The organism is Bacillus sp. AL-1R (assembly GCF_052180195.1).
Lineage (GTDB): Bacteria > Bacillota > Bacilli > Bacillales > Bacillaceae_G > Gottfriedia.
Map to the genome: position 1 here is coordinate 1,787,812 of NZ_CP197469.1, position 115,343 is coordinate 1,903,154.

Genomic DNA, 115,343 nt, shown 5'->3' on the forward strand with positions numbered 1-115,343 from the left:
TGAAAAAATTCAAAAAGATTTAGATAAAGGTCTATTAGGATTTAAGCGTAAACATGTGAGGTGTTAATGGATTGTAATGTCTTTTTTAGAAATATTTCTAGATAATAAAATTTCGATTATAGACTATTCTTGATTAGATGGAGAATCATTTTTAAAGATTAACTATATCACCGCAATGATCTAGATGAAAAAGAAGTTGTTTAAAATTACAAGATACTGAAATTCGGAAATAAATATACTGTATCGAATGACTTTAATTAAATAGCTGATTTTAAATTTTATATAAGTAAGAGTATTTGAAGAAGTACTCACAAAATTATTGGTAGATTGTAGTTTTAGGAAGTGAAAAAATGTTTACATATTATTCCATGCTCATAATTGGTGTCTTTTTAATAATAGGAGCAGTTTTTATATTTATTCCAATATTTATTGATCGAGAATATACATTAGTAAAAATTGGAAAAGGTCTTGGGTTTTTATTACTTGGTGCCCTAATTTTAGCGATTACACTTCCAAGTCTTAAATCTGTTGTGTTTAAACAATATGATGTTGTCAGTGGAAGATGTGTGATAGAAATTGATTCTTCAGGCCGTATTTCCGAAGCAAATTTTGATTTAATAGACCAAGATGAAATATTTACTTTCAAGGACATTCCTAAACTGGCTGCTTATGGGAAATCAATTCCATATTATTGTAAAGTGACAGTGACTAAAGATCATAATTTTGAAATTAGTTACAAAATATATGATATCGAAACAAGAAAATTAATTTTGACAAGTGAATAGTATTTATTTGAATAAACTATTCATTATACTAATCTAGATAAATACTCTATTATCCTTTTAGGAAAAGAGAGTTCAAAAAAGCTATAAAAAATAAAAATGTAAAAGGAGATCATAATGAAACAATTAATACCTACTTTGTATATTTTGTTTGGATTATTAATTGTAACATTAACTTACTTTTCTAATTTTGCTGGTCCAAGATATCTCACAAATATTGGTTGGATTCTTTTCGTTATTGGGATCATATACCCATTTTATAGCCGTGTTGTTAATTATTTTAAGCTTGAATTTGAAGATGAAAAAAGTGTATGACTACAACAAAAGGCTGCTTAGGTAGTCTTTTTATATGGAAACGGGTATCTACATTCGAATAACGATTAAAAAGTTTTTACATAGTGAGAATAAAGGCAATGAAGAAATTTTAAATTTTGGAATTGTTTAACCTCAACAACTTTCTAATGAATTTGATTATGAATAATTTAGAATAATCTAGTGATCAAAGTTGAAGTCGAAATTTATTGGAGTTAATAGGCTTTTTAATTAGTTAAATATAAATAAAGCCAAATTATGTGTTTAAGTTATTAGAGTAAAATAATTACAATAAACAAAAAAAAATAGAGGAATATCCTCTATTAAAATTCGAATTTATAAACCGCCAAGTGCTTTAATCGTTGCAGGTCCTACAATTCCGTCAACTTGTAAATGCTTAGCTTTTTGGAATTTGCGCACGGCTTGTTCAGTATTGTTCCCAAAGATCCCGTCGACACCCTTTGTACTATAGCCGAGTGATGTTAGCTTTTGTTGAAGCTTTTTAACTGTAGTACCACGACTGCCCTTTTTTAAGATCGTTCCACTTGGGATAACTGCATTAGAGTCACCACTACTACTTGTTATCTTATACCCATTAGCCTTTGCGATTGAGTCAAATGATTTACTTGAAGTTGTGATGACAACAGGTGTGCTCAATTTTACTCTAGCAAAAAGCCATTCTACTTCATTATCATACATTCTAACACAACCACTACTTACGTATTTTCCAATCGAGCTCGGATTATTGTTTCCGTGGATAGCATATGTAGTTCCCCATGTACCACGAGCATTTAATCCAAGCCAACGGTTTCCTAGCGGATTTCTAGGGTCCCCGCCACGAATGTTACCTTTATAGTAAGGTCTATTTACTATTTTATTTACAATTTTAAACTTACCTTCTGGCGTCAGAGATGGACTTCTACCTGTTGCTACTTTAAAAACTTTGTAGAGTTTCCCATTTTCATAATAAGCTAGTTGATTTGTTGCTTTGTTAATAATAATAAATTGAGATGTAGCTGCCTGGCTAGGTTTAATACCAAAACCAACAAACATAAAACAGGTTAAAATTAAAACAGTAAGCAGTTTTCTAATCAATACCTTCCCTCCCAGATCATTTTTTCAAAATCTTAATCAATTAATCCTATGATGATAGAGGTTGTCCATGTGTCAAATTTTTCAAATATGATAAAAATTATTAAAAAACATTACAATTGTAACGGTGTTTTATAGTCCATTTGATTTGTATAGTTAGATTAATAAACTTGTAAAAAAATGGTATATTTAAAGAAGTGAGGTGAAAAGATGAAAATTAATCAGTATATGCTCCAACTATCATTACTAATCATCATTATTTTTGGTGGGACTTTTATCATACACATTATTCGTACAGGTGAATTTTTGTTAGATCAAATGATTGGATGTTCAGTAGGAATCTTACTTCTATTGTTTTCTTTAATTTGGAGGAAATCTAGCAAGCTATCAAAGTGATATGAGTAATTGGACGCTATATTTAAAAAGAGTTAAAGGCTTTTTACATTAAAGATGTAAAAGGCCTTTTTTGTATGAAACTTAAAAGAAGGATTTCATTTTGTTTTAGGGAATATAGATACTAAAAAGATGAGGTGTACTTTAATTTGGATAAAGATAAAATTGAAAAATTGAAGACAGCAGGAATAATAATAGGTACCTTTGTTTTAACCCTCGGTATCATCATATCTATTGCTATTATTAATTTTAATCATGCTAAAGCACATCCAATTATAATCAAAATTCCTAAATCCAAAAGTACCATTACGCTGGTTAATAAAGAAGAATTAATGAATGTAGATTCAAATTTAAAAACTAGTGTTTGTGAAGTGATCGAACTTGCAAAAACAGATAATAAAAATCAGTATCAAATTGTATGTGATGATTCTGAGAAATACGGCTTTACCGAAAAAGAAATAACAGATAAAAATTCCAACTCTGCCCTAAAAGTCGGTGACACTGTTTACTTAACGATTTATAAAGACGGGAAATTAATGGTGAAAATAGAAAATGAATAAGGTTTTAGAAAGCAGAAAAAATGTTCTACCAGTTTAATAATATGAAAAAAGGAACTTCAAATTAGTTGAAGTTCCTTTATATATTTTATGATCGTTTTTCTCCATTAATTGAATTCAGATAAATAAAAAAGAAAATGAAGTATGAAAAGAAGTAAATTTTAAACGCGTTGACTATGAAGAAAATTTATATGAAATACCTTTTTTAAAGTGGAAATGATGCTATTTTCGAAAATAATCAGAAAAAAAATAGGAAAAAGACATATTGAATGAATAGTTTTTTCAACGACACTCTCTCATCATTTTCAGGAATAGACATTTAGGACTAAATTTTGGAAATGTTTAACTATTAGTTATTTATACATGATATTATGAAAATGAAAGGTGGTGATATTGTGGTATGGTTTATTGTAATTTTAATAGTAGTAATTGGTATTATACTTATAATGAATAGCAATTCTAGCAATAACGAAGAAAAACATTCTCCTGAAGAAATCATAGAAATTGCAGATTTCGAACTTAAATTCAGGTCAGAAATTGCAAAAAATAAAATGTTATTAAAGAGTGGTAGAATAACAGATAGACAATCAATGGAATGGTCAAAAAACTTATTGGAAGAACACAATGAAATTCAAAGAAGATACAATGTAACAGAACAAGAAATGTCTGAATACTATGAACTTGTATATTCTAAATCAAGCGTGCGTTTATCATAATTAAAATTATTTTTAATCCTTAGTAAAACTAAGGATTTTTTAGTATTTCCTAAGTACCGAACAAACTTGATGTAATAAAACTAAGATGCTTGGCCAAAAACAATCCATATTAATGGAAGTATTTGAAGAGCATTTATCAGAAGCAATTCGTATATTTGAGCGAAATGCCCAGAAAGATGGTTTGCTTATAACGTATTCACGTTACATCGTTAGAGCACAACTATAATTTTAGGAGGATAATAAATATCCTCTTTTTTTTATTGAGTATAAAAGTATAAGTCAAATATTTTTATCTATTTGACTATGTAAAAAATTACCAAATTTTACATGGACTTCTAACATAATCAATATTTAATGTTTGTACATAAGATTATATTGGTATGAAAAATGGACAAGAATTTATTTCCAAATTGGTTCTTTAGTTAGAAAAGGTGATAATTTGGGTAAAGACAACAAAGAAAATAGAAAATCTTGTAATTGCAAAGATTGTAAATGTAAGTGTAAAGACTGCGATTGTAAAAGCTGTAAGAAACATAAGTGTAAGGACTGCGATTGTAAAAGCTGTAAGAAACATAAGTGTAAGGACTGCGGTTGTAAAGACTGTAAGAAATGTAAGTGTAAAGACTGTATATGTAAAGATTCGAAGGAATGTTACTGTTGTGATAAGTGTTGTAGGGGACCTAGAGGTAAAAAAGGTAAAACTGGTCCTCAAGGGGTGACTGGAGCAACCGGAGCAACCGGGGCAACTGGAGTAACTGGTATTGGGATAACGGGAATAACCGGAGCGACAGGAATAACTGGGGTGATTGGCTCAACTGGCTCAACTGGAGTAACCGGAATAACAGGAGCAACAGGAGCAACAGGAGTAGCAGGAGCAACAGGAACAACGGGAGTAACCGGAGCAACCGGGGAAACAGGAACAACAGGAGTAACCGGAGTAACGGGAGTAACGGGAGTAACCGGAGTAACAGGCTCAACTGGAGCAACAGGGTCATCCGGAGTAACAGGAACAACAGGAACAACAGGAACAACAGGAACAACGGGAACAACAGGAACAACAGGAACAACAGGAACAACGGGAACAACGGGAGTAACGGGAGTAACCGGAGTAACCGGAGTAACGGGAGTAACCGGAGTAACCGGAGTAACAGGGTCAACCGGCCCAACAGGAACAACAGGAGTAACAGGAGTAACAGGCTCAACTGGAGCAACAGGAGTAACCGGAGTAACGGGAGTAACAGGAACAACTGGAGTAACAGGTGAGACTGGGGTAACAGGGTCATCCGGAGTAACAGGAACAACAGGAACAACAGGAGTAACAGGGTCAACAGGGTCAACAGGAGCAATAGGATCAACAGGGTCAACAGGAGTAACAGGGTCAACCGGAGCAACAGGAGCAACAGGGTCAACGGGAGCAACAGGGTCAACTGGAGTAACAGGTGAGACTGGGGCAACAGGGTCAACCGGAGTAACGGGAGTAACCGGAGTAACAGGAGTAACAGGGTCAACCGGAGTAACAGGTGAGACTGGGGTAACAGGGTCAACCGGAGTAACCGGATCAACCGGAGCAACGGGAGTAACCGGATCAACAGGAGCAACAGGGTCAACAGGAGCAACAGGGTCAACTGGAGTAACAGGTGAGACTGGGGCAACAGGGTCAACCGGAGTAACAGGAGTATCTGGGTCAACTGGATCAACCGGAGTAACCGGAATAACAGGAATAACAGGAACAACTGGATCAACTGGGTCAACCGGAGCAACAGGAGCAACAGGGTCAACTGGAGTAACAGGTGAGACTGGGGCAACTGGATCAACCGGAGTAACAGGAACAACCGGAGTAACCGGATCAACTGGATCAACCGGAGTAGCAGGATCAACCGGAGTAGCAGGAGCAACCGGAGCAACGGGAGTAACCGGATCAACAGGGTCAACTGGATCAACAGGGTCAACAGGAGTAACCGGATCAACAGGAGCAACAGGAGTAACCGGATTAACAGGAGCAACAGGAGTAACCGGAGCAACAGGAGTATCTGGGTCAACTGGATCAACCGGAGTAACAGGAACAACAGGAGCAACCGGAGTAACCGGATCAACCGGATCAACCGGAGTAACAGGTGAGACTGGTACAACAGGAGCAACAGGAACAACAGGATCAACCGGGGCAACGGGAGTAACAGGAGCAACGGGAGCAACGGGAGCAACGGGAGCAACCGGGGCAACGGGAGTAACCGGCCCAACGGGAGCAACAGGAATAACCGGAGCAACGGGAGCAACGGGAGTAACAGGAACGACTGGAACAACCGGGACAACCGGAGAAACCGGCCCAACGGGAGCAACGGGAGCAACGGGAACAACCGGGGCAACGGGAGTAACCGGCCCAACGGGAGCAACGGGAGAAACAGGAGCAACAGGAGAAACCGGCCCAACGGGAGCAACAGGAGCAACGGGAACCACGGGAACAACCGGCCCAACGGGAGAAACAGGAGCAACGGGAGCCACGGGAACAACCGGGGCAACGGGAGTAACCGGCCCAACCGGAGCAACGGGAGAAACAGGAGCAACAGGAGAAACCGGCCCAACGGGAGCAACAGGAGCAACGGGAACAACGGGAACAACCGGGGCAACGGGAGCAACAGGAGCAACAGGCCCAACGGGAGCCACGGGAACAACAGGCCCAACGGGAGCCACGGGAACAACCGGGGCAACGGGAGTAACCGGCCCAACCGGAGCAACGGGAGCAACAGGAGCAACGGGAACAACGGGAACAACCGGGGCAACGGGAGTAACAGGCGTAACAGGCCCAACGGGAGCAACGGGAACAACCGGGACAACGGGAGCAACCGGCCCAACCGGAGCAACAGGCTCAACCGGCCCAACCGGAATAACAGGCTCAACGGGAGTAACTGGAGTAACCGGAACAACGGGAGTAACCGGAACGACTGGAACAACCGGCCCAACAGGCTCAACCGGCCCAACCGGAGCAACCGGAATAACAGGCTCAACGGGAGTAACTGGAGTAACCGGAACAACGGGAGTAACCGGAGCAACAGGAGTAACGGGTCCAACAGGTCAAAGACCGACTTTAACATTTGCAGAAAACGCAGGAACGATTGCTGTATTCCCACCAATTAATACAGAAGTAACAATTGTAAGTATTACTCAGGCTGTGCTTGCAAACCAGCAGCTTAAAATTGATTATGCAACAGCGATTGAGTTAGTGGTAACTGCAAACTGGACAGTTACTTTTCAACTACGACTATATAGAGATGCTACATTAATAGACACTAGAGTATTTAATACAAACCAAACTACAGCTGGAACGCATAGGTTTCAATTTGCAAGTACTCAAGTTGCTATAGCACCTGCAAATGCTACTTCAACTTATAGTCTTAGAGTAATATTTACTACAAGCGTAAGTGTTACTTCTGCATCGGCCATAAATAGAGATATGAATATAATCACATTTACACCTTAAGTTAGAAGTAAAATAATAAATTAATATTTCTCTGTCACCTAATCATAGACAGTTTAAAACGTTCTGCTGTTTATGATTAGGGGTTTTTTTAGTAGTGTTTAAGAAACGAAGGGTGAAGAGGAAGCTTAATCTTCAACAAAAACATTTTTATTTTTTTCACATACTTTAATAAAAACAAAAAAATTTAGGATGTGGAGAATTTGAATCGCTCTAATGGCCGTAAAGTTGATCAGATAAGGTTTGATATTGAATATAGAACCCAATTTACTTTTATAGTAAATGATGAAACTTTAAATTGTGTATTAAAAGGTATTGCTAACGATTCAGTGAATATTGTTGGGATTTTAATGACAAAAAGTGGTGAAAATAATAATTTCGTTAGACTTGTACCTGGAACAACCGAATCGCAGAATAAACGGGATCTTAAAGTCGTTAGAGAGTCACTTGAATCCACCAATGTGAAATTTAAGGAAGAAACAATTTTAGCTATATTAAATATTCCAGCTGGTACTCCAGGAGTATTTAGTAAAATTTACGATAATTTGTGGCGGAAGGTTGGAGTGAAATCATTTTATATAGGTGAAAAAGATAGTATTTTTTTAACTGTAACTAATGTAAAGAAAGCAACGGAAATATTAAGGAATGACTACTAGATAGAATGCGTACATCATTGTGAATAAGCTTAATATAGACTTCTGTAGTTTTAGGTGACCTAAATAAAAAGTTAATCTTCGTTTTGAATAATATATTTTTGTATTAATTTGTTAGCTAATTCTATTCCATTTTCAGTTAAGTAAACTGATTTAGCACGATTACTAAAAAATATGAGTTTATTATTCGATAATTTATTTAATGTATCAAAAGGATAGCCCTTCCAACTTCTAAGTGTAGTTTCACCTGATACAGTGTGTTCTTCAAATGCTGTTAAATATAATAACAATAAAGTTAATTCATCGATTTGTTCTTGCATTTCAAATTGTTCCTTTCTAATTTTTAATTAAAATATAAAGGAAATAAGAGGAAACTTTTTTAATATAAGGTTTCCTCTTATTTCTAACTAATAAACTATAAGTTGGTAAAAATTTGATAAGACCCAATTGTAAAACAGTAGTTTTCGTTTTATTAAATACCTTTACGAACTAAAAATAAAAAGATGAAAAAGTAAAATAAAATCGAGGGAAATACCAAAAATAGGAAACAATACAAACTAAGTACGAAGATACACAAATTAAGATTGAACTACATACGAAAGGAGAATTTTATGAATATAAAATTCTTGTTTATATTAAATGACTATATCCCTACAGAACCGGCTTATGTTGCCAATACTGGTAAATACATAGATGGCTCATTAAATATTTATTTAAATGAAACGTTATTTTTTCATGATCCTAATTTAAATCTTACGGAGTTTGCGAGTCAATTAAGTGAATGGGTTCAAAAGGTAGAAAATGGATCAAGAGATAACATGAATTATGAATCAATTAATCGAAATGAAGATCTTATGAATTTCCTGTATAAAGGTGATGACAAGTGGGGGATTTATTCGGTGTGGCAACTGTTTGAACCGACAGAATATATTAATACAGAGGTATTAGTTGAGTCTGTAAATAGATTTCTTACTGCGTTAAATGATGGACTTATTGAAATTAATTATGATTACACGTTAGATAAATTTAATCAGTAATTTTTATAATAAATAAATGCGCTAAAAAAGAGTTGCAGGAGTAACTCTTCTTTAGCGCATTTTAATAGGGTAATTTAATATGGAATCCACAGAAGCAGATGAAAAATTTTACGTTGTGTTATTAATAAAATTAAAAGAAAAATCACTCTTACCATGAAGATAAAAGTGATTTGCATCTGTTTGCCAATGCCACCAAGTAAACAAGGTTAATATAGATTATGTTAGAAAATAAAAATAGTTCTATTTCCCTATGTGGTAATAATTTCCATTTTTGATAATATACGGATTTCAAATTGAGGGTGACGTGGAAAGTAATTGAATTTTTTATTTTTATCGAGATAGTATCAAATTTTCTAAGTTATCTGTTAAAATGATTCATAAGATTAATCATAAAAGGAGAAATTAATTTATGTAGGAAGTATTTTCCAAAAAGGATCATACTATTAATCACTTCATTGATGATTTTACTAATAATATTTGGAGCATTACTTTCTTTAACTTATTCCTTTAATAGCTTAATGAGAAAATGAAATTAACAGAAAGTCACTGATACATTTTAAAAGATTACTTTTAACTAAAAAGCTCTGAATAAGGGCTTTTTGTACTTCTGAAATTAAAATCAATTAATTAAATGCTAGGACACTTGTATAATACGAAGCTGGAGGAGAATTTTTAATGAGTCAAAAAAGAATCAGAGATTATGGTGTTAATATCGGGTACCTGGAAACAGGAAGACTTAATTCTATTACGGATGTTGAGGGAGTTACAGTGGGTCATGTAACGATTAGTGAACAAGACATCCAAACTGGTGTTACAGCAATATTTCCTCATCAAGGAAATTTATTTAAGGAAAAGTTAATCGCGTCCTCTCATGTAATTAATGGGTTTGGTAAGTCGATGGGAACGATTCAGATTAATGAGTTGGGGACGATCGAAACACCAATTATTTTAACAAACACTCTAAGTATTGGAACTGCTGCAGACGCTTTAATTGAATATATGTTAGATCATAATCCAGAGATAGGTCGTACGACAGGAACTGTTAACCCAGTAATATGTGAGTGTAATGATATGCTTTTAAATGATGTACGTGCTAGATTTATTACGAAAGACCATGTTTTCCAAGCATTACGAAACGCTTCTTCAGATGTGAAAGAAGGAACTGTTGGTGCAGGAACGGGTATGCTTTGTTATTCATTAAAAGGTGGGATTGGAACAGCTTCGCGCGTTATGAAGATGGAACATGGTACATACACAATGGGTGTTTTAGTCTTATCTAACTTTGGGATTTTAAGTGATTTAAAAGTAAATGGAAAACTAGTTGGAGCAGAATTGAGAGATTTGATCTTAAAGGAACGAGAAGAACAAGATAAGGGTTCAATCATCATGATTGTTGCAACGGACCTTCCCGTATCTGAAAGGCAACTTAATCGAATCATTAAAAGAACAGTTACGGGATTGTCAAGAACAGGCTCAATTATTACAACGGGAAGCGGTGAAGTCGTCATTGGCTTTTCGACTGCAACAAAAATACCTCATGAAAAAACATCGCATTGCATTACACTTCCAACAATACATGAAGAAGATATTGATCTAGCATTCAGAGCTGTAGGAGAAGCAACAGAAGAAGCAGTTTTAAACTCATTGGTAACAGCAACGCATATAATTGGAAGAGATGGAAATGAACGGCCAGCTTTTAAAGATTTAGTAGAAAAGTACAATATTAACTTAATATAGATTAAGGAAATCGATAAACCTTCTAGAAAGGATTGGCCCCTTTATAGTTCTAAAAACGTAATAAAATTCATAAAATACTCTTAACTGTAATTTGGACAAGCATTAAGTTAGGAGGTCATTATGAAAAAAATATATCTTGTTACTATATTTCTTATTTGTTTATATGTTAGTTTTTTAGCTTTTGATTCAATTGGAATAAACAGGTCTAATATATTACTAAAGAAACATAATCAGATTGAAACCAAAAATGGAGTAACAGCCGATCAAACTATTAATATATTGAAGCTACCTTTGCCAAATACGGATTTAAGAAAATATAGTGTAAAAAAATTACCAATCAATGGCAGTCAAATAGAAGTAAAGAAATTAAACAATCAATCACTTAATTGACACGCTAATTAATAGACTTAATAGTAATAGCATTGATAAAAAGATCAATGCTATTTTTGTATTTTTTCAATTAATATCGTTTTTTTTCAGGTATTAAACAGATTACTCATCGTTTTCCTATTTTTTAGGTAGGACTATTATAAAACAAATAGAATAAATACTTAGAAGGAATAGAGAATGTCATGGAGGATAAATAATGAAAATTGGTTTTCTTATTATTGATATGCAAAAAAATTTTTTAGATGGTAAAAAAGAGACATTGAATGTTGAAGGTGCTTGTGAATATATAAATTATGTTGCTGATTTAATCCGATCAAAAAATCATTTAGTCATACATGTTAAAGATATTGAAGGGGCAGATGAAATAAATTCTGAATTAATTTCTTTCATCCCAGAAATTAAAGTTGAAGAACAAGATATTTGTGTTTCAAAAGAACATTCAAATGCATTTTGGAATACTGAATTAGAGCAGATTTTGAAAGAAAATGATGTTGAATTAGTTATAATAGCTGGTTTTGCGGCCGAACATTGTGTTCTATTTACGTATAATGGAGCTAGTGAAAGAGGATTTAAACCAGTCTTATTGCAAAATGGACTATTAAGCACAAAAAGTGATGTCATAACTCAAACGTATCGTGATCGAAACATTATTTCTTATAATGTGATCCCATACATTATTTAATAAAAAAATAGATTGATAAAGTAAAAAAGTGCTCTTATATGTTTGGTCCTTAGAGCACTTTTGGAATTGTAGAATAAAACTAAAAACTATTGTAAATCTAAAGATCGTTCCTTATCTTCTTCTATTGGATACGGATTAGTTCATAAATATCAGAGTCATACCGAACTCTATTATGCTTGGATTCATTTCGCTCTATTTCTTCTATTTCTTCTCGTAACTCTCCAAACCACCAAAATTTGATCTCAGTTAATAAATTAGTAAGCATTTTATTCCCCCTATTTTGAATAATGCCTTAACACGATTAGATTATATATCCATTTTTTTAAGCCAATATTGATCTGATGTAAAAGTTAATAAAGTTTTTATGTATTAAATGAAGATTTATGATATCGCTCAATTAGGTGAGTCTATTAAATTCGAACCATAGTAGAATTAATTTTTTATTAAATTAAATTTATTTAGAGGGAAATTATGGATGGATATAGAATATTAAACTATACCTCAAAGATTTATCCTTTATGAATAAATCCCAAAAAGGAGTTGGTATGCATGTCTAATTTTAGATTAATACCTTACAAGCTGGAAGAAGTTAAAGGTAGTATAAATGAAGTACCACCTGGAGTTCGTTTAATTGAATCTAAATCCATTTGGGACAAAGGGTATCAAGGGGAAGACGTGGTCGTAGCAGTTATTGATACTGGCTGTCAGACGGACCATCCTGATTTACAAGAGCGAATTATTGGTGGTTATAATTTTACCGAAGATTACGGTGGAGATCCTAACGTATTCTTAGATAATAACGGTCATGGTACACATGTCTGTGGAACGATTGCAGCTTCTGAAAATGGAGAAGGTGTTGTAGGAGTAGCCCCAAAAGCAAAACTCCTCGTTTTAAAAGTGCTAACTGGTGCTGGGGAAGGAAGTATTGAATCAATTGTACAAGCGATTGATTATGCGACGAATTGGAGAGGCTCAAATGGTGAAACTGTTCGAGTTATTTCAATGTCATTAGGTGGTCCAGTGGATGATTCTTCGTTACATGAAGTGATTCAAAGAGCGGTAAAACAAAATATAGCCGTTGTATGCGCAGCTGGTAACGAAGGTGATGGGGATGGCTCAACCAATGAATATAGCTATCCGGGTGCTTATGATGAAGTAATAGAAGTTGGATCGGTAAGTCTTCAAAAACGTTTATCCAACTTTAGTAATACAAACGATGAAATTGATTTAGTCGCACCAGGAGAAAAGATTTTATCTACTTATCCGACAAATCAATATGCTTCTCTTTCTGGTACATCAATGGCAACACCACATGTATCAGGAGCAATTGCATTATTAATTCAGCAGTTTGAGTCTGAGAATAATGAGAAGATCACTGAACCAGATTTGTTTGAACTGTTAATAAGTCATACAGTACCAATCGGATACAGTAGGTTTGAGGAAGGACATGGACTTTTAAATCTAGGCGTAAATGTACCCTCAAAATCACCGAATGTACTAAAATAATAAGTAAAGTCCCGTGTAGTGTTGCTATACTATTCGGGACTTTTTTTGGTGAGTAGAAAAAGTTAAATTTAATAGAGGTGAAATCATGTTTAAAAATCAACTAACTGAACTTTTAAATATAAACTATCCAATTATTCAAGCTCCGATGGCTGGTGGAATCACAACCTCAAATTTTGTAGCTGAAGTATCAAATTGTGGAGCTTTAGGTACAATTGGAGCAGGCTATATGACTCCATCACAAATACGTGAACAAATTAGAGAAATAAAAACGTTAACGAATAAAAGCTTCGGAATTAATTTATTTGTTCCAAATGATTTTATAGTAAATGAAAATGAGATTTCAAATTCCAATGATTTATTACAACCTTTTAATGAAGAATTAAAGATAAAGCAAAATGATCGCATTCAAATTCAAAATTTTAATCGTTTTAATGATACATTTCACGAACAAATAAAAGTGATCATTGAAGAAGCTGTTCCGATCTGTTCATTTACATTCGGTATACCTTCAAAGGAGATAATTAATGAGTTAAAGCTTCATAATATTATTTTGATTGGAACAGCCACTACTGTAAATGAAGCAATTGAAATTGAGAAATCAGGAATGGATTTAATTGTCGTTCAAGGTAGTGAAGCAGGTGGACATCGTGGTCATTTCTTAAACAATCATGAGGAAAGTTTAATTGGATTAATGTCGCTAATTCCACAAGTAGTTGATCATGTTACTATTCCTGTTATTGCAGCAGGAGGAATAATGGACGGAAGAGGTTTAATGGCGTCCATTTGTTTAGGGGCTAAAGCTGTTCAAATGGGTACCGCTTTTCTAACTTGTATTGAAAGTGGGGCACACGAAGTACATAAGAATGCTATTTTAAATTCTACTGAAGACAAATTAGTTTTGACCCGTGCATTTTCAGGAAAATGGGCAAGAGGAATCGAAAATAAATTTATTACCGAAATGAAAAAATACGAAGCAGATTTACCACAGTTTCCCGTACAAAATACGATTACCCAATCGATGAGAAAAGCATCCTCGGTACAAAATAATAAAGAGTTTATGTCACTTTGGTCGGGACAAAGTCCTAGATTAGCTAAAGAGGAATCGGTAGAAACCTTAATATATGGAATAATGGGTGAAGCTAATAAATTAATTCAAGGTCTAGGTTGAATGAGAAATCCTATTTTATCAATTCATAGGAGGTAATTTTGGTAGTCTATTAATCCGTACAAAAGGTTCTAATCGTTTCTTCTAAGAAACGATTAGAACTTTTTTTAGTATAATACGATTTACTTTAAAAGCATACGATCAATATACGATTTTATAGCTTCAATATTACCAGATACTTGTTCTTCTCTTTGTTCATCTTTTTTTATTTTATCTAGTGATTTTTCTAAAATCGTTTTTGCTTTGGATTGAGGGATTACAACTACTCCATCTGCATCACCAACTATAATATCACCTGGGTTAACTGATACACCTCCACATGATATTGGTATATTAATTTCACCTATTCCAATTTTTCCACTCGCAGCTACAGTTGTTCCTTTACAAAATACTGGGAAATTTAATTTTTTAATACCGCATACATCCCGGATTACCCCATCAACAACTATGGCACTAACACCCATTGTTTGTGCCATTCCCACAACAAAGTCACCTGCAATTGCGCGGTATTGATCCCCCTTTGCATCGATCACGATGACGTCTCCTTGATTTGCTTCGCGAATAGCCTTCAATACAGCTAAGTTATCACCAACAGGGATTTTAACAGTCAATGCTCTTCCAGTAAATTTAAATTCTTCCTTTATAGGTTTTATTGATGGATCCATATTATTTAGTCCATCCATTACATCTGAAATACAAGTTGTTGGTATATTTTTAAATTGATTAATAATAGAAATCACTCCCTAATAAATCATTTATTTAATGAAATTATATAAATAATTTGTACTAGTTGAGAATTTCGAAAAAATTATCAAGCTTGATAAAAAATAATTATTGAATTAAGAAAGGTTGCAATAGATTAATATCGAATAAAATAAATTGATAATAAAAAAAAGATCTATGTTTGTTGTGAAAATCAAGTTGCTTTCAAAAAAAGTTATGAAGACATAAATACCAATAAGTTTTACTTTCTTATTAATATTTTATATTAGCTTATTTTTAGACCAGTTCCATTTCAATTAATAGATGAGCCTTAAGAATGTAACAAGATTGACTTCATTATTTAATATATAGAGATATCGGAGTATAGTAACATTTAATTAAGGAGTTGAGGTGCTTGAGAAACAAAACGAAATACATCTACTTAACACATAAAGTTAAAATAGAATCCACTGAAAAACTGGAAAAGCTATCCCAACTTACAGGGAAAACTAGTGCTGAATTAATCGAACAAATGATTGAAGAAATGTATGACCTACATATAAATTCAAAAGAAAATGAAGTAAATCTTAATGAAATGCTAAACGATGAAAATGTTATTGAGGATATAACAGATCAAGAAATAAGAGATGCAGAGCTTAGATGGCAAAATTCAAAACAAGGTATTAAAGATTTCAGTCAAAGAATGGAAGATTGGAAGAAAGAAGAAAAAAGGAAAAATGCTGAGAAAGCAAAAGAATATAAAAAGAAAATAGTTGATTGGGCTAGAGTCTGGGAAGATTATTTAAGAAATTACTCTACTTCAATTAAGAAAAATAAAAAACATAATTTTAAGTATTTCAACCCGAATGATAGTGAAGAAATTTGGAAGAAACAAATGAGGGAATACACGAAGCTTTGGCACCCTGATTATGCATTAGACCATGGGAATCCACAAAAGTTTGGTGAAATGAAAGCTGAATATGACATTTTAAAAGGTAAAATTCCAACTGAAGAATATAGTTTATAATTTTATTGGAAATACATATAACGAATCGACCAATCATTTTGTTTTATATAATCGTAAAAAGTAAGTAGTGGAACTAATATGATTCCACTACTTATTTAACGCACTGTTAATCTTCTTTTACACTATCCTCAGCAATTACTCTTAGTTCTTGATAAAAAAGGTCATGATTACATTCTGGATTTTCAGCTTGTTTATATTTGTCTACAATTTCAAGTAATTCACCAGTATCACCTTTTGCATTGATCACTTCTAAAATTTGATTCATATCATCAGTGTATTCATCTTCTTTTTTCATTACAGATCCTCCATTCACATGTAGATGTTTATTATTATTTGCTAGCTTGATGAAAAAAATAAATCGATTTTGAAATAAACATGTAAGATTAAAAACCGAGAAGAGAATTTTATATACCCCACCTTTTTAAGAAAGTGTGATTCTCGGCAAGGCGTTTCATACTTTTTAAAATAAAAAATAAGATTTGAATTTTCTAGTGAAATAGTATAATTTGGATATAAATTATCGATACGAAAATACTATTGATGATTGAAAAATGGTGGGGGATTAATAATGAACTTTAACTTTAATGAAGAACATAATAGAAAAAATACTAAAAGTACAAAGTGGGACTCAATTGATCGAGTATTTGGATGTACGGATGTTCTACCTTTATGGGTTGCCGATATGGATTTTGCATGTGCACCGGGGATTGTAGAGGCTATAACGAAACGCGCTCAACATCCTATTTATGGTTATGGACATATACCTGAAGAATTTTTTGAATCAGCAATAAATTGGGCAAGTAAACGTTATCGTACATCAATTAAAAGAGAATGGTTAACAAATGTTCCAGGTGTCGTTCCTGCTTTAAATTTAGCAATAGATGCTTTTACAAAACCAGGTGATCAAATTATCATTCAGCCACCAGTTTATTTTCCATTTTTCAGTACAATTAGAAATAATGGAAGAAACATCGTTGAGAATGCTTTAATTGAAGAAGATGGTTATTACTATATGGATTTAGAAGATTTAGAAAATAAGATCACTTCTAAAACTAAAATGATGATTCTTTGTAGTCCTGCAAATCCAGTTGGAAGAGTCTGGTCGAAAGAAGAGTTATCTGGTTTGTTTGAAATATGCAAAAGGAATAAAATTGTAGTAATTGCAGATGAAATACATGCAGATTTAGTCTACAAAAAAGGTAGTCACACACCTTTTTATTCATTAAGTGAAGATGCAGCAAATATGAGTATTACATTTATGTCTCCAAGCAAAACATTCAATATTGCAGGCTTATTTTCGTCATTTGCTGTTATTCCAAATCAAGATTTATTTACAGAGTTTTCTCATGCAATTGCTCGTTCAAGTTTAGAAAACTTAAATATTTTTGGCATTGAGGCAGTTATAGCAGCATATAACGAAGGTGAAAAATGGCTTGATGAATTATTGATTTATTTAAAAGAAAATGCAGAGTTTATAGATCATTACTTAAAAACAAATATTCGAGAAGTAAAAATGAGAGTTACAGAAGCGACATACCTAGGATGGCTTGATTTTAGAGGTTTAGGTCTAAAAGGTGACCAATTAAACGAATTTATAATTAATGATGCAAAATTAGGATTAAATGAAGGTCGTGGTTTTGGAATAAATGGAGATGGTTTTATGAGATTGAATTACGCATGTACACGTAAAACATTAGAAGAAGCCATGTCACGATTAGAAAAAGCTGTAAATGCTAGAAAGAAATAGATAAGGAGAGGGCAATATGACGTTAAAAATAACACCATGTATTGTTATGTCTGGGAATGCTAAGGAAGCAGTTCATTTTTATGAAAAAGAACTAGAAGCAGAGGTTCTAACTATACAAACATACGGTGAAATGCCAATACCTTGTCCAGAAGCACTAAAAAATAGTGTTGCAAATGCAATTTTAAAAATCGGTGAAAGTGAGCTTATGTTATTCGATGCCCCTATTCAATCAAAACCAGTGATAGATAAAGATTCTCAGGCAAATACATCTATTTCTGAAAATAAAAAAGTAGAAGTCACGATTAACCTTTCAATCGATAGTGTGGAAAAAACAAAGCGCATTTTTAAATCATTACAACAAGGTGGACATGTCATTGCCCCGTTAGAATCAGTACCATTTAGTCCCGCATTCGGAACAGTTACAGATCAGTTCGGCGTTACATTCATATTAATAACTATAAAGTAAAATACATATAATTTTATAGTTTGATTGCAAAAAGGGGGGAGATTAAATGGATAAAATAAATGTTGAATTAGTGAAACAATTAATTAAAGAACAATTTCCAATTTGGTCTCACTTAGAAATAAAACCTGTTGAAGTAAGTGGCAATGATAACAGAACATTCCATTTAGGTGATCAAATGAGCGTTAGATTACCTAGTGCAGAATGTTATGTTCCTCAAGTTGAAAAAGAACATAAATGGTTACCCTTTTTAGCGAACAAACTAAGTTTACCAATTTCAAAACCGTTAGCAAAAGGACGTCCGAGTAAAAACTATCCTTGGCCATGGACAATTAACGAATGGATTGAAGGCGAGGCGTCTAGCAAAGAAAACATAAGTGACCTAAGTCAATTTGCAAAAGATGTAGGGCAATTTTTAAAAGAGTTCCAGTCAATTGATGCAAAACATGGGCCGATTGCAGGAAAGCATAATTTTTTTAGAGGTGGAAACTTAGCTGTATACGACAAAGAAACTAGAAATTCAATAGAACAAACGAAAGAGATTTTTAACAAAGATTTACTAACAGAAATATGGGAAACAGCTTTAAGTTCCAAATGGGAAGGAGAACAAGTATGGGTACATGGTGACATTGCCCCAGGGAACTTACTTGTAAAAAATGGCAAGCTATGTGCGGTCATTGATTTTGGAATACTTGGAGTAGGTGATCCATCATGTGATGCAGCAATGGCATGGACATTTTTTGATTCGATTAGTAGAAACGTTTTTAAAAACGTTTTAAACGTTGATGAAAATACTTGGAATAGAACAAGAGGGTGGGCTCTTTGGAAGGCCTTAATTACATTTAATGAGAATAAAGAAAATACTACTCCGATAAAAGAAGCATCGTTTAATACAATAAATGCAATCATGAACGAATTCAAATCTTAATTGAATATAAAATTTACGAGTTGCTTAAATAGCCACTCTTTTTTTATTTTGATACTTCAGTGAAGTGTTAATACATGCTAAAAAGCTATCAATCAAGAATAAATAGAACTAAAACAACAAAAAATAATAGAAATAAAAATGACTTCAGAATTAATCAATAAGATGTAAAAATCCGCGAGAAGACTTAATGTGCTTCTCTATTTTTATGGAAAAAGGTAGTGGGAAGATATATACGTAAATGAACGATAAAGAAAAAACATGAAAGGATTGAATCTTGTTCATACTAATGTTGGGGTGAAATTCGACTATGATACAAAAAATACTAGCTAGTTTATTATTACTGACACAATCAGTTGAGCTTCCTAACAGCTTAACTGTTATTCAACATGGCCATCCAATTGCAGTAGTGAATCGCGAAGATTTTACAATGTCACTTCCAGGGACACCGATGATAAACGATAAAAAGTTTAATCAATTTATTGAAAAGCTTGATCAACAAATTTACCGTAATCCAATAAATGCTACTATTAATGAACAAGGTAGGATTGTACCAGGCCAAGTAGGATACAGGCTATATAAAAAAGAGTTTACGGATAAATTTACTACATATTTTTATGGAAAAGGACCATCTAAAATTGAAGTGCCAGAGTTGGATATTTATCCTAAAGTTGATAGTGAATTATTAGCTCATATTAGAATCCAACAAATTGGTCAATATGTAACCTACTTTAATTCGAATAATAAAAGTCGAGTTCATAATATTTCACTTGCAGCAAAAGCAATTGATAATTATGTAGTTTTCCCAAATGAAATTTTTTCTTTTAATAAAGTAGTAGGAGAGAGAAGTGGAGCAAAGGGATATAAACGAGCACCAATCATTGTCAGAGGAGAATTGTCTGAAGGAGTAGGAGGAGGAATATGTCAAGTGTCCTCTACTCTATTTAATGCAGTCGATCGCGCAGGCCTAAAAATTATTGAAAGATATTCCCATAGTAGACGAGTCCCATATGTACCAGCAGGACGTGATGCAACTGTTAGCTGGTACGGACCTGACTTCCGTTTTCAAAATAAATATAATCAACCAATTTTAATTCGAGCAAAACAATATGGAGGAAGTATGATTGTCACGCTTCATTCTTCCGATGTAATCAATTATGAAGTAAGAAATGTCCCTATAGCGCCAACCCGTTTACCTGAAGAAATAAATACAGTAGATGACAAACGTCATTCTAATCCTTCTAGAAAAGGGAAAATCATACCACCGAATAAGTCAGTAGGGGATTAATACATGCAATGATAACTCCACAAGGCAAATTAATGACCTTGTGGGGTTTTTGTGTTGAGATTATGCATAAGAGATGGGAGTAAAGTGCAATAAAACAACTGTATAGTTCCTGATGAAGGTGTTATGGGGAAGTAAAATCCCCCAAAACGGTTGTATAGTTCCTCATGAGGTTGATACCTCAGTAAAAGAATATACAATCCCCTTGCCATTTCAATGAAAAAAATTGATCCAAAGTAATACAATCAAAAAATTTTAATACTTTTAATGCCAATTTTGAATAAAGTTAAACGAGGAATATAGCTAATTTTCAGAAAAAACAATTGAAAAATGACACTAGTGTCGTTATAATTAAATAAAAACGACATCAATGTCGTTTTTTAAAGGGGGCTAAGTGGGATGAGGGGTCTAAGGAGAAATAAAGGTTTCTTAACATTAATGTTTGCTCAAGCGATTTCAAATATTGGTGATTGGTTAAGTATTGTTGCGATTATTACGCTTGTAGGATTAAAATGGAATGCTTCTCCAATGGAAGTTTCATTTATTATTTTATGTCTCGCAGTACCGATGGCTTTATTAGGACCTGTTGCGGGAACGATAGCAGATCGTTTTAGTCGAAAGCAATTAATGGTTTTATCGGATATTGTTCGTGCTGGTTTATTTGTTTTACTTGCATTAGCAAATACTTTATGGATGGTCTATATTTGTTTGTTTACAATTGGATTGTTTTCTGCTGTTTTTAATCCCGCGAAAAATGGTATGTTAAAAGAGCTAGTTCCGAATGATGAAATCAAAAGCGCGATGTCGATTACAACGATGATTGATTCGGCAACAAAAATTTTCGGACCGATTTTGAGTGGGATCCTTGTTTCGGCAGCTGGTACAACGCCTGTATTTTATATTAATTCAGTATCATTTATTTTCTCTGCGATCTTAATTTTCATGCTTCCAAAAGTAATAGAGCAAATTAAAGAGGAAAAAATGAAAGATAAAGCTAAATCTTCCTATAAAACTGAATTTATGGAAGGTGTTACATTTATTAAATCTAATACTCAAATTTTAGTCGGTATGTTATTTTTAGGTTTTAGTCTTTTAATCTTGCAGTTATCAGATTCGCAAATTATCGTTTTAATTAGGGAACTTAAAGGTGCGTCACCAGGTTTATTTGGCTATTTAGTAACTGGATCTGGTGTTGGAATGTTTCTTTCGAGTTTAATTTTAGCGAAAAAGACAAATTATCGTGCTTATCATTTAATGTTAATTGGGGTTTGTGGAATCGGACTTGGTTTTGGTATGATGGCTTTATTCACGCATTTTAATCTTACTTTTTCAATTGTTTGGGCACCATTATTAGGGTTGTTTGCAGGATTTGCAGCTGGTATAGTATTTGTTCCCTTTCAGGCCTCCGTTCAAGTCGATACCCCAGTTGAGTTAACTGGCAGAGTATTTGGCGTTATAGGCAGTGTTACGACAACAGCTACAATTATCGGACCTTTATTGGGGGGATGGCTATCGACAGTATTTGGTGTCATTCCAACATTTATATTAACTAGTTCACTATTAGTATTTGTTTCACTAATAGGATTCTTAACGAAAAATAGAGTAGAGCGGGGGAAGAAAGATGTCTCCGAAAGTCAGCAAGGAGCACCAACAGCAACGTCGAACTAAAATTTTAGAAGCAGCAAAACAAGTGTTTATCGAAAATGGGTATGAAAGAACGACGATGAAACATGTGATGGACGCAGCAAATGTAAGTAGAGGTGGCTTATATCAATACTTTGCTAATAAAGAAGAAGTGTTTGAATCACTATTATCTGAGTCATTATTAAGAGTGTCTGAAGAAACTAGTGAATTATTGAAGCAAAATGTTGATTCATATTGGGAATTACTTTTATTAAGAATGTTCGGTGAAAAAAGAGTGCCAAATGATCGAATGGATCAATTGGCACCAGTTCATTTAGAGTTTTTCATAACGGGTAGAAATGATAAAAGAAGAAAAGAGTATGGGAAAGAACGATATTTTTTAGGGGTTAAAATCTTTTCTGATATTATAAAAGAAGGACAGATAAACAGAGAATTTAGTAAGAAGTATGATAGTGAAATTTTAGGAAGAATGATTGTTTCATTTATTGATGGACTTGCGCTAGATTATGCAATACTCTCAGCGGAGGAAATAATGATGAAAGAACAATCGATTTTGTTCGTGCAATTTTTAAAATTTGCTCTCGAAGTACGATAAATATTTATGATAACATCTTGGATCATTTATTTAATATGCTCCAAGTTTTTTCTCCAACAATTCCGTCTGGTGTTAAACCGATCCGTTGTTGAAATAGTTTTACAGCATTTGCGGTCTGGGTACCGAAATGACCGTCTGGGGTTATGCCTAAAAGCTGTTGAATGGTAATGACATAAATATTTGAATCTCCTATTTTCATAACATGACCAGGGTATTTTAATGAGTGATTCAATAAATGCCCTACATTTGTTTTGAAATTTTTAAAAATATCACTATACTTTACAAACGGATATGGACATGGTTTTCTAGTCACATCAAAATGACGTACAATATCTTTTTGAGTTAAATTAAACATTGAACATAAATCATTCACAACCATTACTGTTCGATTGATTGTTGTATTTGAAATACGATTATTCTTTTCTACACACATCTCAACAGAAATTGATAATAAATTGGCATTTGGTTTTAATGATTCAACACCTCGAAAGGGTACACCATTCACATAAGTATATTTTTCATTTGCATGGAATGTCACTTCATTTAAAGGGACGATACAAATTGCCTCTTTTGGATCTACAAAAATATGTGCGGATGCATAAGATGGATTTCTCCCTTGACTAATTGCCTCAGCATTTTGTTTGGGCAAAACTTCACTAAAATATTGATAATGTCCGTTTGCAGTAGCACCAGGGTTTGCCGTCCAATGAATAACAATTTTTTTAACTCCATTTAATTTTTGACCTGACCTTGTATATTGATTTATTGGGATAAATTTATTTTTCCAACTTGGCATGAATTAACCTCCTTATAAAAGCCTTTAAGATTTTTAGTAAGATGAAGTTTTAATTCTATTTATAATTACTATGAAAACTAAATTTTTATCATGCTGAAAATGGCAACTATTAAGAATTCAAGTGAAAAGAAACGGGTAGTATGATGAGCTTTTCTAATCAGGGTAGGAGTTTTCTGCAAGCTAATTTAAGTAGACTACATAAAATTGAAAACTAAGAATATGGCTATACTAATGGTGAACAAAGGAGTGATTTGATGAATTTTCGATCAAAGGAACAAATTTTAACGGAGCAACCATCCATTGAAAGAAAAATAGAATTTAGAGGTAATAAATATAAATTAGTTGATACAGTTCATGATGTTTCTCACGGTGGGTTTGATGATCTTACATGCTATACATACCGAAATGAAACAGATAACACAGAAATTATGCTATATGTACAAAAAGGAAAAATCGTAATTGTTGAACCTTAAAAAAAATATGTTTTAAGACTGTCTTGTATATACAGACAGTTTTTATTTTAGAAAAAGGGGCATGTTATTGAAAAAAATTATAATTTTATTCACAATTCTAGTATTAACTGCTTGTTCTCATGGTAACGGAGCGGTTGAATCATTAAAAAAAGAATATCCTAAAACGATTAGACAAGTAGTAAATCAATTACCTAAAGATGTACAAGAAGAACTAGTTGTCCCAAAAAAGATACCGTTTATCGCAAAGGATGTCTCAATGGATGTGCAAAAAAATGAAAATGGAGCGATAAATGCTACTTTGTTTAAATACTCGAATGAAGAAAGAGAAGTCATACTATTTGTCATCACTTATCATAATAAAAAACCTTTATTCCCAAATGAACAACAACAATTAAAAACAACGAAATTGAAAGATGGAACTAAAGTTTTCATTGTTGCTGATGATGATAATACAAAAACAATTCGTTGGAAGAAGGACGGGCTTTATCATTCGATTTCAATTCTTTTTTCAGAGGAAACTGGTAAACAATACACTATACGAGATTTAGTAAGATCTGCAGATTCGATGAGTAAATAGACCGCCAAGAGATTGACGGTCATTTTTTTACGCATTTAGAATTATATAACATAGAAGAAAATTTCATTCGTTACAAAACGACAAGTTTACTTTATGAATTTTTAACTTCATTAAGAGCTTCGGTATTTGATTTACTTGGCGCAAAATAGCCTTCTGAATTAACCGCAGCTGGAATAGGTTGCCCTTTATTTTTGTTTTTCTTTTTTACATGTGGATTTTGATTGTGACCCATGAATATCACCTCCATTTATAGTATGTGCTATCTGTCCAACTTACTTTCGAAAATTGTGATTAACAATTAGTGGGAAGTTTTCTAAGCAATTTTCTTCTCTTTTTTGGTATGTTTTCTTGACCGGTTAAGAATTAGTAAAGCTAATATTGAAAAGAATATTGGACCTGCGATCATCCATATTGTTGAGTTGTAATCACCTACCATTGCCGGTTGGATGATTGTAAAAAAGTTTGCAAATCCAACTACTAAAATAATGAGAATGCTGACGAATAAAGCTGATGGATACGATTTTAAAATTTGAAATGGTTTATCGATTTGCTCATTTCTTTTAAACATTGGATAGGCGATTCCTAAAAATATATAAGGTAATGTCATGGAAACATTCGTCATTAAAGTTATTTTATTAAAAAATGATGATGCTCCTTCACCGCCAAACGATGTGAGGACAATAATGAGTGATACAATTACGAATTGTACCCACATCGCATTAACAGGCATATCTTTTTCATTTGTTTCTGTGAATTTTGTTGGCCATAAGAATTTTGGTGTACCTTTAATGATTGTTTTTATTGGTGAATAAATTAATGTGAAAAATGCCCCGGTATATGCAAGAAACATTGATAAACCAGTAATTCTTGCAAACCATATCCCAATTTGATCGGCAGTATGTGTTGATAAAGTAAGTGCTTTTCCAAGTTCTAATCCTAAATTGTACATTAAAACAAATGTTATGTTCCCTAAATTCGTTGTACTAGCACTTAAATCATTTGACCAGTCAATAAAAATACCTACTAAAAAAATACCTAATGAATAGCCTACAGAGATAATAACTGCTGATATTGTAATCCCTTTTGGGAAATTGCGTTCTGCGTTTTCCGTTTGATCAACTAACCCCCCAATTGCTTCTAAACCGCCATATGCAAAGATTGAAAAAACCACGAATGATAAGATTGCTAGGGTAGATAGATAATTTGGATTAGGGGAGTGAGCAAATGCAGATGAAAAGCTTTTAATCGGTTGAGCAAATTTTCCTCCATTGAATAGAAAAATAATGATACTCGTGATTAGCAATAATATATTTAATGAGAAAACTGTAACCCCACCGATCGTTGTTACTTTACTTATACTTTCAATCCCTTTTGAAGCAAAGTAAGTTACAACTATCATCCAGAGTAGTGCTAATAAGCCAATTGATTGAGTAGAAGAAAGTCCGAATAATGAAAGGGTTTGCGTTTTGTCACTACCGAAAATAAATGTTGATAAGGGAATCCAAACCTTTGAAGAGACACTGACCATATAAATTACATAGGAAGAGAACCACATAAAGGTTCCGATAAATGCGAATCTTGGCCCAACTGAATCTGCCATCCATGTATAAATTCCACCTTCTGAATGCTTATATGCAGCTCCGAACTCAGCCATCATAAAGGCAAAAGGTATAAAAAAAGTAATAGCTGAGAGTAAATACCATGGGATTGCGCTATATCCCATTAAATAAAAAGCTGTAGGTATATTCCCAAAACCATAAACGGTCGTAAATACCATTAATATTAAGCCGATTAGTGTAAGTTTTTTACTCAAGATCTCACCCCAGGATATTAGTCGATTATCATTGATTAGTCATATTTTCTTCAATAATCGGTAATTTATGAGGAAAGTAAACGGTCAGGTTTTATCTAATTTTGAATAGTTTCGTTCTATTTTTCAAACGCTAAGTTGATTAATAAATAGGTGAAATGTTTTTTGAAAGAGAAAGGATGAACGAAATGAGCTTTAATGAAGTAGTACTAAGAGTCATATGCTCATTTTTTGTTTTATTAATTTTAACGAGATTTATGGGGAAGAAGGAGATTAGTCAATTAGATGTTTTTACATTTATTACAGCCATTACAATCGGGAATATAGCCGCATCGATTTCAACATCAAAAACATTAGATATAGAGGATGGAATCATCGGATTAGTTGGCTGGTCAGTTTTGACGATCATCATGGGTTTTTTAAGTTTAAAATCAAAATCTGTACGTCGGTTGATTGTTGGGGAACCAATTATTTTAATTAGACAAGGAAAAATAATGGAAAATGCATTAAAAAGAGCTAGATTAAATACAGAGCAATTTCAAGGAATGCTTCGTAATGAAAATATTTATTCGTTGAAAGAAGTAGAGTACGCAATATTTGAAACTGATGGCAGTCTATCTATTATGAAAACAAAAGATGTTAAAACGAAAAAAAATAAAACATGGAAAAAAACGTTATTATTCCCAACTTCTACAGCTATCGTATCAGACGGAGAAGTAAATGAAGACGCATTATCAAAATTAAACTTGGATAAAAAATGGTTAATGGCTCAACTTGAGAGGGTAGGCATAAAATCAATTTCAGAAGTGTTTTTTGTAGAAGTACAAACCGATGGGTCGTTATATATCGATTATCGAGATGATCATTTTAATGAAAAAGAAAATTAATTGACTCATATCCTAAAGTGGATATGAGTCAATTTTTTTATCAAATTATTCGTAAATCGGTACCCAACCTTCAGTCGTAACAAATAATCGAACAGCTACTACTTTACGATCCTCTGCTAAAGTGAAGTAGTGGCGTACATTTGGTGGTACTGAAATTAAATCTCCAGGATTCAAATTAACATGGAAAAAGCCTTCATTTCCTTCGATAATAAACGTACCGTGACCACTTACAATGAAGCGTACTTCGTCATCTGTATGATGATGTTCACGATTGAAGTTTTTAAGTAATTCATCAAGATTTGGCGTTGCTTCTGAAAGAGTAATAATATCGCTCGCTAAATAGCCACGTCTTGATGAAATACTGTCGATTTCAGCTTTAAACGTTTCAAGAATTGCTGCTTTTTCTTCATCTGATAAAATAAATTTTTCTTGTAACGAACTATGTAATTGTTCAATATTCCAATTTTCGTAAATTACACCTTGTTCTTCTAAATATGCTTTTACTTCCACATTACTTGTAATATGATAATCTTTTTTTTCTACCCAAATAGTTGCCATTCTTCATTCCTCCAAATTAATTCTTTATAAATAAATTTTTTTGTATACTTTGTAATGCGTATTGAAATAGAAACTCATAAGCTTCTAACTGTTTTTTAGCTTCAAATGCTGATTCGGCCCATACTGTTATACCATGATTATGAATTAGTACAGCACCATGATCATTTTTAATATGAGGTAGAAATTCATTTGCAAGAGTAGGGATATGCGCATGATTTTTTATAATTGGAATGGTAATTTCTGCATCTTCTTCCCATAGTCCTAATGCTTTAATGATTTCGATCCCAGAAAAGGATAACTCATCCTGATCTGGAAAATCTTTTGTTATAAAATTATTTGCTAAAGTGTGTACATGAAGAACACACTTTGCATTCGTGTGTTGATAAATTAGACGATGTAAAATGGCTTCAGCTGATGGTTTTTTTGATTCATCCCAAACAGATTGGTCAAATTCATTAACGAGTAAAAAATCGTCATAAGTATGTTTCGTTTTATCTTTACCACTAGTTGTAACTAAAAAGTTTAAAGGTTCATCATTTACTTTAATTGATAAGTTTCCGCTAGTTCCTAAAAACCAATCTCGTTTTGCAAGTACTTTTTTTACCTCGCGGATTTCATCATAATGTTTGAAAAAGTTCTTCATACTAGCACCTCCTTTTCTAATGAAGCTCGAATATCATAGAAATTTTCAAAAGAAATAAAAGGTAAAGATAATTCTTTGCATTTATCTTTTAAGAAATCTCGAGCAAAAATTAAATTGGCTTCTTTGGCAATTTGTAAGTCAGTAATTGAATCGCCAATGACGATGATAAAATCATTTGATTCACTAAACTTTCTTTTAACAGATGGCTTACACATTCCACAATCATTCGTACAGTTTTCATCACAAGAGTGATCCCAATGAATTTTTACCGTTTGACCTGTAAAGTCAGTACGATTACATAAAACATCCGAAAGTGGAAGGTAATCGGCTAATATTGGATGAACGAAAAAGTCTAGTCCACCACTTACAACTTTTAACTCATATTGTTGAGCTCTTACAAATTGAATAAAATCGCTAAAACCATCTCGAATGACAGTTCGATCAATTACAAAATCGGTCATTTCTTGTTTTTTCGATGAAGGAATTGTAGCAAACATTTTCTCTACGCCTTCTCGAATCGATAGATTGCCATTTAATACGTCATTTATTTGTTCACTTACAGAGGGAGGAGCAAATTCTTTAATTAAATTAACGATATTGTCCCCTTCAGTAATTGTTCCATCAAAATCACAAAAAATCTTTATTGCCATTGTTGTTTACCCCCAAAGTTGTAATGCTTTTTGTAATGATGTATTTGGAAGTGCGTAGTCTTCTAGCTCAACTCCAGAAAGTGTTGCTGAAATTGCTTCTCTAAATGCATTCCCTCCACCAATTGGACCGTCCGGATGACCATGAACACCGCCACCAGCATTGATGACTTGCTCAATTCCAAAATCTTGAATTAATTGAGGCACAAGACCTGGGTGAATTCCAGCAGATGGTACTGGAAAAGTTTCTTTTAATCCATTTGATATCGTTAAATTTTCAGCAATTTTTAAAGCTGTCTCTTTTTGTAATGCAACGGATCCATATGGAGAAGGGAAAAGACTAAAATCTGCACCAGCAATTCGTAAAAGTTTCCCTAGTAATAATCCAGCGTCGATTCCATAAATTGGTGATGCTGTATATGCACCTGATACTGCAGGATGAGCCATAATTGGAATATTAATTGATGGATCTTCTGCCAAACCTTGCAGTACATCAATTCCATACGAGAATACATTTAATAAAAATACATCGGCCCCAGCTTCAACTGCACGTAATGCTTTTTCTTTTAGTTCATATGTACGGCCAGTTAAATTCACGGCATATAATGTTTTATGTCCTGTTTTCTCATAAACTTGGTTCAATATATTTTTACCGTACGTAACACGATCCGTTATTGATGTATTTGTGTCAAAAAGAATCTCGTCATCTTTAATTAAATCAACACCACCTAAAGCTTGCTTTTTTAATTCGTCTGAAATGTATTGAATATCTCTGCCGATAATTGATTTGAAAATGCTCATTAATAAAGGTCGATCATAGACGTCCAATTTCTCTCGAATGCCTTTAATACCAAATTTTGGACCTGGAAAAAGAGATAGAATATCATCAGTAAAATTTAAATCAATTAGTTTGACTTCTCCATCAAGGGATAGCTTACCGAAAACAGTCGTTAAAATAGCTGGTAGATCAGAGGTGAAATTTAAGCTAGGATAGTAGATTTCAATCATTCCTTTTGTCGGTTTATACCCTAAAAAGTTAACGATATTTTCTTCGCAATCTAATTCACGAACTGAAAGTACTTTGCCTTTATGTTTTTGTAATTGAATTTGATCATTTTGAGGTAAATTCGTCCAAGAACCAACCGTTAAACCTAACGCAATTGCCTCTGCCTTTTTTTCCAAATGATGATTTTTATCATAAACTTGGTAAGTTGCTATTACTCCACTCATTTCAAAACCTCCAAAAAGTTTTAATCAAACAAAAAACCTCTCCACTAAGGAGAGGTTTACCTACACCTTATCTGCCAGCAAATGCTGCGAGAATTAGCACCGTACTAGTTAACTAGCCGGTTGCCGGGTTTCATCGGGCTCGGTCCCTCCACCTACTCTGAATAAAGTTAATATTTAATTTTGAATACTTAATCTAATCGCATTATTTCATGAACAATCATAATTGTCAAACATTAAATTTAGAAAATATTTCAATCTCTTTTAATCTAGCAACTGCTTCTTTCAATCGATCAGTATCTGAAAGGAGACCGACTCTTACATAACCTTCACCATACTCTCCAAATCCATTTCCTGGAGCAACTGCGATATGTGCTTTTTCAAGTAATAGATCAGCAAATTCCTGTGATGTAAAACCTGATGGAATCCTTAACCAGGCAAAAAACGAACCTGCTGGTGCTGTTACTTCCCAGCCGATTTCATGGCAGCCACTAATAAATACATTTCTACGCTCTTCATAAAGAGCTAAAAGTTGTTTTACACTATCTTGCGATTGAGTTAGAGCGGCTACTGCAGCTTCTTGAACAGCAGGGAAGATGCTAACATAAAGATGATCCTGTAATAGATTAATTGCTGAAATGACCTCTTTATTTCCAACTGCAAAACCGATTCTCCAACCCGCCATATTATAAGTTTTAGAAAGGGTATAGATTTCAATCCCGCATTCCTTTGCTCCTGGTGTTTGAAGATAACTTAAAGGTTTTTTGCCGTCAAAACCAAATGCACCATATGCAAAATCATGACAAACTGTAATATTATTATTTTTTGCAAGCTCAACTGTTTCTTTAAAAAATTCTTCTGTTGCTATAGCACCTGTTGGATTATTTGGATAATTGATAAATAATATTTTACTAGCATCCAAAACATCATGAGGAATTAATTGATAATCTGGTAAAAATTGATTTTGCTCAAGTAATGGGAGCATGTATGGTACTGTTTTGGAAAGGGATATACCAGATAAATAGTCTGGGTAGCCTGGGTCAGGTACTAAAATTGTATCTCCTGGGTCACATAAACAAAGTGGTAGCTCAACTAATCCAGCTTTACCACCGAATAATATGGCTACTTCTTCCTCTGGGTCTAAATCAACATCATACTCTCGTTTGTAAAATTCGACAACAGCTTTTTTTAAAGAGCTCAATCCTCTAAACGGAGAATAACGATGAGTTAAAGGGTTTTCAACAGATTTTTGTAGTGCTTTAATAATATGGTCAGGTGTAGGTTGATCTGGATTTCCTTGACCAAGATTAATGACATCATGACCATTACCGATTGACTGATTCACTTTTTGAACTAGTGATGCAAAAAATTGTTTTGGTAAATTGTTTAATAGTTTACTATGATTCAAGTGTATCACTCCAAAAATATAATAAAATTAATTTAATAAATCGTTTCTTAATCGAATGATTTTCATGAACGACTGTTGCAATAACTTTCACCATCATATATGCTCGATGTAAAAATGTCTATAAAATTTAGAATAGGGTGAATAAATTGTGATTAAAATTGCGTGTATTCAATGTGACGTTATTTTAGGAGAATCAAAGGCTAATTTAGAGAAAATAAGAACGCAAATAAACGAGGCACTGAAAGAAAATATTCGTGTAATCGTATTACCTGAGCTATGGACAACGGGCTATTGTCTAAAAGAAATTGACTTGCACACAGGTGAACAAGAAGCAATTATTTCTGAACTTCAGTCCATTGCAAAATCGAATAATGTACTATTGATTGCTGGTTCGTTCCCTATTGCTAGAGAAAATGGTGTTACGAATACGTTAATTGTGATTAACAATACTGGCGAGGTTGTAAAATCGTATGACAAAGTTCATTTATTCCAGTTAATGAACGAGCATCACTATCTTCAATCAGGAAAAACAGATGGTCTGTTTGAAATCGATGGATTAACGGCTGCAGGTTTTGTTTGCTATGATTTGCGTTTTCCAGAATGGATTGGCGCTCATTCGCAAAAAGGTGCAAAAGTTTTATTTTTCGTTGCCGAATGGCCAATTCAAAGAATGAATCATTGGGAAATTTTATTAAAAGCAAGAGCAATCGAAAATCAGTGTTATGTTGTTGCGTGTAATCGGGTAGGGAAAGATTTAGCGAACACATTTGGTGGAGGATCTATGATTATTGACCCTTGGGGTGAAGTAATTTCCAAAGGTAGCGTGAATGAAGAAATTGTTTTTGGTGAAATTGATCCGAAAAAAGTAGACGAAATACGAGGTACAATCCCTATTTTTGAAGACAGAAAAGAAGAAATTTACAAAAAGTTTCAAAAAAGTAATTGACAAATTAAAAATGTATAAACTAAAATACGATTATAAAATCAAATATGCGAACTCTTATTTCGAGTAGGCGGAGGGATTTGGCCCGACGATGCCCAGCAACCGACCGTAATACCATTGTGAAATGGGGCGTATTATTTACGCCTTGAGCTTAAATGCTCAGTAAGGCACGGTGCTAATTCCAACAGAAAAGAAATTTTCTGGTAGATAAGAGACGAAAGCCAATTAGTATTGCCTCTTTTCGTCTCGGAAAAGAGGCTTTTTATTTTGCAAAATTCAAAGGGGATGAATTTAGTGACTGTTATTGAACGAAAAGAATATAGACCTTTAACAGAACAAACTGCGATTACTTATTTACAAAAACTTGGCTATTTTAAAAATGAACGTTGTGAAAGTATAGAAATCGGGGATGGAAATTTAAATTTAGTGTTTAGAGTTAAACCATTAGGAAGCGAGAAAGGGTTAATTATAAAGCAGGCTCTACCATATGCAAAAGTTGTCGGTGAAAGCTGGCCACTTACTTTAAAGCGAGCTACGATCGAAAGTAATGCGACAAAAATATACAATGAGTTAATCCCATTGCATGCACCAAAAATTTTAGCGCATGATGAAGAGCAAGCTGTAACTGTAATGGAAGATCTTTCACACTTGCAAATTTTACGAAAAGGACTTATTGAGAAGAAAAGCTATCCGTTTTTAGCTGAACATATCGGAGAATTTCTAGCAAAATCATTATTTTACACTTCAGATTTCGGAGCTTCACCTGCTAAGAAAAAAGAGTTAGAGTATCTTTTTAATAATCCTGAATTATGTGATATAACAGAAAATCTTGTTTTCACAGATCCATTTTTTAATAGTGAAACAAATAGTTTTGAAGAAGAATTAACAGACGAAATTCAAGTGCTATGGAATGATGCAGATCTACAACTTGAGGTGGCAAAACTAAAATTAGATTTCTTATCGAAAAAAGAAGCGTTATTACATGGTGATTTACATACGGGAAGCATTTTCGCATCTGCAACAGAAACAAAAGTCATTGACCCTGAATTTGCATTTGTCGGACCAATCGGATTTGATTTAGGGCAAATTCAAGCAAATTTACTGTTTCAACTGTTCAGCCGTACTGAATTAAAAGACGAAATTTTCGATCATATTTTAACCATCGAAAAAGTGTTTAATGAAACATTTACTCAACTATGGGAAGAGCATAGTGTTAGACCATTTAACCAAAAAGCTCTAATTAAAGAAAAACTGGAAGGATATTGGATAGATGCAATTGGGGTTATTGGATGTGAATTAATCCGAAGAAGCATCGGTCTAGCTCATGTTGAAGACTTTGATTCCCTTGAACACCATCAAAAAATTTATGCAAAGAAAAAAGTCTTAATATTCGGAGTTCATTGCATAAAAAATAGATTTACTATTAGGAATATTAGGAATTTACTTAACGGATTGGAGTAATTATTGATGACTACATTACAGCAAATACCTGAATCATTACAATGGAACGGTGAAAGTTTAAAAATTTTAGACCAAACAAAATTACCTACTGAAATTCACTACTTTGATGCAACGACATTAATTGATGTACGTGAAGCAATCGTAAAATTACAAGTAAGAGGAGCACCAGCGATTGGTTTGGCAGCTGCATATGGACTTTATTTAGGTGTTCGAGAACTTGAAACTGAACAAATTGATGAATTTCATCAACAAGCACGATTATTAGCGGATGAATTAATTAGTGCTAGACCAACGGCAGTAAATTTAGCATGGGCTGTTGAAAAACTAATTAAAACTAGTAAAGAAGCAGTGACTGTAGCCGAAGCTAAATTAATCATCATGGAAGAAGCGATTAAATTACATATAGCAGACGAGGCAACTTGCAAGAGAATAGGTGAAAATGCTTTAACATTACTACATGACGGGGCAGCAGTATTAACTCATTGCAACGCAGGGAGTATTGCAACAAGTCGATACGGAACAGCCTTAGCCCCACTTCATTTAGCAAAAGAAAAAGGCTGGGAAATATCAGCTTATGCAACAGAAACAAGACCAGTATTTCAAGGAGCAAGACTAACATCTTGGGAATTGAACCAAAGTGGTATCCCTGTTACATTACTAACTGATAATATGGTCGGCTATTTATTGCAAAATAAAAAAGTAGATGCCGTTATTGTTGGAGCAGATCGCATTACCGCAAATGGAGACACTGCAAATAAAATTGGTACATTACAATTAGCGATTTTAGCTAACTTTTACCAAATCCCATTTTATGTAGCCGCACCTTTATCAACAATTGACTTATCAATCGAATCAGGGAATGAAATTGTCATCGAACAACGCGATCGTACTGAAGTAACACATATCGGAAATGTACAAATTGCACCGGAAGGCATCGATGTACTAAACCCAGCGTTTGACGTGACACCGAATGAATTAATAACGGCTATTATTACGGAAAAAGGAATTATTTCTAGCGATTATAAGGAAACGTTTAAAAGTTGGGAGCAATCTTAATTTGATTCAACGAAAAAGTCCCTCGCATGATTGAGGAAATTTTAATCGGTTGAAGAATGATTGGATTACACTTCTTCCCTAGGAAATAGTTATATAGTTTCGAACTATTAGATTATGTGAACTAGAATTTTCTATTAATATAAGAAACAATAGGTAAAACTTTGAATAACATAAGATAAAATAGGCCAATCCTTTACAGTATGGATTGGCTTTTTTCAGCACACCTTCTATTAATCATGAAAAAGATGTTCTAATTAAACGAATTAGTACTTTAGCTGAATTAAGCATACTGGCATTTTGTGGTAATATGAACTAGAGAATCCTTAAAAATTCTACTGAAGATGGAGTGAAATCATTTTTAATTCAAATTCTATTAGCTAATAAATATAATCGAAGAAACTGATCATTACCCGGTACGCACAGGGGAAATCGTATCCAAAAAATGGAGGAAGAATGGCTAGCGTTATCATCTACACAAGGGGTTCTATGGTTATGGGAAAACAAAGAGATAAAGAGTGTAGATGAAGCCTATTTTATAGATTTATAATCTATTAAGCTAAAAAACTACATAAAAGTCTTTATAGTGTGAAGCTAAAAAATTAATTAGTTCGGCACGATCCGCAGAGTTAGTAGGCTATAAAAGAGCACATGATTGAGGAGGGGATCTAATGGCAATTAAGCTCTGTCCCATGTGTGGTAATGGGAATAAGTGCTCAAGTGGAAAGACTTGTTGGTGTAATGATGAGTATTTTCCAAGAGAAATCTTTGATCAATTACCAAAAGAAGAGGTAAGAAAATCTTGTATTTGTAAGTCTTGTTTAGATCAGTTCAAAGAAGATAACAGAATAGAAAATATAAAACCTTCTGATATCGGACCAATAGTTTTTGGTCGTAAGAATGGAGCAAAACAGATTGATGAAGTATGTTATTGCTATGAGAAATTTAAAGATCAACTTAAACCAGGGACAGTAACGAAGTGTTTCAAAGAAAAATGTGCTAATTACTTAAGATGTACTGAAGAACTTAATAAAGAAGTTTGACCGAAGAACAAGTACGTGTTTAATCATAATTGAAGAGAATACAAATCGTTATAATCTCCAAACTAATGGAGATTATTTTTTTTAATAAAATAGTAGAATTTTTTCTAATGTTGCATAGTATAAAAAACAAATATTTTCATGTTAGATTTTCTAACATCGTATTGACAGATTATCTAACATGAATTAAAATACAAATAGATGAACGAAAGGAGCATTGCTATGAATGATCAAGTAAGACGCTCAACGCCACTTTTCCCAATCGGAATAGTCATTTCGTTAACTGAATTATCTGCAAGACAAATTCGATATTATGAAGAGCATGATTTAATTCGTCCTGCTCGTACTGAAGGAAATCGTAGATTATTTTCTTTCAATGATGTCGATCGATTGTTAGAGATAAAAACTTTTATAGAACAAGGCTTAAATTTAGCAGGAATTAAAGAAGTACTCAATTTAAAATCGTCAGAAAAATCCAAAGAAACAGTCGTTCAACAAGTCATTGTTGAAAAATCAATATCAGATGAACAGCTTCGAAAAATGCTTCGTCAAGAGTTATATCAAAATGGTAAGTTAGGTAGAACTTCTTTACGACAAGGAGATATGTCTCGATTCTTTCATTAAGTTATTGATTAAGTCCGGATTATTCTAGCTTTTATATTTATATGGGGGGAAATATAAATGAAAAAGGAAACGATTTTAAATAGTGTTGAAGAACATAGTCTTGAATTTGTACAGTTATTTTTTACAGATGTAGAAGGGGTATTCAAACATTTAGAACTACCAATCACACAAATTGAAAAAATACTTAATAATGAAACTATGTTTGATGGCTCTAGTATTAACGGATTCACAAAAATTGAAGCAAGTGATATGATGCTTTACCCAGATTTGAATACTTGGAAAGTCGACACAATCGAAAAAGTTGGACTCTTCATTTGTGATGTTCATTATCCAAATGGCACACCTTTTGAAGGTGATCCTAGAAATGTGCTTAAACGAGCAATTGAAAAAGCGACTGACAAGGGATTTACTTCGTTTAATGTTGGACCTGAACCTGAATTCTTCCTATTTAATAAGGAGGGAAATCAATTAGTTCCAAATGACAATGGTGGATATTTTGATGTAGCCCCCCTAGATAAAACAGTTACAATACGACGTGAAATTACGAAAGCACTTCAAGCTTTAGGGTTAGAAGTTGAAGCTTTACATCACGAAGTTGCAATCGGTCAACATGAGATTGATTGGAAATACGCACCAGGATTACAAACAGCTGATAATATTCAACTATTTAAATATACAGTTAAAACAATTGCTGAAAAAAATGGTTTAGTTGCTACATTCATGCCAAAACCAATTTTTGGAGAAAATGGCTCAGGGATGCATTGTCATATGAGTCTAGGAAATGATAATGGTAATGCCTTTTATGATCAGCATGATTCAATTGGATTATCTGAAACAGCACGACAATTTATTGCAGGTGTTTTAACACATGCCCGTGCAAATGCTTCAGTTACAAATCCAACAGTTAACTCATATAAGCGTTTAGTTCCAGGCTATGAAGCACCAGTTTACGTAGCTTGGTCACAAAGTAATCGTACTTGTACAATCCGAATACCGGCTGCAAGAGGTGCAGGTACAAGAATCGAAGTACGAAATCCAGACCCATCTGCAAATCCTTATTTAGCTTTAGCTGTTTTATTATCTGCAGGCTTGGATGGTATTGAAAGAAAATTAACGCCTCCAGTCGAACGTAGTGAAAACCTGTATTTGATGGATGACGTAACTAGAAAAGCAGAAGGTATTGAAACATTACCTGGAAGCTTACTTGAAGCCGTGACAGAACTTGAAAACAGTGAATTCCTACAACAGGTATTAGGAAAACACGTATTTTATTCATTCCTTCAAAACAAAAAAGAAGAATGGGATGCTTATCGATTACGTGTATCAGAATGGGAAAAAGAAACATATTTAAACTGCTAATCACTAAACTTAAAATAAAAAAATAGAAAAGTGGAAGTAGTTTAGCTCTACTTTTCTATTTTAAAGTGTGTTAGACTAATTTTGTTTGTTGCATACGAAAGGGGAACTTTTATAATGGCTAAGTTTACAAAAGAAGATATTTTCCGTATTTCAAAAGAACAAAACGTAAAGTACATACGTCTACAATTTACGGATTTACTAGGGGTTATCAAAAACGTTGAAATTCCAGTAAGTCAGCTTGAAAAAGCTTTAGACAATAAAATGATGTTTGACGGTTCTTCAATCGAAGGATTCGTTCGTATCGAAGAATCAGATATGTATTTATTCCCTGATTTAGACACTTGGGTAGTATTCCCATGGACTGCTGAAAAAGGAAAAGTAGCACGTTTAATCTGTGATATTTACAATGCAGATGGCACTCCATTTGAAGGAGATCCTCGTAATAACTTAAAACGTATGTTAAAAGAAATGGAAGCTTTAGGCTTCACAGATTTCAACTTAGGGCCTGAGCCAGAATTCTTCTTATTTAAATTAGATGAAAAAGGTGAACCAACTCTTGAGTTAAACGATAAAGGTGGTTACTTCGACTTAGCACCAACTGACTTAGGTGAAAACTGCCGTCGTGATATCGTTCTTGAACTTGAAGAAATGGGCTTTGAAATCGAAGCATCTCACCACGAAGTAGCTCCAGGACAACATGAAATTGATTTCAAATATGCTGGTGCAATCAAAGCTTGTGATGACATTCAAACATTTAAATTAGTTGTAAAAACAATCGCTCGTAAACACGGTTTACACGCTACATTCATGCCAAAACCATTATTTGGTGTAAACGGTTCAGGTATGCACTGTAACTTATCATTATTTACAAATGGTAAAAACGCATTCTACGATGAGACTGGTGAATTAGGTTTAAGTGAAAATGCACGTCACTTCATCGCAGGGATCTTAAAACATGCTCCAAACTTTACAGCTGTTACAAACCCAACTGTAAACTCATACAAACGTTTAGTACCTGGCTATGAAGCTCCATGTTACGTAGCATGGTCAGCAAGAAACCGTAGTCCACTAATTCGTATTCCTGCATCTCGTGGCCTAAGCACACGTGTAGAAGTACGTTCAGTAGACCCAGCTGCAAACCCATACTTAGCATTATCAGTATTATTAGCAGCAGGTTTAGACGGAATCAAAAACAAATTAGAAGCTCCAGCTCCAGTAGACCGTAACATCTACGTTATGTCTAAAGAAGAGCGCGAAGAAGTTGGAATCATCGATTTACCAGCAACTTTAGCAGCTGCACTAGATCTATTAAAAACAGACGAAGTAATCGTTAATGCTCTAGGATCACACTTATTCGAACACTTTGTAGAAGCAAAAGAAATCGAATGGGATATCTTCCGTACTCAAGTTCACCCTTGGGAAAGAGATCAATACATGTCAGTATATTAATCAAATCAACCCTTGACGCTATTGGCGTTGAGGGTTTTTTCTTTTTTGTTTAAGTAGAGAAAAGCAAGGGGAAAAGGACCAAAAAATGATGAGAGTAAATTTTAAAGTGTTTGAAGACATTCATTCTTTAAGGTATTTATATGAAGTTTTTAGTTATTAAAAATTTCATGATATGAGGAGTAATGGTCTGTTTTTGGTGGTAACTTGAAACGAAAATTATGAATGAAGGCTGGGCAAGTTATTGGCATATAAGAATTATGCGCGAACTAAATCTTGATTCAAATGAAGCGATTGAGTACGCAAAGCTTAATGTAGGAGTAGTTCAGCCGTCAAAAACAAGCATTAACCCATATTATTTAGGACTAAGAATGTTTGAAGATATTGAATATCGATATAATAATCCAACAAAAGAAATGAAAGAATTAGGCGTTAAACCTGGCAGCGGAAGAGAAAAAATGTTTGAAGTACGAGAGTTAGAATCTGATAGTTCATTTATTCGAAACTACTTAACGAAAGAACTCGTTATGCGTGAAGATATGTATTTATTTCAACGACAAGGTAAGGAGTATAAAGTCACTGATAAGGCATGGGAAAATGTAAGAGATCAACTTGTAGTTAGTCGGGTAAATGGAGGATTCCCATATATCGTTGTTCAAGAGGGCGATTACTTAAAAAATGGCGAGCTATATTTGAAGCACTCCTATGAAAATATGGAACTTGATGTGAAATATGTTGAGAAAGTAATGCCTTATATTCATCAGTTGTGGGGTAGAGGAATTCATTTGGAGACAAATATTGAGAATAAGTCTGTTTTGTTTAGTTATGATGGGAAGAATATTCATCGGAAGTATATTTGATTTCATTTTTGATGCAACATAAACACTAAGGAAAAGAAAGTAAAAAATATTTGAGTAGTAGGACTTTGCTTCATATACTACTAAATTAGAAGGGGACTACAATAAAAATTTGTAGTTCTCTTTTTTGTTCAAAAATTGTTATATTCAGGTAAGGACACAAAGACATATAAAAAAATTAAAATTTAATGAGAAAATAGGAGGTATCAAGTTACTGAACCTTATCTACTTATATTTCATTAATACTATTTTGACACAATAAAGAAGGGATTTATTTAATTTATAAAGAAGGAAGATTAGTGACAGAAAATTACAATATATTCTGATTTGTATATTGAGCGGAGGGAAAACAAACAAAAATAAAGATAAATCGCTAAAATTTTCATTATATTACAAATTTTATTAGGAGGAACTATGAAACTTAAAAATGGATTTATAGCTGGTCTTACTGCATTAACTATATTTGGAGTAAGTGCAAGCAACACGTTTGCCGAATCAACAAATTACATAACAAATAAGCAGGCTACTTCACTTACAACAAGTGACATAGAATACTTAAAAAACCTTGGCTTTACCGAAGATTATATTCAACAAAAACTTACTCAAAGTGAATTAAATTTATTGAAAAATGAACGTGTTGTTTCTCAAAATACTACTGAAAAGTATATTAAAACAACTGAAGTTTATGATGAAAAAACTAAGAAAAATAAAGCAGTTGATATAGAGCTTTCAAAACAAGAGTTCGAAAAAGAAGTAAAGTTAGAGAAAGAAAAAAGATTGCAAAAAGACAGCAGCAACACTTTAAATACTTTGGACGGAACTTCAAGTAATGGATCAACTATAACGCCATTTGTGACAGGACCTATTTTTCCGCCGCCAGATCCAGAGCCGACTGTACCAGACCCTTCGATAATTGTAGAAACGCCAGACGATCCACAGGGTAATCCTGATGAATTACCAGAATATGTAATAGATAAATCTGAAGTAACACCACCAAATGAAGTAGTTATAGGTGATGGTGGTTCGAATACTTGGTATAATTATTCAAGTAGCTACAAAAAAATGAAAACAACAGTAAAACTACTTTCTTCAGGTGTATACCATATAACATCTGTTATGAATTGGGTGATTGTACCTAAATACAAAGAAGTAGATATGTTTGCAGTAGCATGGGATGATTCATCTGATTATGCTTTGGATTATAATTCAGTATATGGCACCCAAAAGTATGTAGCTAAAAATCCATTTACAGGTAAAACTACATCAGGTACCTACACTTATGATTTAACTCATGATCCAAATAATTTTACCGTGAAAAATGGAAGTAATGGTGTAATGGTAAAACAAAATTTAAAAAATAATTGGGATGCATACGAAATTAGTGGGTATACTCAAACACTTGAAATGACAGTTAAGCGCGAAAAATCTAACAATACTAGTTATTTCAATGTACGAACTGGGTATAGACATCAAACTGATAGTTTTCGAGTAAGATTAGATGGTTTTAATTTAACATTGGGAGGTTCAAAAGACGGTGTGTCGGGAGAATTGGGTCTTAATTATTCATTAGATACAACCGAACATTACGACGCATTGTATAAAATTTATTCCCAAATTGCGGATTAATGAACTAAATTACATTGTTGAAATAGTATCTTACATAGTAAGGGGAACGGTTTATGAAGGATTCTTTATATAAAATACTTAATATAATATGTTTGATTACAATTGCTGTTTTACTTTACCGCATTGGTACAGAAATACATGTAGTTGGTAACCAAATATGGAAATTAGTTAATACTCAATAAATAAATGATCTTGAAATGAAAAAAGTACTCAGTATTAAGTAATACTGAGTGCTTTTTTATTAGTGATATAACCAGATTCTTTGATTATTTTGGATAGTTAGATTTTTAGTAAATTATTAACTTTATAAATTAAATGAGAATCTACACTAATTGTAGGTTCTTTTTTGTGCCCTTTAAAAATGACAACCCACTCATATTGAAAAAGTGATTTAGGGGAAAACATTTTGGTTAATTATTATGGAAAGAGCCTGCATTAGAAGTATATTAATCCGATTATTACTAGGCAGTTTTTGTCTATGGATACTCTAAGCCCCTAAACTATAACTTTATAATTATCCCTATCGATAGGATAAACTGGACGGGGGTTATCTGAAAAATCGAAGATGCCATACCTGGTAGCTTGCTACACAACGAGTACCTCATGCTGCTTTTTTTATCTCGTTACAAAATCTTCACTTTTATTCTCTTGTTTTGATAAATTAACAAAACAATTCACCTTTAATCGACATTTTAAATTTCCAATATTTTCAAAAAATACCAAATAATAGAAAAATTCGATTGATAGAATAGGATTTTGATGTTAGTATAGATTTTAGTAAGACAAATACATAGCAAAAGCCAAGCAGTAGCAGATAGGGTTTGGATAGATGATTTACTTTATATTTCTCAATATGATGGTGGGGCTACTAAATACTTTGAAAAAACAGTAGATGGTACAAGATATCGTGGTTACTTATTAAAATATAAGCAAGCTGGTTTATATCAGTATTATCAAGGGTATTTATACCGAGAGGGTATACCTTATCCAATTCCGTCAATAGTAAAACCAATTAATCTATAAGAATAAACTATTAGTTCTTGAAAACCTGCTTTTTTAAGTAAGTTTCAAGAACTTTTTTAATCTACCTGTATTTCTTTAAGAACTGCTAATTAATTCTTTTGTTTAAAAATTATTGGGATGTGATCATATGATACTATCAGTCAATCAAATTCATAAATCATATAGAAAAGAAAAAGTGCTAACTGGGTTATCATTTGAAATAGAAAATCCGCAAATCGTTGCACTAGTAGGTCCTAATGGTTCTGGAAAATCAACGCTTTTAAATATCATTACCAACCTTGTAACTGCTGATGAAGGTGCAATTACTATACTTGGGAAAAGTAACAAAGACCCATCAATTTTTCGTGATGTTTCATTCATGCAAGATAATTCGGTCCTTTATGATTATTTGACTGGGTATGACCATCTTCAATTTATTGGAGATGTGCAAGGAATTAAAAGGAAACAACTAATGGAGGTAGCCAAAAGAGTAGGTATTGATGGCTATTTGAACAAAAAGGTGGCTTATTACTCTCTTGGGATGAAGCAACATTTACTTTTGACATTGGCTATTGCTAATCAACCTAAATTGCTTATTTTAGATGAGCCACTGAACGGACTTGACCCTACAAGTGCCATTAAAGTGAGAGAGCTACTATTACAGTTAGAAGAACAAGGAACTGCCATTCTTCTGTCCTCACATAACCTAGCAGAAATTGATCGAGTCACTTCGCATGTCCTATTTTTAAAGGATGGAGTTCTTATAAATGATGAACTTTCAATAAGTGCTGAAGAACGTTATAAAAAGATTTTTTTTGAAGAGGGGTGATTAGTTTGAACATCATTCTATTTGAATTGAAAAAGTTCTGGCGTAAACGGAGTTTTCTTTGGATATCAGTCGTAATTTTATTATCTGTAAGTGGAAACTTTGTACAAAATTACCTGCAAAAATCAACACTGCAAGCCAGAGCCGAACAAAAGATTCAGCCTTACATAGAAGAAACAGATAAAATTTACCAAGATTTACAAAGCCGTCAAAGCGATAAAAAGATTGATGAAATGCAAATAAGACAACTTGAACATATCATAGAAGTTGGAAAAGCTTTGTATAATTGGAAACTTTCAATTACAAATAAAGCGTGGGATAAGATACCAAATTATGAACATGATTTTTTAAGAGGTTTGGTACAGTACTCTAAGTACGGTGGAGAATTTCACTCACTTCAAGGAGTTGAAAGAAACCAAGCAATTGCTAAGAATGAGTGGTTGATTAAACACGATCTTCCGTACAATGACGAAGAATATCCTTTAGCACCTATGTTATTTTTAAAAGAAAATACAAAAATATTATTTGGTGTTGTTGGTGTTATAGTATTATTAATTTTATTCGGAAATATAATGGTCATCGAAAAAGAACAGAATACTTGGTTGTTTTTAACTACTCAGCCGATTCCGAACTGGAAACTTATTTTTGGTAAGTTATTTTGTTTACTAATAATAATGGCTACATTTATAGTATTCGTCATAGGTATAGGATCTGTTGTTCCTTTGATATTTGATCACCAAAAGATAAATTTTCAATACCCTCAATTAGTCGGTTCTGGTGAAACGTTTATTATTATTCCAACGATTACTTACATAATGAGAGAAATAGTTCTGTTTATAAATACATGTCTAATAACTTTTGGTATTGTATTTCTCTTAAGTAGAGGAATAAAAAATTCTTTTACTGTTTTTATATTTACCTGTTTTATTTTGATTGTAGGCATATCCTTTACTGAATTGAAACGGTTTTTACAAACCATATGGAATCCATTCCAATCTTTTCAATATAACGAAATACTTAATCAATCACCTAATAGTACAGTATGGAGTTTACTTTTCTTCGCTATTATTTGGAGTCTCAGCTGCGTGTTACTATCCGTTTTTCTACCTAAAAAGGAAATTGGATTATTAAATTCTTCCTATCTTTTACCATTTCAGAAGGGAAAAACTAAAATTAGCGCTAATCCTTTATTGGTAGCGACTCTGTTTGAATATCGAAAAGTTCGACGTAAAGGTTTGTTCAGACAGGTGAACATTTTCCTTTCAATTTTAATTATATTTGGTTATTTTGTTTTATCTGACCAAACGCAAGAAAAGAAAAAATCATATTTCCTAGAGTTAAAACAATCTGAACACGTCATTGAAAGTGTTGTATATCCAGATATGAAGGAAGAAATTGCAATACTAGAAAAAGAATCGCAGGGTTCTGATTTGCAGGAACAGCTAGAAGATTTGAAAAAGGGAGAAGCAATCTTACTAGAAACACTTCAAAAAAGCAATGCAGCGGTATCCAGCTATAAAAAAGGAAATTGGACTCCTCTATATGAATATCAGTTATTTCAAGCTCGTTTTGCTAATAAAGAATTTGATTCAGGTAATCTGCAAAATGCCTTTAAGGATACATTAGGTCAGTTCACAATTGATGTTAGTATAGCTGAAAAGAAATGGCTTATAGATCATCAGATTAAACCTGTATTTTCAGGAGATTTTCTACCAACTTTTTTTTCAAACGAAAAAGATAACTCAAATAAATGGTTAGAAGTGAATCAAAGATTAGATAATAGTGGGCTTTATTCGCTTTATATGTTCTTTAAAGATTATTTTTATTTAGTTCTAATCGTTATATTAGTATTGATATTTGGATCAGGATTTGCAAGTGAAAGAGGGAAAAAGTATACTCTGCGTTTTTTAAAGACACAGCCTATCACTTCCAAGCAAATTTTTTTAGGAAAAGTGTTTAATTCTACTATCCTATCATTTTTAAATTGTTTTGGACTGTTTTTATATGTATTAATAATAGGGACATTGTTTAATCGTTTCGGCGACTGGAAATATCCTATATTATTTTATGACCACCCAACAATTGCAGGTTCTTCAACCTATACTGGCACGATATCATATAGGGGGAATGGATTTCATTTTAGTCCACTAGGAGTCAATTTAATGCAAAGTATTGTGTTATTATTGTGCTTACTATTATTTACAATTGTATTGTCTCAATTAATTTCATTGTTTTTTAACAATTCTTTAGGAGTTTTTTCGTCTACGATATTAATAGTGTCAATAGGATATATAGCCAGTACACAGATACTTACTAAACATGCATACCTATCTCCGTTTACGTACTTTGACGTTGCAAAAACCACTAATGGGGAACTGTCAATATTGTTTAATCAACCTAGTATAAGTGTTCAAATTGGTTGTCTGGTCCTTATTTTATCAACTCTTATTTTGTTACTAATTGGATATTTAGTAACCAGTAGAAAGAATATGACTTCTTAAATGCACTAGCTTATGTGTTTTTTGAACAAGATGATTAACTGTGTAGTCGATTTTTATAAGTATGCACAGCATGCACATAATCCTGACTAGTGATACTAATAATAAAAATAATGGAGATGAATTTGTTTTGTATGAAGATTCAAGAAAACAGATACTATTCTTGACAATCTAAGTTATGTTGTATATGAAAAAAATAATGAAACTTTTCAAAATATGCCTTTAATATAGCGAATGCTTGTTAGGGAAGAGAAACAACAAGGACAGACACAAAAAAAGAGTGTCTGTTTTTTATTTAATATGTATTGACATGATATGTTGGTTAGAATGGAAAGATCGTTGGGAGACGGAAGGCTGGGCAAGTTTATGGCATATAATAATTATGCGTGAATTAAATCCATGTCTCCTAAACAATAAATATGTTCAACGTCAAGTTCACTTTCAATATCATGAATAACGGCACGTAATGCTGAACTATTTCCATGAACATCTGTAATGACCGCAATTTTTCTTCCCATAAAAATACATCTCCTACTTCTTCTTGAACATAAAATAACTATTTTTTTAATTCTATATTCCTAAGAAAGTACCTCCTTTCTTAAGAAACTATCCTGTAATTATGTTGAATATGGAAAATTGTATCTTATAAAAAAATATTTGAGAGAAACAAGGCAGACAAGTTTTTTTGCATAAAAGAATTATGCAGTACTGAATCTAGAATCGAATAATCAAAGCATAATGTAGGAGTTCAGTAGTCAAAAACAAGCATTAACTCGTATAATTTAGATTTAAAAGTATTTGAAGAAATTGACTATCAATAAAATGATCCAACGAAAGAAATAAAGGATTAGGCGTTATACCTGATAGCTCATTTATACGAAACTACTAAACGGAAGAAACAGTTTCTCCACTATATGGTAAAATGGGAGTACAGTAACTTCACCGTATTTTGTATTTAACGAGCAATTTGTTTATAAACTTGTAGAATATTCAACTATGACAGTCCATTTGTTGAAGAGCGATATGGATATTATTCAATCCTATACTTAAAAAAAGTAATTGCAAAATTAATAGTTTAGAAGGAGAAAAATAAGGATGAATGAATTAATTGTATTTGGTGAACTTCATAAATATATAAACAGTTTAGGTCCTATGAAATGTACGATGGCTGCAAAGAGCCTATCGTTAGGGTATAAACCTATTTCCTTTAGTGGAGCATTTAAAAAATTTGCGACTTTATATGGAGATAAAAAATACCATTGTTTAATTCTTCATGTAGATCCAGGTAATCCAGAATCTACAAAAGGAAAGGCTATTCAAAAAGAGGTACAAGAAATTTTAAATTTTGAAATTAAAGAAATGAGAAATTTTGTCCTGAAAAAACATGAAGTTTATGTTCCATTTGAAATAATAGATTCAAAAGAGAAGATGGAGCTTTTAAAAGTTACCATAAAGTGTATATATGAAATTTTATTTAAAAAGAAATTTTAAAAACATGCTTATTGTATAGATTTAACTTGATGTAAAAAAAAGTCATTGTTAGTGTGATTCTTAATATTACTCAAATGTGTAATATTAAGAATCAAAAAATAAAGAGGGTGCCCCTTAAAGTTATAATCTTGGGACAGCCTCTTTTCTTTTTTTAGTAATTTGTCGTTTTCGCTACTTCTTTATTATTAGGTTCGGAAACACGAGTTAAAAAGAAAATACCAATAACAAATAAAATAATTAGACTAAATACCCCCATATTAGAACGGCCTGTAATTTGAGCTGTCAAACCGACTATTAATGGTCCCATGATCGATGCAAATTTACCGAATATATTATAGAAGCCAAAAAACTCGTTTGATTTTTCTTTAGGTACGAGTTTTGCGTAATACGAACGACTTAATGCTTGGATTCCACCTTGGGATGTGGCAACGAGCATAGCCAAAATCCAAAAGTCTAAAGTGGAATTTAAAAAGTAAGCATATATACAAACAATCATATAAATAATGATTCCAACATACAGCATAATTTTACTTGAAAACTGATCTGCAAGCTTTCCATAAATAATTGCAAAAGGGCAAGCAACAACCTGCGTGACAAATAAAATAATTAATAGATTTGTTGAACTGATTCCAAGGTCGGTTCCATAAGCCGTTGACATCGTAATAATCGTTCCAACGCCATCGATATAAAAGAAATATGCAAGTAAAAATGTAAATAATGCACGATATTGTCGGATATTTTTAAACGTTTTTCCTAGCCTTTTAAAGCTATTTAAAACGGGATTTTGTTCAGGTTCAATAAAGTAATTTTGACGAACGTTTCGTATTAAAGGAATCGTAAAAATGCCCCACCAGGTTGCAGTAATAAGAAAGGCAATTTTACTTGCGAGAGTTGTTGAAATTGAAAGTAATTCCTTTTGAGCTAATACGATTAATGCAATACTAATGATAAATGGGATCGTACTACCTATATATCCGAAACTAAAGCCTCGAGCGGATACTTTATTCATACGTTCTTCTGACGTTACATCTACTAAAAAAGCGTCATAAAATACATTCGCGCCCGCAAAGCCAATAGCTGTAATCGTATAACAGATTAAGAGTAAAAGCCAGTTATCATTCGGAATAATAGTAAGTAATGCAGTAAAGGAAACACCGAGAGTAAAAAAGAAAGAAAAGAGCTTCTTTTTAAATCCTTTATAATCAGCAATTGTTCCAAGAATCGGACCTAACATAGCTAAAATAAATGTAGATATTGCGATCGTATAACCTAAATATGCAGTTGAAGCAGAAGCACTTATTCCGGCTTTAGAAGCAGAAGCTTTATAAAAAAGAGGGAATACGGCAGTGCTAATAATGATAGAATAAGCTGAATTGGCCCAATCGTAGAAAATCCAACTATTTTCTTGCTTCGTAAAACTCTTCATGAGTTTTTTCCTCCCAATGATTAGTAACTGCTTTTTAAAAGGTTATAGACTAGATACTACTAATATTTTATTTATCCTCTACAGTTTTCAGTATATTAACAAAAAATTTTCTGTATAAGCTATGAAAAAGAAGAGAATCCTTAAGATTTTGGGACAAATGATAAAGAAAAGCACGAAAAAGGTAAAAAAGTCGTAGATGTTAATACATTATTTGCCACTTCTATGTTATCTTATTTATATACACATTTGTTGGAGGTTAAGGATTATGAAATCAGCTTTTGAAGAGACTAAAAATGAGAATATCCCATTTTCAAGAACTAATCCGTTTCAAGCGAAGGTTCTTAAAAATATTAATTTAAATGGAACAGGCTCAAACAAGGAAACAAGACATATTGAATTATCATTAAAAGGTTCAGGACTTACTTATGTCCCAGGTGCTGCACTTGGCGTAATCCCTTCAAATGATCCAGAGCTAGTTGCTGCTCTTATAAATGAAATGAAATGGGATGAAGAAGCAATTGTTACTGTTGGTAAGCAGGGTGAAACATTATCTTTAAAAGAAGCGCTTACATCTTACTTTGAAATTACACTATTAACGAAGAAAATCTTACAACAAGCAGCTGTATTCACAGAAAATGAAGAGTTGAAAAACCTTGTTTTGGTTGAAAATGCAGCTAAACTAAAGGAATATTGCTATGGCCGAGATTTACTAGATATGTTACGTGATTTTGGGCCATGGAGTGCATCTGCTCAAGAAATCGTTTCATTATTAAGAAAAATGACTCCACGTCTATATTCAATCGCAAGTAGTATTGCTGCAAATCCAGATGAAGTTCATTTAACAATCGGTGCTGTACGATACACTGCACACGGACGCGAACGTAAAGGTGTATGTTCTGTTTTATGTTCAGAACGTATTAAAGAAGGAGATACACTTCCGGTTTATGTTCAAGCAAATAAACATTTCTATTTACCAGAGTCAGAAGACAAAGATATTATTATGGTTGGACCTGGTACGGGGATTGCACCATTCCGTTCGTTTATCCAAGAACGTGCAGTCAATAAAGTTACTGGCCGTTCATGGCTATTTTTTGGAGACCAGCATGAAGCGTCTGATTTCCTATATAAAAGCGAGTTAGAAAAATACAAAGAAGATGGAGTATTAACTCGAATTGATACTGCATTCTCACGTGATACGGATCAAAAAGTTTATGTGCAACATAAAATGCTTGAACATGGTAAAGAATTGTATGAATGGATCGAAAAAGGAGCTTATTTCTACGTTTGTGGAGATAAAGAATATATGGCCAAAGACGTAAACGAAGCACTTATTACAATTCTTGAAAAAGAAGGTTCAATGGCTCGCGATGCAGCTGAAGCGTATCTAAAAGATATGCAAAAGCAAGGTCGTTACCAACGTGATGTGTATTAATTATAAGTATTAGAATATCGTTTTATTGAAATAAAAAGTAACCCTTCGTTCCTGTTGGTACAAAGGGTTACTTTTTTTGTCATTAAAAACGGATCCTCTTCCTTAATTACGGAATTTTAGAATTTCTAATATGAAAGCCTTTCTGATTAATCTACCATTACACGTTGAAAATTGATCAGTTTTTCAAAGCACAAATATATAATTTACTTCCTAAGAAAAATTTATTAGAAGATCCTAAAAAAACGTGATTTTCACCAATTATAAAATTCAACTAATAAAAAATAATAAATAAGTGGACATGAAGGAGAAGAAGTCGTTAAACAGAGGTTTTTTCTATTAAATACAAATCCCAATAAACTCTCGAAATAATCCAACCTAATAATAGACCACTAACGTTTAAGAATACATCATCGATATCCATCACTTTATTAGGATATTCTGTTACATAATTGATACAAAACTGAATAATTTCAATTGATAGAGACAACAAAATACCAAATGAAAAAATTTTATAAAACCTAAGAATTTTTCTTTTTAGTACTACATAGAGAACTGGAATTGGAAGCAACAATAGAATGTTACCAATTACTTGTATCCATAAATCATATTCAATCGACTTAAGAATAGTCTGAAAGGGTGAAAGTTGATAATATAGCTTACTAGTTATTTCAGGATTTTTTTTATAGAAATACGTAATTGGAAAGAAGACAACTTTTACTAAAGATAAATAGTAAAAAAACCATATCGTAAAATGATAAAATCTTTGCTTTGTAAATGTCTTAGTAATCCATTTTATTTTTATAAAATAAGCTATTATTCCTATCAAAAATACAAATGAAAATTCAATAGGATCTAATGTTACTGAAAATCCGTTCATGTTAGTATCCCCAAGATTATTTCTTTTTTTAACCTATCCACTTTATTTTATCCTCCTTAAATTTAGGAATGGTAAAGACCCTCAATAATTAAATCGGAGGAAAATAAAAGAAAATTAATATCATATGTGAACAAAATGTTACCTTGCTAGAGTAAAAAAATATTGACATAGTTTTAAAAAAGGGATTTGTAGAATCATATTGAATTTTATATGTATAACTAGGAAGGAGGTGCTTTCATGTACCTTGAAGAATTACGCTCAAGAGCAAGAGATACCTTGAGCGGGAATTGGAAAAAATTTGTTGGATATACGATCATCGTACTACTGCTAACTACATTCGTTGAAAATCGACTTTCTACATACTTTCCGAATCCCATTGAAAATAATTTGACGAAATACATATCCTATGTAATTGATTGGAATGATTACCTAACACTTATTTATAGTTTATTTATTACGGCAATTATTACAATTGGGAGTACAAGGTTATATACCTTTGCGACAAAGGAAGATGTGCAACCTTATTCATTACAAACAATATTTTATTATTTTAGAAATTTGAACTTATATTTAAATGCATTTTTACTAAATTTCTTAACTTATTTATATTCTACGCTTTGGACATTACTTTTGATTGTTCCTGGCATTATAAAATCATATTCATATAGAATGGCCCCATACATATTTATTGAAGAACCTCATCTGACTCCTAATGATGCCATTACGAAGAGTAGGAGAATGATGGATGGATATAAGTGGAAATTGTTTTGTTTAGACATCTCTTTTATAGGTTGGATTATTTTATGCATATTAACGGTTGGGATTGGGTTTTTGTGGTTGTTTCCGTATATGAATGCAAGTGAGGCACATTTTTATCATGAATTAAAAAATAAAGAAAATGACTCAAATATTGGTGTAAAAGGTATTTAAATCCAAAAAATGGCTGACCTATTTGAAATAATCAAGGACAGCCGTTTTTTTAATTAGCTCTACAGTTTAATAAGAATAAACGAGGGGCTACAAAATAGCTCCTTTTTCCTTTATACATAATAAGGAAGGATTAATAAACTTTTAAATTGAATTGGTTTATAATTACTTTATCAAGTATTAATGTTTACTAGTTTATTAGGCGTAATTTGATGGAGTCTTTGATGTAAAATGTAAATAGGATAGAACAGGAGGGAGCATCATGACAAAAATAGCAATTATTTCAGATATCCACGGAAATAAGACTGCATTAGAGGCAGTTTTAAAAGACATTCGCGCTAGGCAAATTGAGAGGATTTTTTGCTTAGGTGATCTAATTGGAAAAGGGCCTCAAGGCTCAGAGTGTATAGAACTTGTTCAAAAAAATTGCGAAAAAGTAGTTCGTGGCAATTGGGATGTATTTATTCAGTCACCTGCAGAAAATGATTTTATTCGATGGTTTAGAGACCGATTAACTGAAAAGGACTATCAATTTCTATCTTCATTACCTTTTCATATTGACCTAGAATTAAATGGACAATTAATTAGGTTCTTTCACGCTTCACCTAGAAGTGAATTTGAGAGGATTTTACCTTTTCATCCAATTGAAAAACGGTTAAGTATGTTTGAAAATAGTGAAATTACAAATTCAAACGAGAATGAAAAGACTCCTGATATTATCTTTTATGGGGACATACATACTACTTTTATGGAAACTTTCAAAAACGGAATTTTATGCAATGTAGGAAGTGTTGGAAATTCCCTTGATTTGACGTCAGCATCATATGCGATTCTTGATGGATCTTATTCAACTAATTCGATCCAATTTGTAAGGGTAGAATATGATAGGGAAGCAGAACTGATGATTGCCGAAAAGTTAAAATTACCGGATCTAGAAAAATACCATGATGAAATAATGTTTGCAAAGTATAGAAATTCATAATCTAAATGAAAAACAGTGGGAAACTGTATCTTCCCACTGTTTATTTCATTATTTAGCTGTTTTTTTCAAAAATGGTTTAGACAATTTCATTGAATGATTCTCACTGATAAATGTGGAACCTAATAGCAAGGCCCCACCAATCAGTTGAACAATTGTCATTTTCTCATGTAAGAAAACAGTTGAAATGAATAAAGAGGTGATTGGATCAACATAACTTAATGCTGCTATGCTTTGTCCGCTTAATTTCTGCATACTTGAAAAGAATAACAAGAATCCAATGCCTGTGTGAACCATTCCTAAGATGAATAGTAATGGCATTGAAGAAACTGACAATTCCAATATCCCGAAACCTTCTGTAATGAATACATAAGGTATAAGAAGAAATGATGCTGTTCCAAGCTGGATCAGTGTAATTTCTAAACCACCCATATTTTTAATAAACTTATTAAGTAACATTAGAGATGCATAAAACACAGCAGCTAATAATCCATAACCAATTCCAATAAAATCTTCTAATCTAGTTGTGCTTAATCCACCACTTGAAACAACTAATATCATCCCGATGATAGCTATTAGAATACATATTAACTTCTTAGTTGATAATCTTTCTTTTAGAACCAATGGTGATAAGATCAGGACAAAGACTGGTGCAAAATAATAACTTAGTGCTGCGTTTGAGACAGTTGTATATTTATAAGCTTGAAAAAGGAATATCCAATTTCCACCCAATGTAATGCTAGAAAGTAACAAAATATAAACATTATTTTTGACTGATGCCCACGATAATTTCTTCTTACCGATCAACATGTATGTTATTAAAAATAAACTACCAATTAAACCACGCAATAAAGCTATTTCACTCGAAGCTAAATCAATGTATCTTATGAATACGCCAATCGTACCAAAGATTACCATTGAAAGTAGGAATTGAATTTTAGATTTCATCGTCTACTCCTTCGAATCTACGAAACAGCTTATATTTCGCAGATTCTTAATCTGTTTTTAATATAAGCTCATATAGTACTGTTTGAACAACAGGAGTAAACGGTGGTGGCGGTGATGTTGAAAATGGTTTCCAATCATATAGATTTATAGATGATAAAGGCATTTAGATTCCCCCTATTTCAAATAGCATATTATTGTTACTTTCAATTATATTAGATGAATGAATATGTAAAGAACAAAAAACTTCAAAAATAAAGATAGGAGATTTTTTATGGTAAACCAACGTAAAATTATATTATATATTGGTACTTCTATTGATGGATATATAGCAAACAATGATGGTAGCCTAGAATGGCTAGAAACTACAGAAGTAGAAGGAGACTCTGGCTATCATACACTATTAGAAAGAATTGACACTGTTGTAATGGGAAAAACGACATATGACGTCGTTCGCGGATTTGATATGGAGTATCCTTATCGTACATATAAAAACTATGTGTTTTCAAAATCTTCGTCCGGATCAGATGAATATGCTACTTTTATAAATCGAGATATTAAAACTTTTATACAAGAATTAAAAAGTCAAACTGGTAAAGATATATGGTTAATTGGTGGTGGAAATCTAGCACGAGAATTTTTTAAAGAAAATTTAATAGATGAATTTCAACTAGCGATTGCTCCAATTGTTTTAGGAAAAGGAATCTCTCTTTACACTGGAGATGACATTACTCAAAAATACACTTTAACGAAAGTAGAAAAATTAGGTCAACTTGCGATGCTTCATTATGTAAAGAAATAATTTGAAGAAATGATGGAAAAAATAATCAGGCTTTCTTAATTTTATTTTAATTCATGCCATTTCAACGAAAAGATCGACTATTGTCGGTCTTCTTATTTTTGTCTCAATTGGTTGAAAAAAGAACAAGGGAGGTTAAAATATTTTGTCGAATATTAAAATAGATTAATAAATCGATAATAGGAGATGAGTAATTGAGAAGTAAATTTAAGAATTTATACTTACTACTAACAGTTGGAGTAATTATCGGCATTGTAGCGTGTTTGATTGTTTTTATTCCTAAAGAATTTAAAGGTGATAAGGCAAAAATTATGAAAACGGCACAAATACTTAAAGAAAAAATGGAAGAAAAATACGGAATTAAGATTATAGAGAGTAAAGGTTTTTACAATCGAGATCATGTAGGTTATGGTGCCACATTAACTACAAAAAATGGGATAACATTTGATGCATGGAATCAACCGCATCGAATTGTTGACTTTTATCAAGAAGAAGTTTTGAGAAAGAAAGGTATAGAAAAATGGGGCTATGCCAATGAATATCTTACCAATGTTGAAAAAATAGATTTAAATATAGGTTTTCGTAATGAACAACTAAAAGAGATTGAACAATTGACAGATAGAATAGAAAATGTAAAAAATAAGTTATGGCTAACACTTTATATTGATTTAAACGAAACGTTTAAAAAAGAAAAAGCAAAAGAAGTTGAACATGATATCTTTAACTATTATCAAAAAATTCTTAATGATCAAGGTGAAGGGATCGAGTTAATTGTTCGACATAAAAATGATACTGGTTCTTATATGATCATTAAAGATGAGAATGGAGAACTTCCTCCTATTGAGGATGTAAGTAGTATTGCTAGAACATTAGATAAGTTTTAGTATATTTATTTTGTTCGTATAGATAGCAAAAAGTCATTAGCATAAAGGGGAAACTTGTGAATGGTTGAAACAGTAAACTGGAAAAATAATGCGAATGGAAGTAGATTTATAGCTTCTTTTAGTGGAGGAAAAGATAGTGTTCTAGCTTTATATAAAGCTATGAAAATAGGGGAAGCACTTGGATTAATCGTTATGCTAGAGGAAGAAGGAAAGCGCTCTAGGTCCCATGGAATGCCCCCTGAAATAATTCAAGCTCAAGCTGAATCAATAGGGTTACCTGTATATACTGGGGTGGCGAGTTGGCAGGAATATGAAAAAGTATTTTCCCAGCTATTAGAAAATGCAAAATATCAAGGTGCAGATGTATTAGTAACGGGTGACATCGATATGCCCGTCCAAGATTGTTGGCATGACAAGGTTACAAAAAATGTTGGATTAAAGCTTGGAATGCCATTATGGGGAATGAATCACCGTGAAGCTGTCGACCAGTTTATAAATAGTGGGTTTCAAACGATTGTAGTAACGGTCAACTTAACGTTAGGAATGCGAGAAGAAGATTTAGGACGAACGTTAACTCATGAATATGTGAAGGAGCTTGAAGATCGGGGCATTGATCCATGCGGAGAAAGTGGTGAGTTCCATACTACCGTGATAGATGGACCGATTTTTAACTATCCGATTTCCATTAAAAAGTGTGAAATTATTAGGGACGGGGAATATGCTTATTTGCCTTTGGAACTTGCATAATTAAAAGATAGAATTTGGAAATAAGAATGATTTCATGGTGCTTAATTTTTATAAGAAATGCTAAAATTACCCCAAATTACAAATAGGAGTTGTTAGTGTAATATAAAATAAGATTATAAATAATAGGATGGTAGTAATCTATTTTACAATTTATATTTTTAAACTCATGGGGGAAATTGTAATGGGAACAATTAATAGTAAATCTATTTCTTCATTAACATTAGGCGTATTATCGATCATCATTCCATATCTTGGTTTCATTCTGGGGATAGTCGGTTTATTTATTTCAAGAAAAAGTATTGCTGAAATAAATCATTCGAATGAAAAAGGGAAAGGTTTAGCAATTTCTGGAAGGGTTTGCAGTATTGTTGGAATATGTATCCAGGTGTTTCTAATTATCATTTTAGTTTTAGGCATTATAACTTTTTTTTCAACGAGTAATGATATGACTTTTTAAAGCAATTTTGACTATTTAAGTTGTAAAATATATAGTTTAAGATAAATACATAAAGCAAACATTTTGAGAGACCGGTAAAACTACATAAAATTACTTGAGGAGGGAACTATATGGAAGTTTTTGCAGACTATTTAGCAGGAATTGACCACCCAGACCACCGTGAACGGACTGCTGAAGTTTTGGATTGGATTTCGAACAAATTTCCTAGTTTAGAGCCACAAATTAAGTGGAATACACCTATGTTTTCAGATCATGGTACTTTCATCATCGGCATTTCGACTGCTAAACAACATATGAGTATATCACCTGAAGAAAAAGGTATTGTGCACTTTTCTGATGAAATTGAAAAGGCTGGCTATAGTGCCACTAAAGGTTTATTTCGGATTCCTTGGAAAGTTCCAGTAAATTATGAATTGCTTGAAAAAATGATAGAGTTTAATATTCAAGATAAAGCGGAATATACCACTTTTTGGCGTAAATAATGTTACCTATTATAAACTTGTTGGTAACCTTTAAATATTATAAATAGCGACTTAGTAGGAGCTGACTAGATCAGCTCCTATTTATTCTATTCATAAAACAAGGTCATTTTAAGTACCAAATCGAATGATATAAGTATCAATGTTTTAAGATAAGTGGTGATTTAAGTGATGAATAAACTACCAAAGAAAATACGAATCATTGGTTCAGTTGGAAGTGGTAAGACGACATTAGCTAGACAAATGTCTACAAAGCTAAATATACCGTATTTTGAGTTAGACAATGTTGTATGGAAAAGGCAAAAGGGATATAAAGATGTCAGGCGCACCGAACAAGAAAGAAAATATTATTTAGATACTCTTATTCGTTTGGATACATGGATTATTGAAGGTGTACATAATGAGGAATGGGTAAGAAATAGTTTTCATAATGCAGAGTTGATTATTTTTTTAGATACTAACTATTCTGTTAGAACGTATCGAATTACTAAAAGATATTTCTTACAAAAACTTAAATTAGAGAAGTCAAATTATAAACCAACACTTAAAATATTTTTCAAAATGTTTAAATGGAACAAGTATTTTGAAGAAGTGGGGAAACCATCATTTTTTAAACAGTATAAAGATTACAATGATAAAATATTGATCGTTCAAAGTATACATGAGGTTGAAGAGTACCTTAACGAACACATTTCAAAAAATATAGGAATCGCAAAATAGCGGTTCCTAATATTTTTACAGCAGGTAGTTTAATGTAAAGGAATTGGCAGATTTTCTACTAATTCAGATAAAAATACAAATTTAGCTTCTTCTTTTATTTTAGGTATGTATTCCTTTATTACATTTGAAGTAATTTCGCCTGGTTCACCAACATGACCGATTGCGATCATAGTTGGTTCAACTTTTACTTTTTCTAAAAGTAATCGTGTTTGCTTTTCTATATGTTTATACGTATAAAAATCATCGAAGAACATCTTGTTTTCGATGACCGGTACGCCGATCTCATCTGCAACTTTAGTCACTATGCTCCGGTAATTCGTCTTACTATCGAAAAAAAATAGGCCTTTTTCTTTACAAACAGTTAAAACAATACGCATTACTCTCTCATCTGAAGTTGCTTTTGATCCCATATGATTATTTATCTCTATAGCGTATGGGACATCATCTATAGCAGCTAGGACTCTTCTTCGTATTTCTTCATCACTTAAGCTCGTTTTAATTGCATTAGGTCCTAACCAACTTGCCTTCCCGTTCCTTGGTTCCATTGGCAGGTGAACAATTACTTCATAGCCTTTAGAGTGAGCAACAGTTGCATCCTTTTTAGTAGAAGGTAAAAAAGGCATCACCGCAACTGTTAATGGGATTGGTAATGAAAGCATTTGGTCCGTTCCTTTCATGTTATTACCAAAATCATCAATCACGATCGCAAGCCTATGATTAGGTTCAGCAAATACTGAAGAACAAGAAGTAAATAGAACTACTATAATAGAGAATATAGACGTTATCCAAAGCTTCATTGGTAAATCTCCCTTTTTCATTAATTACTAAGCACTACTATTTTCTGTTAATTATGGAGAAATTAACCGTAAAATATTGTAAAAAATACTTAAATGTATAATGACAGAGGTAAATGTGATTTTGCTTAAAGAGAATGTGAAGAAGTGTATAAATAAGTGGAATACTAAAATGATCGACAAATAAACAAGAGAGGAAGAAAAAATGAATAATAATAGGTTATATAAATCGAATTCAGATTATTACCAGTATCTCTTTTAGTCTATCTAATTTTGGGAGCACTGATGAGTAATGATGATTTTTATTATGTTGAAGATTATATTATGGATGTCCTTATTTAAAGGTCTTTTTTATAGAATGACGAGTTCATGAGGTAGTAAACCAGCGGAAGATAGAAAGATACTTCCCCATAACTGGTTCATGAGGAAGTAAATCAAGGCAAAATAGAAAGATACTTCCTCATGACGGGTTCATGAAGAAGTAAACCAGCCAAAAATAGCAAGATACTTCCTCATGACGGGTTCATGAAGAAGTAAACCAGCGAAAAATAGAAAGATACTTCCCCAGAACTGGTTCATGAGGAAGTAAATCAAGGCAAAATAGAAAGATACTTCCTCATGACGGGATCATGAAGAAGTAAATCAGCGAAAAATAGAAAGATACTTCCTCATGACGGGATCATGAAGAAGTAAATCAAGGCAAAATAGAAAGATACTTCCCCATAACTGGTTCATGAGGAAGTAAATCAAGGCAAAATAGAAAGATACTTCCTCATGACGGGATCATGAAGAAGTAAATCAAGGCAAAATAGCAAGATACTTCCTCATGACGGGATCATGAAGAAGTAAATCAGCCAAAAATAGAAAGATACTTCCTCATGACGGGATCATGAAGAAGTAAATCAGCGGAAAATAGAAAGATACTTCCTCATGACGGGTTCATGAAGAAGTAAATCAGCCAAAAATAGCAAGATACTTCCTCATGACGGGATCATGAAGAAGTAAATCAAGGCAAAATAGCAAGATACTTCCTCATGACGGGTTCATGAAGAAGTAAACCAGCGGAAAATAGCAAGATACTTCCTCATGATGGGTTCATGAAGAAGTAAATCAGCGGAAAATAGCAAGATACTTCCTTATGACGGGTTCATGAGGATGTAAATCAAGGCAAAATAGAAAGATACTTCCTCATGACGGGTTCATGAAGAAGTAAACCAGCGAAAAATAGCAAGATACTTCCTCATGACGGGATCATGAAGAAGTAAATCAGCGAAAAATAGCAAGATACTTCCTCATGACGGGTTCATGAAGAAGTAAATCAAGGCAAAATAGCAAGATACTTCCTCATGACGGGTTCATGAAGAAGTAAATCAAGGCAAAATAGCAAGATACTTCCTCATGACGGGTTCATGAAGAAGTAAACCAGCGAAAAATAGCAAGATACTTCCTCATGACGGGTTCATGAAGAAGTAAACCAGCGAAAAATAGCAAGATACTTCCTCATGACGGGTTCATGAGGAAGTAAATCAGCGAAAAATAGCAAGATACTTCCTCATGACGGGATCATGAAGAAGTAAATCAGCGAAAAATAGCAAGATACTTCCTCATGACGGGTTCATGAAGAAGTAAATCAGCGGAAAATAGCAAGATACTTCCTCATGACGGGATCATGAAGAAGTAAATCAAGGAAAAATAGAAAGATACTTCCTCATGACGGGTTCATGAGGAAGTAAATCAGCGAAAAATAGCAAGATACTTCCTCATGACGGGATCATGAAGAAGTAAATCAGCCAAAAATAGAAAGATACTTCCTCATGACGGGATCATGAAGAAGTAAATCAGTCAAAAATAGAAAGATACTTCCTCATGATAGGTTCATGAGGAAGTAAACCACCGAAAAATAGAAAGTTCCTTACTCATTACAGGATTTAGTGGAAATCGACCACAAATTGGCGTAGTTGACAAGCTCATTTTCAACACTATGCTAAAATGACCTAACCTAAAGGTCATTTTTAGTTTTCTAAATAACGATATAGAGTTGATTTACTGATCCCAGTCTCCTGTTTAATTTCTTCAAGAGTATATTTCTTACTTTCATACATAATAATTGCCCGTTTTACATTTTCATCAGGCTTTTTAGGACGTCCCGAAGTGATTCCTTTTTGTTTGGCTTCATAGATTCCCTTTTTCGTATTTTCGCTTATTACATCGCTTTGAAAAGAAAGTAGGTGCTTTACGATCTCGATGAAAAAGTATTTAGATTGAGTACATGTATTAATATTTTCCTCTAAAGATTGTAAAAATGCGCCTTTTGAATCTAAATTTTCTAAAATTTCCATAAGATGACGGGTAGAATCTGCTAATGTAAATAGTTTTGGGATCGCAATCGTATCGCCTTGTTTAAGATTAGTTAAAATTACTTCAAGCTGATGTCTTTTTTTTGCAGATGAATGCTCTTCTGAAATAATCTCATCACAATTTAGTTTTTTTAATTGAACTAGCTGATGTTCACATTTTGGATCGTCGTGATTTGGTCGCATATATCCGATTATCATAAATAATCTCCTAACTGTATAGGGGTTTCCATTATCATAACATATAACATTCCCAAAAAAGGTTCCTTTTTGGGAATAATGATGATAGACTATTTTTTAGTGATTAATCGTAAGTTGAGGTGGAAATTAATTGATAGAAAAAATAAAAAATGAATGGTTTTCTAATATTAGAGCAGATGTATTAGCGGGGATTGTCGTTGCGTTAGCGCTTATTCCTGAAGCAATTGGATTTTCGATTATTGCAGGTGTCGATCCAATGATTGGATTATATGCTTCTTTCTGCATTGCAGTTGTGATCTCGTTTGTTGGTGGTCGTCCAGGTATGATATCAGCTGCGACTGGTGCAATGGCACTTGTGTTAGCTAGTCTAGTAAAAAAACATGGAATTGAGTATATGCTTGCAGCAACTATTTTAACAGGTATTATTCAAGTAATACTAGGATTTCTAGGAATTGGTAAATTAGTCAAGTTTATTCCAAAGTCAGTTATGACAGGTTTTGTGAATTCTTTAGCAATTTTAATTTTTATGGCGCAATTACCTTATTTTGTAGGTCAATCATGGCAAATGTACGCAATGGTTGCAGGCGGATTAGCGATTATTTATTTGTTTCCAAGAATTACAAAAATCATCCCATCCCCTTTAGTGGCGATCATTGTTATTAGTATGATTGCAATATTTTCTGGAAGTGATGTTAATAAAGTAGGAGATATGGGGAATATTTCAGGATCTCTACCAAGTTTTATTTTACCAAATGTTCCGTTTAGTATTGAAACACTAATGATTATATTTCCATATGCAGTTTCGTTAGCGTTTGTTGGCTTAATTGAATCATTATTGACTGCTCAAATAGTTGATGATCTGACAGATACTTCAAGTAATAAAAATACTGAATCCAAAGGACAAGGTATTGCCAATATTATAAATGGGTTATTTGGGGGAATGGCAGGATGTGCAATGATTGGACAGTCTGTTATAAATGTTAAATCAGGTGGTCGTAGTAGATTATCTACATTTGTTGCTGGTTCATTTTTAATGTTTCTAATTCTTGTATTAAATAAATTAGTCGTTCAAATTCCATTGGCAGCGTTAGTTTCTGTAATGATTATGGTATCAATAGGAACATTCGATTGGTCATCTCTAAAAACATTACACAAATTACCTAGAACTGATGCGGCAGTGATGGTTATAACGGTTGGAGTAGTTGTAGCTACTCATAATTTAGCGATTGGTGTTATTCTTGGAATTTTGTTAAGTGCTGTTTTCTTTGCAGCGAAAATCTCGAAAGTAAAAGTCACTTCTCAACTTGGAAAAAATAAGCGCGTCTATAAAGTAGAAGGTCAATTGTTCTTTGCTTCTGTCACGGATTTTGTTGGAGCATTTAATTTTAAAGATGATGTAAAAATAGTCGAGGTTGATTTATCAAAAGCTCATATATGGGACGAATCAGGTGTATCGGCAATTGATAAAATTGTCATTAAATTTCACGAAAAGGGTATAAAAACGATTATCGTTGGGTTAAATTCAGGAAGTAAATCAATTGTAGATTCAGTAGCTGTATTTAACAAACCAAATGGTATCAAACAAAAAGTTGGACATTAAGCATGGTTTCCTCAATTGATGTAGCTTCAAGTTTACAGTGTGTAGACAAAGTACAAAAAATCTGATTTCAGACTGATTGCAAGCGCTTGTCTTTCGAGGCGCGAAGTCTGGTGAGGAGCGGAGTTACCTTAGACGGTAATGAGCACCGCAGACAGGCGAAGCAACGAAGAAAGCGAGCGTTTTCGGGCAGTCTGAGGCTTCTTCGATTGAAGAAGCTTTTTTTTATGGCATTTTAAAAAAATCTCCTGATTAGTTCAAGAGTCAAGAGTCATGTTTCATTCAGACAGCGGGTTTGTATGTATGACTTGATCTCGATGATTTTTAGGTATGGCAAGTATAAAAATATCTTTTTGAACTTTTGGATTTTCTATTAGAATTTATTGTATTCACTGCTACTTTTTCGCAGCCTTTTTTTTATTTATTTGGAAATACAGATTAAAGGAAAAAGGTGCCAATGCTTACAATGTAGAAAGAAGTAAGTAGATGTAAAAGAGGTGTGATGAGATTGGACAATATCAGTAAAGTAGAAAAGCTAGATCTTAAAAGATATATACCTCATTTGTTTAAATTATAATCTTCATCTCTGGAAACGAAGGGGTTGGTAGTTTAATTTTTTACTTGGAAAAGTGACTGGTGAACACGCATATTATTTTAGTCACTTTAATTCAAAAAAAGGTACAGGACGCAAACTTCCTCCAAAAGACATTGAGAGTATGAAGGTCATCCAAGGAATAATTGATTCTATAAGCTAAGCTAGATAGTAGTTAAACGAAAAGGAGAGGAAAGTAGTGAGTACATCAGAAATTTCAATGAAAAGTCCAACACCTATTCTACGGATGTTTGATGAAATTAAAGCAAAAGAATTTTACATATCATTTTTAGAATTTGAGATTGATTGGGAGCATCGGTTTGAAGATGATTTTCCTTTATATATGCAAATATCTTATAACAATTGTGTCATACATCTTTCTGAGCACCATGGTGATTGTAGTCCAGGTGCTGCACTTAGAATTGAGGTAGTAAATTTGGACTTACTTCATTCAAAGTTACTCTCAAAAAAATATAAATATGCTCGCCCAGGCATTGAAGAAACTCCTTGGAAAACACGGGAGGTACGGGTTGGAGATCCATTTGGTAATCGAATTGTCTTTTATGAGAACGTGGAAGACTGAAGATTTATTGTACAATCGAATAACCTAAAGAATAAAGAGGATTGAATTAAAAAGCATTTTTATTTAATCCTCTTTACACTTGGAAAGTGACCAATTCCGGTTTAGATTTAGGCTATTTCAATTTTTTATTCCTTGAAGTGAATGAAGACCAAACGAACTGGATTAATCCAGCAGTCAAGACACCTACAAGCGTGTCCCTCATCCGATCCATCGCATAATCCTTTGATTTGTGTTCAAATGCAAAGACAAATAGAATCGTTAGAGCGACCTGGTGAAGTACTTTTTTGTCTAATTTTAAATAGTAAGCAATATATGTACCAATTAAAATTAAAAGTCCTAAGTTCCAACCAGTGACTTTCATATAACTAGCGATGATTACAGTAATACCAATTCCAATCATTGTTCCAATTACGCGTTTGATTGATAAACTAATTGTTTTGTCAATTGTCGATTGAACCGTAAGTATAAGTGAAACTGGACCTAAGTATGGATGTGACGAACCAAATAATTTTGAGATTTCCCATGCTAATGCAGAACCAATTGATAATTTCCAAATAAGACTAGTAATGCTTTCAGATGAGTTAGGTGAGCTTGTTTCTTCCATGAGCACCTCTAGAAATTTCTATTTTTATATATTATCTTCACGAATTAAATTGATTATGTATAAAGAATAAATAAGAAGTTGAATACTTATAATAGTGATTAGCTACTAGACAACTAATAATAGAAATGAGTTGAATCATTGATAACCGTCTTATTTGAATATAAATTTGAAAAGAAGTTTTTAGAGGATTTTAAATCAAGATTAAAAAAGTCAGCGCATCCAAAATTTCATTCAGAACCATCGAATATTGGAATGAATTTTATGCAAAGAGAAGATGAGCAATATTATTATATCAATTTATTTATTAAGTATAGAAGTATTGAAGAATATGAAGAACGAACGAGATTTGAAAGAAGTCAGGGAGAATGGAATGAAACTTGGTTTAGTAAAGATATTACCCATGAACTATTATCAGTAACAATCTGGAAGGATTTTAGTCTAATGTCTTAATATCTAGATTGCTGTATGATTTGTTAAAGAGGACGAAAACTTTTTAAATTGATTAAAAAGCTGGAAACAATCGACATTTACCAAAACCATTACAGTAGAGTAGGGGTCTTCACGCTGTTGAAAAAAGAATTTGTCAATTAAATTTTGATAAGTAAGTTGTGTCTCAGTGATTTCCACTACAGGTTGCTCGCTTTCCATGGGGCGAGACCTGAGCCTCCTCGGCGCCGCCTGTGGGGTCTCAGCCTTCCCGCATCTCCCATAGGAGTCGAGCAACCTTTCGTTCCAATCAATTTCTTAATAAAAAATAATAAACTTATAAAGATTAGAATATTCAATGGAGAGATTTTTGATTTTTGACAGTTAGTTAAAACATTTATATTTCAATCAATACCCACTGGTTTTTCAATAAGATAATAAAAAATAATAAATATACTATTTTTCCTTGAAATTCATTTAATGTTTCTTTTTTTTATATTGACTACAATATATTTTAACACTCTGAAAACCCTAACAGTAGAGTAGGGGTTTTAAATTTCTATTGCACCTTTTAATCTATTAAAAATCATATTTATTGATGAATAACGACACCTGTACCAATTGAAACCATTGAAGATAATTCAAGAACATCCTTATTATACATACGAACGCAACCATGCGAAACAAAATGACCAATTGATGCAGGATTATTAGTTCCATGAATTCCGTAGTGTGGAGCAGATAGTCCCATCCAAAGAACCCCAAAAGGTCCACCAGGATTAGGATCTTTATTAATAATTGTGTAGGTACCTGAAGGAGTAGGGGTAAGCATTTTACCGACACCGATTGGATAAGTTTTTATTAATTTGTTGCCGTCGAAAAGTTTTAATTGGCGGTTCGATGTTGAAATATATATCCAATTGGTCATTTTATCAGCTCCAATTTTTAACTATTGTATGAAGAAACTTTACTTGTTGTTAAATAAAAGAAAGTTAAAATTTCACTACTTTTATACTATTTCCTTAGTACCAAGAATAAAAAAAATGAATACGCTATAGGACAAGCACTTTAAAGAGAGGAATAGGTCTATAGTGTCTAATACAATTAAATATTTCCAATATGCCCAAGAAGTTTCCAAAAAAATTGGCTGGTTACCTGAAATGATTTATACCCAATGGCAAGTAGAAACAGCACACTTTACGTCCAAAAATTTTAAGGAAAATAACAATATCGCAGGTCAGACGTGGCATCCAGGCTTACCTCTTAGTAGTAGAGGAACAGCTAGGCCTAAAAATGAAGGCGGGTATTATATAAAATATAATGATCCAATTCAGGGATATGTTGATTTTATTTTAAATAATCCGAGGTACAGTAAAGTTAAAACATACAAAACTGCAGATGAACAATTTAAGGCGATAGCTCAAGCAGGATGGGCAGTAGCTCCTAATTACGCAGATGTGCTCATCTCGGTTAATAATGCAAATATTAAAAATGGATTATATAAAAAAATTATTCAAGTTGAGTTACATCCTTATAAAGGAATCTTAAAAAAAGGATCAAGAGGAGAGCGAGTAAAGGAAATTCAAGAAAAAGTTGGCGTTAAAGTGGATGGGATTTTTGGGATACTAACTGAAAAAGCAGTAAAAGATTTTCAAAGAAAAAATGATTTAGTAGTTGATGGAATTGTTGGAGTAAAAACGTGGGGGAAACTTTTCAATCCAACAAATTTATAAGATATTCTTTATTTAAATGACCTGTATGATTTTATATACAGGTTTTTTTACATTTAAATTAATACATAAAAGGGTTTGAGGGTGTTTTATCGAAAAGTAACTATAACCATTTTAGGAAGAGGGGACGAAAGTGGAAATTAGACATGCAAAAATGAATGATTGTGAATCAATCGTAATTTTGGATTCTCAAATTATTGACAGTCGAATTAGAGAACATCTAATTAAAAGCTCGATAGAAGAAAATCGATGCCTCGTATGTGAAATAAATAAAAGGATTGTAGGTTTTCTAATTTATCATAAATTTTTCTTTGGCCATTTATTTATTGATTTGATCATTGTTTCACTAGAAATGAGGAGACTGGGTATTGCAAAAAATCTCATGAAATATGTTGAATTTTATTCAGAAAGGAAATTATTTTCTTCTACTAACAAATCAAATATTAAAATGCAAAAAGTATTTCAATCTCTAGGATATATTAAAAGTGGATTCATTGATCATTTAGATGAAGGCGACCCAGAAATTATTTATGTTAAATTATTAGATTAAACGATTTTTCGGCAATTATTTTTTTAATGAAGGATAAAAAAATTTTTTATTACCCCAATGATCGTAAGCCACTACTAAATCCCATCTAAAATACTTTCATACGTTTCTCGTTTTTTTCATAGTTTATTTATAAAAAGTATGTAAAAAGTCCTGATGTAATCATTAATTTATTACTTTAGGAGAGTTAGTTAAAAAATTTTTTAAATACATTCTTCCTGTTATTCTATTTTTCTATGCATGAGGAATAGTAATAATATATAAATGCTCCAATTATATCATTACAAGGAGTGGAAATATGGATTTTAAAAGGGAATTCATTTTAAAAACAAAAGCTATATATAAAGAAACTGTTACAGAAAATATGGCGTACAGTAAGATGTGTGAGAAATTCGAATCTTATTTTGTTGATTTAAGGGAGTCTTTAAAAAAGGAAATAGAAGTTTCGAATGGTGAATTTGATATTATGATTGATAAAGAGAATGTTATTGAGGTCTTATTAAATCAAAGAGAGTTATTAATTACGATTGATGACGCTGGGGTAGTAGTAAGTATTAAATATTTTGATGAAGTGCAAAATGAACAAGTTGAAAATAAGATTGATATAATTGAATATGATGGTGGGGCATATAAAAGTCAAGTATTTCAATCGCCTATTACTAGAAATATAATCGATAATTATTTAGCAATTGCGTTTAGAGATGATTTAGAGAAGACTTTTGAGAGTTATAGTGAATGAAAAAATTTATGTTTATAGATTCGTAAAGAGATTTTTTAAAGGCTGATTTTCACTAAAGGATGCTCGTTTATGTAGGATTTATATTTCAACGACACTAAAAGAGCTTGGATATTCCAAGCTCTTTTAATTTATTTATCGTTCTTTGACTTGAAATCTTAATACAGTTTTCAATTTATCGGGTTGAGTTTTTCTTGCATCAGAAATATAGATTTCTTTATGTGTTTTTTCAACTCACAAGAAACTCCCTTAATTTTAAGTCAGTTTCGGTTTGATTAGGGTATGTCTTTGCATGCTAAAAACAAAAAGCAATCACATAATCATGTAATTGCTCTTAAAAAGTTTAATGATATGTACGATAAACTCCAATTACTTTTCCTAAAATTGATACTTGTTTTAATAAAATTGGAAACAGGGCATCATTTTCAGGTTGAAGTCTAAAATGGTCGCTTTCTTTATAAAAACGCTTTACAGTAGCTTCACTATCTTCAGTCATGGCAACAACAATTTCTCCATTTTCCGCAGTGAATTGTTTTTTAACGATTACAAGATCGCCATTTAAAATTCCAGCATTGATCATGCTATCTCCTTCTACTCGAAGCATAAAAACTTGTTCATTAGATGGAGCGACAGATGTCGGTAAAGGGAAATATTCTTCTACATTTTCGACTGCAGTAATTGGAATACCTGCAGTTACTTTACCGATTACAGGAATGTTAATAATATCGTTATAGACTTCACTATATGATGCTTGTACTTCATTCACAACCGGAGCTGTATCGCCAAGAATCTCGATTGCACGCGGTTTCGTAGGATCTCTTCGAATATAGCCTTTTTGTTCTAGTCTCTCTAAATGACCATGTACTGTAGAACTTGAAGCTAAACCAACAGCCTCAGCAATCTCTCGAACTGAAGGTGGATAACCTTTAATTTTTACTTCGTCTTTAATATAAGCTAAAATTTCTGCTTGCCTTTTCGATAGTTTGTTCATTCGAATTTCCCCCTTACCTATAAAGTAGATAATACGTTCCTCTTTATTTTTTTCATTATATCATGATAGGATATGATATACAAACGTTAGTTCTATTTTTTCTTAAAGTAGTTTTCGTGTTCGTATGGAGGGAACAGTTTATGAATGCACTAATATACTTAAAGGGGTAATGACAGCATAGGATTCACAAGAAACTTCATTACATAAACAAATTAATGAACCAAATTAGGTTAGCGGATGGGAATGTGTATTCTAGAAACAATAGGCGAACAGGCTAGTGGTTTTGAAGTAGAAAAAGAAGGTCTATTCAAGCTATTCAAAAAAGAACAAGATTAATGCTTTGTTAATTTCTTATTTACGGTCAAATTGCTTAAGTCTGATTCGTAGATTAGGAGGAGAAAAATTGAAAGCGATTATTTATTGTCGGGTTAGTACAGAAAAAAATACTCAAGATACCTCTTTAAAAAGACAAAGAGAAGAGCTAGAAAAATTAGCAGAGATTCAAAATTTCGATGTGATAAAAATCATAGAAGAGAGACATAGTGGATTTGATATAGAACGGGAAGGGATAATTGAGGCTTTAGCATTATTTAAGGATAAACAGGCAGAGATCTTACTTTTACAAGACGATACTCGATTGGGAAGGGGACATTCGAAAATTGCCCTGATTCATGAATTACGCAAAATGGCAGTAAAAGTTTTTACAATTCAAGATCAAGGGGAGATATCTTTATCGGATGCGGATTTAATGGTCTTGGAAATATTGAGTACAGTAGAAGAGTTTCAACGAAGAATTGCTAATTATAAAATAAGCAGGGGAATGCGTAGAGCCATCGAGAATGGTTTCGAACCTCACAAGAATATATCAAATAATCATTTAGGAGGTAGGGAGAAAAAAGAACTGCCTGTGGAAGAAATTATAAATCTTCGAAACAAGAAACTTACTTTTCATGAAATAGCAGCTACATTACGAGGTTTAGGTTATGAAGTAAGTAGGGCTACTGTTCATAGAAGGTATAAGGAATATTTTGATGAACTAAATCATGATTCTATTAAGAATTAAAGAAAATTTAGATGTTGTAATTTATAGTATATCCACTGGATTTTACAATAAAGTTGCAAAAAACTATAATTTTATAATAAGATACCGTAATAAATCTATTGATATTATTTTTTTGTTTTAAAGATTAATTTCGAATGATCCCCATATTACTTTCAATTACATTTGAAGTTATTGGATGGTAGCGTTTTCTCATATGACGTTATTAAACTCTTGAAATATTAAATCTAATAGACTAGTATATTAATAGCTAATAAATTAAATACAAATTTGCAAACATTCAGTTAAGATGCCTTAGGGCTTAATAGGGAATCTGGAGCATTACCAGAACTGTCCCCGCAACTGTAAGTGTGGACGAAATAGACAAACCACTAAAAACGTTTATTAGTACGTTTTTGGGAAGGGTCTAAAGTAGGAAGATACACAAGTCAGGAGACCTGTCTTAGCTTTTTTAGTTTCGATTTCTTCGGGGGTTGAGAAGATGAAGCGTTTGGACAAAAAGGCTTATTTATTAACTTTCTTTGTGCTGACGTTTTATCCGTTCAACTTTTGTTGGACGGATTTTTTGTTTTATTGCTTCTAAATCTTTTTTAATTTTTATTGTATGCCTATAGAAGAAACAAGTCTTTTTAACAATTGAATAGATTAGGATTGGTGCACTTTGGAAATTAGTGCTTAATAGGGAAGTACGGTTTAAATCCGTCACGGTACCCGCCACTGTAAGGGGGAGTTCTTTTGCAGATGTCACTGAAGGAATTCGGGAAGACGCAAGTAGAATGATGAACCTAAGTCAGGAGACCTGCCTATACCTAATAGCTTGAAATAACCTACGGGAACATAGGTAGAAGTGCTGAACTTACATCGCTAATTTTTTTTGTGTGTATATTTTTCTGCATCCCTATGTCCATAGGGGTGCTTTTTTTTGAAAAAAACGAATAGGAGTGAGTGACATGACTACTTGGAATTTGCAAGGGACGAAACAGCATGTATTAATTTGTAACGGTAGCAGCTGTATGAGAAAGGGTGGGGAGGAAGCAACTCAAGCGATCCGGAATGAAATCACCAATTTAAGCTTAGATTCGATCGTACATACAACAAGAACGAGATGTAATGGGAGATGTAAGGATGCTCCCGTTGCCATCGTCTATCCGTCTGGGGCTTGGTATAAAAACGTTACCCCAGAAGTGGGGGCTACCATTGTAAAAAGTCATCTGGCAGAAGGTCATTGCCTAAAGGAGCATTTGATCTATCAATATTCCGATTCTGGATTCATACATCCAGAAGGGTCGGAATGCATCGAAGGAGTACAAAAAGCAGTTAAAGAAAAGATTTAACAACGAGTAACTGGATACTAGTTTTTAAATTGTGGAAGGTGGCGTAATAGAGTGAAAGGCAAATTATTGGTTATAGGATTTGGCCCTGGTGACGAAAAACATATTACCGGACGGGCAAAGGAAGCCATAAAAGAAAGTGATATCATCATTGGTTACAAAACCTACGTTGATTTAATTAAGGGATTAATAACTGGAAAAAAAATCATTAGCACAGGAATGACTGAAGAAGTGAGCCGTGCCCAGGAGGCTGTAAAACAAGCTGAGCTTGGTTACACGGTAGCTGTCATTTCGAGCGGTGATGCCGGTGTATATGGAATGGCAGGACTTGTTTACGAAGTTCTAATTGAAAAAGGATGGAAAAAAGACTCAGGGATAAGAGTGGAGGTAGTCCCTGGCATTTCAGCCATCAACTCTTGTGCTGCTTTATTAGGCGCGCCGGTTATGCATGATGCTTGTACGATTAGTTTAAGTGACCATTTAACACCTTGGAGCTTAATTGAGAAACGAATCGAAGCGGCCGCTCAAGCCGATTTTGTAATTGCCTTATACAATCCAAAAAGCGGGAGAAGAACACGGCAAATCATGGAAGCACAAAGAATTCTATTAAAATATCGTGCACCAGACACACCTGTAGGATTAGTAAAGAGTGCATACCGTGATAGTCAAAAGATCGTTATAACCAATTTGCAAGAGATGTTAGAACATGAAATTGGCATGTTAACCACCGTTTTAATTGGCAACTCTTCAACGTTTTTCTACGATGAATTGATGATCACGCCGCGCGGTTATCAGCGGAAATATACTTTAAATCAAGTAATTCAGCCGTTGAAACCGCATCAGCGTCTGCAAAAGGAAGCCGAACCATGGGCACTAGAGCAAACAGAAGATGTAATGCCGCAAAACAAGAAACTAGTCACTCCAATCTCTGTGAAAGAGTCGTCAAGAGAGTTGGCTGAGGAAGCTTTGCAAATGATTGTTGGTGAGCCTTATGAACGAACAAACGATTTAATTGTGAAGCAAGACTTTCAATCTATTTTTGAGGTAGCTGTCAGCCCTGGTGTCGTTAATAAAAAATTTACTGCACTTCAGATGGCCATTCTTTCCGAAATTGTCGGAGAAGAAGGAGTGATGGAATACACACAAGACCATTTTATGAAGTTGCAAATTTTAACCTCAAAGCCTGATGAGATTATTGAAAAACTAACGGCAGCCAACTTTTTGATTGCTCCTGTTGGCGACGTATTAACCGTAAAAGCTTGTGATTTTTGTGACGGAGAAAAAAAGGATTCTATTCCTTATGCTGATGAGCTTCAAGAAAGGCTTGGTGGCATGGAACTCCCAAAAGAACTGAAACTTGGTGTAAATGGATGTGGAATGGCCTGTTATGGAGCCGTAAAAGAAGATATTGGCATTGTTTATCGAAAGGGAGCGTTTGATTTATTTCTAGGAGCCAAAACAGCAGGAAGAACCGCACATCCAGGCCAAATCGTAGCTGAAGGAATCGCACCTGACAAAATAGTCGGGGTAATAGAGGGGATTGTTCAAGAGTACAAACAAAAGGCCTATCCAAATGAACGTTTCTATAAATTTTTTAAACGGGTCAAAGAGATTAAAGGTTTTGTGTACCAAGATATCACACCAAACCTTAAAATCGAAGCAGCTGTCTGCGGAGAATAAATGAGAGAAGATGAGCAGTAATTGGAAGGTAAGGAATTTACATACAAAGGGGAGTAAATAGTGTGAAAGCAATTTTATTTGTGGGGCATGGAAGTAAAGATCAAGAGGGAAATGAGCAGGTTCGTGAGTTCATCCGTGAGATGAGAAAGACTTGGGAAGGTTCCTATTTGGTCGAGACGTGTTTTTTAGAATTTGAACGACCAACAGTGAATCAAGGTATCGATCTATGTGTAGAGAAAGGGGCCGACCATGTTGTCGTGATTCCAATCATGCTCTTACAGGCAGGACACTCCAAAATTCATATTCCAGCAGCTATTGATGAGGCAAAGAATAAATATCCGCTTGTTCAATTTACTTATGGCCGTCCAATTGGTGTTCATGAGGAAACATTTGAAATTCTAAAAACTAGATTAATGGAAATTGGCGAGAATGTTGAATCCATCGAAGACGATACGGCTGTCCTTTTGTTAGGAAGGGGCGGAAGCGATCCCGATGCGAACAGTGATTTATATAAGATTGCTAGATTACTATGGGAAAAAACAAATTATAAAATCGTCGAACCTGCTTTTATGGGCGTGACCAATCCCTTAGTGAATGAAGGGATCGAACGCTGTATTAAGCTGGGAGCAAAAAAAGTAGTAATCTTACCTTACTTTTTATTCACTGGCATCCTGATTAAACGCTTAGAAGATATGATGGTTCCTCTTCAAAAGCAATATTCCTCTGTTGACATTCAGTTGGCTGACTATTTTGGTTATCATCCAAAATTACAGACGATTTTAATCGATCGGGTGGAAGAAGCTCTACGTGATGAGGTGAAAATGAACTGTGATACTTGCCAATACCGTCTTAATGTGATGGAACATATCGATCATCACCACCACCATGATCATGACCACCATCACGACCACCATCATCATCATGACCACCACTATGATCACGAACATACGGTGCAAAAGGTTGGAGATAGAGGATGATCTTCGTATTAGCCGGAACAAGTGATGCAAGAGCCCTTGCTTTAGAAATAAAAAAAGAAGGCTTCGATCTCCTTGCCTCAGTAGTCACAGAAAATGCGGCAGTTGAATTAAGGGAGGTGGGGATATGTGTTCAAGTAGGAAGATTAACGGATGCAGACATGGTGGGGTTGATTGCCACAAAAGGGATTCAAGCTGTTGTCGATGCCAGTCATCCGTTTGCTGAAGAAGCTTCTAAAAATGCAATCAAGGCGGCCGAAACGGTGAAAATTACCTATATTCGGTATGAACGCGAGTCACAAAAGTTCCAATATGACAAAATGAAAGTAGTCGAAAGCTACGAGGAAGCTGCGGATCTTGCATCAACCAATAAAGGCGTGGTAATGCTGACTACAGGTAGCAAGACGCTTCAAATTTTCACAGAAAAACTTTTAGGGAACCCGGACATTCGCTTGATTGCCAGGATGCTTCCCCGTATAGATAATATGGAAAAATGTGAGCAGCTAGGGCTGCCGCAGAAAAATATTATTGCAATGCAGGGTCCATTTTCAAAAGAGTTCGACAAAGCTTTATATAAGCAATATGGCGTCACCTTAATGGTGACTAAAGAGAGCGGGAAAGTCGGATCGGTCGATGAAAAGGTGGAAGCTGCCAAGGAGCTGGGGATTAAGGTTATTCTTATTGGCCGCCCGAAACTGAATTATGGAACCGTCTATGCTAATTTTATCGATGTCATCGCAGAATTAAATAAAAAGATTGATAATACACCAATCGTCACTACAGAACAATCATTTTAATACAGGAGTGAGAGAAATGGATTTTCGTACTGAATTTAAACCTTTAACCGTCCAACCAGAACAGATTGAAGGTAGAAGTTTTGAAATGATTAATGAAGAAATTGGGGAGCATCCTTTTACAGAGGAGCAGTATCCAGTCGTCCAACGGATCATCCATGCATCCGCTGATTTTGAACTTGGGCAAAGCGTCCTCTTTCATCCTGACGCTATTTCGTCCGGTATTCGAGCAATTCGAAGCGGAAAAATGGTCGTTGCAGATGTTCAAATGATTCAAAGCGGAGCAAATAAAGCACGAATTGAAAAATTTGGAGGAGAAATTAAGGTCTATATTTCCGACCCGGATGTCATCCAGGAAGCCAAACGGCTAAATACGACAAGGGCGATTATTTCAATGCGGAAGGCAATTAAAGAAGCAGATGGCGGTATTTTTGCCATTGGGAATGCTCCAACCGCTCTACTCGAACTGATCCGTTTGATTAAAGAAGGAGAAGCAAAACCAGGTCTTGTGATTGGATTGCCTGTTGGGTTTGTTTCTGCAGCTGAGTCAAAAGAAGAACTAGCTAAGCTTGATATCCCATTCATCACTAATATTGGCAGGAAAGGTGGCAGTACCGTGACCGTAGCTGCATTAAATGCCATTTCCATTATGGCTGAACAGGGATAACCGATGCAGGAAGTACCAAAAGGAAAGCTTCGGGAAGGATATACGACTGGGGCCTGCGCAACAGCTACCACCAAAGCAGCGCTGACGGCATTAATTACAAGAGAACCTCAAACAGAATCAACGATTTACTTGCCAATCAAGCGGTTTGCAACTTTCCAGATAGAAAGCTGTGATGTAGAGGACCAATCAGTAACCGCTAGTACGATTAAAGACGCAGGAGATGACCCAGATGCCACCCACGGAGCCTTGATTATTTCCACTGTGTCATGGCTCGATGAACCAGGCATCGTGCTGGATGGGGGAATTGGGGTTGGCCGCGTCACAAAGGATGGCTTGCCCGTTCCTGTTGGAGAGGCCGCGATTAATCCCGTTCCTCGTAAGATGATCCTTGATACGGCAGAAGGGGTATTAAAAGAATTCGGGATTACAAGAGGTATTAAAATCGTTATTTCCGTACCTGATGGTGAAGAAATTGCTAAAAAAACTCTCAATGGACGCTTAGGAATCATTGGGGGGATTTCTATTCTCGGAACCCGCGGGATTGTCGTTCCTTTTTCCACAGCTGCTTATAAAGCTAGTATCATCCAAGCTATTAGTGTTGCCCGTGCCAGTGGTTGCGAGCATGTTGTCATTACTACAGGTGGGCGGAGCGAGAAAAATGCTATGAAACAATTCCCCGAGCTGTCTGAGGAAGCTTTTATTGAAATGGGTGATTTTGTTGGGTTTACCCTTAAACAATGCAAGAAGCAAGGGGTTAAAAGAGTTTCGATGGTCGGCATGATGGGGAAATTCTCAAAAGTGGCAATGGGGATCATGATGGTTCACTCGAAAAGTGCCCCGATAGATTTTGATTTTTTAGCTGAGGTGGCAAGCCGTACAGGTGCTGATACTACCCTGGTAGAGGAAATTCGAACTGCCAATACAGCATCACAGGTGGGTGATTTGATGACAGCACAAGGCCATCTATCCTTTTTCGAAATGCTTAGCGACTATTGCTGCTGCGCTGCGTTAAAGGAAGTCGATGGAGGGATTGACATAGATACAACTTTATATACCATGAAGGGGCAATTGTTAGGAAAGGCGGTTCGAAAAAGTGGCATCAATTAAAATGATCGGCATTGGGGACGAAGGGAAAGTCAGTCTGCTCCCGATGTACGAAAAGTGGATTAATGAAAGTGAATTATTAATAGGAGGAAAGAGGCAACTTTCTTTTTTTTCTGAATTTACTGGCGAAAAAATGGTGATTGAAGGTGGGCTTTATTCTCTAGTGGAACGGCTTCAATCGGAGACTAGAAATGTAGTGATTCTAGCTTCCGGAGACCCGTTGTTCTATGGAATTGGAAGCTATTTATCTACTAAAATCGATTTGGAAATTTATCCGTATATAAGTTCAATCCAACTAGCTTTTGCCAGAATGAAAGAAAGATGGCAGGATGCTTATTTTACTAGTGTTCACGGTAGGAGTATAAAAGGGCTGGCACAGCGAGTCGATGGGAAAACAACAGTCGCAATCTTAACGGACACAGAAAATTCTCCAAATAAAATCGCTCAGTATTTGCTTTCCTTTGGCATGTCTGAATATGAGGCGTTTGTGGGCGAGAACCTTGGTGGTGATCAGGAACGATGCCGCTGGTTTACCCTTGCAGAAATGAGTGATGAGGAGTTTTCACCTCTAAATGTAGTCATTCTTAAGAAAAAGGGGAAAAGCCCACATTGGTCGATTGGCATTGATGATTCGGAATTTTTACAGCGAAAACCAGATAAAGGCTTAATTACTAAAAAGGAAATTCGCACATTAAGCATTAGCGCCTTAAGGTTAAAAGAAGATAGCATTGTTTGGGATATTGGAACATGCACAGGTTCTGTAGCGATTGAGGCAGCGAAAATCGCTAGGGAAGGACAAGTGTTTGCGATCGAAAAAAACGAGGGCGACCTAGAAAACTGTAAGCAAAATTTAGCAAAGTTCCGTGTCGATGCAACACTTATTCATGGAAAAGCACCAGAGGGGTTAGAAACCTTCCCGGATCCGGATGCAGTTTTTATTGGCGGGACGGCAGGCGGGATGGAAGACGTTTTGGAAATTTGCTGTAGCCGCTTGAGTACGGGTGGACGCATTGTTTTAAATGCCGTTACGATTGAAAATCTATCAGAAGCGATGCTTTTGTTTAAAGAGCGAGGATATGAGACGAATATTACACTTGCTCAAATATCCAGAAGTAAGCCCATTTTAAATTTAACAAGATTCGATGCATTAAATCCAATTTATATAATAGAAGCTTGGCGCAAGGAAGGGGAGTAAACATGTTAGGTACATTATACGGCCTTGGGGTTGGCCCGGGGGATCCAGAGCTCATTACCGTTAAGGCATTTCGTAAATTAAAGGAATCACCGGTTATTGCCTATCCGAAAAAACAAAAGGGCAGCAAAAGTTATGCTCATCGTATTATAGATGTTTATTTTCAGCCGAACGAAAAAGAAATGCTCGGCCTTGTCTTTCCGATGACAAAGGATCCAGCTACATTGGAAAGAAAATGGACGGAAACCGTAGAAAATGTATGGGCGAAGCTGCAGGAAGGAAAAGATGTAGCTTTTGTAACTGAAGGGGACCCTCTTTTATACAGTACGTTTATTCATATGATGCGTTTGATGCAGGAGAAGTACCCACAAGTTCCGATTGAAGTTGTTCCGGGGATTTCGTCCATTAACGGTGCAGCTTCCAGACTTGGAATTCCATTAGCAGATGGGGATGAGCATGTGGCGATTGTGCCAGCACGGGATGACTACGAAACGATGAGAAAAGTCATCCAAGACAATGATTGTGTCATTTTTATAAAAGTAGCAAAAGTGATTGATTTAATGCTAGAAGTATTACGTGATTTAGATTTGCTTGACAAGGCTTCAGTTGTCACGAAGGTAACATCGGATGAAGAAATTATTTGGAGGGCAGATGAGCTCGAAGGAGCAGAGCTAGAATATTTAACATTAATGGTGGTGAGAAAATGAAGCTTTATATCATTGGTGCGGGACCAGGCGATCCTGATTTAATTACAGTAAAAGGTCTTAAGCATCTTCAGGAGGCAGATGTCATTCTATATGCGGATTCTCTAGTAAACGAAGACTTAATTGCGAAAGCAAAATCTTCCGCCGAAATATTGAAAACCGCCGGGATGCACTTAGAAGAAATGGTTGACGTCATGGCTGAGAGAATTCTGCAAGGGAAAAAGGTTGTTCGTGTCCACACGGGCGATCCAGCTGTCTATGGGGCAATTATGGAACAAATCGTATTGTTAAAGAAGAGAGGAATCGAAATAGAGATTGTTCCAGGTGTGAGCTCTGTGTTTGCGGCCGCCGCGGCTGCTCAAGCTGAGCTGACAATTCCTGATTTAACACAAACCGTGATCCTAACAAGAGCCGAGGGTAGAACACCTGTGCCAGAATTTGAAAAGCTGGCGGATTTAGCAAAACATCATTGTACGATTTCTCTTTTCTTAAGCGCTACTCTAACGAAGAAACTTGTCAAGGAATTGACAGGGGCAGGCTGGAGTAAGGATACTCCTGTTGCGGTTGTGTATAAAGCGTCGTGGCCGGATCAAAAAATTGTCCGAACCACACTAGAACACTTGGACGAGGATATGCGCGTAAACGGGATTCGTAAACAGGCGATGATTTTAGCCGGATGGGCATTAGATGAAAACATCCACAAACAAGATTATCGTTCTAAGCTATATGACAAAACGTTTACACACGGATTCCGCAAGGGGGTCGAATCGTAATGATCGAGCTCCAAGAAGCGCAAAGGGCACTCATCCATCAGAAGGGGGACTATGCGATTGTAGCCATTACAAAGCATGGGGTCAAACTGGCCCGTAGGCTTTTACATTCATTTCAAAATGCTGATGTGTACTATATGGCGAAGTTTGAAATTGGTGATGAGAAGGACAAAGACATCCAATTATTTACCGGAAGCGTTCGCCTTCTTCTACCGTCTCTTTTCGAGGCCTATAAAGGACTAATCATCATTATTTCCCTTGGAGCTGTGGTACGAATGATTGCACCTATTTTAAAGGATAAAAAAACAGATCCTGCGGTTGTCGTTATCGATGATAAGGGAGAACATGTGATTAGCGTGCTTTCAGGCCATATCGGCGGTGCCAATGAACTAACGAAAGAAGTAGCGGCTACTTTACAGGCCCGTCCCATTATTACAACAGCTTCAGATGTTCAGGAAACCATTGCGGTTGATTTGTTTGGAAAACGATTTGGCTGGGTTTGGGACTCCGCTGATAAGTTGACGCCCGTTAGCGCTTCGGTTGTGAATGAAGAAAAAATCGCCGTCATTCAGGAGTCAGGCGAAAAAGACTGGTGGCCATATGACCGTCCGCTACCGATGAATATTCAACCTTATTCATCGATCCAAGAAGCACTAGCCCAAAAGCCAGATGCTGCCTTAGTAGTAACTCATCGGAATTTATCCGAAGACGAAGAGAACATTTTACAGAATGGCGTTTTATATCGACCAAAGGTGATTGTCCTTGGGGTGGGCTGCAACCGCGGTACCACTGCAGCGGAAATCGAAGCAGTAATCGACGAAACGCTTGGGGAATTACAGTTTTCAAAAAAAAGTGTCAAAGCCGTTTGTACAATTGATCTAAAAAAGGATGAAGTGGGACTGCTCGAAGTAGTGAACAAAAACGACTGGGAGTTTATTTATTACACACCAGATGAATTGAATGCCATTAAGCTAGAGAACCCTTCTGAAACAGTTTTTAAATTTACAGGTGCATATGGCGTCAGTGAGCCAGCTGCTTTATTGTACAGCGGAGCAAAACATCTAACATTGATGAAGAAGAAATCAGGTAATGTCACTATATCAGTTGCGGTGATTCCCTATTGAAAAAAGGAGGGAAATAGGATGTCTACTCGTAGACTTGTGATTGCAGGGACAGGCAGCGGTGTCGGAAAAACGACGCTGACAATCGGGCTAATGTCTGCTTTAAGGAAAAAGGGCTATACCGTCCAGGGCTTTAAATGTGGTCCGGATTATATCGATCCAACTTATCATACGGCCGTCACGGGAAGAACATCAAGAAACATTGACAGCTGGATGCTCAATCATGAAATGGTCAAAGAAATTGTCAACCGTGCTAGTAATGGGGCGGATATTTCCGTCATAGAAGGAGTAATGGGATTCTTTGATGGGAAAAATCCTCTAAATAATACAGGATCAACTGCCGAAATCAGCCTCGTCACCGAAAGTCCGGTTATTTTGGTTGTGAATTGTGCCAGCATGGCCCGTAGTGCAGCGGCCATTGTGAAGGGATTTCAAACGTTTCTGAAGGAAGCAAATATTGTCGGTGTAATCGCCAATCGGGTGGGTAGTGAAGGGCATTTTAAAATCGTTCAAACTGCGATTGATCAAGAATGCGGTATTCCCGTCCTTGGCTATTTAAAAAGAAACGAGGAACTCACGATTCCGGAACGACATTTAGGGTTGATCCCATCCGTTGAACGAGGAGAATTGGATCCATTTTTTGAACAACTAGGTGATTTAGTCCTTGAAACGGTTGATGTAGATTCGTTATATGAATTGGCACAAGCCCCCCGTTTAAAAATAAAAGAATCCCAGTTTAAAAGAGCGGAACAGCCAATTGTAAAAATTGCTGTCGCACGGGATGCCGCTTTTAATTTTTACTATCAGGAAAACCTCGACATGTTAGTAGCCGCTGGAGCCGAGCTAATCGAGTTCTCTCCTTTAAAAGGTGAATGCCTGCCGGAACAAGTCGATGGTCTGTATATTGGTGGTGGTTTCCCAGAGGAATTTGCCGAGGAGCTATCAAAACAGACAGACGTAAACAACTCGATTCGATCGGCCATCGAAAAAGGACTGCCAACCTTGGCGGAATGCGGCGGGTTTATGTACTTAACTGAATCATTGGAAACAACCGATGAAACAAGTTACAAAATGGTCGGGATCATCCCTGGAATAGTGAAAATGCAGACAAAACTAGCAGCATTAGGATACCGGGAAATCACTGCAGAAAAAGAAAATTTCTTGTTAGCGGGAAATCTGAGTGCAAGAGGCCATGAATTTCACTACTCCACTTTTCATCCGAGAACGGTCTTCAAACCGGCCTACCAAACGAAAGGAATGCGTGGGTTTAAGCAGGAGGGCTATCAGAAAGGGAATTTAATTGCAGGTTATACCCATTTTCATTTTGGCTCATGCCCTGAGCTTGTCAAAAATTGGGTGAAGAAATGTAAGGAGTTTAAACAAAATGACTAAAGCTCTTCCAATTATGTTTCAAGGTACCAATTCGGATGTCGGCAAAAGTGTTGTCGTGACTGCATTTTGCCGGATTTTCGCCCAGGATGGATATAAAACCGTTCCGTTTAAATCACAAAATATGGCGTTAAATTCCTATATTACAGTGGATGGGAAAGAAATCGGTAGAGCACAGGGAGTCCAGGCTGAAGCTGCATATATTCAGGCAACTACCGATATGAACCCAATTCTACTAAAGCCGAACAGGAATAACCAATCCCAAATTGTCGTCCACGGTAAACCATTTAGAAATATGGAAGCAGGAAGGTACCGTAGGGAATTCTTTCAAATGGGATTGGAACTTATTCAACAATCACTGTCCACCCTTTCCAAAAATTATGACCGAATTGTCATTGAAGGGGCTGGTAGTCCGGCCGAAATTAATTTAAATGACCGGGAACTGGTGAATATGAGGGTCGCCAAAATGGCGGATGCCCCTGTGATTTTAATTGGGGATATCGAAAAAGGTGGAGTGTTTGCTAGTTTAGTAGGAACCCTTCAGCTGATGGAACAAGAGGACCGCGATCGTGTAATAGGGGTAATTATTAATAAATTCCGTGGGGATCTCAGCTTGCTAGAATCTGGATTAACGTGGTTTGAGGAATATACAGGAAAACCCATTCTCGGCGTAATTCCTTACTTGGAGAATCTAAATATTGATGCCGAAGATTCCGTGATTTTAAATCAATATACACATACCCAAAATTCTGAAAAAGAATTGGATATCGCGGTGATTCAGTATCCGAAAATCTCCAATTTCACAGATGTCGATCCGTTTTTTGCTGAGCCGGATTGTCATGTCCGTTTTATAACAAGAGCAGATCAATTACATCAACCAGATTTGGTCATTCTACCGGGCAGCAAGAATACAATTGAAGATTTGCTGTTTTTACGTAAAAGCGGCATCGCTCAAAAAATAGCAGAAATAAGCGATGAGAAACAGTCCGTTCTTTTCGGAATCTGCGGTGGCTATCAAATGCTCGGTGATAAAATCGAGGATCCATTAGCGATCGAGTCTTTACATAAAGAAAGTGAAGGCCTTCAACTACTGCCAATTGAAACTACCATTACGAAAGAAAAGACGACAAACCTATCAAATGGAAATTTGCATCTTTTCGGAAAAAACTTCCATGTAACAGGTTACGAGATTCATATGGGTGAAACCGTGGCGACCGGAGCCTCCAAAGGTCTTATTTTTACTAATGAAAAATGGGATGGTTGTCATTCCCCAGACGAAACGATCATTGGTACTTATTTTCATGGGATATTCCATAATGATGAGTTTCGTGAGGAATTACTTAATCAACTCCGTCGTAAAAAAGGTTTGGAGCCCATCTACATGCGCCCATCTTTTAACCAATTGCGGGAAGAAGCGTTTGACCGACTGGCAGAGCATGTAAGGGGACACGTTAAGCTGGATGTCATTGAACATTTAATGATGGATTATCAAAAAAGGAGATCACCTAATGAATAGCTTAATAACAGGAATCCAGTCTCTTGATAGAGAAGTGGGACAGCAAGTTCGTGAGTATATCGAAACGTTAACAAAACCTTCGGGCAGTTTGGGGAGATTAGAGGAATTAGCCATTCATCTGTCAGAAATAACATCTGAAGCATTCCCGGTCGTTTCACCACCAGGTGTGATCGTTTTTGCCGCTGATCATGGTGTAGTGGAAGAAGGAGTGTCCGCTTTCCCGCAGGAAGTTACCGTGCAAATGGTCAAAAACTTTTTAAACAGCGGAGCGGCCATCAATGTTTTTTCCAAACAAATCGGAGCTATGTTTGAAGTCGTCGATATTGGTGTGGCAGCAGATATTGAGGCTGACGGGTTTGTGAATCAGAAAATTCGCTATGGGACGAATAATTTTTGTCAACAGGATGCATTAACAAGAAAAGAGGCAAAACAAGCCATCGCCGTTGGTTATGAACGCGCAAAAGAGATGATTCAAAAAGGAATCAAATGCCTTATTGTTGGTGAGATGGGGATAGGTAATACGACGTCAAGCAGTGCGATTGCAGCGGTTTTAAGCGGTCTAGACATCGATGTACTCGTCGGGCGAGGCACAGGGATTGCACAAGAAAAAATTCGTCATAAACAAGAGGTCATTACAAGGGCACTAAAGGAAAGAAACCCTGACAGGAATGATCCTATTGATATTTTAGCAAAAATTGGCGGTTTGGAAATTGCCGGAATGACAGGCGCAATGCTCTGCGCCGCACAAAACCGCATTCCTATATTAGTAGATGGTTTTATTTGCACGATTGCAGCTCTTTTGGCAAAGGAAATCTGTGAGACAGCAGCGGAGTATATGATTGTCGGCCATCGTTCCGTCGAGCCTGGACATGAAATTGCCCTACAGTTATTAGGCAAGAAGCCACTGCTTGATTTAGATTTGCGGCTAGGAGAAGGAAGTGGGGCAGCAATAGCCTTTCCAATCTTACAATCAGCGACCTTAATGCTGAAAGAAATGGCCACTTTTGCATCAGCTGGAATTTCGAAAGAATGATTTAGGAAGGAGCGAGAAAATGACAAATGGAAAAGTGTATCTTGTTGGTGCTGGTCCGGGAGACCCTAAGCTGATCACAGTTTACGGGATGGAGTGTATCCAACAAGCGGATGTAATTTTATATGACCGTTTAGTAAATGAAGAACTGCTTAAGTATGCAAAGGCGGAGGCAGAGTTGATATTTTGCGGAAAACTGCCAGGGAAACATCAACTCATTCAAGATCAAATTCATCAGCTGTTAATTGAAAAAGCTAGTCAGGGAAAGACAGTCACTAGATTAAAAGGAGGAGATCCTTGCGTTTTCGGCCGTGTCGGTGAAGAAGCGGAAGTTCTTGTAGAACATGGGATTCACTATGAAATAGTACCGGGGATTACAGCTGGTATTGCAGCGCCTGCTTATGCAGGAATTCCGGTAACCCACCGCGATTTTGCTTCCACTTTCGCGATTGTCACTGGCCACAGCCGTGCAGAAAAGGATGGGGATCAAATAAATTGGTCAGCTCTCGCTCAAGGAATCGATACGATTGCCTTTTATATGGGAATTGGCAATTTACCTTATATTGTTTCGCGATTAATAGAGAATGGAAAAAGTCCTGATACGAAAGCCGCCATTATCCAATGGGGTACCACAGATAAGCAGAAAACGGTGACCGGAAGTTTAAAGGATATCGAAGTACTGGTACTAGAAGCAGGGATTACTCATCCAGCGATTGTTCTTGTAGGTGATGTGGTAGGCCTTCGCGAGAAAATACGCTGGTTTCAAGAAACAGAAGAAAAACAATTAGTTGGGATAGGGAGGGGCTAACATGTCGATTTTAGCAGAAATCAAAAACCGAAGAGCGATCCGTGATTATGCACCTCAAGAGGTCGAGGACGAAAAGATTCACACCTTATTAGAAGCAGCGACATGGGCACCGAATGACCGAATGCGTGAACCATGGAGCTTTTATGTAATTAAAGGTGAAGCAAAAAAACGCTATGAAGCGTTAGCCTATGAATATTTACAAGAACGCTTTCCAACGAAACCAAATTTAATTGAAAGCTCCTTAAAGGTATTAAAAACAACACCGGTCCATATTGTCGTTACCGCTGACATCGTTCCAGACGATGAAGAGGCATCTGCTGATAATGAATATGCCGTTTGCTGTGCGATCCATTCGATGTGGCTTACCGCTAAAGAGTTGGGATTAGGTCTTGTCTGGCGGACAAGAGGAGTCGGTCTTGTGCGTGACCAACGAATGTATGAGTTTATTGGCTCACCCGAAAACAAGAAAATCATCGGAAATTTGTTTATCGGTTATCCTGATCTAGAAGTAATAAAAAAAGCGAAGGTGCCGATTCGGACATCATTTGAAGAAAAGACAGTCTGGCTGTAACAAGGAGTGAAGCGGATGGAAGAAATCACAAAAAACAAAGCTAAGAGCGGCCTTACATTAGTATACACAGGTGATGGAAAAGGAAAAACGACGGCTGCTCTTGGGCTCGCAGTTCGTGCAGCAGGCAGGGGGAAACGGGTGGTGATGATTCAATTTATTAAATCCCCTGAACGAACATATGGGGAAAAAATTACGTTTGAAAAATTAGGGATTGAAATCGTGCAGACAGGAATCGGCTTTACATGGACGAAAACACCAGAGGAACATCGGGAAGCTCTAAAAACTGCGTGGTCTTTTACGAAAGAAAAGGTTCAATTTGGAGGCTATGATGTTGTCATTTTAGATGAATTAAATAATGCTCTGGCGATTGATAAATTCCTAATAGACGATGTACTTCCGTTAACAGAAGTAATTGAGTTGATTCAACAGCGCCCTAAGGGAATGCATTTAGTAATTACCGGACGATCAGCCAAAGAAGAAATCATTGCTTGTGCGGATTTAGTAACCGAAATGAAGCCCGTTAAGCATTATTATAACGAAGGAATTCCTGCCGTGAAGGGAATTGAATTTTAATGGTCTATATTGAAAAATTTGGACATGGTGGGGATTTACTGACAGCCCAACAATTGTTTCGTAAAGATCCATCTCAGCTCCTTGATTTCAGTGCGAATATCAATCCTCTTGGCCCACCTACTTGTTTATTGAGGTTGATAAAGGAGCAACTAGAATCGATTGTTCATTATCCCGATCCCGCACATCGTGTTCTTAAACAAAAGTTGGCAGAAAAACACTTTGTTTCACCAGAACAGATTTTGATCGGAAATGGAGCAGCAGAATGTATCGCCCTTGCGATATTAGCCTTGCAGCCAGAAACAGTGGGAGTCGTATATCCTTGCTTCTCGGAGTACGAACAGCTAGCTAGAGCTTATGGTGCTACCATCAACCCAATTGTTGGCAAAGAAGAAAATGATTTTAAGCCTAATAGGTCAGAATTCCTTCAATTAATAGCGAAAACCGATCTTGTATTTGTGGGACATCCTAACAATCCTACTGGTGTCACATATTCGAAGGAAGAGCTTGTCGAGATGGCAGAACAGGCAAAGAAGACAAATACATATTTGATAATAGACGAGGCATTTATAGATTTTCTACCAAACGAATCAAGAATCACTTTGCTTGAGGAATTGCAAAGTTGGAAACAAGTAATCTTGGTTCGATCGATGACAAAGTTTTATGCAATCCCCGGTCTTCGGCTCGGTTATATGGTGGCTGAACCATCCCTGATCGTAAAGCTACAGGCGAAACAAGTAACTTGGAGTGTCAATCAAATGGCCCTATTGGCCGGAGAAGCGGTCCTAAACGAAAAAGTATACGAGGAAGAAACGATTACCCTAATTCAAAAGCAAAGAAGCTATGTCAAAACAGCCATTGAAGAGAAGCTTGGGTGGAAGGTTTTTCCGGGACAAGCGAATTTTCTGTTAGTTAGGATAACAGCTGGCATTACGGCAACTGAATTACAGTGGCGCATGGGTCATAAAGGAATTTTAATCCGTTCCTGTAACATGTATCCGGGACTAACGGATCAAGATTTTCGGATTGCGATTCGTACAGAAGAAGAAAATCAATGCTTGATTCAAGCTTTAATTGAAGTAAGCAAAGAGGTTAATCCATTATGTCCCTAATTTATGTCATTATTTCCGCAAACGCTTGGCTTTCTTTTATGAAAGCCGAGTCCTTTTTGATGCAGTCGGAGTTCAAAACCGATCAAGAAATAAAAAGAAGCATTGATAGCCATAAGAAACTTACGTCCAACTGAATGAGGCGTATTACAAGAGCCGGAACCCACTTTCGTTCAAGTTTTTCTTTCAAGTATACGATCTTATTATAGTTGGTTATATTTCTTCGTTGGCTGTCTAATCATCTCATGTGGTTAACTGAAAAGGAACTGGTAGAAGAAAACCAGAAAACCAGAAAACCAGTTTAATAGAGGAAGTGAATCTTTTGATTATGGTGATTCAAGAAAATCATCTGCATGTGATTAGCGTTACTAATGAGGTAGGAGCGGATTGCTAAATAGCAGCTGTTATGATGACACATGTGAAGCAGCAAGGAATCAGGAGGGCTTAGAATTCGATGTTAGTTCATGCCATTTATATTGTTTTTGCTTATCTTATTGATCGAATCATTGGTGACCCTCGAATACTGCTACATCCGGTGGTCATCATTGGAAAGTTTATTAGTCGTTTGGAAAAAGCGATTCGTTTTTTCACCGTAAAGGAAAAGTATATGAAACTGGCAGGACTCTTATTTCCTATTTTAATTGCTGGTGGAAGCTATTTAATAATTACTTTGGTTCTTTACGGTCTTGATCAGTTAAATCACGTCTATTCAGTCATTGTGGAAATCTGGTTAATTTCAACGACGATCGCGACTAAAGGTTTGGCTGATGCAGGGTTGGAAGTATTTCGCCATTTGAAAAATCAGGATTTAAGAGCTGCACGAAAAAGTCTGGGAATGATTGTCGGAAGAGATACAGAAAACCTTGAGGAAAGTGAAATTTCGCGCGGGGCAGTGGAAACCGTAGCCGAAAACATCGTTGATGCCATTATATCACCATTATGCTTTGCCCTTATCGGGGGTGCCCCACTTGCTATGTTTTACCGAGCGGTTAATACGTTAGATTCCATGGTTGGATATAAGAATGAAAAATATCAAAATCTAGGCTGGGCATCGGCCCGACTAGATGATCTATTAAACTATTTGCCTGCACGGTTAACATTTGGAATGATGCTGCTTGCTTGTTTGATTAAACGACTCGATGTACTGGGCGCTTGGAAAATGATGAAACGCGATGCGAAACTTCATCCGAGTCCAAATAGCGGTTACCCAGAGGCGACAATCGCAGGAGCGCTTCAAATACAACTTGGCGGAACGAATTATTATTTCGGTAAAGTCTCAGAACGGGCAAAAATGGGTGAACCATTACGGAAGATTAAAGCAGATGATATTTTACTTACAGTAATAGTTATGAAAACTACTTCCATCATTTGTGTAGTGTTATTTATGTTACTTTCGATATTAGTAGAGCTGGGAATGAAGTAGGGGGATAGAAGTCAATACAATGAAAATAGGTAGAGGAAGTTGCAATGGAACATTTGGAGAATTGGTCCAAGGTATCATGGAAGAGCGTCCGTTTTTAATCACTTTCCCAATCGAGAGTTTACGAAGTGAGGCTAGATTTGTTCCAGACACAGCCACCTCCAGGATAAGGGGGGTAAACTCCAAAATGAAAGCGAAAAAAGCGGGGGAAAGCTTACTCCAACTTTTTGCAATAAGAGGAGGCGGGTATCTCGAAATACATTCCAATATCCCTTCCGGTAAGGGCATGGCTAGCAGTTCGGCGGATATTGTTGCTACATTAAGAGCAATTGCTGACAGCTATAGTATTCCTCTCACAAATGAAATAATCTCGATGATTGCCGCAAAAGTGGAACCTACCGACGGGGTAATGTATGAGGATGTCGTGGTCTATGAATATATTTCCGGTCAGCTAATCGCAAGCTTTGGGACCTTGCCCCCATTTATCCTCGTTGGTATTGATCTTGGAGGTATGATCAACACAATAGAGTTTAATGAAGTTCCGAAAGTATACAGCCAGGACGATCAACAACTATTCATTAAAGCTATTGATCTAGCTAAAAGAGGGTTTAAGGAAAAAAATATAACGTATATTGGTGAGGCAGCAACCCTCAGTGCACGGGTAAATCAAAAATTATTGCCAAAACCTGTTTTTCCTCTATTAGATCAGTTGGCTAATCGCTATCATGGCGGAATCGTTGTCGCCCACAGTGGAACGGTCGCTGGTATTTTACTAGATGGAAATCTTCCAAACAGTGAATTGGTGGTTTCACACTTAATTAGGGAAATGTCACTCGCTTATAAGGGTGTACCGATAAATTTATTTCTTTATGAAAGCAAGGAATAGGTAATATTTTGAATAATTCAAAAAGTTTGATTTCAAAAAAGGGGCTACGTGTTTAGTCAAGGGGCTTGTATAAATGGATCATCTTTAATCTCGGGGTGGTAATTACAGACATCATAGTTTGTCTACTATTTGTACGTCCTAAAAAAATCCTTAATCTGTCAGTTAGGATTGTTTTTTTTATGTTGCAACTGTTTAAAATAAGGAGGAATTTTTTATGGAAACTATATCATTGTATTTACTTGTTTTTGTATTGGGGCTTCGACATGGGCTGGATGCTGATCATCTTGCCTTTATTGATGGACAAACTCGTTATAATTGGAGAATGGGCAGTTCGTTTGCTCGTTGGGTAGGGACATTATTTTCATTCGGACACGGAGGAATGGTTGCACTAACAGCAGGTATTTTAGGAATGGTGATAGAGAATTTTTCATTCCCAGCTTATTTTGATAATATTGCATCTTGGGTATCGATTACTTCTTTATTCCTTATTGGAACGTTAAATACATATAATCTTTTACGGACAAGAAACAATCAAGAAGAGTTTCAACTAAGCGGACTAAAAGGAAAGTTTATACCAAAAATTGCCAAGGGGACGACAAATCCTTTTCTAATTATTTTAGTAGGTGCTTTATTTGCCTTGGCTGCAGAGACAGTAAGTCAAACAGCAGTCTGGTCCTTAGCAGCAGGAAATGTTAGTGAATATACACCTTTAATATTAGGATTAGTTTTTATGTTTGGGATGATGATTACGGATACAATTGATTCGATGATTGTCTATAAAATGGTGAACCAGTCCAGTAAAATCGGTCAAACTGCGTCAAGAGTAATGGGTTGGGTGATTGTCGTCTTGGCATATGGGGTTTCCTTCTATCTAGCATTTACATTTTTTAACCCATGGGCAGAACTAGATTTCGAAATCGTAGGAGTCATTCTTTTCATTTTCTTAGTCTCATCATTTATCTTTATAAGTGTTTATTCCAAAAAACAGAAACAAGAATTAAATACTACGAATTAATTAGATAAGCTAAGACTATTTTTATAGATAGTGACAGAGCTCTTTTGTACGGCCGACAAAACAATCATATTGTATTAGTATTATGTATTAGTTTTGCTATTTTCATTTAAATTTGTCTATAAAGCTAAGATAAAATGGTCTTATTTTTTTTATTAACAAGTAAATATATTATTAAATAGTAAATTTTTTTAGTTGGTAGAGAGTAATTGAAATTACTCGAAATTGTAAGATTATGTAAAAACGAACTTACATTTGAAGAAAAAATTGCAGCTACCCTAAATAGGATTTGGATTTAACGTTACAAAGGCAACTGTTAATAGAAAGTATAATGGACAGACGAAAGTAATCTCCAATATTGAAAGCTAATGCAATTTATTGTAAGATGGGATACATTGAATAGATATCAGACACTAACGAACGCTTTCTTCATTTCAAAAGTTTACTTAGTGGATCTTTTGCCTCTGTTTAGTTAGCGAGAGTTTTTCGCTTAGAAAGAACATAGATCTAGTCGTCAGATATCAAAGTGATGGAACTAACAATAAATAGATAAGATACAAATAAAGGAGAGGTTACTAATGGTTACTAAAAAAACATTAGATAGAATAAATGCATTATCAAAAAAGGCAAAAGAAGTAGGGTTAAGTCCTGAAGAGAAAATTGAACAAGATCAATTAAGAAAAGAATATTTAGCTGATTTCCGTTCTCGTATGATGGATGAATTAACTTCACTTAAAATTGTCGATGAAAAAGGGAATGATATTACACCTGCTAAGTTAAAATATGAAAAAGCAAAGCGTAAAAATAACTTACATTAAAATAAGGTTTAACAATTTAATATTTCGTGAAAATAACAGAAAAAAGCAGACGAATGTTCTGCTTTTTTCTATTTCTTGGTAAGAATTTCTTAAAAATGTCAAAATTAAGTGTTAGTTATTGTAATAAATCATGGTAAATTATATGATAATATCTATGAATAAGCTAAAGGAGCGAAAATTATGTCTAATAATATTGAACAATTAGCAATTAATACGATTCGTACATTATCAATTGATGCAATCGAGAAATCAAATTCTGGCCACCCAGGGATGCCAATGGGCGCTGCACCGATGGCGTATGCATTGTTTGCAAAATTTATGAATCATAACCCAAAAAATTCAAAATGGTTTAACAGAGACCGATTTGTGTTATCTGCAGGGCATGGTTCAATGTTACTATATAGCATGCTACATTTATCAGGCTATGAAGTTTCAATTGAAGATATTAAAAACTTCCGTCAATGGGGAAGCAACACGCCAGGACATCCTGAATTTGGACATACACACGGTGTTGAAGCTACAACAGGTCCATTAGGACAAGGTATAGCAATGGCTGTTGGGATGGCTTTAGCAGAGCGTCATTTAGCAGGTACATATAATAAAGAAGATTTAAATGTAGTTGACCACTTTACATACTCAATTTGTGGTGATGGAGATTTAATGGAAGGTGTTTCTGCAGAAGCAGCTTCATTAGCAGGACATTTACAATTAGGTCGTTTAGTAGTTCTTTATGATTCAAATGATATTTCACTAGACGGTGAATTAAATCGTTCATTCTCTGAAAGTGTAGAAGACCGTTTTAAAGCTTATGGATGGCAAGTTATTCGAGTAGAAGATGGTAATAACTTAGATGAAATTACTGAAGCGATCCAAAAAGCGCAAGAAGAATTATCAAAACCTACTTTAATCGAAGTGAAAACAACAATCGGTTACGGATCTCCGAATAAATCTGGTAAATCAAAATCTCACGGTGAGCCATTAGGAAAAGAAGAAACAATTTTAACAAAACAAGCGTATGCTTGGGGTTATGAAAATGCATTCCATGTTCCAGAAGAAGTGTATGCGCATTTTAATAAAGTAATTGTTGAAGCTGGTGCAAAGAAAGAAGCAGAATGGAATGCTACTTTTGCAAAATACGAAGAAAAATATCCTGAATTAGCAGCTCAATTAAAGAATGCAATTGAAGGTAATATTACTGTAGATTTAGAAACAGTATTACCGAAATATGAAGTAGGTAAAAAAATTGCGACGCGTTCATCTTCAGGTGAAGCAATTAACGCAATTGCAAACGTACTACCTAGTTTCTTTGGTGGATCTGCTGACTTAGCTGGGTCTAATAAAACGTATATGAATGGTAAAGGTGACTTTACGAGAGAAAGCTATGATGGACGTAATATTTGGTTTGGTGTACGTGAATTTGCAATGGGTGCAGCACTAAATGGTATGGCGCTACATGGTGGTGTTCATGCGTTTGGCGCAACATTCTTTGTATTCTCAGATTACTTAAAACCTGCAATTCGTTTAGCTGCTTTAATGAATTTACCAGTTACTTATGTATTTACACATGATAGTATCGCAGTTGGTGAAGACGGACCTACTCATGAACCTGTAGAACAACTAGCAGCATTCAGATCATTACCTAATTTAAATGTCATTCGTCCAGCAGATGGAAATGAAAGCTCTGCAGCTTGGAAAGTGGCAGTAGAAGCTAAAGATGCACCTACAATGTTAGTATTGTCTCGTCAAGATTTACCAACATTAGAAGGGACAACTACTGATATTTATAACAAAGTTTCCAAAGGTGCTTACGTTATTTCTCCTGCAAAACAAGATAAAATTGATGTTGTCTTAATTGCAGCAGGTAGTGAAGTACAATTAGCAGTTGGGGCACAAGAAAAATTAGCAGCAGAAGGAATTTCCGCATCAGTTGTTTCGATGCCTTCAATGGACTTATTTGAAAAGCAATCTGAAGAATATAAACAATCAGTATTACCAAAAGAGGTTACAAAACGTGTAGCCGTAGAAATGGGTTCTTCATTCGGTTGGCATAAATATGTAGGATTTGATGGAGAAGTTATTTCAATCGATACATTTGGCGCATCTGCTCCAGGTAACTTATTAATGGAGAAATTCGGATTTACTGTTGATCACGTTGTTTCAGCAGCAAAAAAAGTTTTAAAATAAGGAATAAGATGGGAAAAGTAGGGAAAGAATTTTAAATTCTTTTCCTTTTTCCTAAACCTTTTTCAATATAATGCTTTTTTAAAGATTTTTCGACAAAACTAGTTGATTTTCACTCCTTTAAAATGACAAATATTTTGAATGGAATTATATATAATCTTCCTTACAGATAGTTGTTGGGAGTGGACAAGATATGAGGGAATATAAAATTTTTTTAATTCGAGAACCACTGTCTATAGAATTTTATGGGAAAGAGCATAAAATATATCAACTAGTATATGAGTATTATTATTCATCTATTGATTTAAGGAAAATAATCGAAAAACAATTAGAATATATAACAGAACCAATACCATTATTCGAGCTACATACATTTATTCGCAAATTTGATTCTCAACAGATTTACTTTTATGAGGAAACTGGAGAGTATCTTCTCGAACTTGTTGATGGTGCTAAAGCTCAGCTAAAACTTTATCCTCACGAACTTATTTTATATGCAGAAGGATCTTTAGAGGCAGAAACAATATTCTTTGAGCTATTAAGAAAATTTCGTTCAACATTCATTGCTATTGATGTGAAGGATCAGCGATTTGGCTGGCTACGACCTATCGCCTATCAAAAGTATATTTAAACGATTAAATTGCAGTTTGCTCTTGTATAAACTGGTTAGTTTTAGTAAAATTGTTTCTAGATGATTTTAAGGAGGAAGCAATAAAATGTGGGTATACTTTCTAGTCGGCATCTTAGCATTAATTGCAGGTGTAGCGATTGGATTTTTCATAGCTCGTCAATATACAATGAACTACCTAAAGAAAAATCCACCAATTAATGAACAAATGTTAAAAGTAATGATGGCTCAAATGGGACAAAAACCTTCACAAAAGAAAATTAACCAAATGATGAAGGCTATGAACAACCAAACAAAATAATAAAACCTTTTAAAATATAAGGCTTTATAGCTTGTTATGTAATAAATATTGAACATTTTCTATTTAGGAAACAGTATTTATAAAATCCTTCATTAAGAATTTGTAATTATTTAAATCATGAATCATTTTACGAATCAGAAACCACTTATTTTATTGGAATTTTCCAATAGTAAGTGGTTTTTATGTTTTTAGTGGAATATTTAAATTGAAGCAAGTTTCTATTTTTTGTCATTCTAGTTCATTTTAAAGAATCTCATAAATGTAGCTGTACCTTAAATTAACAACCATTTTGAATGAGCAGATAATTAAGAATAATTTAAATTTTATGTTATAATGAACACTATGTTTTGAGTTTTCTAAAAATTATAAATTTAAGTTTAGTAGCATTGCGGGGGTGAAGAAATGTCAGTTTTTAAAGATTTGTTTTGGTTTTTTAAACAAGAAAAAAGAAGTTATGTATGGGGTATATCTCTATTAGTAATCGTTGCAATTTTAGAGCTACTACCTCCGAAGGTTATTGGTTATGTAATTGATGAAATGATAAAAAACTCACTTAATAGTAAAAATTTACTTTTTTGGGTAGGTTTAATTTTTGTTAATGGGTTGCTTCTTTATGCATTTCGATATTGGTGGAGGAGATTAATATTTGGCTCTTCTTTAAAATTAGCCAGACAGCTTAGAGATGATTTATATAATCATTTTTCGAAAATGTCTCCGTCTTTTTATCAAAAAAATAGAATTGGAGATTTAATGGCTCATGCAACGAATGATGTTCAAGCTGTACGTGAAACAGCTGGGGCTGGGATTTTAACTTTTGTTGATTCGATTATTTTAGGTGGATCGGTACTAATTATGATGGCAGTTTCAATAAGTTGGAAGTTAACGCTTATTAGTTTATTGCCATTACCGATTATGGCCATTTTGACTCAATACTATGGTAAATTATTGCATCAACGTTTTCATCTAGCGCAAGAATCATTTTCAGAATTAAATAATAAGGTTCAAGAAAGTATGAGTGGTTTAAAGGTTATTAGAAGTTTAGGGCAAACAAAAGAAGATGTAAGTGCTTTTAAAAATCAAGCGGATTTAGTAGTGAAATATAATATGAGAGTTGCCAGAATTGATGCTCTTTTCGATCCAACAATTATGTTAGTTGTTTCGATTTGCTATATGATTGCGGTTGTGTATGGTTCTAGATTAGTAATTGCAGACGATATTACTGTAGGGCAATTAATTACATTTGTTACTTATTTAGGTATTTTAATATGGCCAATGCTTGCAATAGGTTGGTTATTTAATATTGTCGAAAGAGGACGCGCTTCTTATGATCGAATACGATCTTTACTAGCTGTTGAACCTGAAATTAAAAATAAAAAAAATGCGTTAGAAAAAATTCCGATGGGTGAAATTACGTATTCAATCGATTCATTTAAGTTTAATGAAGAATCAAATTTTGAATTAAAGGATATTTATTTTAATGTTCAAGAAGGCCAAACAATTGGAATAGTTGGTAAAACCGGTCAAGGAAAAACAACTCTTTTAAAACTTCTACTTAGAGAATATGAAGTAGTAAACGGGAGTATTGCAGTCGGGGATTTAGATATTAAAGATACAACTTTATTATCATTGAGATCTCATATTGGTTATGTACCTCAAGAACATTTCTTATTTTCAACTACAGTTAAGGAAAATATTGCGTTTAGCCAAATTGATTCTTCAATCGAAACAGTACACAAAGCTGCCGAGATTGCGAATATTCATGATGATATTTTAGAATTCCCATTAGGCTACGACACGATTGTTGGAGAAAGAGGGGTATCATTATCTGGTGGCCAGAAACAAAGAATTTCAATCGCTAGATCTTTAATTAAAAATCCTAATATTTTAATATTAGACGATTGTTTATCTGCGGTGGATGCTAAAACGGAGGAAAAAATATTACAATCTTTAAAAGATGAAAGAAGTGGAAAAACAACGTTTATTACTTCTCATCGCTTGAGTGCTGTCATGCATAGTGATTTAATCATCGTTTTAGATGAAGGAAAAATTATTCAAAGAGGTACGCATGATCAATTGGTTCAAATAGATGGTTGGTACAAAGAAATGTTTGAAAGACAACAACTAGAAGAACTTGTAGAGCAAGGAGGGAGATAAAATGAACCAGGAGATTGAAATCGATGTGAAAAGGCAGAAAAAAGATTTAATTCGTCTTCTATCATTTCTAAAAAAATATAAAGTGTTACTGACTTTTGCATTTATTTTCTTATTCCTTGCAACAGCATGTGAAATGTATGGCCCAATTTTAGTTAAAAGATTTCTTGATGATCATTTAATGAAGAGATATTTTCCAAAAGATGCAATCGTAACGTTATTTTCTATCTATGTTGCAATTACAATCGGGAAAATCGTTTTATCGTATTTACAGCTATTAATGTTTCAACAAATTGCTTTTAAAGTTGTTCAAGATATAAGGATGAAAGTTTATGAACATGTACATTCATTAGCTTTTTCGTTTTTTGATAAAACGCCGATTGGAAGTATTGTGTCAAGAATTACGAATGATACAGAAGCTATAAAAGATTTTTACGTGAGTGTATTAGCAACGTTTATCCAACAAATTGTCTTTTTAGTGGGAATCATTATTGCAATGTACTCATTAGACGCTAAGTTAGCAACGATTTGTGTAGGGTTAGTTTTCATTGTTTATTTTATTATACTAACCTATCGTAAAAAGAGTTTTCCATTTTTTATGGAAACTAGAGGGCAGTTAAGTAATCTAAATGCTAAATTAAACGAACACTTACAAGGTATGTCAATCATTCAAGCATTTAACCAACAAAAAAGATTACAAAATGAATTTGAGGAAGTTAATAAGTCGCACTTTAATGCAGGTGTAAAAACAATCCGATTAGATTCTCTATTTTTAAGACCGGCAACCGATTTAATTTATACAATTGGAATCATGTTTGTTCTTAGCTTCTTTGGTATTACTTCTTTTAGTAACCCAGTTGAGATCGGTACGGTCTATGCTTTTGTAAGTTATTTAGAAAGATTTTTTGAACCAATCACGCAAATGATGATGAAATTATCTTTATTACAGCAAGCAGTCGTATCCTCATCTAGAGTATTTGACTTAATGGATGAAGAACAAAAAGCTCCTACTAAAGTTGGAACTGACTTACCAAAAGTAAAAGAAGGAAGCATTTATTTTAAAAATGTATCTTTTTCATATGACGGAGTGCACAATGTCATTCATGATATTTCATTCTCAGTTAAACCAGGTCAATCCGTGGCATTTGTTGGTCATACGGGAAGTGGTAAGTCAACAATTATGAATTTATTATTACGTTTTTACGATGTGAAGGACGGGGAAATTCAGATTGATCAACAAAAACTATCAACATTTGAAGAAAGTGAATTACGTTCTAATATTGGCTTAGTTTTACAGGATCCATATTTATTCGTCGGAGATATAAAAGGGAATATCTCGATGTATAATAACAAAATTACTGAACGAGAAATTAAAGAAGCATCCGAATTAGTTCGAGCGAATGAATTTATTGAAAAATTACCAAATGGTTATGACGAAGCAGTTGTTGAAAGAGGTTCAACTTTATCAAGTGGACAGCGCCAATTAATTACCTTTGCAAGAACGATCGCTGCTAAACCAACTATTCTAATTTTAGATGAAGCAACTGCAAATATTGATAGTGAAACAGAAGAAGCAATTCAAGAAGCGTTAACAGAGATGAGAAAAGGTCGAACGACTGTGATCATTGCGCATCGTTTATCAACCATTCAAGATGTTGACTGCATATATGTATTGCACAAAGGGAAAATCGTAGAAGAAGGCAACCATCAACAGCTATTGGCTAAGCAAGGATTGTACTATAATATGTATCTATTACAAAATAAAGGCTCTTTATTATTAGCCGAGTAAAAAGAAAAAGTCGCAGCATATGCGACTTTTTTTGTAGAGAAAAAAACTAAAAATAAAGTTTCATAACTAAAACCGTTCCGATTGCTCCAAAAACAACGAAAATGATATGTAATCTAAATAATGATAAGATAATTGCGACTAATCCACCAATCAGTCCGACACTGATATTTCCTTTTTGAACACTTAATATTCCTGGGAAAATTAATGCACCTAATGCAGCATATGGAACGCCTTTTAACCAAGAGGATACCCAGTTTGGAAATTGAATCCGATCAACAATAAATACTGGAATAATTCGAGGAATCATTGTCACTAAACACATTCCTAAAACAAGTAAAAAGACAATCATTCTTTGTGATCTCCCTTCATTAATATGATCGCAAGTAAACTAGCAAGTATGGAAGACATGATTAGAGACCAGCCTTGGCTTAAAAAAGATGAAAGGATGAAGTTTAATAGCATGCTCACAAAAACGATTAAACAGGCTCTCCAATTTGTACGAATGGCTGGTGTTAGTAACCCAATAAACATAGCATATAAAGATATTCCCATGCTGTCGCTAATAATCTTTGGTATCAGTTTAGAAAAAACGACTCCTAAAATCGTACCGCTTATCCAAGTACAATAAGCAATTGTATGTAATGTAATCAAATAAATGGACGAATAACTTTCTGAACTGCTTTTTTTACCTAAAGTTGTAACGGCAAAATTTTCATCTGTTAGTGTGATAGATAAGTAGACTCTATGCCAAAATGGCAGTGTTTTAAACTGATGATTAAATGATAGACTCATAACAAAGTTTCTAAAATTTAAAATAAATGTTGCGATGTAGATTTGGAACAAACTAACTCCTACCAAATACATTGATAACCCCATAAACTGACTAGCTCCAGCATAAACTAGCGCACTAAATGAAATCGTATTTAGTACATCAATGTCAGCTTGCTTTGCAATTAATCCAAATGTAAAAGCAACCGGCAAATAGCCAATAATTAAAGGAACAGACGCTAAAAATCCTTCCTTTATTTCCTTACTACGATTCGCTTTTGTGTGTGTAGTTTTTGATTGTTGCAAAACAGTAGACATATTAAGTTATAAACTCCCTTCTATTACCTGAATTAAAACAATATAGTTCAATAACTGTGATGACAGCTAGATAAAAACCTATTTTATATTTTTTTGTTTCTTTAGTATTTGAAAAATGTTGTGCTACTAAAAGATTATCATATGATTATACTATAAAATTAAGAAAATTTTTATAGTACTGAAAATATAAATTTTTATAGACTTGAGATCTTTACTGAATTTTTTTATATTAATTTACGTTTGAAATTAATTAGAGGAATAGTTTGAAATGCCATAAAAAATTTTCGACTTATTCACGAAATTTATAAATTATAGGTAATATATTCCAAAAATAAATGATAATGATTAATAATAAAAACATACTTGGCCATATTTTTTTAAACATTTTTCCACCTTAAATAAATTAGTTTATTATGAAGTGTGCCGAAATTTTAATGAAAATATTCCATTTTAATCATTATTCTTCAATTTTTGGTAATGAATCTATTATTAAAGGTTATTAATATTGGTGTACGATTGCGGGTCTATTAACTACTTTTAATATTAAATAAAAAACAATTCTGTTATAATATTATCTAGAATGTAAAGATGAGAAGGGATGTAAGTTAATGGGGGATTTAAATATTGGTATTGCATTTGGAGCGGGATTTCTCTCTTTTATTTCTCCATGTTGTCTACCGATTTATCCAGCGTTTTTATCGTATATTACAGGGGTATCTTTAAGTGATTTACAGAATGAAAAAAGAATACATAAAAGTAAAACTTTACTACATGCTTTGTTCTTTTTACTAGGCTTTACAATCATTTTTATCGTATTAGGATTTAGTACTTCTATAATTGGTTCATTTTTTATGCGTTATCAAGATTTTATTCGACAAGTTGGTGCTATTTTAATTGTATTTTTAGGATTAGTCGTGACGGGGATTTTTCAACCGAAGTTTTTAATGAATGATCGAAGGTTTCAATTTTCAAAACGTCCTTCAGGATATTTAGGTTCTACTTTAATTGGATTAGCATTTGCAGCAGGTTGGACACCTTGTACTGGACCAATCTTAACTTCGGTATTTGCACTTGCAGTAAGTAATCCAAGTTCAAGTTTATTTTATATGCTAGCTTATACACTTGGATTCTCCATTCCATTTTTTGTTTTGTCATTTTATTTGGGGTCACTAAGATGGATTAAAAAGTATTCACATAAAATCGTCGTTTTTGGTGGATATATGATGATCATAATGGGAATCATGTTATATTTTGATTGGTTGACTAAAATAACAATTTATTTTACTAGATTTTATGGAGGCTTTACTGGATTTTAAATTAGATTTTCCATTGTAAAAAAATGCAGGATTTGTAGTTATTGGATTTGCATCGATGTGCTAGAAGAAGTATTATATAATCAGTTTCTATGTAAGATCGATTATGAGGGGTCAATAACATAAGATTGTTATACTTTAAGATTGAGAAAAAAGGTAGTGAAAAAATGAGTAAAGATATGAGTATTATATTTAGCACAGTAGTAGCAACTTTTATGGCATTGGGTGTAATTGTCGTTAGACTAAAAGCTGCTAAAAAGCCTACAAACCTTAAAAAAATAATTTTACCTCCATTTTTTATGAGTAGTGGAGCCTTAATGTACTTAGTACCGGAGTTTAGATTAACTGGTTCTGAAATAGTAGAAGCTGTTTGTATAGGAGTATTTTTTTCGTTATTTTTGATTAAAACATCTAAATTTGAAATTGTCGATAATGAAATTTATTTAAAAAGATCGAAAGCTTTTGTTTTTATCCTACTTGGGTTATTAGTCGTTCGAATCGTAATGAAGTTATATTTAAGTTCATCAATCGATGTAGGTCAACTGAGTGGAATGTTCTTCTTATTAGCCTTTTCAATGATTGTACCTTGGCGCTTAGCAATGTATAAATCATATCAAAAAATGAGAAGACAGCTTCCTTCAAATACAATTATCACATGAAAAAACGTGTACCTTTTTTTGGTACACGTTATAGACTGTTGACAAACGCTCGCAATCAGTCTGAAAACCAAGGTATTAGTAGTTGTTATACAAAATAAAAAGTGTACCTTTTTTTTGGTACACTTTTTATTTTGCAAGTAAATGCTTAAATTCAGTAAAATCAATTTCTTTTTTCTTTAGTGTTTTAATTAAAAATGCATGATCTCTCTTTGGAGTTGCTTTAATATATCCTTCAATAATTAAGCCTTGAGTAATTTGTGGTGCGTTATTTAGTAACGCCAATTCACCAATTTTGCCAGCTATTTTATCTCGAGCTATGTCTCTAAATAAAGATGGAACTGGTTTTACTAATTCTTCAAGTAATTCTTTCTGTTCAGTCGACCATAAATGTCTTGTTTTTTGTAAATATTCTTCTTGCCAATCTAAAATCGACTTCCCATCTTCTTTAGGTAATCTTTTCAAAAACTTTCTGAACATAAAGTATCCGCCAATTGACATCATTCCTAACAAGAAAATTGTCCATAAGACAATCATAATTTGAGAAAAGAACGAAAACATATGTATCCTCCTTGTATTAGGTAAACATACCACTATTATAGTAAGAAAATATGACAAGTATCAAGCAAGTACATATTTTTTTGTCAAAAAATGACCATTTATTTTTATGTACTAGTTTCATTTTATGTATTTGAATCATATAGTAGAAAAAATAAAGAAAAAAGTCGTAGAGGAGGCGAAAGAATGTGAACCAAACAAAATTCTCTTCTCACTTTACTTTTCTAAGCATTTTATTTTATATGGCCGCAAGTTCAATATTCCTAATCATTCTGTACAAGTTAATATCGATGCTTGTAGGAAACGGAAATGATTTAAAGACATATTTGCAAATCGCTGTAGTTGTAATTGTTTTAAGTATTACAGCTTTCCGCCTAATAAGAAGTGATATTGTTTTAATAAAAGATGAAATAATCATTCATAAAGGCTTTCTAACTGTTAAATTGAATGTTAATGACATTACAGAAATTAAGCAACTAGTTGAAGTTTATGGGAAAAATAAAGAAATAATTACTTTATTAATTCATATTAACGAGTCAGTTCAACCAATCATTTTAACCCTTGAAAATCCAAAAGCCTTTATAAGAGAACTTTTAAATTTAAATTCTAACATTCTATTTGATGAAGAATTGATTATTTTAGTGAATAAAAATAACTAATAAATGAAAGCCAAGTTTAATGAAATGTAGACTTGGCTTTTTGCTTTGTAAAATATTGAAGTCTGTCTTACTCCGATTATAAATTTTTAAAAAAGTTTATTTCAGTTATCTATTTTCTAAATGTTTTTTTAGATTGATAAAGTTTATAAATTTAAAGGAGTATTTACATAGTATAGAGAAATTATTATTTTGTGGTAAAAAAATCCAAAAAAAATAATAGTGTTGAGTATATATAAAAGTTTGAAGGATATAATTTGATTTGTGACTAGATATACACCAAGCGATCTTTGTAAAACGACATGCAAACCAAAATGATAGAAGGTTACTGATGTCAACAGCCTGATGAAGAAAGAGTAGTATTTAACGAGGTTTTTCCCAAAATGTTCCAATCATTTCTCAAAAATTTTTCTTTGATCTTGAATGAAAAAAGAACAAGAGAACTGGAATTGGTTCACAAATACTTGGAAAAAATAAATTAGCTGAAAAAGGAGGAAAATTAATGACAAATTTAAATGTAGGTATTATTTTAGGAAGTACAAGACAGGGACGAGTTAGCCCGCAAGTGGGAGAATGGGTTAAAGGAATTGCTGACAAACGTGGAGATGCAAATTATGAAATTGTAGATATTGCTGATTATCAATTACCTTTTTTAGGCACTACTGATGGAACTGAACCAGGAATTGCAGCTTGGAACGAAAAACTTAACAGCTTGGATGGATTCGTATTTATCGTTGCAGAATATAATCACAGTATAACGGGGGCATTAAAAAACGCAATTGATTTAGCTCGTGAAGCGTGGAATAACAAAGCAGCAGGTATCGTTAGTTATGGTTCAACTGGCGGTGCCCGTGCAGCTGAACATTTACGAGGGATCATGGGTGAGCTATTGATTGCAGATGTTCGTGTTCACCCTACACTTTCTTTATTTACCGATTTTGAAAACTATACTACTTTCAAACCAGCTGAATTACATCTTAATAATGTAAATGCAATGCTTGAGCAAGTTGTTGCTTGGAGTGGTGCATTAAAAACTTTGAGAAAATAAGTGTACTAAGTGAAGAATATCAGACGCTAAAAAGTGTCTGGTATTTTTTTTGCGAATATAGAGTGGCTAAAGTAAAGCATTAGCCTTAGCAACATAACCTGCATTAATCTTTTATTATAAGTTTATATATTGAATAAGTAGAAAATGTATATTTTAAAATAGAATTATTTCTTTGTATTGAAAAATGCTTTTTATTTATGTCAAAATTAAAAAGTTATTTCAATAACACGATATAAAATTGAAAGATTTTAAAATTAAGTATTATTTACACAATGGTTATGAATAGTTAGGTTCCTTTCGTTTATGTTACAATAATATACAAGTACATAATTGTAGGGGGAGTATAGCACTAATGAGTAAAAAGAAAAAATCTAATGGTAATCAAACGTTTGCTATTTCTGTATTTGTTGGAATTGTTGTTTTAGTTGGAGCATTATTTTTAGTTTCTAAATTGCAAGATAAAAAGACTGAAGAAGTATACCCAACAATTGCTGGAGTAAATGAAGTAAAAGTTGATGGATTTGATACAAAGAACCAACCAACATTTAGCAATAAAGATGCAAAAGTTGAAGTAGTTGAATTTGGAGATTATAAATGTCCAATTTGTGCTCAATGGAATGAAGTAGTTTTTCCACAACTTAAAGCCGATTATATCGATAATGGTCTAATCAATTTTTCATTTATTAATTATCCGTTTATTTCCAAAGATTCAAATTTAGCTGCACTAGCGTCAGAAGTAGTTTATAAAACTTATAAAGATTCATTTTGGAAGTTTCAAGAGCAACTCTATTTAAAACAAGAAGATGAAACAACAACGTGGGCAACACCTGATAAACTAACAAGCATTGCAAAATCTGTTATTCCGGATTTAGATGAAAAACAATTTAAAAAAGATTTATACAAAAAAGACGTAATGAAACAAGTTGCTAACGATGTTGCCATTGCTAACCATTATGGTGTGAACGGAACACCTACAATTTTTGTAAATGGTAAAGCAGTGGACAATCCTAGCTTAGAATCAATTAAAGCTGCAATTGATGCGGAAATAAACAAATAATGTTAAAAAGGTATGCGCCAACTATACGCATACCTTTTTTGTATTAGTAAATTACATTTTTCTCTTTACGCGTGCATCTGCTTGAGCAGATCGTTCTTGTGCTTCAATGTCATCGTGATCTGCTAATTCCGCTGAATACTCCACATCAAGTCCATCAGGCTTTATATTCTTATCAAAGTTTGAATTAAAAGTACTTTTTTTCTTTTTCAATTTAAAACCCTCCATTATCACTAACTAATTTAATTACATATCGTGGTGACTATGCTTTTTCTGTCTTGTATGATTTTGGTTTTTCACTTTATGAGAACCACTTAATGGTTTTGGTTGTCCACTTTCATGGTCAATTGGGCTATTTCTTTTTGATGATTTGTTCGCCATTCTTGTCACCTTCCTTTATGAATAGCTTTAGTTGTTAGCGAAAAAATATGCCAAAATGAAATATTTACTAATTTAAAATTGAAAGCGTTTTAATCATTTTTTTCTAATAATTTTCGATAACCATTTTCCATATATATAAATAAGTTAAGGAAAGGGAGGTATTTCTTATGATCTAATTTATTGAATATTGATTGTAAAAAATGAATGTTGAGAAAATTATTTTTCATAATAAAAAACGACAAACAACATTAAATCTAAGAAATTAATAGAGTAAAAGTTAATTTTTTTAGTTTGTCTGACTCTTTTGATGTATGAAACAAGTAATTTGACCAATACTAGTAATAGTCAAAATGAAAGAGGAGACTGATACTGATTATGCAAGTCCTAACAGTTTGTCTTATATATTCGGGTGTGATCATACTCTATCTCTTGTTCAAGAAAGTTCAATATAATAAGAGACAAAAAAATGTAATTAATTTTTTCCTATACTATAATCGAAGAAAAAGTAATGTTAATAGAGATACGAAAAGAACAGGAGATATTATTTATTTAATGCCTCAATCTACGTTGAACAAAGGCATATTAAGAAAGCGAAAAGATGAGGTTGAGTAATGATCAAAAACTATAAAAAATAGCAAGCAATTCATCCAAATTGCTTGCTATTTTTTTATTGTCTTTTTTTCGTCTTTTTATTGTTTAATTTATATTCAGCTGAAAGTGGTTCTTGTGCAGTTTCTTCATTAAAACCTGCAGCTTTTCCTTGCTCGATTGAAGCTGACATTCCGCTACCAGAATTATTTTTACGTCTAGACATGATTATTCCTCCTTATATCGGCCGTTTCGAGAAAACCTTTTGATGAAATTGGTTTAAAAACGGACCTTTATAACCGTTATTCTTTCCCATATTTTTTTTAGTACCCAAAATTAAATTGGTAAAAAATGTGAAAGGCAATATAGTTTTTTGACAGCACATCTAAAAACAGGATTAAAGACTTGTTATTGTAAAAAACGATTCCTTTTGGACTATTTATTCAATCGAAAATTTAATTTTGTGAATATATTGGCTTATATGTATGAATTGTTGGTTTATTTAGAAGTGTTAAAAGTATGAAAGCAAGCGATGTACGTTACTTAAGGATAAAGTCTTCCTAAGTAGGTTGGCTATTTAAATTGATGAAAAGGGGAAATCAAAAATGAAAAATCCAACTTATCACGAAAGAAATTTATCAAACATAAACAAGCTAGCTCCTAATACAAAACAAGCAGCTTTAAAATGGTACAATTATTGTATAAAAAACAATATCGATGTTTTAATTTACGAAACGACACGAACGAAAGAACGTCAAGAAGCATTAGTTGATAATGGTAAGTCCCAAACTAGAAAATCATACCATCTAGTAGGTCAAGCATTAGATTTTGTTCCAATTATAAATGGTAAAGAAGGGTGGAACTCATACAACTCGGAACCATTTAAATCTGCTATAAAATATGCTAAATCCATTGGCTTCACATGGGGTGGGGATTGGAATAGCTTTGTAGATCAGCCACATTTACAATTCGAATATAAAGGATATGGTACAGATAAAGTAGTGGAAGCTAAACCACCAGCATATCCGGGTACGATATTAAAATCAGGTTCAAGAGGAAATAATGTTAAATTAGTTCAAAAAGAATTAGGAATTACCGCAGACGGTATTTTCGGTCCAATAACGGATCGGGCAGTAAGAAACTTTCAAAAGAAAAATGGACTGACCGTAGATGGAAAAGTAGGTCCAAAAACTTGGGCAAAATTATTTGATTAAGAAAAGGTAAAATCTCATTAAAACCATTAAAAGTAAAAAATAAAATTGGTTCAAACCCTGTATCAGTAGTAGTGTACAGGGTTTGTTTTAATCTTTACATATAGCATCCATTTCAATGAATTTGGCAACAAGTATACACTCTTACGCATTAAAAATATCATATTACATTACCGAAAATTAAATTATATTATTTTGATATAAACATTGTTCTAATGGGGTAAAGATAATTATCGTAACTTTGATTTAAAAGGTCATAAGCAATACTTATTGCAAATGATAAGTTACTTGTTATTTACTTATGATATACATTGTAATAATATATTATTGTAAGGTATTGAAAAGTTTGGATAGTTAATATATTCAGACATTTTTTTGCAATAGGGGGAAAGAAAACATGGGGAAAAATGACGTTTTCAAATCTCGTTCGACATTTACTGCGAACGATAAAACTTATCATTATTATCGCTTAAAAGCAATTGAGGAAGCTGGAGTAGCTAAAATCGGTAAATTACCTTATTCGATTAAAGTGTTACTAGAATCAGTTCTTCGTCAAGTAGATGGAAGAGTAATTACAAAAGAGCATGTTGAAAATTTAGCAAAATGGGGAACAAGCGAGCTACAAGATGTAGATGTTCCATTTAAACCTTCTCGTGTTATTTTACAAGACTTCACAGGAGTTCCAGCTGTAGTTGACTTAGCTTCATTACGTAAGGCAATGGCTGATATGGGTGGAGACCCTGAAGTAATTAATCCAGAAATTCCAGTAGATCTAGTAATTGACCACTCTGTAATGGTTGATAAAGCTGGTTCAGCGGATGCATTAGATTTCAATATGGATTTAGAATTTTCTCGTAACGAAGAACGCTACCAATTCTTAAGCTGGGCTCAAAAAGCATTTAATAACTATCGTGCAGTACCACCAGCAACTGGTATCGTACACCAAGTTAACTTAGAATACTTAGCAAATGTAGTACATGCAAATACAAATGAAGACGGTGAAGTTGTTGCATTCCCTGATACATTAGTAGGTACTGACTCACATACTACTATGATTAATGGTATTGGAGTTCTAGGTTGGGGTGTAGGGGGTATTGAAGCTGAAGCAGGTATGCTTGGTCAACCATCATATTTCCCAGTTCCAGAAGTTATCGGTGTTAAATTAACTGGTTCTCTACCAAGTGGAACAACTGCAACTGATGTAGCATTAAAAGTGACTGAAGTTTTACGTAAAAAAGGTGTTGTAAATAAATTTGTTGAGTTCTTTGGACCAGGTTTACAAAGCATGCCTCTAGCAGACCGTGCTACAATTGCAAATATGGCTCCTGAATACGGTGCAACTTGTGGATTCTTCCCAGTTGATGCTGAAGCACTTAACTACTTACGTTTAACAGGTCGTTCTGAAGAACAAATTCAATTAGTTGAAGCATACTGCAAAGCTAATGATTTATTCTATACAGCTGATTTAGAAGATCCTACATTTACTGATTTAGTTGAAATCAATCTTTCTGAAATTGAATCAAATCTTTCTGGTCCAAAACGTCCACAAGATTTGATTCCATTATCTGAAATGAAAAAATCATTCCAAGAGGCAGTTTCTGCTCCAATGGGTAATGCAGGATTCGGTTTAACTGAGGAAGCATTAGACAAAGAGGTTACAGTTAAATTTGAAAACGGTACGGAAACAACTTTTAAAACTGGTGCAGTTGCAATTGCAGCAATCACAAGTTGTACAAATACTTCAAACCCATACGTTATGTTAGGTGCTGGTTTAGTAGCTAAAAAAGCTGTTGAAAAAGGTTTAACAGTACCTGCTTATGTAAAAACTTCATTAGCTCCTGGTTCTAAAGTTGTTAGTGGATATTTACAAGAAGCTGGCTTAATTCCTTTCTTAAATCAATTAGGATTTAACATCGTTGGTTATGGTTGTACTACATGTATCGGTAACTCAGGTCCATTAGCTCCTGAAATGGAAGCAGCTATTGCTGAAAATGATATGTTAGTAACATCTGTACTTTCTGGTAACCGTAACTTCGAAGGACGTATTCATCCTCAAGTTAAAGGTAACTATTTAGCATCACCACCATTAGTAGTTGCTTACGCATTAGCAGGTAATGTAAATATCGACTTCGCAGTTGAGCCAATCGGTCAAGATAAAGATGGTAAAGATGTATTCTTAAAAGATATTTGGCCAACATCTGCTGAAGTTCAAGAAGTAGTTGCATCGACAGTTACTCCTGAATTATTCAAAAAAGAATACGAAAGAGTATTTGAAGATAACAAACGTTGGAACGAAATTCAAACGACTGATGATTCATTATACAAATGGGATAGCGAATCAACTTATATCGCAAATCCACCATTCTTTGAAGGATTATCAAAAGAGCCAGGCGTTGTAAAACCATTAGCTGGTTTAAAAATCGTTGGTAAATTCGGTGATTCAGTAACAACTGACCACATTTCACCAGCTGGTTCAATCGGTAAAACAACTCCTGCAGGACTTTACTTACAAAGTAAAGGCGTAAAACCAGTAGACTTTAACTCATACGGTTCTCGTCGTGGTAACCACGATGTAATGATGCGTGGTACATTTGCTAATATCCGTATTCGTAACCAAATCGCTCCAGGTACAGAGGGTGGATATACAACTTACTGGCCAACTGGCGAAGTAATGTCAATTTATGATGCAGCAATGCGTTATAAAGAAGATGGTACTGGATTAATGATCTTAGCTGGAAATGACTACGGTATGGGAAGTTCTCGTGACTGGGCTGCTAAAGGAACAAATCTTTTAGGTATCAAAACAGTACTTGCTGAAAGCTTTGAGCGTATTCATAGAAGTAACTTAGTATTAATGGGTGTTTTACCACTTCAATTTAAAGATGGCGAAAATGCTGAAACATACGGATTAACAGGTAAAGAAGTATTTGCTGTTAATGTAGATGAGAATGTTAAACCACGTGATCTTGTAAAAGTAATTGCAACAAGAGAAGATAATACAACTGTTGAATTTGATGTAGTTGCTCGTTTCGACAGTGAAGTTGAAATCGACTACTACCGTCATGGTGGGATCTTACAAATGGTATTACGTGATAAATTAAATAATTCTAAAGTAACTCATTAATTTTTATTGAAAACACGGTCTTTATTGGACCGTGTTTTTTTTAGTGGAGAAATTGGAATTAAAACAGAAAAATCCAGAATATAAACAATCAGCCATACTCTAAAATGAACTAAATCGATAAAAAAATTACGAATTAACAGGTGACACCCTGTAAAAAATAGTAAATAAGTGTTTTTATATTAAGATCATCTTAAGAAGAAATGCGAGCTTGTTCCACTTTTGTATTTATTATGGTTAAATAGAGATAGTTCATTAAAAGGGTGATTTGTATGAAAAAAGTAATTCCTTTGCTACTACTTTTAGTAGCTTTTGGCTATTCAATTTTTCAATTAGTTGAGAAAAATGAAGAAGATAAAAAAGTTAGTAATAATAATGATGCTTATATTGCTTCAATTCAAAAATTAGGTGTTCGAGTTGGAGAGCAGGCACCTGATATACAATTGATGACTTTAGATGAAAAGAAGGTTTATTTATCTTCATTCAAAGGGAAGAAAGTAATCTTAAACTTTTGGGCTACTTGGTGCCCTCCTTGTCAGGATGAGATACCAGCATTGGAAAAATTCCATCAAGAACATAAGGATATTGAAATGATTGGTGTTGCTGATTATATTGGAGAGAAAAAAGATTTAAATTTTATTAAAAACTTTGTAAATAAAAATAGTATGAATTATAGAATTTTAATTGATGAAAACGGTGATAATTTTCGTAAATATGGTGTGATTTCGATCCCAACTACATACTTTATTAATCCGGATGGAGAAGTAGTTTATAAGCAAATTGGACCATTAACTGAAAAACAATTAAATGCATTTTTAAAATAAGAAAAATTTACTAAAATGTAAGAAAACTCTTTTTTTTGGCAATACTAATATAAAAAGAAGAGGTGATTGTTTTGAGAAAGAAAAGACATAAATCGTTTCAGGAATTAATTATTGAAAATAAAAATTCACTATTAAATGATGAAGAAGCTTTAAATAAAATATATGATCGTCTAGAAGAACGTTTGGAAAGAAAAGCTAAAGCGGAGTAAATTAGTCTATTTTTGTTTATACACGAGAAGGAATAATTTCCTTCTTTTTTTGTTGTCAAAATTGGTGATTATTTTAATTTCCTATTACATATTTAGAGCAACAAAACTAATACTATCGCTAGGGGGGCGAAAAAGATGGGAAATCCAAAAAAACATCCTAAAGATTTTGTACCTAATCATATCGGTACTCAAAACAAAGCAGCTGGTGGGAATAAGGGAAAACAAATGCAGTATAAAGATCCTACTGGCAAACAACCAATTGTAGATAATGGGTAATATCAAAAAACATTTTGAATTGGAGTGAATAATGATGGAACAAACACAACATACACCAAATCCAGATGATCGTAGTGATAATGCAAATAAAATCCAAAATATGATTAATCATACGAAGGAAAATATGAAAGAAGCAGAGGCTTCAATGAAATTTGGAAATGAACAAGATCGTCAAAATGTATTGGCGAAAAATCAACGTCGCGAGGTAGCTTTGGAAGCATTAGAAAGTGAACTAAGAGACGAACAAGCATTTAATAATACAAATGACTAATTAAAAATAAGCTAGGTATTTAGAGTTACCTCATAAATACCTAGCTTTTATTTATGCTCTTTTAACGATATTAAAATTAGCTTCAAGAAGCTCCCAGTTTTGAATAAATGGTAATCCTAATTTCCAATACGAAATCCCTCGTATTTTTTCTTCTTTTATTAGGTTGAACTTGGCTTGAATTGATCTTGCATCTTCAAACCACACTTCATGTTTTTGACCATTTGATTCTGTATACCGGAAATGAGGTGCTCTTGCTTTGTTATCAAATAGAATTTCGTTTGTCATTTGGATTGCTAAATTAGTAGCAGCTTCAGCACTTAATGCTTTCGCCATCGTACCTTGTTTAAATGGCACTTTCCAGTCAAATCCATATAAATTTTGACCCATGACTATTTTTGGTACAGGAATAACGGTCTTTGCATAGCGGATTACTCTTCGAACTTGATCAATCGGTGATACGGCCATAGGAGGGCCGCCTTGCCAACCCCAATCATATGTCATGATTACAACAAAGTCCACAGCTTTTCCTATGTTGGCATAATCATGCGCTTCGTAAAATCTACCTTTTTGAGTTGAACTTGTTTTTGGTATTAAAGTAGCACTTAATATAAATCCTTGAGGTAGCCTAGATTTAACTTTATTTAAAAAATTTATATAAGCTACACGATCAGTAGCAGCAACGTCTTCAAAGTCTATATTTACTTCTCTAAATCCGTATTTATTAGCAGTACTAATAATTGTATTTATCAATTTATCTTGAACTGCCGGACTTTGTAGGATGTCGGTTGCTAGTGATGTTGAAAACTGTCCATTTTCAAGATTAGAGACAACCATCATATAAATACAGCGATTATCTCTAGCGATTTGAGGAATGTTACCAAGTGGTGGTTCTGTTAGTGTGCCATCTCTTTTTGCATCAAAGCTAAAATGTGCTAAATAGGTTAAAAACTTGCTTTCTGTTCGAGCTGCTTCTTCAAGTGCAGGTTTAATTGGGTTTGAAGTAGGTTGTAAATAACCAATTGATTCAATATTTCTTTTTTTTCGTGGTGGAAGATGTAGCTTTTGACCGACATGTAATGATGCATACGGACTAATTCCGCTTAAAGTTGCTATTTGACTTGATGTAACACCGTAAGTTAAAGCTAAATCATATAAGTTATCACCAGGTTGGACAAAATATTCGTTACCTGTAGTTGGTACGACAAGCGATTGACCTTTTATTATTTTATAAGGAGCTACAAGAGCATTTGAATTAATGAGTGATTGGCGTTGGACTCCATAAAAATCTGCAATACTCATAACTGTTTCTCCACTTTTTACAACATGAATTTGCATCCAGTTTATCTCCTTCCATTAATCGTAGATATTCGTCTCTAATAAATATATGCCAAAGAGTTTGGATTAGAAGGAAATAGGTGGAAAAGCAAAGAAATTGATTTTGAAAATAAAAAACCTAGCCAAAGCCAGGTTTTTTGAGAGAAATAGTTATTTTTTTGATTCTTTATCACTATTAGGATCAAGTGGGAATTGAATAATATTTGAACTACTGCCTGAGACAGTAGGGAGTTTTCCATCCCATTTCTCTGCTTTTTTGTATTCAATTAATTCATTCGTTAACGATTGTTGGATTACTTGGTTCGCTTTTGCTTGACCTTGTGCTCGGATTAGTTGTGAATCTGCATCAGCCTTTGCTTCTACTTTTTTCTTTTCTGCTTCAATTCTAGCTGTTTCTAGTTCGATTTTTTTACGATCATTTTCTTGGGCAGCTTGAACACGTGCATCAATTGCATCCTGTGTTTTAGCGTCTGGTTTTGGTGTTCCTAAAGTTAAATTTTCAACAAAGAAACCAAGTACTTTTACATCGTCTTTATAAATCGTTTCAATATCAGCTGAGGCATTACTTGATCTCTCACCGTATAATTGTAAAACTGTGTATTTTGAAACGGCAATTCGTGCGGCATCTTGTAATCGTTTCTTTAAATATGTATCCTCAATTTCTTCGATTGACACAGGTCCGAACTCGTTAAACATCGATACTACTTTAGAAGGATCAATTTTATATGTATAAGATAAATCCATTTCAATCCTTTTACCGTCTGAAGTAGCTAATGCAACATCTTTATATTCGACAGTACGAAGTCGGACAGGATATTCGGTAACTTTATCGAATAAACCAACAAAATTCCAACCTTGTGATAATGTATTTTTCTGTATTCCTCCATTTGGTGAATAAACAACACCTACATAACCAGGGGTAATTTTTTCAATAAATAATGTTGGGATTGTTGCGATTAAGAGCAGTGCAATACCTGCGATGATTCCTCCGATTAGTTTACGATTGAAAATTGATTTCTTTTTTTCATTTGGACGGATTTCCATTATTTTTGTCCTCCTTATCCTTTAAAATATTTTTAACTTTAGCTGATTTTTCACCAATTTTTTCAAATGTGGGAGAAAGAAGAAGCCATATACCGCATAATAAAAGAAGGATGATTAAGATTGAGCCAACTAGCACTTTCAAGAAGATCGACCCCCTAATTTCTAATGTTAGAAA

Annotated in this window: 118 protein-coding genes, 4 pseudogenes and 4 riboswitches (1 of these 126 running past the window's edge); of the genes and pseudogenes, 91 read left to right on the top strand and 31 right to left on the bottom strand. The window is 34.1% G+C overall.

Translation table 11 applies throughout. From position 1 onward, the window contains the following. The 3 genes from ACSBO6_RS08390 to ACSBO6_RS08400 all read left to right on the top strand — a co-directional run. Positions 1-67, top strand: partial view of a DNA alkylation repair protein gene (locus ACSBO6_RS08390; RefSeq protein ID WP_098847145.1) — the end only. It extends 641 nt beyond the left edge of the window; 67 of the gene's 708 nt are visible here — the last part of the coding sequence; its start codon lies off the left edge, out of view; the stop codon is at positions 65-67. Positions 68-350: 283 nt separating this feature from the next. Next, positions 351-785 carry a hypothetical protein gene (locus ACSBO6_RS08395; RefSeq protein WP_498844470.1) on the top strand — a complete coding sequence of 145 codons (435 nt, stop codon included), beginning with the start codon at positions 351-353 and terminating at the stop codon, positions 783-785. Between the two features lie 114 nt (positions 786-899). Continuing rightward, positions 900-1,097, top strand: a complete 198-nt coding sequence (locus ACSBO6_RS08400) for a hypothetical protein (RefSeq protein WP_098847142.1) — start codon at positions 900-902, stop codon at positions 1,095-1,097. 333 nt (positions 1,098-1,430) lie between these two features. Here ACSBO6_RS08400 and ACSBO6_RS08405 read toward each other — a convergent pair whose 3' ends face one another. Beyond that, positions 1,431-2,189 (bottom strand): L,D-transpeptidase family protein, encoded by a 759-nt coding sequence (locus ACSBO6_RS08405; protein WP_483295205.1) that lies wholly within the window; start codon positions 2,187-2,189, stop codon positions 1,431-1,433. A 207-nt stretch (positions 2,190-2,396) separates the two neighbouring features. Between ACSBO6_RS08405 and ACSBO6_RS08410 the strand changes: the two genes are divergently transcribed. From ACSBO6_RS08410 to ACSBO6_RS08430, 5 genes and pseudogenes are all read left to right on the top strand, one after another. Beyond that, positions 2,397-2,582: a hypothetical protein gene (locus ACSBO6_RS08410; protein ID WP_098847139.1), complete on the top strand. Its 186-nt coding sequence runs from the start codon at positions 2,397-2,399 to the stop codon at positions 2,580-2,582. 146 nt (positions 2,583-2,728) lie between these two features. Beyond that, positions 2,729-3,139: a hypothetical protein gene (locus ACSBO6_RS08415; RefSeq protein WP_498844471.1), complete on the top strand. Its 411-nt coding sequence runs from the start codon at positions 2,729-2,731 to the stop codon at positions 3,137-3,139. Positions 3,140-3,531: 392 nt separating this feature from the next. Further along, positions 3,532-3,852: a hypothetical protein gene (locus ACSBO6_RS08420; protein WP_498844472.1), complete on the top strand. Its 321-nt coding sequence runs from the start codon at positions 3,532-3,534 to the stop codon at positions 3,850-3,852. A 691-nt stretch (positions 3,853-4,543) separates the two neighbouring features. Further along, positions 4,544-7,327: pseudogene (locus tag ACSBO6_RS08425) on the top strand (collagen-like protein); the annotation flags it as partial. A gap of 200 nt (positions 7,328-7,527) precedes the next feature. Further along, positions 7,528-7,980, top strand: coding sequence for a hypothetical protein (locus ACSBO6_RS08430; RefSeq protein ID WP_498844473.1), 453 nt, complete (start codon positions 7,528-7,530; stop codon positions 7,978-7,980). Between the two features lie 71 nt (positions 7,981-8,051). On the opposite strand, the gene ACSBO6_RS08435 is transcribed toward ACSBO6_RS08430, so the two are convergent. Then, entirely contained in the window at positions 8,052-8,297 is a 246-nt protein-coding gene (locus ACSBO6_RS08435) for a DUF6429 family protein (RefSeq protein ID WP_498844474.1), read from the bottom strand. Between the two features lie 291 nt (positions 8,298-8,588). Between ACSBO6_RS08435 and ACSBO6_RS08440 the strand changes: the two genes are divergently transcribed. From ACSBO6_RS08440 to ACSBO6_RS08455, 4 genes are all read left to right on the top strand, one after another. Continuing rightward, complete coding sequence (locus tag ACSBO6_RS08440) at positions 8,589-9,014, top strand: DUF7878 domain-containing protein (protein ID WP_098848739.1); 426 nt, start codon at positions 8,589-8,591, stop codon at positions 9,012-9,014. Positions 9,015-9,689: 675 nt separating this feature from the next. Next, positions 9,690-10,751: a DmpA family aminopeptidase gene (locus tag ACSBO6_RS08445; protein ID WP_498844475.1), complete on the top strand. Its 1,062-nt coding sequence runs from the start codon at positions 9,690-9,692 to the stop codon at positions 10,749-10,751. Between the two features lie 120 nt (positions 10,752-10,871). Then, complete coding sequence (locus tag ACSBO6_RS08450) at positions 10,872-11,141, top strand: hypothetical protein (RefSeq protein ID WP_098848737.1); 270 nt, start codon at positions 10,872-10,874, stop codon at positions 11,139-11,141. Between the two features lie 196 nt (positions 11,142-11,337). Continuing rightward, positions 11,338-11,823 (top strand): cysteine hydrolase family protein, encoded by a 486-nt coding sequence (locus ACSBO6_RS08455; RefSeq protein WP_098848736.1) that lies wholly within the window; start codon positions 11,338-11,340, stop codon positions 11,821-11,823. Positions 11,824-11,944: 121 nt separating this feature from the next. Here ACSBO6_RS08455 and ACSBO6_RS08460 read toward each other — a convergent pair whose 3' ends face one another. Then, complete coding sequence (locus tag ACSBO6_RS08460; RefSeq protein ID WP_180233037.1) at positions 11,945-12,088, bottom strand: hypothetical protein; 144 nt, start codon at positions 12,086-12,088, stop codon at positions 11,945-11,947. Positions 12,089-12,372: 284 nt separating this feature from the next. On the opposite strand from ACSBO6_RS08460, the gene ACSBO6_RS08465 reads away from it, so the two are divergent. Both ACSBO6_RS08465 and ACSBO6_RS08470 read left to right on the top strand, forming a co-directional pair. After that, the gene (locus ACSBO6_RS08465; RefSeq protein WP_098848735.1) at positions 12,373-13,329 is read left to right on the top strand and encodes a S8 family peptidase; all 957 of its coding nucleotides are present in this window, start codon (positions 12,373-12,375) and stop codon (positions 13,327-13,329) included. Positions 13,330-13,414: 85 nt separating this feature from the next. Next, entirely contained in the window at positions 13,415-14,497 is a 1,083-nt protein-coding gene (locus ACSBO6_RS08470; RefSeq protein ID WP_498844476.1) for an NAD(P)H-dependent flavin oxidoreductase, read from the top strand. A 119-nt stretch (positions 14,498-14,616) separates the two neighbouring features. Here the strand turns inward: ACSBO6_RS08470 and ACSBO6_RS08475 are convergent, their stop codons facing one another. After that, positions 14,617-15,234, bottom strand: coding sequence for an RraA family protein (locus tag ACSBO6_RS08475; RefSeq protein ID WP_286138584.1), 618 nt, complete (start codon positions 15,232-15,234; stop codon positions 14,617-14,619). 377 nt (positions 15,235-15,611) lie between these two features. Between ACSBO6_RS08475 and ACSBO6_RS08480 the strand changes: the two genes are divergently transcribed. Continuing rightward, positions 15,612-16,223: a hypothetical protein gene (locus ACSBO6_RS08480; protein ID WP_098848733.1), complete on the top strand. Its 612-nt coding sequence runs from the start codon at positions 15,612-15,614 to the stop codon at positions 16,221-16,223. 106 nt (positions 16,224-16,329) lie between these two features. Here ACSBO6_RS08480 and ACSBO6_RS08485 read toward each other — a convergent pair whose 3' ends face one another. Next, a complete protein-coding gene (locus ACSBO6_RS08485; RefSeq protein ID WP_098848732.1) occupies positions 16,330-16,518 on the bottom strand; it encodes a hypothetical protein in 189 nt (62 codons plus the stop codon). A 273-nt stretch (positions 16,519-16,791) separates the two neighbouring features. On the opposite strand from ACSBO6_RS08485, the gene ACSBO6_RS08490 reads away from it, so the two are divergent. From ACSBO6_RS08490 to ACSBO6_RS08515, 6 genes are all read left to right on the top strand, one after another. After that, the gene (locus ACSBO6_RS08490) at positions 16,792-17,970 is read left to right on the top strand and encodes a MalY/PatB family protein (RefSeq protein ID WP_498844477.1); all 1,179 of its coding nucleotides are present in this window, start codon (positions 16,792-16,794) and stop codon (positions 17,968-17,970) included. Between the two features lie 16 nt (positions 17,971-17,986). Continuing rightward, entirely contained in the window at positions 17,987-18,436 is a 450-nt protein-coding gene (locus tag ACSBO6_RS08495; protein ID WP_098848730.1) for a VOC family protein, read from the top strand. Between the two features lie 46 nt (positions 18,437-18,482). Next, positions 18,483-19,361 (top strand): aminoglycoside phosphotransferase family protein, encoded by an 879-nt coding sequence (locus ACSBO6_RS08500; protein ID WP_098848729.1) that lies wholly within the window; start codon positions 18,483-18,485, stop codon positions 19,359-19,361. 307 nt (positions 19,362-19,668) lie between these two features. Next, entirely contained in the window at positions 19,669-20,646 is a 978-nt protein-coding gene (locus ACSBO6_RS08505) for a VanW family protein (RefSeq protein ID WP_098848728.1), read from the top strand. Positions 20,647-21,042: 396 nt separating this feature from the next. Further along, complete coding sequence (locus ACSBO6_RS08510; protein WP_498844478.1) at positions 21,043-22,311, top strand: MFS transporter; 1,269 nt, start codon at positions 21,043-21,045, stop codon at positions 22,309-22,311. Further along, on the top strand, positions 22,265-22,882 hold the full coding sequence (locus tag ACSBO6_RS08515; protein ID WP_498844479.1) for a TetR/AcrR family transcriptional regulator: 618 nt from the start codon (positions 22,265-22,267) through the stop codon (positions 22,880-22,882). Before ACSBO6_RS08510 ends, ACSBO6_RS08515 begins: the two co-directional genes overlap by 47 nt. Positions 22,883-22,904: 22 nt before the next feature. Here ACSBO6_RS08515 and ACSBO6_RS08520 read toward each other — a convergent pair whose 3' ends face one another. Further along, on the bottom strand, positions 22,905-23,678 hold the full coding sequence (locus tag ACSBO6_RS08520; RefSeq protein ID WP_498844480.1) for a peptidoglycan recognition protein family protein: 774 nt from the start codon (positions 23,676-23,678) through the stop codon (positions 22,905-22,907). Between the two features lie 254 nt (positions 23,679-23,932). On the opposite strand from ACSBO6_RS08520, the gene ACSBO6_RS08525 reads away from it, so the two are divergent. Both ACSBO6_RS08525 and ACSBO6_RS08530 read left to right on the top strand, forming a co-directional pair. Beyond that, the gene (locus ACSBO6_RS08525) at positions 23,933-24,151 is read left to right on the top strand and encodes a hypothetical protein (RefSeq protein WP_098848724.1); all 219 of its coding nucleotides are present in this window, start codon (positions 23,933-23,935) and stop codon (positions 24,149-24,151) included. A 67-nt stretch (positions 24,152-24,218) separates the two neighbouring features. Continuing rightward, a complete protein-coding gene (locus ACSBO6_RS08530; protein WP_098848723.1) occupies positions 24,219-24,728 on the top strand; it encodes a hypothetical protein in 510 nt (169 codons plus the stop codon). Between the two features lie 91 nt (positions 24,729-24,819). On the opposite strand, the gene ACSBO6_RS08535 is transcribed toward ACSBO6_RS08530, so the two are convergent. Together ACSBO6_RS08535 and yjeM are read right to left on the bottom strand one after the other, a co-directional pair. Beyond that, positions 24,820-24,960, bottom strand: coding sequence for a hypothetical protein (locus ACSBO6_RS08535; RefSeq protein ID WP_180233036.1), 141 nt, complete (start codon positions 24,958-24,960; stop codon positions 24,820-24,822). Positions 24,961-25,041: 81 nt separating this feature from the next. Beyond that, complete coding sequence (gene yjeM / locus ACSBO6_RS08540) at positions 25,042-26,541, bottom strand: glutamate/gamma-aminobutyrate family transporter YjeM (RefSeq protein ID WP_286138581.1); 1,500 nt, start codon at positions 26,539-26,541, stop codon at positions 25,042-25,044. A gap of 185 nt (positions 26,542-26,726) precedes the next feature. Between yjeM and ACSBO6_RS08545 the strand changes: the two genes are divergently transcribed. Then, positions 26,727-27,425 carry a DUF421 domain-containing protein gene (locus ACSBO6_RS08545; RefSeq protein ID WP_498844481.1) on the top strand — a complete coding sequence of 233 codons (699 nt, stop codon included), beginning with the start codon at positions 26,727-26,729 and terminating at the stop codon, positions 27,423-27,425. 45 nt (positions 27,426-27,470) lie between these two features. On the opposite strand, the gene ACSBO6_RS08550 is transcribed toward ACSBO6_RS08545, so the two are convergent. The 5 genes from ACSBO6_RS08550 to ACSBO6_RS08570 form a co-directional block, all read right to left on the bottom strand. Continuing rightward, entirely contained in the window at positions 27,471-27,983 is a 513-nt protein-coding gene (locus tag ACSBO6_RS08550) for a cupin domain-containing protein (RefSeq protein ID WP_098848721.1), read from the bottom strand. A gap of 16 nt (positions 27,984-27,999) precedes the next feature. Next, positions 28,000-28,626, bottom strand: a complete 627-nt coding sequence (locus ACSBO6_RS08555; RefSeq protein ID WP_498844482.1) for a methylthioribulose 1-phosphate dehydratase — start codon at positions 28,624-28,626, stop codon at positions 28,000-28,002. Continuing rightward, entirely contained in the window at positions 28,623-29,276 is a 654-nt protein-coding gene (locus ACSBO6_RS08560; protein ID WP_498844483.1) for a 2-hydroxy-3-keto-5-methylthiopentenyl-1-phosphate phosphatase, read from the bottom strand. Before ACSBO6_RS08560 ends, ACSBO6_RS08555 begins: the two co-directional genes overlap by 4 nt. Before the next feature lie 6 nt (positions 29,277-29,282). Then, the gene (locus ACSBO6_RS08565; RefSeq protein ID WP_498844484.1) at positions 29,283-30,503 is read right to left on the bottom strand and encodes a 2,3-diketo-5-methylthiopentyl-1-phosphate enolase; all 1,221 of its coding nucleotides are present in this window, start codon (positions 30,501-30,503) and stop codon (positions 29,283-29,285) included. Positions 30,504-30,567: 64 nt separating this feature from the next. Next, positions 30,568-30,671: riboswitch (SAM riboswitch) on the bottom strand. Positions 30,672-30,729: 58 nt separating this feature from the next. Further along, the gene (locus ACSBO6_RS08570; protein ID WP_483295222.1) at positions 30,730-31,914 is read right to left on the bottom strand and encodes a pyridoxal phosphate-dependent aminotransferase; all 1,185 of its coding nucleotides are present in this window, start codon (positions 31,912-31,914) and stop codon (positions 30,730-30,732) included. Between the two features lie 145 nt (positions 31,915-32,059). Here ACSBO6_RS08570 and ACSBO6_RS08575 point away from each other — a divergent pair, with 145 nt between their 5' ends. The 12 genes and pseudogenes from ACSBO6_RS08575 (at position 32,060) to ACSBO6_RS08630 (ending at position 46,646) form a co-directional block, all read left to right on the top strand. After that, the gene (locus ACSBO6_RS08575) at positions 32,060-32,854 is read left to right on the top strand and encodes a carbon-nitrogen family hydrolase (RefSeq protein WP_142339264.1); all 795 of its coding nucleotides are present in this window, start codon (positions 32,060-32,062) and stop codon (positions 32,852-32,854) included. A gap of 51 nt (positions 32,855-32,905) precedes the next feature. Then, a riboswitch (SAM riboswitch) is annotated at positions 32,906-33,065 on the top strand. Positions 33,066-33,145: 80 nt separating this feature from the next. Then, entirely contained in the window at positions 33,146-34,312 is a 1,167-nt protein-coding gene (gene mtnK, locus ACSBO6_RS08580; RefSeq protein ID WP_483295221.1) for an S-methyl-5-thioribose kinase, read from the top strand. 6 nt (positions 34,313-34,318) lie between these two features. Continuing rightward, entirely contained in the window at positions 34,319-35,368 is a 1,050-nt protein-coding gene (mtnA, locus tag ACSBO6_RS08585; protein ID WP_098848716.1) for an S-methyl-5-thioribose-1-phosphate isomerase, read from the top strand. Between the two features lie 433 nt (positions 35,369-35,801). Next, positions 35,802-35,915, top strand: a complete 114-nt coding sequence (locus ACSBO6_RS08590; RefSeq protein ID WP_353616078.1) for a hypothetical protein — start codon at positions 35,802-35,804, stop codon at positions 35,913-35,915. Between the two features lie 121 nt (positions 35,916-36,036). Next, positions 36,037-36,408, top strand: coding sequence for a cysteine-rich CWC family protein (locus ACSBO6_RS08595; protein ID WP_098848715.1), 372 nt, complete (start codon positions 36,037-36,039; stop codon positions 36,406-36,408). 219 nt (positions 36,409-36,627) lie between these two features. Then, the gene (locus ACSBO6_RS08600) at positions 36,628-37,029 is read left to right on the top strand and encodes a MerR family transcriptional regulator (protein ID WP_056470089.1); all 402 of its coding nucleotides are present in this window, start codon (positions 36,628-36,630) and stop codon (positions 37,027-37,029) included. Between the two features lie 57 nt (positions 37,030-37,086). Beyond that, a complete protein-coding gene (locus ACSBO6_RS08605; RefSeq protein WP_180233035.1) occupies positions 37,087-38,388 on the top strand; it encodes a glutamine synthetase family protein in 1,302 nt (433 codons plus the stop codon). A 114-nt stretch (positions 38,389-38,502) separates the two neighbouring features. Next, positions 38,503-39,837 carry a type I glutamate--ammonia ligase gene (glnA, locus tag ACSBO6_RS08610; RefSeq protein WP_098848714.1) on the top strand — a complete coding sequence of 445 codons (1,335 nt, stop codon included), beginning with the start codon at positions 38,503-38,505 and terminating at the stop codon, positions 39,835-39,837. Positions 39,838-40,040: 203 nt separating this feature from the next. Further along, positions 40,041-40,694, top strand: a pseudogene (locus ACSBO6_RS08615) (SpoVR family protein); the annotation flags it as partial. A gap of 411 nt (positions 40,695-41,105) precedes the next feature. Next, complete coding sequence (locus ACSBO6_RS08620; protein WP_498844485.1) at positions 41,106-42,317, top strand: hypothetical protein; 1,212 nt, start codon at positions 41,106-41,108, stop codon at positions 42,315-42,317. A 1,150-nt stretch (positions 42,318-43,467) separates the two neighbouring features. Continuing rightward, a complete protein-coding gene (locus tag ACSBO6_RS08625; RefSeq protein WP_498844486.1) occupies positions 43,468-44,148 on the top strand; it encodes an ABC transporter ATP-binding protein in 681 nt (226 codons plus the stop codon). Positions 44,149-44,153: 5 nt separating this feature from the next. Then, positions 44,154-46,646 carry an ABC transporter permease gene (locus ACSBO6_RS08630; protein ID WP_498844487.1) on the top strand — a complete coding sequence of 831 codons (2,493 nt, stop codon included), beginning with the start codon at positions 44,154-44,156 and terminating at the stop codon, positions 46,644-46,646. 398 nt (positions 46,647-47,044) lie between these two features. On the opposite strand, the pseudogene ACSBO6_RS08635 reads toward ACSBO6_RS08630, so the two are convergent. Beyond that, positions 47,045-47,161: pseudogene (locus ACSBO6_RS08635) on the bottom strand (metallophosphoesterase); the annotation flags it as partial. A gap of 577 nt (positions 47,162-47,738) precedes the next feature. Between ACSBO6_RS08635 and ACSBO6_RS08640 the strand changes: the two are divergent. Next, positions 47,739-48,134: a hypothetical protein gene (locus ACSBO6_RS08640; RefSeq protein ID WP_098848713.1), complete on the top strand. Its 396-nt coding sequence runs from the start codon at positions 47,739-47,741 to the stop codon at positions 48,132-48,134. Between the two features lie 151 nt (positions 48,135-48,285). Here ACSBO6_RS08640 and ACSBO6_RS08645 read toward each other — a convergent pair whose 3' ends face one another. Further along, positions 48,286-49,560 (bottom strand): MFS transporter, encoded by a 1,275-nt coding sequence (locus ACSBO6_RS08645; protein ID WP_498844488.1) that lies wholly within the window; start codon positions 49,558-49,560, stop codon positions 48,286-48,288. Positions 49,561-49,825: 265 nt separating this feature from the next. On the opposite strand from ACSBO6_RS08645, the gene ACSBO6_RS08650 reads away from it, so the two are divergent. Beyond that, positions 49,826-50,992 (top strand): sulfite reductase subunit alpha, encoded by a 1,167-nt coding sequence (locus ACSBO6_RS08650; protein WP_098848711.1) that lies wholly within the window; start codon positions 49,826-49,828, stop codon positions 50,990-50,992. 316 nt (positions 50,993-51,308) lie between these two features. Here the strand turns inward: ACSBO6_RS08650 and ACSBO6_RS08655 are convergent, their stop codons facing one another. After that, a complete protein-coding gene (locus ACSBO6_RS08655) occupies positions 51,309-51,869 on the bottom strand; it encodes a VanZ family protein (RefSeq protein WP_498844489.1) in 561 nt (186 codons plus the stop codon). A 237-nt stretch (positions 51,870-52,106) separates the two neighbouring features. On the opposite strand from ACSBO6_RS08655, the gene ACSBO6_RS08660 reads away from it, so the two are divergent. Next, entirely contained in the window at positions 52,107-52,799 is a 693-nt protein-coding gene (locus tag ACSBO6_RS08660) for a DUF975 family protein (RefSeq protein ID WP_498844490.1), read from the top strand. 259 nt (positions 52,800-53,058) lie between these two features. After that, positions 53,059-53,778, top strand: a complete 720-nt coding sequence (locus tag ACSBO6_RS08665) for a metallophosphoesterase family protein (RefSeq protein ID WP_098848704.1) — start codon at positions 53,059-53,061, stop codon at positions 53,776-53,778. A 48-nt stretch (positions 53,779-53,826) separates the two neighbouring features. Here ACSBO6_RS08665 and ACSBO6_RS08670 read toward each other — a convergent pair whose 3' ends face one another. Further along, positions 53,827-54,723 (bottom strand): DMT family transporter, encoded by an 897-nt coding sequence (locus tag ACSBO6_RS08670; protein WP_098848703.1) that lies wholly within the window; start codon positions 54,721-54,723, stop codon positions 53,827-53,829. Positions 54,724-54,994: 271 nt separating this feature from the next. On the opposite strand from ACSBO6_RS08670, the gene ACSBO6_RS08675 reads away from it, so the two are divergent. The 6 genes from ACSBO6_RS08675 to ACSBO6_RS08700 all read left to right on the top strand — a co-directional run bounded on the left by ACSBO6_RS08675 (position 54,995) and on the right by ACSBO6_RS08700 (position 58,806). Continuing rightward, complete coding sequence (locus ACSBO6_RS08675) at positions 54,995-55,522, top strand: dihydrofolate reductase family protein (protein WP_498844491.1); 528 nt, start codon at positions 54,995-54,997, stop codon at positions 55,520-55,522. 191 nt (positions 55,523-55,713) lie between these two features. Next, positions 55,714-56,403, top strand: a complete 690-nt coding sequence (locus ACSBO6_RS08680; RefSeq protein ID WP_498844492.1) for a hypothetical protein — start codon at positions 55,714-55,716, stop codon at positions 56,401-56,403. Between the two features lie 60 nt (positions 56,404-56,463). Continuing rightward, positions 56,464-57,150 carry a Dph6-related ATP pyrophosphatase gene (locus tag ACSBO6_RS08685; RefSeq protein WP_098848700.1) on the top strand — a complete coding sequence of 229 codons (687 nt, stop codon included), beginning with the start codon at positions 56,464-56,466 and terminating at the stop codon, positions 57,148-57,150. Positions 57,151-57,331: 181 nt separating this feature from the next. Next, positions 57,332-57,607, top strand: a complete 276-nt coding sequence (locus ACSBO6_RS08690; RefSeq protein ID WP_286138575.1) for a DUF4190 domain-containing protein — start codon at positions 57,332-57,334, stop codon at positions 57,605-57,607. A 110-nt stretch (positions 57,608-57,717) separates the two neighbouring features. Beyond that, a complete protein-coding gene (locus tag ACSBO6_RS08695) occupies positions 57,718-58,089 on the top strand; it encodes an iron chaperone (protein WP_498844493.1) in 372 nt (123 codons plus the stop codon). A gap of 165 nt (positions 58,090-58,254) precedes the next feature. Next, complete coding sequence (locus ACSBO6_RS08700) at positions 58,255-58,806, top strand: AAA family ATPase (RefSeq protein WP_498844494.1); 552 nt, start codon at positions 58,255-58,257, stop codon at positions 58,804-58,806. 29 nt (positions 58,807-58,835) lie between these two features. On the opposite strand, the gene ACSBO6_RS08705 is transcribed toward ACSBO6_RS08700, so the two are convergent. Together ACSBO6_RS08705 and ACSBO6_RS08710 are read right to left on the bottom strand one after the other, a co-directional pair. Further along, positions 58,836-59,603: a divergent polysaccharide deacetylase family protein gene (locus ACSBO6_RS08705; RefSeq protein ID WP_498844495.1), complete on the bottom strand. Its 768-nt coding sequence runs from the start codon at positions 59,601-59,603 to the stop codon at positions 58,836-58,838. A 2,009-nt stretch (positions 59,604-61,612) separates the two neighbouring features. Continuing rightward, positions 61,613-62,155 (bottom strand): recombinase family protein, encoded by a 543-nt coding sequence (locus ACSBO6_RS08710; protein WP_098847885.1) that lies wholly within the window; start codon positions 62,153-62,155, stop codon positions 61,613-61,615. A gap of 130 nt (positions 62,156-62,285) precedes the next feature. On the opposite strand from ACSBO6_RS08710, the gene ACSBO6_RS08715 reads away from it, so the two are divergent. Both ACSBO6_RS08715 and ACSBO6_RS08720 read left to right on the top strand, forming a co-directional pair. Continuing rightward, positions 62,286-63,755: a SulP family inorganic anion transporter gene (locus tag ACSBO6_RS08715; protein ID WP_498844496.1), complete on the top strand. Its 1,470-nt coding sequence runs from the start codon at positions 62,286-62,288 to the stop codon at positions 63,753-63,755. Between the two features lie 788 nt (positions 63,756-64,543). Continuing rightward, positions 64,544-64,927, top strand: a complete 384-nt coding sequence (locus tag ACSBO6_RS08720) for a glyoxalase superfamily protein (protein WP_286138452.1) — start codon at positions 64,544-64,546, stop codon at positions 64,925-64,927. A gap of 112 nt (positions 64,928-65,039) precedes the next feature. On the opposite strand, the gene ACSBO6_RS08725 is transcribed toward ACSBO6_RS08720, so the two are convergent. Then, positions 65,040-65,531 (bottom strand): FUSC family protein, encoded by a 492-nt coding sequence (locus ACSBO6_RS08725; RefSeq protein WP_498844497.1) that lies wholly within the window; start codon positions 65,529-65,531, stop codon positions 65,040-65,042. A gap of 138 nt (positions 65,532-65,669) precedes the next feature. Here ACSBO6_RS08725 and ACSBO6_RS08730 point away from each other — a divergent pair, with 138 nt between their 5' ends. Next, on the top strand, positions 65,670-65,981 hold the full coding sequence (locus ACSBO6_RS08730) for a hypothetical protein (RefSeq protein WP_498844498.1): 312 nt from the start codon (positions 65,670-65,672) through the stop codon (positions 65,979-65,981). 568 nt (positions 65,982-66,549) lie between these two features. Here ACSBO6_RS08730 and ACSBO6_RS08735 read toward each other — a convergent pair. Then, positions 66,550-66,885 carry a L,D-transpeptidase gene (locus ACSBO6_RS08735; RefSeq protein WP_498844499.1) on the bottom strand — a complete coding sequence of 112 codons (336 nt, stop codon included), beginning with the start codon at positions 66,883-66,885 and terminating at the stop codon, positions 66,550-66,552. A gap of 163 nt (positions 66,886-67,048) precedes the next feature. Here ACSBO6_RS08735 and ACSBO6_RS08740 point away from each other — a divergent pair, with 163 nt between their 5' ends. The 3 genes from ACSBO6_RS08740 (at position 67,049) to ACSBO6_RS08750 (ending at position 68,973) form a co-directional block, all read left to right on the top strand. Beyond that, complete coding sequence (locus ACSBO6_RS08740; RefSeq protein WP_498844500.1) at positions 67,049-67,690, top strand: glucosaminidase domain-containing protein; 642 nt, start codon at positions 67,049-67,051, stop codon at positions 67,688-67,690. Between the two features lie 130 nt (positions 67,691-67,820). Next, complete coding sequence (locus ACSBO6_RS08745; RefSeq protein ID WP_286138457.1) at positions 67,821-68,237, top strand: GNAT family N-acetyltransferase; 417 nt, start codon at positions 67,821-67,823, stop codon at positions 68,235-68,237. A gap of 295 nt (positions 68,238-68,532) precedes the next feature. Next, on the top strand, positions 68,533-68,973 hold the full coding sequence (locus ACSBO6_RS08750; RefSeq protein WP_098847896.1) for a hypothetical protein: 441 nt from the start codon (positions 68,533-68,535) through the stop codon (positions 68,971-68,973). A gap of 340 nt (positions 68,974-69,313) precedes the next feature. Here ACSBO6_RS08750 and lexA read toward each other — a convergent pair whose 3' ends face one another. Beyond that, a complete protein-coding gene (lexA, locus tag ACSBO6_RS08755) occupies positions 69,314-69,961 on the bottom strand; it encodes a transcriptional repressor LexA (protein ID WP_098847898.1) in 648 nt (215 codons plus the stop codon). 403 nt (positions 69,962-70,364) lie between these two features. Between lexA and ACSBO6_RS08760 the strand changes: the two genes are divergently transcribed. The 27 genes from ACSBO6_RS08760 to ACSBO6_RS08890 all read left to right on the top strand — a co-directional run bounded on the left by ACSBO6_RS08760 (position 70,365) and on the right by ACSBO6_RS08890 (position 99,537). Continuing rightward, positions 70,365-71,024 carry a YneB family resolvase-like protein gene (locus ACSBO6_RS08760; protein WP_498844501.1) on the top strand — a complete coding sequence of 220 codons (660 nt, stop codon included), beginning with the start codon at positions 70,365-70,367 and terminating at the stop codon, positions 71,022-71,024. 267 nt (positions 71,025-71,291) lie between these two features. Further along, a riboswitch (cobalamin riboswitch) is annotated at positions 71,292-71,480 on the top strand. Between the two features lie 176 nt (positions 71,481-71,656). Beyond that, positions 71,657-71,842: riboswitch (cobalamin riboswitch) on the top strand. 129 nt (positions 71,843-71,971) lie between these two features. Next, positions 71,972-72,355, top strand: a complete 384-nt coding sequence (locus tag ACSBO6_RS08765) for a (2Fe-2S) ferredoxin domain-containing protein (protein WP_098847903.1) — start codon at positions 71,972-71,974, stop codon at positions 72,353-72,355. Between the two features lie 51 nt (positions 72,356-72,406). Next, on the top strand, positions 72,407-74,032 hold the full coding sequence (cobJ, locus tag ACSBO6_RS08770) for a precorrin-3B C(17)-methyltransferase (RefSeq protein WP_098847905.1): 1,626 nt from the start codon (positions 72,407-72,409) through the stop codon (positions 74,030-74,032). A 62-nt stretch (positions 74,033-74,094) separates the two neighbouring features. After that, positions 74,095-75,009 carry a sirohydrochlorin chelatase gene (locus ACSBO6_RS08775; RefSeq protein WP_098847907.1) on the top strand — a complete coding sequence of 305 codons (915 nt, stop codon included), beginning with the start codon at positions 74,095-74,097 and terminating at the stop codon, positions 75,007-75,009. Further along, the gene (cobK, locus tag ACSBO6_RS08780) at positions 75,006-75,803 is read left to right on the top strand and encodes a precorrin-6A reductase (RefSeq protein WP_498844502.1); all 798 of its coding nucleotides are present in this window, start codon (positions 75,006-75,008) and stop codon (positions 75,801-75,803) included. Before ACSBO6_RS08775 ends, cobK begins: the two co-directional genes overlap by 4 nt. 16 nt (positions 75,804-75,819) lie before the next feature. After that, on the top strand, positions 75,820-76,467 hold the full coding sequence (locus tag ACSBO6_RS08785) for a precorrin-8X methylmutase (RefSeq protein WP_098847911.1): 648 nt from the start codon (positions 75,820-75,822) through the stop codon (positions 76,465-76,467). A gap of 3 nt (positions 76,468-76,470) precedes the next feature. Beyond that, complete coding sequence (locus tag ACSBO6_RS08790) at positions 76,471-77,574, top strand: cobalt-precorrin-5B (C(1))-methyltransferase (protein ID WP_098847914.1); 1,104 nt, start codon at positions 76,471-76,473, stop codon at positions 77,572-77,574. A 1-nt stretch (position 77,575) separates the two neighbouring features. After that, entirely contained in the window at positions 77,576-78,766 is a 1,191-nt protein-coding gene (cbiE, locus tag ACSBO6_RS08795) for a precorrin-6y C5,15-methyltransferase (decarboxylating) subunit CbiE (protein ID WP_498844503.1), read from the top strand. 2 nt (positions 78,767-78,768) lie between these two features. Then, positions 78,769-79,470: a precorrin-2 C(20)-methyltransferase gene (gene cobI, locus ACSBO6_RS08800; protein WP_098847917.1), complete on the top strand. Its 702-nt coding sequence runs from the start codon at positions 78,769-78,771 to the stop codon at positions 79,468-79,470. After that, positions 79,467-80,240, top strand: coding sequence for a precorrin-4 C(11)-methyltransferase (gene cobM, locus ACSBO6_RS08805; protein ID WP_098847918.1), 774 nt, complete (start codon positions 79,467-79,469; stop codon positions 80,238-80,240). Before cobI ends, cobM begins: the two co-directional genes overlap by 4 nt. After that, complete coding sequence (locus tag ACSBO6_RS08810; RefSeq protein WP_098847921.1) at positions 80,240-81,361, top strand: cobalt-precorrin 5A hydrolase; 1,122 nt, start codon at positions 80,240-80,242, stop codon at positions 81,359-81,361. Before cobM ends, ACSBO6_RS08810 begins: the two co-directional genes overlap by 1 nt. Before the next feature lie 18 nt (positions 81,362-81,379). Beyond that, positions 81,380-82,750 (top strand): cobyrinic acid a,c-diamide synthase CobB, encoded by a 1,371-nt coding sequence (locus ACSBO6_RS08815; protein WP_098847923.1) that lies wholly within the window; start codon positions 81,380-81,382, stop codon positions 82,748-82,750. After that, positions 82,743-84,263: a cobyric acid synthase gene (locus ACSBO6_RS08820; RefSeq protein ID WP_098847926.1), complete on the top strand. Its 1,521-nt coding sequence runs from the start codon at positions 82,743-82,745 to the stop codon at positions 84,261-84,263. Before ACSBO6_RS08815 ends, ACSBO6_RS08820 begins: the two co-directional genes overlap by 8 nt. Next, complete coding sequence (gene cobT / locus ACSBO6_RS08825) at positions 84,256-85,296, top strand: nicotinate-nucleotide--dimethylbenzimidazole phosphoribosyltransferase (RefSeq protein WP_098847929.1); 1,041 nt, start codon at positions 84,256-84,258, stop codon at positions 85,294-85,296. The genes ACSBO6_RS08820 and cobT overlap by 8 nt, the downstream gene beginning before the upstream one ends. Before the next feature lie 19 nt (positions 85,297-85,315). Then, positions 85,316-86,101, top strand: a complete 786-nt coding sequence (cobA, locus tag ACSBO6_RS08830) for a uroporphyrinogen-III C-methyltransferase (protein ID WP_098847931.1) — start codon at positions 85,316-85,318, stop codon at positions 86,099-86,101. 1 nt (position 86,102) lies between these two features. Next, positions 86,103-86,672, top strand: a complete 570-nt coding sequence (locus ACSBO6_RS08835) for a nitroreductase family protein (protein ID WP_498844504.1) — start codon at positions 86,103-86,105, stop codon at positions 86,670-86,672. 15 nt (positions 86,673-86,687) lie between these two features. Continuing rightward, positions 86,688-87,245 carry a cob(I)yrinic acid a,c-diamide adenosyltransferase gene (cobO, locus tag ACSBO6_RS08840; protein ID WP_498844505.1) on the top strand — a complete coding sequence of 186 codons (558 nt, stop codon included), beginning with the start codon at positions 86,688-86,690 and terminating at the stop codon, positions 87,243-87,245. Further along, positions 87,245-88,354, top strand: coding sequence for a threonine-phosphate decarboxylase CobD (gene cobD, locus ACSBO6_RS08845; RefSeq protein WP_498844506.1), 1,110 nt, complete (start codon positions 87,245-87,247; stop codon positions 88,352-88,354). The genes cobO and cobD overlap by 1 nt, the downstream gene beginning before the upstream one ends. Before the next feature lie 451 nt (positions 88,355-88,805). Further along, entirely contained in the window at positions 88,806-89,774 is a 969-nt protein-coding gene (gene cbiB, locus ACSBO6_RS08850; protein ID WP_098847939.1) for an adenosylcobinamide-phosphate synthase CbiB, read from the top strand. 184 nt (positions 89,775-89,958) lie between these two features. Then, positions 89,959-90,657, top strand: a complete 699-nt coding sequence (locus ACSBO6_RS08855; RefSeq protein ID WP_180233005.1) for a GHMP family kinase ATP-binding protein — start codon at positions 89,959-89,961, stop codon at positions 90,655-90,657. 214 nt (positions 90,658-90,871) lie between these two features. Next, positions 90,872-91,672, top strand: coding sequence for a HoxN/HupN/NixA family nickel/cobalt transporter (locus tag ACSBO6_RS08860; RefSeq protein WP_098847944.1), 801 nt, complete (start codon positions 90,872-90,874; stop codon positions 91,670-91,672). A gap of 575 nt (positions 91,673-92,247) precedes the next feature. Next, positions 92,248-92,487: a DUF896 domain-containing protein gene (locus tag ACSBO6_RS08865; protein WP_098847946.1), complete on the top strand. Its 240-nt coding sequence runs from the start codon at positions 92,248-92,250 to the stop codon at positions 92,485-92,487. Positions 92,488-92,667: 180 nt separating this feature from the next. Further along, positions 92,668-94,671: a transketolase gene (tkt, locus tag ACSBO6_RS08870; protein ID WP_098847948.1), complete on the top strand. Its 2,004-nt coding sequence runs from the start codon at positions 92,668-92,670 to the stop codon at positions 94,669-94,671. A 190-nt stretch (positions 94,672-94,861) separates the two neighbouring features. Next, on the top strand, positions 94,862-95,299 hold the full coding sequence (gene sirA / locus ACSBO6_RS08875) for a sporulation inhibitor of replication protein SirA (RefSeq protein ID WP_098847950.1): 438 nt from the start codon (positions 94,862-94,864) through the stop codon (positions 95,297-95,299). A gap of 85 nt (positions 95,300-95,384) precedes the next feature. Next, positions 95,385-95,597 carry a YneF family protein gene (locus tag ACSBO6_RS08880; protein WP_056476721.1) on the top strand — a complete coding sequence of 71 codons (213 nt, stop codon included), beginning with the start codon at positions 95,385-95,387 and terminating at the stop codon, positions 95,595-95,597. 402 nt (positions 95,598-95,999) lie between these two features. Beyond that, a complete protein-coding gene (locus tag ACSBO6_RS08885) occupies positions 96,000-97,751 on the top strand; it encodes an ABC transporter transmembrane domain-containing protein (protein WP_498844507.1) in 1,752 nt (583 codons plus the stop codon). 1 nt (position 97,752) lies between these two features. Further along, a complete protein-coding gene (locus ACSBO6_RS08890; protein WP_498844508.1) occupies positions 97,753-99,537 on the top strand; it encodes an ABC transporter ATP-binding protein in 1,785 nt (594 codons plus the stop codon). 46 nt (positions 99,538-99,583) lie between these two features. Here the strand turns inward: ACSBO6_RS08890 and ACSBO6_RS08895 are convergent, their stop codons facing one another. Both ACSBO6_RS08895 and ACSBO6_RS08900 read right to left on the bottom strand, forming a co-directional pair. Further along, positions 99,584-99,886, bottom strand: a complete 303-nt coding sequence (locus ACSBO6_RS08895) for an AzlD domain-containing protein (protein ID WP_098847957.1) — start codon at positions 99,884-99,886, stop codon at positions 99,584-99,586. Beyond that, positions 99,883-100,623, bottom strand: a complete 741-nt coding sequence (locus ACSBO6_RS08900; RefSeq protein ID WP_098847960.1) for an AzlC family ABC transporter permease — start codon at positions 100,621-100,623, stop codon at positions 99,883-99,885. The genes ACSBO6_RS08895 and ACSBO6_RS08900 overlap by 4 nt, the downstream gene beginning before the upstream one ends. A gap of 608 nt (positions 100,624-101,231) precedes the next feature. On the opposite strand from ACSBO6_RS08900, the gene ACSBO6_RS08905 reads away from it, so the two are divergent. Both ACSBO6_RS08905 and ACSBO6_RS08910 read left to right on the top strand, forming a co-directional pair. Then, positions 101,232-101,939 (top strand): cytochrome c biogenesis CcdA family protein, encoded by a 708-nt coding sequence (locus ACSBO6_RS08905; protein WP_498844509.1) that lies wholly within the window; start codon positions 101,232-101,234, stop codon positions 101,937-101,939. A 176-nt stretch (positions 101,940-102,115) separates the two neighbouring features. Continuing rightward, a complete protein-coding gene (locus tag ACSBO6_RS08910) occupies positions 102,116-102,595 on the top strand; it encodes a CcdC family protein (protein ID WP_098848197.1) in 480 nt (159 codons plus the stop codon). Positions 102,596-102,721: 126 nt separating this feature from the next. Here the strand turns inward: ACSBO6_RS08910 and ACSBO6_RS08915 are convergent, their stop codons facing one another. Further along, complete coding sequence (locus ACSBO6_RS08915; RefSeq protein ID WP_098847965.1) at positions 102,722-103,153, bottom strand: DUF2621 family protein; 432 nt, start codon at positions 103,151-103,153, stop codon at positions 102,722-102,724. A gap of 185 nt (positions 103,154-103,338) precedes the next feature. Here ACSBO6_RS08915 and ACSBO6_RS08920 point away from each other — a divergent pair, with 185 nt between their 5' ends. The 3 genes from ACSBO6_RS08920 (at position 103,339) to ACSBO6_RS08930 (ending at position 105,911) form a co-directional block, all read left to right on the top strand. Then, positions 103,339-103,809 carry a hypothetical protein gene (locus ACSBO6_RS08920; protein WP_098847967.1) on the top strand — a complete coding sequence of 157 codons (471 nt, stop codon included), beginning with the start codon at positions 103,339-103,341 and terminating at the stop codon, positions 103,807-103,809. 499 nt (positions 103,810-104,308) lie between these two features. Then, entirely contained in the window at positions 104,309-104,854 is a 546-nt protein-coding gene (locus ACSBO6_RS08925) for an NADPH-dependent FMN reductase (protein WP_098847969.1), read from the top strand. A gap of 352 nt (positions 104,855-105,206) precedes the next feature. Then, on the top strand, positions 105,207-105,911 hold the full coding sequence (locus ACSBO6_RS08930) for a DsbA family protein (RefSeq protein ID WP_098847971.1): 705 nt from the start codon (positions 105,207-105,209) through the stop codon (positions 105,909-105,911). A gap of 51 nt (positions 105,912-105,962) precedes the next feature. Here the strand turns inward: ACSBO6_RS08930 and ACSBO6_RS08935 are convergent, their stop codons facing one another. From ACSBO6_RS08935 to sspO, 3 genes are all read right to left on the bottom strand, one after another. Further along, positions 105,963-106,136 carry a YfhD family protein gene (locus ACSBO6_RS08935; RefSeq protein WP_098847974.1) on the bottom strand — a complete coding sequence of 58 codons (174 nt, stop codon included), beginning with the start codon at positions 106,134-106,136 and terminating at the stop codon, positions 105,963-105,965. 18 nt (positions 106,137-106,154) lie between these two features. Beyond that, positions 106,155-106,289 (bottom strand): small acid-soluble spore protein P, encoded by a 135-nt coding sequence (locus ACSBO6_RS08940; protein WP_098847977.1) that lies wholly within the window; start codon positions 106,287-106,289, stop codon positions 106,155-106,157. Between the two features lie 667 nt (positions 106,290-106,956). After that, positions 106,957-107,103 (bottom strand): small acid-soluble spore protein SspO, encoded by a 147-nt coding sequence (gene sspO, locus ACSBO6_RS08945; RefSeq protein ID WP_098847981.1) that lies wholly within the window; start codon positions 107,101-107,103, stop codon positions 106,957-106,959. A 379-nt stretch (positions 107,104-107,482) separates the two neighbouring features. On the opposite strand from sspO, the pseudogene ACSBO6_RS08950 reads away from it, so the two are divergent. From ACSBO6_RS08950 to tlp, 7 genes and pseudogenes are all read left to right on the top strand, one after another. Continuing rightward, a pseudogene (locus ACSBO6_RS08950) lies at positions 107,483-107,950 on the top strand (M15 family metallopeptidase); the annotation flags it as partial. An 18-nt stretch (positions 107,951-107,968) separates the two neighbouring features. Then, positions 107,969-108,091, top strand: coding sequence for a peptidoglycan-binding domain-containing protein (locus ACSBO6_RS08955; protein WP_407920498.1), 123 nt, complete (start codon positions 107,969-107,971; stop codon positions 108,089-108,091). A 394-nt stretch (positions 108,092-108,485) separates the two neighbouring features. Beyond that, complete coding sequence (acnA, locus tag ACSBO6_RS08960; protein WP_498844510.1) at positions 108,486-111,212, top strand: aconitate hydratase AcnA; 2,727 nt, start codon at positions 108,486-108,488, stop codon at positions 111,210-111,212. Between the two features lie 269 nt (positions 111,213-111,481). Continuing rightward, a complete protein-coding gene (locus ACSBO6_RS08965; protein WP_098847987.1) occupies positions 111,482-112,033 on the top strand; it encodes a TlpA family protein disulfide reductase in 552 nt (183 codons plus the stop codon). A 71-nt stretch (positions 112,034-112,104) separates the two neighbouring features. Continuing rightward, complete coding sequence (locus ACSBO6_RS08970; RefSeq protein WP_098809171.1) at positions 112,105-112,242, top strand: FbpB family small basic protein; 138 nt, start codon at positions 112,105-112,107, stop codon at positions 112,240-112,242. 135 nt (positions 112,243-112,377) lie between these two features. Beyond that, positions 112,378-112,518 (top strand): acid-soluble spore protein N, encoded by a 141-nt coding sequence (locus tag ACSBO6_RS08975; protein WP_056476763.1) that lies wholly within the window; start codon positions 112,378-112,380, stop codon positions 112,516-112,518. A gap of 34 nt (positions 112,519-112,552) precedes the next feature. Continuing rightward, positions 112,553-112,789, top strand: a complete 237-nt coding sequence (gene tlp, locus ACSBO6_RS08980) for a small acid-soluble spore protein Tlp (protein WP_098847989.1) — start codon at positions 112,553-112,555, stop codon at positions 112,787-112,789. Between the two features lie 51 nt (positions 112,790-112,840). Here tlp and ACSBO6_RS08985 read toward each other — a convergent pair whose 3' ends face one another. The 3 genes from ACSBO6_RS08985 to ACSBO6_RS08995 all read right to left on the bottom strand — a co-directional run bounded on the left by ACSBO6_RS08985 (position 112,841) and on the right by ACSBO6_RS08995 (position 115,304). After that, positions 112,841-114,124 carry a glycosyl hydrolase family 18 protein gene (locus ACSBO6_RS08985; RefSeq protein WP_098847991.1) on the bottom strand — a complete coding sequence of 428 codons (1,284 nt, stop codon included), beginning with the start codon at positions 114,122-114,124 and terminating at the stop codon, positions 112,841-112,843. A 150-nt stretch (positions 114,125-114,274) separates the two neighbouring features. Next, positions 114,275-115,168 carry a prohibitin family protein gene (locus tag ACSBO6_RS08990; protein WP_098847993.1) on the bottom strand — a complete coding sequence of 298 codons (894 nt, stop codon included), beginning with the start codon at positions 115,166-115,168 and terminating at the stop codon, positions 114,275-114,277. Further along, positions 115,149-115,304 (bottom strand): DUF8570 family protein, encoded by a 156-nt coding sequence (locus ACSBO6_RS08995; RefSeq protein WP_498844665.1) that lies wholly within the window; start codon positions 115,302-115,304, stop codon positions 115,149-115,151. Before ACSBO6_RS08995 ends, ACSBO6_RS08990 begins: the two co-directional genes overlap by 20 nt. Positions 115,305-115,343: the final 39 nt, after the last annotated feature.

Bases quoted from the DNA above. Each gene is read 5' to 3' on its own strand.
- ACSBO6_RS08640 (WP_098848713.1), top strand. From the start codon at position 47,739: ATGAATGAATTAATTGTATTTGGTGAACTTCATAAATATATAAACAGT.
- ACSBO6_RS08505 (WP_098848728.1), top strand. From the start codon at position 19,669: ATGATACAAAAAATACTAGCTAGTTTATTATTACTGACACAATCAGTT.
- ACSBO6_RS08935 (WP_098847974.1), bottom strand. From the start codon at position 106,136: ATGGAGGGTTTTAAATTGAAAAAGAAAAAAAGTACTTTTAATTCAAAC.
- ACSBO6_RS08735 (WP_498844499.1), bottom strand. From the start codon at position 66,885: ATGACCAATTGGATATATATTTCAACATCGAACCGCCAATTAAAACTT.
- ACSBO6_RS08620 (WP_498844485.1), top strand. From the start codon at position 41,106: ATGAAACTTAAAAATGGATTTATAGCTGGTCTTACTGCATTAACTATA.
- ACSBO6_RS08925 (WP_098847969.1), top strand. From the start codon at position 104,309: ATGACAAATTTAAATGTAGGTATTATTTTAGGAAGTACAAGACAGGGA.
- ACSBO6_RS08965 (WP_098847987.1), top strand. From the start codon at position 111,482: ATGAAAAAAGTAATTCCTTTGCTACTACTTTTAGTAGCTTTTGGCTAT.
- ACSBO6_RS08915 (WP_098847965.1), bottom strand. From the start codon at position 103,153: ATGTTTTCGTTCTTTTCTCAAATTATGATTGTCTTATGGACAATTTTC.
- ACSBO6_RS08975 (WP_056476763.1), top strand. From the start codon at position 112,378: ATGGGAAATCCAAAAAAACATCCTAAAGATTTTGTACCTAATCATATC.
- ACSBO6_RS08670 (WP_098848703.1), bottom strand. From the start codon at position 54,723: ATGAAATCTAAAATTCAATTCCTACTTTCAATGGTAATCTTTGGTACG.
- ACSBO6_RS08990 (WP_098847993.1), bottom strand. From the start codon at position 115,168: ATGGAAATCCGTCCAAATGAAAAAAAGAAATCAATTTTCAATCGTAAA.
- ACSBO6_RS08455 (WP_098848736.1), top strand. From the start codon at position 11,338: ATGAAAATTGGTTTTCTTATTATTGATATGCAAAAAAATTTTTTAGAT.
- mtnA (WP_098848716.1), top strand. From the start codon at position 34,319: ATGACTACATTACAGCAAATACCTGAATCATTACAATGGAACGGTGAA.
- ACSBO6_RS08860 (WP_098847944.1), top strand. From the start codon at position 90,872: ATGGAAACTATATCATTGTATTTACTTGTTTTTGTATTGGGGCTTCGA.
- cobT (WP_098847929.1), top strand. From the start codon at position 84,256: ATGAATAGCTTAATAACAGGAATCCAGTCTCTTGATAGAGAAGTGGGA.
- ACSBO6_RS08655 (WP_498844489.1), bottom strand. From the start codon at position 51,869: ATGAACGGATTTTCAGTAACATTAGATCCTATTGAATTTTCATTTGTA.
- ACSBO6_RS08815 (WP_098847923.1), top strand. From the start codon at position 81,380: ATGTCTACTCGTAGACTTGTGATTGCAGGGACAGGCAGCGGTGTCGGA.
- glnA (WP_098848714.1), top strand. From the start codon at position 38,503: ATGGCTAAGTTTACAAAAGAAGATATTTTCCGTATTTCAAAAGAACAA.
- acnA (WP_498844510.1), top strand. From the start codon at position 108,486: ATGGGGAAAAATGACGTTTTCAAATCTCGTTCGACATTTACTGCGAAC.
- ACSBO6_RS08765 (WP_098847903.1), top strand. From the start codon at position 71,972: ATGACTACTTGGAATTTGCAAGGGACGAAACAGCATGTATTAATTTGT.
- ACSBO6_RS08645 (WP_498844488.1), bottom strand. From the start codon at position 49,560: ATGAAGAGTTTTACGAAGCAAGAAAATAGTTGGATTTTCTACGATTGG.
- cobI (WP_098847917.1), top strand. From the start codon at position 78,769: ATGTTAGGTACATTATACGGCCTTGGGGTTGGCCCGGGGGATCCAGAG.
- ACSBO6_RS08410 (WP_098847139.1), top strand. From the start codon at position 2,397: ATGAAAATTAATCAGTATATGCTCCAACTATCATTACTAATCATCATT.
- ACSBO6_RS08985 (WP_098847991.1), bottom strand. From the start codon at position 114,124: ATGCAAATTCATGTTGTAAAAAGTGGAGAAACAGTTATGAGTATTGCA.
- ACSBO6_RS08550 (WP_098848721.1), bottom strand. From the start codon at position 27,983: ATGGCAACTATTTGGGTAGAAAAAAAAGATTATCATATTACAAGTAAT.
- ACSBO6_RS08490 (WP_498844477.1), top strand. From the start codon at position 16,792: ATGAACTTTAACTTTAATGAAGAACATAATAGAAAAAATACTAAAAGT.
- ACSBO6_RS08650 (WP_098848711.1), top strand. From the start codon at position 49,826: ATGAAATCAGCTTTTGAAGAGACTAAAAATGAGAATATCCCATTTTCA.
- ACSBO6_RS08710 (WP_098847885.1), bottom strand. From the start codon at position 62,155: ATGATAATCGGATATATGCGACCAAATCACGACGATCCAAAATGTGAA.
- ACSBO6_RS08910 (WP_098848197.1), top strand. From the start codon at position 102,116: ATGAGTATTATATTTAGCACAGTAGTAGCAACTTTTATGGCATTGGGT.
- ACSBO6_RS08545 (WP_498844481.1), top strand. From the start codon at position 26,727: ATGAGCTTTAATGAAGTAGTACTAAGAGTCATATGCTCATTTTTTGTT.
- ACSBO6_RS08675 (WP_498844491.1), top strand. From the start codon at position 54,995: ATGGTAAACCAACGTAAAATTATATTATATATTGGTACTTCTATTGAT.
- ACSBO6_RS08940 (WP_098847977.1), bottom strand. From the start codon at position 106,289: ATGGCGAACAAATCATCAAAAAGAAATAGCCCAATTGACCATGAAAGT.
- ACSBO6_RS08865 (WP_098847946.1), top strand. From the start codon at position 92,248: ATGGTTACTAAAAAAACATTAGATAGAATAAATGCATTATCAAAAAAG.
- cbiB (WP_098847939.1), top strand. From the start codon at position 88,806: ATGTTAGTTCATGCCATTTATATTGTTTTTGCTTATCTTATTGATCGA.
- ACSBO6_RS08435 (WP_498844474.1), bottom strand. From the start codon at position 8,297: ATGCAAGAACAAATCGATGAATTAACTTTATTGTTATTATATTTAACA.
- ACSBO6_RS08535 (WP_180233036.1), bottom strand. From the start codon at position 24,960: ATGGGTCACAATCAAAATCCACATGTAAAAAAGAAAAACAAAAATAAA.
- ACSBO6_RS08880 (WP_056476721.1), top strand. From the start codon at position 95,385: ATGTGGGTATACTTTCTAGTCGGCATCTTAGCATTAATTGCAGGTGTA.
- ACSBO6_RS08470 (WP_498844476.1), top strand. From the start codon at position 13,415: ATGTTTAAAAATCAACTAACTGAACTTTTAAATATAAACTATCCAATT.
- ACSBO6_RS08890 (WP_498844508.1), top strand. From the start codon at position 97,753: ATGAACCAGGAGATTGAAATCGATGTGAAAAGGCAGAAAAAAGATTTA.
- ACSBO6_RS08750 (WP_098847896.1), top strand. From the start codon at position 68,533: ATGGATTTTAAAAGGGAATTCATTTTAAAAACAAAAGCTATATATAAA.
- tkt (WP_098847948.1), top strand. From the start codon at position 92,668: ATGTCTAATAATATTGAACAATTAGCAATTAATACGATTCGTACATTA.
- ACSBO6_RS08395 (WP_498844470.1), top strand. From the start codon at position 351: ATGTTTACATATTATTCCATGCTCATAATTGGTGTCTTTTTAATAATA.
- ACSBO6_RS08820 (WP_098847926.1), top strand. From the start codon at position 82,743: ATGACTAAAGCTCTTCCAATTATGTTTCAAGGTACCAATTCGGATGTC.
- tlp (WP_098847989.1), top strand. From the start codon at position 112,553: ATGGAACAAACACAACATACACCAAATCCAGATGATCGTAGTGATAAT.
- ACSBO6_RS08460 (WP_180233037.1), bottom strand. From the start codon at position 12,088: ATGCTTACTAATTTATTAACTGAGATCAAATTTTGGTGGTTTGGAGAG.
- ACSBO6_RS08595 (WP_098848715.1), top strand. From the start codon at position 36,037: ATGGCAATTAAGCTCTGTCCCATGTGTGGTAATGGGAATAAGTGCTCA.
- ACSBO6_RS08445 (WP_498844475.1), top strand. From the start codon at position 9,690: ATGAGTCAAAAAAGAATCAGAGATTATGGTGTTAATATCGGGTACCTG.
- ACSBO6_RS08600 (WP_056470089.1), top strand. From the start codon at position 36,628: ATGAATGATCAAGTAAGACGCTCAACGCCACTTTTCCCAATCGGAATA.
- ACSBO6_RS08835 (WP_498844504.1), top strand. From the start codon at position 86,103: ATGTCGATTTTAGCAGAAATCAAAAACCGAAGAGCGATCCGTGATTAT.
- cobO (WP_498844505.1), top strand. From the start codon at position 86,688: ATGGAAGAAATCACAAAAAACAAAGCTAAGAGCGGCCTTACATTAGTA.
- ACSBO6_RS08495 (WP_098848730.1), top strand. From the start codon at position 17,987: ATGACGTTAAAAATAACACCATGTATTGTTATGTCTGGGAATGCTAAG.
- ACSBO6_RS08520 (WP_498844480.1), bottom strand. From the start codon at position 23,678: ATGCCAAGTTGGAAAAATAAATTTATCCCAATAAATCAATATACAAGG.
- cobK (WP_498844502.1), top strand. From the start codon at position 75,006: ATGATCTTCGTATTAGCCGGAACAAGTGATGCAAGAGCCCTTGCTTTA.
- ACSBO6_RS08525 (WP_098848724.1), top strand. From the start codon at position 23,933: ATGAATTTTCGATCAAAGGAACAAATTTTAACGGAGCAACCATCCATT.
- ACSBO6_RS08695 (WP_498844493.1), top strand. From the start codon at position 57,718: ATGGAAGTTTTTGCAGACTATTTAGCAGGAATTGACCACCCAGACCAC.
- cobM (WP_098847918.1), top strand. From the start codon at position 79,467: ATGAAGCTTTATATCATTGGTGCGGGACCAGGCGATCCTGATTTAATT.
- ACSBO6_RS08725 (WP_498844497.1), bottom strand. From the start codon at position 65,531: ATGGAAGAAACAAGCTCACCTAACTCATCTGAAAGCATTACTAGTCTT.
- sspO (WP_098847981.1), bottom strand. From the start codon at position 107,103: ATGTCTAGACGTAAAAATAATTCTGGTAGCGGAATGTCAGCTTCAATC.
- ACSBO6_RS08665 (WP_098848704.1), top strand. From the start codon at position 53,059: ATGACAAAAATAGCAATTATTTCAGATATCCACGGAAATAAGACTGCA.
- ACSBO6_RS08930 (WP_098847971.1), top strand. From the start codon at position 105,207: ATGAGTAAAAAGAAAAAATCTAATGGTAATCAAACGTTTGCTATTTCT.
- cobA (WP_098847931.1), top strand. From the start codon at position 85,316: ATGACAAATGGAAAAGTGTATCTTGTTGGTGCTGGTCCGGGAGACCCT.
- ACSBO6_RS08555 (WP_498844482.1), bottom strand. From the start codon at position 28,626: ATGAAGAACTTTTTCAAACATTATGATGAAATCCGCGAGGTAAAAAAA.
- ACSBO6_RS08510 (WP_498844478.1), top strand. From the start codon at position 21,043: ATGAGGGGTCTAAGGAGAAATAAAGGTTTCTTAACATTAATGTTTGCT.
- ACSBO6_RS08660 (WP_498844490.1), top strand. From the start codon at position 52,107: ATGTACCTTGAAGAATTACGCTCAAGAGCAAGAGATACCTTGAGCGGG.
- ACSBO6_RS08565 (WP_498844484.1), bottom strand. From the start codon at position 30,503: ATGAGTGGAGTAATAGCAACTTACCAAGTTTATGATAAAAATCATCAT.
- cbiE (WP_498844503.1), top strand. From the start codon at position 77,576: ATGATCGGCATTGGGGACGAAGGGAAAGTCAGTCTGCTCCCGATGTAC.
- ACSBO6_RS08485 (WP_098848732.1), bottom strand. From the start codon at position 16,518: ATGAAAAAAGAAGATGAATACACTGATGATATGAATCAAATTTTAGAA.
- ACSBO6_RS08440 (WP_098848739.1), top strand. From the start codon at position 8,589: ATGAATATAAAATTCTTGTTTATATTAAATGACTATATCCCTACAGAA.
- ACSBO6_RS08785 (WP_098847911.1), top strand. From the start codon at position 75,820: ATGGATTTTCGTACTGAATTTAAACCTTTAACCGTCCAACCAGAACAG.
- ACSBO6_RS08450 (WP_098848737.1), top strand. From the start codon at position 10,872: ATGAAAAAAATATATCTTGTTACTATATTTCTTATTTGTTTATATGTT.
- ACSBO6_RS08685 (WP_098848700.1), top strand. From the start codon at position 56,464: ATGGTTGAAACAGTAAACTGGAAAAATAATGCGAATGGAAGTAGATTT.
- ACSBO6_RS08465 (WP_098848735.1), top strand. From the start codon at position 12,373: ATGTCTAATTTTAGATTAATACCTTACAAGCTGGAAGAAGTTAAAGGT.
- lexA (WP_098847898.1), bottom strand. From the start codon at position 69,961: ATGAACAAACTATCGAAAAGGCAAGCAGAAATTTTAGCTTATATTAAA.
- ACSBO6_RS08400 (WP_098847142.1), top strand. From the start codon at position 900: ATGAAACAATTAATACCTACTTTGTATATTTTGTTTGGATTATTAATT.
- ACSBO6_RS08900 (WP_098847960.1), bottom strand. From the start codon at position 100,623: ATGTCTACTGTTTTGCAACAATCAAAAACTACACACACAAAAGCGAAT.
- ACSBO6_RS08895 (WP_098847957.1), bottom strand. From the start codon at position 99,886: ATGATTGTCTTTTTACTTGTTTTAGGAATGTGTTTAGTGACAATGATT.
- ACSBO6_RS08605 (WP_180233035.1), top strand. From the start codon at position 37,087: ATGAAAAAGGAAACGATTTTAAATAGTGTTGAAGAACATAGTCTTGAA.
- ACSBO6_RS08500 (WP_098848729.1), top strand. From the start codon at position 18,483: ATGGATAAAATAAATGTTGAATTAGTGAAACAATTAATTAAAGAACAA.
- ACSBO6_RS08790 (WP_098847914.1), top strand. From the start codon at position 76,471: ATGCAGGAAGTACCAAAAGGAAAGCTTCGGGAAGGATATACGACTGGG.
- ACSBO6_RS08705 (WP_498844495.1), bottom strand. From the start codon at position 59,603: ATGAAGCTTTGGATAACGTCTATATTCTCTATTATAGTAGTTCTATTT.
- ACSBO6_RS08885 (WP_498844507.1), top strand. From the start codon at position 96,000: ATGTCAGTTTTTAAAGATTTGTTTTGGTTTTTTAAACAAGAAAAAAGA.
- ACSBO6_RS08905 (WP_498844509.1), top strand. From the start codon at position 101,232: ATGGGGGATTTAAATATTGGTATTGCATTTGGAGCGGGATTTCTCTCT.
- ACSBO6_RS08515 (WP_498844479.1), top strand. From the start codon at position 22,265: ATGTCTCCGAAAGTCAGCAAGGAGCACCAACAGCAACGTCGAACTAAA.
- ACSBO6_RS08690 (WP_286138575.1), top strand. From the start codon at position 57,332: ATGGGAACAATTAATAGTAAATCTATTTCTTCATTAACATTAGGCGTA.
- sirA (WP_098847950.1), top strand. From the start codon at position 94,862: ATGAGGGAATATAAAATTTTTTTAATTCGAGAACCACTGTCTATAGAA.
- ACSBO6_RS08560 (WP_498844483.1), bottom strand. From the start codon at position 29,276: ATGGCAATAAAGATTTTTTGTGATTTTGATGGAACAATTACTGAAGGG.
- cobD (WP_498844506.1), top strand. From the start codon at position 87,245: ATGGTCTATATTGAAAAATTTGGACATGGTGGGGATTTACTGACAGCC.
- ACSBO6_RS08855 (WP_180233005.1), top strand. From the start codon at position 89,959: ATGAAAGCGAAAAAAGCGGGGGAAAGCTTACTCCAACTTTTTGCAATA.
- ACSBO6_RS08810 (WP_098847921.1), top strand. From the start codon at position 80,240: ATGATCGAGCTCCAAGAAGCGCAAAGGGCACTCATCCATCAGAAGGGG.
- ACSBO6_RS08625 (WP_498844486.1), top strand. From the start codon at position 43,468: ATGATACTATCAGTCAATCAAATTCATAAATCATATAGAAAAGAAAAA.